The sequence below is a fragment of the Cupriavidus metallidurans CH34 genome, assembly GCF_000196015.1.
GTDB lineage: Bacteria > Pseudomonadota > Gammaproteobacteria > Burkholderiales > Burkholderiaceae > Cupriavidus > Cupriavidus metallidurans.
In genome coordinates this window covers 1,774,332-1,887,172 of record NC_007974.2, presented here as the reverse complement: position 1 = coordinate 1,887,172, position 112,841 = coordinate 1,774,332, and the positions used below count along the sequence as shown (strand labels likewise).

Annotated in this window: 108 protein-coding genes and 2 pseudogenes (2 of these 110 cut by a window edge); 57 read left to right on the top strand and 53 right to left on the bottom strand. The window is 63.7% G+C overall.

Annotated features, from left to right (window positions below; translation table 11 throughout):
- The 3 genes from kynU to RMET_RS26560 all read left to right on the top strand — a co-directional run.
- A protein-coding gene (kynU, locus tag RMET_RS26570) for a kynureninase (protein ID WP_011519598.1) crosses the window boundary here: on the top strand, positions 1–566 show its final stretch. 664 nt of this gene lie to the left of the window's left edge; only the last 566 of its 1,230 coding nucleotides appear in the window; its start codon lies beyond the left edge, outside the window; it ends in the stop codon at positions 564–566.
- Between the two features lie 34 nt (positions 567–600).
- Positions 601–2,028: an amino acid permease gene (locus RMET_RS26565; protein ID WP_011519597.1), complete on the top strand. Its 1,428-nt coding sequence runs from the start codon at positions 601–603 to the stop codon at positions 2,026–2,028.
- 117 nt (positions 2,029–2,145) lie between these two features.
- Positions 2,146–3,261: a porin gene (locus RMET_RS26560; RefSeq protein ID WP_011519596.1), complete on the top strand. Its 1,116-nt coding sequence runs from the start codon at positions 2,146–2,148 to the stop codon at positions 3,259–3,261.
- A 33-nt stretch (positions 3,262–3,294) separates the two neighbouring features.
- Here RMET_RS26560 and RMET_RS26555 read toward each other — a convergent pair whose 3' ends face one another.
- A complete protein-coding gene (locus tag RMET_RS26555; protein WP_011519595.1) occupies positions 3,295–3,681 on the bottom strand; it encodes a VOC family protein in 387 nt (128 codons plus the stop codon).
- 351 nt (positions 3,682–4,032) lie between these two features.
- Positions 4,033–4,314 (bottom strand): LysR substrate-binding domain-containing protein, encoded by a 282-nt coding sequence (locus RMET_RS26550; protein ID WP_011519594.1) that lies wholly within the window; start codon positions 4,312–4,314, stop codon positions 4,033–4,035.
- 662 nt (positions 4,315–4,976) lie between these two features.
- Between RMET_RS26550 and RMET_RS26545 the strand changes: the two genes are divergently transcribed.
- Positions 4,977–6,917, top strand: a complete 1,941-nt coding sequence (locus tag RMET_RS26545; RefSeq protein ID WP_011519593.1) for a kelch repeat-containing protein — start codon at positions 4,977–4,979, stop codon at positions 6,915–6,917.
- Positions 6,918–6,927: 10 nt separating this feature from the next.
- Here the strand turns inward: RMET_RS26545 and RMET_RS26540 are convergent, their stop codons facing one another.
- Both RMET_RS26540 and RMET_RS26535 read right to left on the bottom strand, forming a co-directional pair.
- Positions 6,928–7,617: a potassium channel family protein gene (locus tag RMET_RS26540; RefSeq protein WP_011519592.1), complete on the bottom strand. Its 690-nt coding sequence runs from the start codon at positions 7,615–7,617 to the stop codon at positions 6,928–6,930.
- 19 nt (positions 7,618–7,636) lie between these two features.
- A complete protein-coding gene (locus RMET_RS26535; protein WP_011519591.1) occupies positions 7,637–8,314 on the bottom strand; it encodes a carbonic anhydrase in 678 nt (225 codons plus the stop codon).
- 704 nt (positions 8,315–9,018) lie between these two features.
- Between RMET_RS26535 and RMET_RS26530 the strand changes: the two genes are divergently transcribed.
- A complete protein-coding gene (locus tag RMET_RS26530) occupies positions 9,019–9,447 on the top strand; it encodes a PaaI family thioesterase (RefSeq protein ID WP_011519589.1) in 429 nt (142 codons plus the stop codon).
- Between the two features lie 300 nt (positions 9,448–9,747).
- Here RMET_RS26530 and RMET_RS26525 read toward each other — a convergent pair whose 3' ends face one another.
- Positions 9,748–10,197: a hypothetical protein gene (locus RMET_RS26525; RefSeq protein WP_011519588.1), complete on the bottom strand. Its 450-nt coding sequence runs from the start codon at positions 10,195–10,197 to the stop codon at positions 9,748–9,750.
- Between the two features lie 132 nt (positions 10,198–10,329).
- Positions 10,330–10,526: pseudogene (locus RMET_RS34615) on the bottom strand (transposase zinc-binding domain-containing protein); the annotation flags it as partial.
- Between the two features lie 738 nt (positions 10,527–11,264).
- On the opposite strand from RMET_RS34615, the gene RMET_RS26515 reads away from it, so the two are divergent.
- From RMET_RS26515 to RMET_RS26500, 4 genes are all read left to right on the top strand, one after another.
- Positions 11,265–11,783, top strand: a complete 519-nt coding sequence (locus RMET_RS26515; RefSeq protein WP_011519586.1) for a hypothetical protein — start codon at positions 11,265–11,267, stop codon at positions 11,781–11,783.
- An 85-nt stretch (positions 11,784–11,868) separates the two neighbouring features.
- Complete coding sequence (locus tag RMET_RS26510) at positions 11,869–12,105, top strand: hypothetical protein (protein WP_029306594.1); 237 nt, start codon at positions 11,869–11,871, stop codon at positions 12,103–12,105.
- A 332-nt stretch (positions 12,106–12,437) separates the two neighbouring features.
- Entirely contained in the window at positions 12,438–12,623 is a 186-nt protein-coding gene (locus RMET_RS26505; RefSeq protein WP_223277372.1) for a hypothetical protein, read from the top strand.
- A gap of 187 nt (positions 12,624–12,810) precedes the next feature.
- Positions 12,811–13,266 carry a hypothetical protein gene (locus tag RMET_RS26500; RefSeq protein ID WP_011519583.1) on the top strand — a complete coding sequence of 152 codons (456 nt, stop codon included), beginning with the start codon at positions 12,811–12,813 and terminating at the stop codon, positions 13,264–13,266.
- Between the two features lie 129 nt (positions 13,267–13,395).
- Here RMET_RS26500 and RMET_RS26495 read toward each other — a convergent pair whose 3' ends face one another.
- Entirely contained in the window at positions 13,396–14,127 is a 732-nt protein-coding gene (locus RMET_RS26495) for a S1 family peptidase (protein WP_029309751.1), read from the bottom strand.
- 146 nt (positions 14,128–14,273) lie between these two features.
- Between RMET_RS26495 and RMET_RS31845 the strand changes: the two genes are divergently transcribed.
- Positions 14,274–14,546, top strand: coding sequence for a DUF2188 domain-containing protein (locus tag RMET_RS31845; protein WP_224444444.1), 273 nt, complete (start codon positions 14,274–14,276; stop codon positions 14,544–14,546).
- A 121-nt stretch (positions 14,547–14,667) separates the two neighbouring features.
- On the opposite strand, the gene infA is transcribed toward RMET_RS31845, so the two are convergent.
- From infA to RMET_RS26480, 5 genes are all read right to left on the bottom strand, one after another.
- Positions 14,668–14,889, bottom strand: coding sequence for a translation initiation factor IF-1 (infA, locus tag RMET_RS32945; RefSeq protein WP_008646230.1), 222 nt, complete (start codon positions 14,887–14,889; stop codon positions 14,668–14,670).
- Positions 14,890–14,916: 27 nt separating this feature from the next.
- Positions 14,917–15,180: a hypothetical protein gene (locus RMET_RS32940; RefSeq protein WP_011519580.1), complete on the bottom strand. Its 264-nt coding sequence runs from the start codon at positions 15,178–15,180 to the stop codon at positions 14,917–14,919.
- Between the two features lie 429 nt (positions 15,181–15,609).
- A complete protein-coding gene (locus RMET_RS26485; protein ID WP_011519579.1) occupies positions 15,610–16,041 on the bottom strand; it encodes a hypothetical protein in 432 nt (143 codons plus the stop codon).
- A 128-nt stretch (positions 16,042–16,169) separates the two neighbouring features.
- Complete coding sequence (locus RMET_RS34280) at positions 16,170–16,454, bottom strand: hypothetical protein (RefSeq protein WP_011519578.1); 285 nt, start codon at positions 16,452–16,454, stop codon at positions 16,170–16,172.
- Between the two features lie 213 nt (positions 16,455–16,667).
- Entirely contained in the window at positions 16,668–16,898 is a 231-nt protein-coding gene (locus tag RMET_RS26480) for a hypothetical protein (protein WP_104669896.1), read from the bottom strand.
- A gap of 1,144 nt (positions 16,899–18,042) precedes the next feature.
- Between RMET_RS26480 and RMET_RS26475 the strand changes: the two genes are divergently transcribed.
- A complete protein-coding gene (locus tag RMET_RS26475; RefSeq protein ID WP_008646235.1) occupies positions 18,043–18,246 on the top strand; it encodes a cold-shock protein in 204 nt (67 codons plus the stop codon).
- Positions 18,247–18,587: 341 nt separating this feature from the next.
- On the opposite strand, the gene RMET_RS26470 is transcribed toward RMET_RS26475, so the two are convergent.
- The 7 genes and pseudogenes from RMET_RS26470 to RMET_RS33765 form a co-directional block, all read right to left on the bottom strand.
- Positions 18,588–18,962, bottom strand: coding sequence for an NUDIX hydrolase (locus tag RMET_RS26470; protein ID WP_011519574.1), 375 nt, complete (start codon positions 18,960–18,962; stop codon positions 18,588–18,590).
- Positions 18,963–19,100: 138 nt separating this feature from the next.
- Positions 19,101–19,475 (bottom strand): annotated as a pseudogene (locus RMET_RS26465) (LysR family transcriptional regulator); the annotation flags it as partial.
- A gap of 21 nt (positions 19,476–19,496) precedes the next feature.
- Positions 19,497–19,736, bottom strand: coding sequence for an autotransporter domain-containing protein (locus RMET_RS26460; RefSeq protein WP_011519572.1), 240 nt, complete (start codon positions 19,734–19,736; stop codon positions 19,497–19,499).
- 105 nt (positions 19,737–19,841) lie between these two features.
- Complete coding sequence (locus RMET_RS26455) at positions 19,842–20,159, bottom strand: high-potential iron-sulfur protein (protein ID WP_017512246.1); 318 nt, start codon at positions 20,157–20,159, stop codon at positions 19,842–19,844.
- 179 nt (positions 20,160–20,338) lie between these two features.
- Positions 20,339–22,261, bottom strand: a complete 1,923-nt coding sequence (locus RMET_RS26450; RefSeq protein ID WP_011519570.1) for a sensor histidine kinase — start codon at positions 22,259–22,261, stop codon at positions 20,339–20,341.
- Entirely contained in the window at positions 22,258–22,953 is a 696-nt protein-coding gene (locus RMET_RS26445) for a LuxR C-terminal-related transcriptional regulator (protein WP_011519569.1), read from the bottom strand. The genes RMET_RS26450 and RMET_RS26445 overlap by 4 nt, the downstream gene beginning before the upstream one ends.
- 225 nt (positions 22,954–23,178) lie before the next feature.
- Positions 23,179–23,343 (bottom strand): hypothetical protein, encoded by a 165-nt coding sequence (locus RMET_RS33765; RefSeq protein WP_155714385.1) that lies wholly within the window; start codon positions 23,341–23,343, stop codon positions 23,179–23,181.
- A 193-nt stretch (positions 23,344–23,536) separates the two neighbouring features.
- Between RMET_RS33765 and RMET_RS33760 the strand changes: the two genes are divergently transcribed.
- Complete coding sequence (locus tag RMET_RS33760; protein WP_141192963.1) at positions 23,537–23,695, top strand: autotransporter outer membrane beta-barrel domain-containing protein; 159 nt, start codon at positions 23,537–23,539, stop codon at positions 23,693–23,695.
- A gap of 228 nt (positions 23,696–23,923) precedes the next feature.
- On the opposite strand, the gene RMET_RS26435 is transcribed toward RMET_RS33760, so the two are convergent.
- The 6 genes from RMET_RS26435 to RMET_RS26410 form a co-directional block, all read right to left on the bottom strand.
- Entirely contained in the window at positions 23,924–25,222 is a 1,299-nt protein-coding gene (locus tag RMET_RS26435; RefSeq protein WP_011519567.1) for a DUF1254 domain-containing protein, read from the bottom strand.
- Positions 25,223–25,243: 21 nt separating this feature from the next.
- Positions 25,244–26,269: a Bug family tripartite tricarboxylate transporter substrate binding protein gene (locus tag RMET_RS26430; RefSeq protein ID WP_011519566.1), complete on the bottom strand. Its 1,026-nt coding sequence runs from the start codon at positions 26,267–26,269 to the stop codon at positions 25,244–25,246.
- Positions 26,270–26,278: 9 nt separating this feature from the next.
- Entirely contained in the window at positions 26,279–27,532 is a 1,254-nt protein-coding gene (locus RMET_RS26425) for an alkyl sulfatase dimerization domain-containing protein (RefSeq protein WP_011519565.1), read from the bottom strand.
- A gap of 200 nt (positions 27,533–27,732) precedes the next feature.
- On the bottom strand, positions 27,733–28,689 hold the full coding sequence (locus RMET_RS26420) for a LysR substrate-binding domain-containing protein (protein WP_011519564.1): 957 nt from the start codon (positions 28,687–28,689) through the stop codon (positions 27,733–27,735).
- A 132-nt stretch (positions 28,690–28,821) separates the two neighbouring features.
- The gene (locus tag RMET_RS26415) at positions 28,822–30,405 is read right to left on the bottom strand and encodes an acyl-CoA synthetase (protein ID WP_011519563.1); all 1,584 of its coding nucleotides are present in this window, start codon (positions 30,403–30,405) and stop codon (positions 28,822–28,824) included.
- Between the two features lie 43 nt (positions 30,406–30,448).
- Positions 30,449–31,261, bottom strand: coding sequence for an IclR family transcriptional regulator (locus tag RMET_RS26410; RefSeq protein ID WP_011519562.1), 813 nt, complete (start codon positions 31,259–31,261; stop codon positions 30,449–30,451).
- A 211-nt stretch (positions 31,262–31,472) separates the two neighbouring features.
- Between RMET_RS26410 and RMET_RS26405 the strand changes: the two genes are divergently transcribed.
- The 5 genes from RMET_RS26405 (at position 31,473) to RMET_RS26385 (ending at position 36,593) form a co-directional block, all read left to right on the top strand.
- Positions 31,473–32,651 carry a thiolase family protein gene (locus RMET_RS26405; RefSeq protein WP_011519561.1) on the top strand — a complete coding sequence of 393 codons (1,179 nt, stop codon included), beginning with the start codon at positions 31,473–31,475 and terminating at the stop codon, positions 32,649–32,651.
- A gap of 37 nt (positions 32,652–32,688) precedes the next feature.
- Positions 32,689–33,456, top strand: coding sequence for an SDR family NAD(P)-dependent oxidoreductase (locus RMET_RS26400; RefSeq protein ID WP_011519560.1), 768 nt, complete (start codon positions 32,689–32,691; stop codon positions 33,454–33,456).
- A gap of 10 nt (positions 33,457–33,466) precedes the next feature.
- On the top strand, positions 33,467–34,231 hold the full coding sequence (locus RMET_RS26395; RefSeq protein WP_011519559.1) for a crotonase/enoyl-CoA hydratase family protein: 765 nt from the start codon (positions 33,467–33,469) through the stop codon (positions 34,229–34,231).
- A gap of 171 nt (positions 34,232–34,402) precedes the next feature.
- A complete protein-coding gene (locus RMET_RS26390; protein WP_011519558.1) occupies positions 34,403–35,392 on the top strand; it encodes a Bug family tripartite tricarboxylate transporter substrate binding protein in 990 nt (329 codons plus the stop codon).
- Between the two features lie 55 nt (positions 35,393–35,447).
- Positions 35,448–36,593 carry an acyl-CoA dehydrogenase family protein gene (locus tag RMET_RS26385; protein WP_011519557.1) on the top strand — a complete coding sequence of 382 codons (1,146 nt, stop codon included), beginning with the start codon at positions 35,448–35,450 and terminating at the stop codon, positions 36,591–36,593.
- A gap of 66 nt (positions 36,594–36,659) precedes the next feature.
- Here RMET_RS26385 and RMET_RS26380 read toward each other — a convergent pair whose 3' ends face one another.
- The 3 genes from RMET_RS26380 to RMET_RS26370 all read right to left on the bottom strand — a co-directional run bounded on the left by RMET_RS26380 (position 36,660) and on the right by RMET_RS26370 (position 39,604).
- Positions 36,660–37,568 (bottom strand): LysR family transcriptional regulator, encoded by a 909-nt coding sequence (locus RMET_RS26380; protein ID WP_011519556.1) that lies wholly within the window; start codon positions 37,566–37,568, stop codon positions 36,660–36,662.
- A gap of 209 nt (positions 37,569–37,777) precedes the next feature.
- Positions 37,778–38,572 (bottom strand): crotonase/enoyl-CoA hydratase family protein, encoded by a 795-nt coding sequence (locus RMET_RS26375; RefSeq protein ID WP_008645293.1) that lies wholly within the window; start codon positions 38,570–38,572, stop codon positions 37,778–37,780.
- A 45-nt stretch (positions 38,573–38,617) separates the two neighbouring features.
- The gene (locus RMET_RS26370; protein ID WP_011519555.1) at positions 38,618–39,604 is read right to left on the bottom strand and encodes a Bug family tripartite tricarboxylate transporter substrate binding protein; all 987 of its coding nucleotides are present in this window, start codon (positions 39,602–39,604) and stop codon (positions 38,618–38,620) included.
- A gap of 233 nt (positions 39,605–39,837) precedes the next feature.
- On the opposite strand from RMET_RS26370, the gene RMET_RS26365 reads away from it, so the two are divergent.
- The 12 genes from RMET_RS26365 (at position 39,838) to RMET_RS26310 (ending at position 52,586) form a co-directional block, all read left to right on the top strand.
- Positions 39,838–41,061 carry a CaiB/BaiF CoA transferase family protein gene (locus tag RMET_RS26365; RefSeq protein ID WP_011519554.1) on the top strand — a complete coding sequence of 408 codons (1,224 nt, stop codon included), beginning with the start codon at positions 39,838–39,840 and terminating at the stop codon, positions 41,059–41,061.
- Positions 41,062–41,095: 34 nt separating this feature from the next.
- The gene (locus RMET_RS26360) at positions 41,096–42,058 is read left to right on the top strand and encodes a Bug family tripartite tricarboxylate transporter substrate binding protein (protein WP_011519553.1); all 963 of its coding nucleotides are present in this window, start codon (positions 41,096–41,098) and stop codon (positions 42,056–42,058) included.
- Positions 42,059–42,061: 3 nt separating this feature from the next.
- On the top strand, positions 42,062–42,520 hold the full coding sequence (locus RMET_RS26355; RefSeq protein WP_011519552.1) for a MaoC family dehydratase: 459 nt from the start codon (positions 42,062–42,064) through the stop codon (positions 42,518–42,520).
- An 18-nt stretch (positions 42,521–42,538) separates the two neighbouring features.
- Positions 42,539–43,321, top strand: coding sequence for an enoyl-CoA hydratase/isomerase family protein (locus tag RMET_RS26350; protein WP_011519551.1), 783 nt, complete (start codon positions 42,539–42,541; stop codon positions 43,319–43,321).
- 119 nt (positions 43,322–43,440) lie between these two features.
- The gene (locus RMET_RS26345; RefSeq protein WP_011519550.1) at positions 43,441–44,598 is read left to right on the top strand and encodes an acyl-CoA dehydrogenase family protein; all 1,158 of its coding nucleotides are present in this window, start codon (positions 43,441–43,443) and stop codon (positions 44,596–44,598) included.
- Between the two features lie 18 nt (positions 44,599–44,616).
- Positions 44,617–45,600, top strand: coding sequence for an acyl-CoA dehydrogenase family protein (locus RMET_RS26340; protein WP_011519549.1), 984 nt, complete (start codon positions 44,617–44,619; stop codon positions 45,598–45,600).
- Between the two features lie 108 nt (positions 45,601–45,708).
- The gene (locus tag RMET_RS26335) at positions 45,709–46,833 is read left to right on the top strand and encodes an acyl-CoA dehydrogenase family protein (RefSeq protein ID WP_029310109.1); all 1,125 of its coding nucleotides are present in this window, start codon (positions 45,709–45,711) and stop codon (positions 46,831–46,833) included.
- Positions 46,834–46,841: 8 nt separating this feature from the next.
- Positions 46,842–48,080 carry an acyl-CoA dehydrogenase family protein gene (locus RMET_RS26330; RefSeq protein WP_011519547.1) on the top strand — a complete coding sequence of 413 codons (1,239 nt, stop codon included), beginning with the start codon at positions 46,842–46,844 and terminating at the stop codon, positions 48,078–48,080.
- Positions 48,081–48,155: 75 nt separating this feature from the next.
- Positions 48,156–49,733, top strand: a complete 1,578-nt coding sequence (locus RMET_RS26325; RefSeq protein ID WP_011519546.1) for a fatty acid--CoA ligase — start codon at positions 48,156–48,158, stop codon at positions 49,731–49,733.
- 210 nt (positions 49,734–49,943) lie between these two features.
- Positions 49,944–51,668 carry a ribonucleoside triphosphate reductase gene (locus RMET_RS26320; RefSeq protein ID WP_011519545.1) on the top strand — a complete coding sequence of 575 codons (1,725 nt, stop codon included), beginning with the start codon at positions 49,944–49,946 and terminating at the stop codon, positions 51,666–51,668.
- Positions 51,669–51,715: 47 nt separating this feature from the next.
- Positions 51,716–51,907 carry an anaerobic ribonucleoside-triphosphate reductase gene (gene nrdD, locus RMET_RS26315; protein ID WP_011519544.1) on the top strand — a complete coding sequence of 64 codons (192 nt, stop codon included), beginning with the start codon at positions 51,716–51,718 and terminating at the stop codon, positions 51,905–51,907.
- A gap of 7 nt (positions 51,908–51,914) precedes the next feature.
- Complete coding sequence (locus RMET_RS26310; protein ID WP_011519543.1) at positions 51,915–52,586, top strand: anaerobic ribonucleoside-triphosphate reductase activating protein; 672 nt, start codon at positions 51,915–51,917, stop codon at positions 52,584–52,586.
- A 1-nt stretch (position 52,587) separates the two neighbouring features.
- On the opposite strand, the gene RMET_RS26305 is transcribed toward RMET_RS26310, so the two are convergent.
- Both RMET_RS26305 and RMET_RS26300 read right to left on the bottom strand, forming a co-directional pair.
- Complete coding sequence (locus tag RMET_RS26305; RefSeq protein WP_029306576.1) at positions 52,588–53,334, bottom strand: hypothetical protein; 747 nt, start codon at positions 53,332–53,334, stop codon at positions 52,588–52,590.
- 35 nt (positions 53,335–53,369) lie between these two features.
- Complete coding sequence (locus RMET_RS26300; protein WP_011519541.1) at positions 53,370–54,260, bottom strand: LysR family transcriptional regulator; 891 nt, start codon at positions 54,258–54,260, stop codon at positions 53,370–53,372.
- Positions 54,261–54,368: 108 nt separating this feature from the next.
- Here RMET_RS26300 and RMET_RS26295 point away from each other — a divergent pair, with 108 nt between their 5' ends.
- The 8 genes from RMET_RS26295 (at position 54,369) to exaC (ending at position 62,645) form a co-directional block, all read left to right on the top strand.
- On the top strand, positions 54,369–55,922 hold the full coding sequence (locus tag RMET_RS26295; protein WP_011519540.1) for an AMP-binding protein: 1,554 nt from the start codon (positions 54,369–54,371) through the stop codon (positions 55,920–55,922).
- 10 nt (positions 55,923–55,932) lie between these two features.
- Positions 55,933–57,108: an acyl-CoA dehydrogenase family protein gene (locus RMET_RS26290; RefSeq protein WP_011519539.1), complete on the top strand. Its 1,176-nt coding sequence runs from the start codon at positions 55,933–55,935 to the stop codon at positions 57,106–57,108.
- 100 nt (positions 57,109–57,208) lie between these two features.
- Entirely contained in the window at positions 57,209–58,207 is a 999-nt protein-coding gene (locus tag RMET_RS26285; RefSeq protein WP_011519538.1) for a tripartite tricarboxylate transporter substrate-binding protein, read from the top strand.
- Between the two features lie 31 nt (positions 58,208–58,238).
- Entirely contained in the window at positions 58,239–58,367 is a 129-nt protein-coding gene (locus RMET_RS34405) for a hypothetical protein (protein WP_267880299.1), read from the top strand.
- A gap of 152 nt (positions 58,368–58,519) precedes the next feature.
- Positions 58,520–58,873 (top strand): PepSY domain-containing protein, encoded by a 354-nt coding sequence (locus RMET_RS26280; RefSeq protein WP_017512555.1) that lies wholly within the window; start codon positions 58,520–58,522, stop codon positions 58,871–58,873.
- A gap of 5 nt (positions 58,874–58,878) precedes the next feature.
- Entirely contained in the window at positions 58,879–59,550 is a 672-nt protein-coding gene (locus RMET_RS26275; protein ID WP_011519536.1) for a response regulator transcription factor, read from the top strand.
- Positions 59,547–60,893, top strand: coding sequence for a sensor histidine kinase (locus tag RMET_RS26270; protein WP_011519535.1), 1,347 nt, complete (start codon positions 59,547–59,549; stop codon positions 60,891–60,893). The genes RMET_RS26275 and RMET_RS26270 overlap by 4 nt, the downstream gene beginning before the upstream one ends.
- 231 nt (positions 60,894–61,124) lie before the next feature.
- Entirely contained in the window at positions 61,125–62,645 is a 1,521-nt protein-coding gene (exaC, locus tag RMET_RS26265; RefSeq protein ID WP_011519534.1) for an acetaldehyde dehydrogenase ExaC, read from the top strand.
- 58 nt (positions 62,646–62,703) lie between these two features.
- On the opposite strand, the gene RMET_RS26260 is transcribed toward exaC, so the two are convergent.
- Complete coding sequence (locus tag RMET_RS26260; RefSeq protein WP_011519533.1) at positions 62,704–64,668, bottom strand: sigma-54-dependent Fis family transcriptional regulator; 1,965 nt, start codon at positions 64,666–64,668, stop codon at positions 62,704–62,706.
- A 140-nt stretch (positions 64,669–64,808) separates the two neighbouring features.
- On the opposite strand from RMET_RS26260, the gene RMET_RS26255 reads away from it, so the two are divergent.
- The gene (locus RMET_RS26255; RefSeq protein ID WP_232310526.1) at positions 64,809–65,831 is read left to right on the top strand and encodes a lysozyme inhibitor LprI family protein; all 1,023 of its coding nucleotides are present in this window, start codon (positions 64,809–64,811) and stop codon (positions 65,829–65,831) included.
- A 38-nt stretch (positions 65,832–65,869) separates the two neighbouring features.
- On the opposite strand, the gene RMET_RS26250 is transcribed toward RMET_RS26255, so the two are convergent.
- Positions 65,870–67,363, bottom strand: a complete 1,494-nt coding sequence (locus RMET_RS26250) for a bifunctional aminoglycoside phosphotransferase/ATP-binding protein (RefSeq protein ID WP_011519531.1) — start codon at positions 67,361–67,363, stop codon at positions 65,870–65,872.
- 462 nt (positions 67,364–67,825) lie between these two features.
- Here RMET_RS26250 and RMET_RS26240 point away from each other — a divergent pair, with 462 nt between their 5' ends.
- The 3 genes from RMET_RS26240 to RMET_RS26230 are packed head-to-tail and all read left to right on the top strand — an operon-like array spanning position 67,826 to position 71,031.
- Positions 67,826–68,374, top strand: coding sequence for a hypothetical protein (locus RMET_RS26240; RefSeq protein ID WP_011519530.1), 549 nt, complete (start codon positions 67,826–67,828; stop codon positions 68,372–68,374).
- On the top strand, positions 68,371–69,117 hold the full coding sequence (gene phbB, locus RMET_RS26235) for an acetoacetyl-CoA reductase (RefSeq protein ID WP_011519529.1): 747 nt from the start codon (positions 68,371–68,373) through the stop codon (positions 69,115–69,117). Before RMET_RS26240 ends, phbB begins: the two co-directional genes overlap by 4 nt.
- A 3-nt stretch (positions 69,118–69,120) precedes the next feature.
- On the top strand, positions 69,121–71,031 hold the full coding sequence (locus RMET_RS26230) for an alpha/beta fold hydrolase (protein ID WP_011519528.1): 1,911 nt from the start codon (positions 69,121–69,123) through the stop codon (positions 71,029–71,031).
- Between the two features lie 114 nt (positions 71,032–71,145).
- Here the strand turns inward: RMET_RS26230 and RMET_RS26225 are convergent, their stop codons facing one another.
- The 5 genes from RMET_RS26225 to RMET_RS26205 all read right to left on the bottom strand — a co-directional run bounded on the left by RMET_RS26225 (position 71,146) and on the right by RMET_RS26205 (position 75,945).
- Entirely contained in the window at positions 71,146–71,574 is a 429-nt protein-coding gene (locus tag RMET_RS26225) for a TOBE domain-containing protein (RefSeq protein WP_011519527.1), read from the bottom strand.
- Positions 71,575–71,814: 240 nt separating this feature from the next.
- Positions 71,815–72,876 carry a beta-keto acid cleavage family enzyme gene (locus tag RMET_RS26220; protein WP_011519526.1) on the bottom strand — a complete coding sequence of 354 codons (1,062 nt, stop codon included), beginning with the start codon at positions 72,874–72,876 and terminating at the stop codon, positions 71,815–71,817.
- A gap of 24 nt (positions 72,877–72,900) precedes the next feature.
- Positions 72,901–73,800, bottom strand: a complete 900-nt coding sequence (locus RMET_RS26215) for a TauD/TfdA dioxygenase family protein (RefSeq protein ID WP_011519525.1) — start codon at positions 73,798–73,800, stop codon at positions 72,901–72,903.
- Positions 73,801–74,196: 396 nt separating this feature from the next.
- A complete protein-coding gene (locus RMET_RS26210) occupies positions 74,197–75,264 on the bottom strand; it encodes a porin (protein WP_011519524.1) in 1,068 nt (355 codons plus the stop codon).
- A gap of 237 nt (positions 75,265–75,501) precedes the next feature.
- A complete protein-coding gene (locus RMET_RS26205; RefSeq protein ID WP_029310107.1) occupies positions 75,502–75,945 on the bottom strand; it encodes a thioesterase family protein in 444 nt (147 codons plus the stop codon).
- Positions 75,946–76,107: 162 nt separating this feature from the next.
- Here RMET_RS26205 and RMET_RS26200 point away from each other — a divergent pair, with 162 nt between their 5' ends.
- A complete protein-coding gene (locus tag RMET_RS26200; RefSeq protein WP_029310106.1) occupies positions 76,108–77,178 on the top strand; it encodes a fimbrial protein in 1,071 nt (356 codons plus the stop codon).
- 73 nt (positions 77,179–77,251) lie between these two features.
- Here the strand turns inward: RMET_RS26200 and RMET_RS26195 are convergent, their stop codons facing one another.
- Entirely contained in the window at positions 77,252–77,863 is a 612-nt protein-coding gene (locus tag RMET_RS26195) for a LysE family translocator (protein WP_011519521.1), read from the bottom strand.
- A gap of 189 nt (positions 77,864–78,052) precedes the next feature.
- On the bottom strand, positions 78,053–79,441 hold the full coding sequence (gene gdhA, locus RMET_RS26190) for an NADP-specific glutamate dehydrogenase (protein ID WP_011519520.1): 1,389 nt from the start codon (positions 79,439–79,441) through the stop codon (positions 78,053–78,055).
- Positions 79,442–79,991: 550 nt separating this feature from the next.
- Here gdhA and RMET_RS26185 point away from each other — a divergent pair.
- The 7 genes from RMET_RS26185 to RMET_RS26155 are packed head-to-tail and all read left to right on the top strand — an operon-like array spanning position 79,992 to position 87,807.
- Positions 79,992–80,984 (top strand): tripartite tricarboxylate transporter substrate binding protein, encoded by a 993-nt coding sequence (locus RMET_RS26185; protein ID WP_011519519.1) that lies wholly within the window; start codon positions 79,992–79,994, stop codon positions 80,982–80,984.
- Between the two features lie 8 nt (positions 80,985–80,992).
- A complete protein-coding gene (locus RMET_RS26180) occupies positions 80,993–81,391 on the top strand; it encodes a Zn-ribbon domain-containing OB-fold protein (protein ID WP_011519518.1) in 399 nt (132 codons plus the stop codon).
- The gene (locus RMET_RS26175) at positions 81,388–82,560 is read left to right on the top strand and encodes a thiolase (RefSeq protein ID WP_011519517.1); all 1,173 of its coding nucleotides are present in this window, start codon (positions 81,388–81,390) and stop codon (positions 82,558–82,560) included. The genes RMET_RS26180 and RMET_RS26175 overlap by 4 nt, the downstream gene beginning before the upstream one ends.
- Positions 82,561–82,604: 44 nt before the next feature.
- Complete coding sequence (locus tag RMET_RS26170) at positions 82,605–84,752, top strand: 3-hydroxyacyl-CoA dehydrogenase NAD-binding domain-containing protein (RefSeq protein ID WP_011519516.1); 2,148 nt, start codon at positions 82,605–82,607, stop codon at positions 84,750–84,752.
- A 49-nt stretch (positions 84,753–84,801) separates the two neighbouring features.
- Positions 84,802–85,986 (top strand): CaiB/BaiF CoA transferase family protein, encoded by a 1,185-nt coding sequence (locus tag RMET_RS26165; RefSeq protein WP_011519515.1) that lies wholly within the window; start codon positions 84,802–84,804, stop codon positions 85,984–85,986.
- A gap of 59 nt (positions 85,987–86,045) precedes the next feature.
- Entirely contained in the window at positions 86,046–87,017 is a 972-nt protein-coding gene (locus RMET_RS26160; protein ID WP_029310104.1) for a Bug family tripartite tricarboxylate transporter substrate binding protein, read from the top strand.
- A 13-nt stretch (positions 87,018–87,030) separates the two neighbouring features.
- Complete coding sequence (locus RMET_RS26155; protein WP_011519513.1) at positions 87,031–87,807, top strand: enoyl-CoA hydratase; 777 nt, start codon at positions 87,031–87,033, stop codon at positions 87,805–87,807.
- A gap of 6 nt (positions 87,808–87,813) precedes the next feature.
- Here the strand turns inward: RMET_RS26155 and RMET_RS26150 are convergent, their stop codons facing one another.
- From RMET_RS26150 to RMET_RS26140, 3 genes are all read right to left on the bottom strand, one after another.
- Positions 87,814–88,761: a LysR family transcriptional regulator gene (locus tag RMET_RS26150; RefSeq protein WP_011519512.1), complete on the bottom strand. Its 948-nt coding sequence runs from the start codon at positions 88,759–88,761 to the stop codon at positions 87,814–87,816.
- Positions 88,762–88,932: 171 nt separating this feature from the next.
- The gene (locus RMET_RS26145; RefSeq protein WP_011519511.1) at positions 88,933–90,366 is read right to left on the bottom strand and encodes a nicotinate phosphoribosyltransferase; all 1,434 of its coding nucleotides are present in this window, start codon (positions 90,364–90,366) and stop codon (positions 88,933–88,935) included.
- An 85-nt stretch (positions 90,367–90,451) separates the two neighbouring features.
- A complete protein-coding gene (locus RMET_RS26140; RefSeq protein WP_011519510.1) occupies positions 90,452–91,489 on the bottom strand; it encodes a bifunctional nicotinamide-nucleotide adenylyltransferase/Nudix hydroxylase in 1,038 nt (345 codons plus the stop codon).
- A gap of 169 nt (positions 91,490–91,658) precedes the next feature.
- Between RMET_RS26140 and RMET_RS26135 the strand changes: the two genes are divergently transcribed.
- Positions 91,659–92,192: a dihydrofolate reductase family protein gene (locus tag RMET_RS26135; protein ID WP_011519508.1), complete on the top strand. Its 534-nt coding sequence runs from the start codon at positions 91,659–91,661 to the stop codon at positions 92,190–92,192.
- A gap of 76 nt (positions 92,193–92,268) precedes the next feature.
- Here RMET_RS26135 and RMET_RS26130 read toward each other — a convergent pair whose 3' ends face one another.
- Entirely contained in the window at positions 92,269–93,345 is a 1,077-nt protein-coding gene (locus RMET_RS26130; RefSeq protein ID WP_011519507.1) for a zinc-binding dehydrogenase, read from the bottom strand.
- A gap of 77 nt (positions 93,346–93,422) precedes the next feature.
- Here RMET_RS26130 and RMET_RS26125 point away from each other — a divergent pair, with 77 nt between their 5' ends.
- The 3 genes from RMET_RS26125 to RMET_RS26115 all read left to right on the top strand — a co-directional run bounded on the left by RMET_RS26125 (position 93,423) and on the right by RMET_RS26115 (position 95,917).
- The gene (locus tag RMET_RS26125) at positions 93,423–94,370 is read left to right on the top strand and encodes a LysR family transcriptional regulator (RefSeq protein ID WP_011519506.1); all 948 of its coding nucleotides are present in this window, start codon (positions 93,423–93,425) and stop codon (positions 94,368–94,370) included.
- Positions 94,371–94,480: 110 nt separating this feature from the next.
- Complete coding sequence (locus RMET_RS26120) at positions 94,481–95,161, top strand: GntR family transcriptional regulator (protein WP_011519505.1); 681 nt, start codon at positions 94,481–94,483, stop codon at positions 95,159–95,161.
- 72 nt (positions 95,162–95,233) lie between these two features.
- On the top strand, positions 95,234–95,917 hold the full coding sequence (locus tag RMET_RS26115; RefSeq protein WP_017512097.1) for a GntR family transcriptional regulator: 684 nt from the start codon (positions 95,234–95,236) through the stop codon (positions 95,915–95,917).
- 83 nt (positions 95,918–96,000) lie between these two features.
- On the opposite strand, the gene abaF is transcribed toward RMET_RS26115, so the two are convergent.
- Positions 96,001–97,380, bottom strand: coding sequence for a fosfomycin efflux MFS transporter AbaF (abaF, locus tag RMET_RS26110; protein WP_011519503.1), 1,380 nt, complete (start codon positions 97,378–97,380; stop codon positions 96,001–96,003).
- Between the two features lie 401 nt (positions 97,381–97,781).
- On the opposite strand from abaF, the gene RMET_RS26105 reads away from it, so the two are divergent.
- The 3 genes from RMET_RS26105 (at position 97,782) to RMET_RS26095 (ending at position 101,349) form a co-directional block, all read left to right on the top strand.
- A complete protein-coding gene (locus tag RMET_RS26105) occupies positions 97,782–98,726 on the top strand; it encodes a dihydrodipicolinate synthase family protein (RefSeq protein WP_011519502.1) in 945 nt (314 codons plus the stop codon).
- A 150-nt stretch (positions 98,727–98,876) separates the two neighbouring features.
- Positions 98,877–100,301, top strand: coding sequence for an aldehyde dehydrogenase (NADP(+)) (locus RMET_RS26100; protein ID WP_035822201.1), 1,425 nt, complete (start codon positions 98,877–98,879; stop codon positions 100,299–100,301).
- 37 nt (positions 100,302–100,338) lie between these two features.
- Positions 100,339–101,349 carry an Ldh family oxidoreductase gene (locus tag RMET_RS26095; RefSeq protein ID WP_011519500.1) on the top strand — a complete coding sequence of 337 codons (1,011 nt, stop codon included), beginning with the start codon at positions 100,339–100,341 and terminating at the stop codon, positions 101,347–101,349.
- Positions 101,350–101,414: 65 nt separating this feature from the next.
- Here RMET_RS26095 and RMET_RS26090 read toward each other — a convergent pair whose 3' ends face one another.
- The 9 genes from RMET_RS26090 to RMET_RS26050 all read right to left on the bottom strand — a co-directional run bounded on the left by RMET_RS26090 (position 101,415) and on the right by RMET_RS26050 (position 112,367).
- The gene (locus tag RMET_RS26090) at positions 101,415–102,284 is read right to left on the bottom strand and encodes a crotonase/enoyl-CoA hydratase family protein (RefSeq protein WP_011519499.1); all 870 of its coding nucleotides are present in this window, start codon (positions 102,282–102,284) and stop codon (positions 101,415–101,417) included.
- A 313-nt stretch (positions 102,285–102,597) separates the two neighbouring features.
- Positions 102,598–104,058, bottom strand: a complete 1,461-nt coding sequence (locus RMET_RS26085) for an N-acyl-D-amino-acid deacylase family protein (protein ID WP_029310102.1) — start codon at positions 104,056–104,058, stop codon at positions 102,598–102,600.
- A 36-nt stretch (positions 104,059–104,094) separates the two neighbouring features.
- Entirely contained in the window at positions 104,095–105,108 is a 1,014-nt protein-coding gene (locus tag RMET_RS26080) for an ABC transporter ATP-binding protein (protein WP_011519497.1), read from the bottom strand.
- Positions 105,105–106,151: an ABC transporter ATP-binding protein gene (locus RMET_RS26075; RefSeq protein ID WP_011519496.1), complete on the bottom strand. Its 1,047-nt coding sequence runs from the start codon at positions 106,149–106,151 to the stop codon at positions 105,105–105,107. The genes RMET_RS26080 and RMET_RS26075 overlap by 4 nt, the downstream gene beginning before the upstream one ends.
- Before the next feature lie 13 nt (positions 106,152–106,164).
- Positions 106,165–107,064 carry an ABC transporter permease gene (locus RMET_RS26070; protein ID WP_011519495.1) on the bottom strand — a complete coding sequence of 300 codons (900 nt, stop codon included), beginning with the start codon at positions 107,062–107,064 and terminating at the stop codon, positions 106,165–106,167.
- Positions 107,065–107,070: 6 nt separating this feature from the next.
- Complete coding sequence (locus tag RMET_RS26065; protein ID WP_008642556.1) at positions 107,071–108,006, bottom strand: ABC transporter permease; 936 nt, start codon at positions 108,004–108,006, stop codon at positions 107,071–107,073.
- A gap of 11 nt (positions 108,007–108,017) precedes the next feature.
- The gene (locus RMET_RS26060; RefSeq protein WP_011519494.1) at positions 108,018–109,601 is read right to left on the bottom strand and encodes an ABC transporter substrate-binding protein; all 1,584 of its coding nucleotides are present in this window, start codon (positions 109,599–109,601) and stop codon (positions 108,018–108,020) included.
- 77 nt (positions 109,602–109,678) lie between these two features.
- Positions 109,679–111,127 (bottom strand): M81 family metallopeptidase, encoded by a 1,449-nt coding sequence (locus RMET_RS26055; protein WP_011519493.1) that lies wholly within the window; start codon positions 111,125–111,127, stop codon positions 109,679–109,681.
- An 82-nt stretch (positions 111,128–111,209) separates the two neighbouring features.
- Positions 111,210–112,367: an NAD(P)/FAD-dependent oxidoreductase gene (locus RMET_RS26050; RefSeq protein WP_011519492.1), complete on the bottom strand. Its 1,158-nt coding sequence runs from the start codon at positions 112,365–112,367 to the stop codon at positions 111,210–111,212.
- A 200-nt stretch (positions 112,368–112,567) separates the two neighbouring features.
- Between RMET_RS26050 and RMET_RS26045 the strand changes: the two genes are divergently transcribed.
- Positions 112,568–112,841 carry the 5' end (the start) of a helix-turn-helix domain-containing protein gene (locus tag RMET_RS26045; RefSeq protein ID WP_011519491.1) on the top strand. 482 nt of this gene lie beyond the right edge of the window, so the window shows 274 of its 756 coding nt (coding positions 1–274); it begins with the start codon at positions 112,568–112,570; its stop codon lies off the right edge, out of view.

Below are 112,841 nucleotides of genomic sequence, written 5' to 3'. Positions count from 1 at the left end.
TGAACGGCGGCCCCGGTGCGCCTGCGTTCGTGTTCGTCGCCTCGCGCCACCTGGAGCATGTCCGTCAGCCGCTTTCCGGCTGGCATGGCCACGCTCAGCCATTTGCGTTCACGCACGAGTATGCACCGCATGCCGGTATCGACCGGATGCTGACGGGTACCGCGCCGCAACTCGGCCTGATTTCGCTGGAGAGCGCGCTGGAAGCGTTCGACGGTGTCGACATGGAAGCATTGCGCGAGAAGAGCGTGTCGCTGGGCGACCTGTTTATCACACTGGCCGAGCAGGAACTGGCGGGATTGGGTTTCACGCTGGCCACGCCGCGTGATGCAGACCAACGCGGCAGCCAGGTATCGCTGCGGCACGCGGAGGGCTACGCGATCATGCAGGCGCTGATCGCGCGCAACATCATCGGCGATTTCCGCGCCCCTGACATCCTGCGCTTCGGTTTTGCCGCGCTCTACGTTCGCCACGTTGATATCTGGGACACCATCGCAGCACTGAAGGACATCGTCACAAGCGAGGCGTGGAACACGGAAGCGTTCCGCACGCGCAAGTCAGTGACCTGAGTGCAACGGCCAGAACAATAAGAGGAGACAAGCGATGAGGCAGCAACAGGGATTCGACGCAATCGTCGAGCGGGAGCAGGGGCTGCATCGGGGGCTGTCCACGGGACAGCTCTCCATGATCGCCATCGGCGGCGCGATCGGTACCGGCCTGTTCCTGGGGAGCGGGTTTGCCATCGGCTTCGCCGGCCCGAGCGTGCTGGTGAGCTACGCCATCGGGGCGTTGATTGCCTTGCTGCTGATGGGCTGCCTGGCCGAGATGACGGTGGCGCATCCGACTTCCGGCTCGTTCGGCGCCAATGCGGAGCATTACATCGGGCCGCTGGCCGGATTCCTGGTGCGCTATGCCTACTGGTCGTCGATCGTATTCGCGGTCGGCACGGAAGTCACGGCCATCGCGGTCTACATGAAGTACTGGTTCCCGATGGTGCCCGGGTGGTACTGGATCGTCGGCTTCTCTGCTGCGCTGATCGGCATCAACGCCACCAGTGTCAAAGTGTTCGGCGCGGTCGAATATGTGTTCTCGATGCTGAAAATTGTCGCCATCGTCGGCTTTATCCTGCTCGGCGCCTATGTGGTGACACGCGCGCCGACCGGGTCCGGCATCGGGCTGGCCAACTACACCGCACATGGTGGCTTCTTCCCGAAAGGGATGTGGGGTACTTGGGTGGCGGTGATCGTGTCCATCTTCAGCTACCTGAGCATCGAGATGATTGCCGTGGCGGCAGGCGAGGCACGCGACCCGGAGACCGCCATCACGCGCGCATTTCGCGCGACCATGGTGCGTCTGGTGTTCTTCTACCTGCTGACGCTCGCGCTGATGCTGATGATCGTGCCGTGGACGGCGGCCGGCGCCGGCGAAAGTCCGTTCGTCAGGGTGATGGCGGCCACGCGCGTACCGGGTGCCGCAGCGGTGTTCAACTTCGTGATTCTGGTGGCGGCGTTGTCTGCCATGAACAGCCAGCTCTATATCACCACACGGATGATGTTCAGCCTGTCCCGCGCGGGTTACGCGCCAAAGGCGCTGGGGCAGGTCAACGGTCGCGGCGTGCCCATGACGGCGTTGTTGTTGTCCACCGTTGGCATCGCCTTCGCGGTGGTGCTCAACGTGGTGTATCCGGATGCCTCGTTCATGCTGATGATGGCGATCTCGATGTTCGGTGCGATGTTCACCTGGCTGATGATCTTCATTACACATCTGTTCTTTCGGCGGCAACACCGGGGGCGGCCGCTCGCCTTCAGGATGTGGGGCTTTCCGGTGACAACGCTGCTCGGCGCGGGGCTGATGTTCGCCACCCTGGTGACAACGTGGTTCACGCCGGAGTTCAGGATGACCCTGGTGGCGGGCGTGCCTTTCATGCTGGCGCTGTCGGCGGCCTACTGGCTCTGGTACCGGAAGCGCGGCGGTGCAGCACAAGGGGACGGGGAAGACGCCGGGCGCGCGGAGGTGCGCAACAGCTGGTAACAGTCGAATCTGCTGACGGCCTCCATGCAATGAATACTGTTTCTTATTGGTGTATACACGAACTTCAAATATGAGTTCGTTTGTGAGAAACTGTACTCATAACGACATGGAGACAAAATGGAACCGTTGTACCGGGGGCGGCTCGCACCGTTCGTTGCCTCTTTTCCCGTGCTGCTCTGTGCAGCCACCCCAGCCGCCGCCCAGAGCGACGGCGTGCAGATCTACGGTTTCATCAAGGAGAACGTCGAGTCGATCCAGATTTCCGGGAACGGGCGCAGCCAGTCCCTGGCACGCCTGTCCAACGATCTGTCGGTGCTCGGCTTTCGCGGCGGGGAGTCGCTGGGAGGCGGCAACCGTGCCTTCTTCCAGATCGAGACGAACCTGCGCATGGACGGCACCGGCACCGCGCAGATCGGTGACCGCAATACTGCCGTTGGTCTGAGCGGCCCCTGGGGGCAGTTCTGGATGGGGCAGTGGGAGATGCCTCTGCGCTACGTGTCGGTGTACAAGGTGGACCCGTTCACGGCAGGGATCTTTGCGTCCAACTCGATCATGGGGAATGGCTTCGTGACCGCCGCGAATGGCGTCTCGCCGCAGTCGTTTGACCGTCGCCAGCCCAACCTTGTCCAGTACGCCACGCCGGACTGGGGCGGTGTTTCGGCGCGCGTGGCGGTATCGATGCCGGAAAACCGCACGGCCACCACGAATCCGATTGCCTGGTCTGGGCTGGTCAGCTACGAATCCGGCCAATGGTATGCGGCGTGGGGCCACGAGTACCACGGCGATTATTTCTATAGTGGCTCGCACGACTACGCCGATCGGGTCGGACTGGTGTACGCCATCGGCGGCGTCAGATTGCGCGCCGCCTATGAGCGACTCAGCTACGAGCCTGCGCCGGGGCAGTCGGTGCGGCGCGATGCGTGGCAGGCTGCGGCTACCTACAACCGCGGGCCACATACGTTCCGTGCGTCGTACACGCAGGGGGGCAATGCCCACGGCAACACCGTCCAGGCCGTGGGCGGTATCGGCCTGCCGGGCACTGATTCCGGCGCGTGGCAGGTGTCGCTGGGCTATGGCTATACGCTGTCAAAGCGCACCGAACTCTGGGCGGCCTATACGCGTCTGGTTAACCACGCCACCGCCAGCTACAACCTGTCGGCCAATTCCGTGCCCGGCCTGAAGGCAGGCGATGCGGTCAGCGGCTTCGGTCTGGGCATCACCCACAATTTCTGATCCCCCATCGTTGCCGCCTTCAACCGAAAGTTGTCAGGCGGCCTGGTGGCAGACTGCTTCGATGTTGTGGCCGTCTGGATCGAGAACGAAGGCGCCGTAGTAGTCCGGATGATAATGCGGTCGCAACCCGGGGCCACCGTTGTCGCGGCCGCCGGCCGCCATGGCGGCCTTGTAGAACGCATCGACTTCCGCCCGGCTGTCTACGCGGAAAGCGACGTGCAGCGGTGGCTTGTTGGGGGCGCCCGAAATAATCCAGAACTCCGGCTTTCCCGGCGGCCCGAATCCGGCCACGTCAGTGTGTCCAGTCACGCTGGCCGGAATTTCCATGATCTTGACGATGCCAATCGCGCCAAGCGCAGCAGCGTAGAAGTCCAGACTCCGGGAGAAATCGCTAACGTTGACGCCGGTATGGTCGATCATCAGTTCTCACCTCTCACAATCAACAGGTAGGTAGTCCGCATGGGTGCATCCACCGCACGACTCGCGAGACGATACCTGAACAGATAGTACGGCTCAAGCGGCGGTGTTCCTTGCCTGAAGCCAGTTATTGGGAGAGCAGGGGAATAGCTCGATATAGCTCGATCGCAACTCCGCGCGCATCTTTTGCATTGGCCGTTGCCACGTCGGACAGCGCGTTCGGTACTGGAAGCTGTTCGGCGCTGGTAGCGATGGCTCCTGTTCTCGTGCAGGTATGCTCAGCAGGCGACCGCGCACATGTGATATTCGGCCAGCACGTCGACACGTAGGCAGTCCAGCCGTTCATTGTTGAGCTCATCGGGCGCGAGCGCCCCCGACGATGCAATCGATTTCGCCCAGCAGCAGGTCGGCGATGAGCTGACTCGCTTGCGCTTCACGGATCTGGACGAAGACATTCGGCATGCGTCGTCGTAACTCGACGATACCGTGCGGCAATGAGGTAGAGCCGGAAAGGGTGCCGATACGCAGCATCCCGCTGGCGCCCGCGCGCATCACGGTGGCCTGCTGCTGGGCTGCTGCGAGTTCTGCCACCAGCATCCCGGAGCGATGCAGCTCCGCCCTCAGCCCATGCGGCATTGATCATCATCTGTCTCTGCACCGTCCTACTCGCTTGCATTGCATCAGTCGTCATCCGCGTAGGAAAGTAGGACTGTCATTACTTCGAGATCGTGTAAGTACTGGGGAGGCGGATGTCGTCAGACGCCCACAGGCGGTGGCGGACCCCGCTCCGCCATGGCTTGGATCTTCGTTGCGATGGTGTTCTGACCGGCGTCGTTGAATATCAGGCAATGCGATTAGGTGAAGCGGGCCGTCCCGCCACGAGCGATGGCACTTATGCGGCCAGAATTCGTCATCGAGCCGGACACGGAGCTTCTGATGGGCAGAATGCTTTACGTGTTGTTAACGTCTGCCTAAGACTGTGCTCCAGTCAACAAGGGCGGAAAGTGGAAACGGCAGCAATTGGTCGGTCTGAAGCGCGTCGATTCGCATTGGCAGTGTGCCGCCTCCGTGCACCCAGTCACTGCGAGGCTGGCCGCGACTTTTACTCACTTACTGTGAGAATTCGACACAGTCAGTTTGGTACCGTGCCGCGTAACCTATTGATTTGGCGTGGATTTGTGCCCGGATAAACTTGAGGCGGGACATGAAACCTCAAAGTTAATGGGTCCTTCGTCCATCACTGCGCCGCGGAACTGTGATCTATGCTAATTGGATCAAATGACCTGCCGGAGTTTGAGATGGCGAATCTGCGCTGGCTGGCGACTCTGCTCATGTCTCTGCCAATCGTCTTGACAGGGTGTGGTAATGGAGGCGGCGATAGCGGGGGCAATACGACCAACGCTCTGACACCACCCGCCGGCCTGGTCGAGCGTGACGAATCGCCGATCTATGCAGTCGGCGTTCCGGTGGTCCCGGAAACGGTGAGCAATAGCGGGGGTGCCATTTCCCAATGCACGGTGTCTCCGCCGCTGCCTCCGGGCCTTAGCCTCGATCCGCAGAGTTGTACGATCAGCGGCACACCTACGGGCGACAGCCATGCCACGGTCTACACGATCACCGCGAGTAACGCTGCGGGCAGTTCGACAACCCGGGTCGAGATCGAAGTCAAGGACGTTCCCATCGCGCCAGACGGCCTGGACTACCTGGACCGGTCGGTCATCTACCCGGCCAATGCCCCGATCACGCCCAACACGCCGATCAGCACGGGTGGCGAGATCACGCAGTACAGCGTGTCACCGGCACTGCCGGCGGGCCTTGCGATTGACCCGCAGACCGGCGTGATTACCGGCACCCCCACTGCAGTGACGGCATCGGCGGTCTATACGGTGACCGGCGCCAACAGCGTGGACAGTGTTCAGGCCCTGCTGACCATCGAAGTGGCCGCGGTGGCGGTGCCGCCGGTCGGCCTAGTCTATGTGGATCGGCTGCCCGAATACATTGTCGGCGTGCCGATCACGTACAACGAGCCCGCCTACACCGGCGGCGAAGTCACCCAGTTTTCGATATCCCCCGCCTTGCCGGCGGGATTGACCCTCAACACGCAGAGCGGGGTCATCAGTGGCACGCCCACTGTCGAACTGGCCCAGACGACGTTCTTCATTACCGCCAGCAATAGCGCCGGCAGCGCCACCGTGCAGATCACCCTGACGGTGGCCACAGCCCAGGTCGGTAGTTGGCAGCCCGCCGACGCCATGACTCTTGGTCGCTTCCGGCATACGGCCACGCTGTTGCCAGACGGTCGAGTCCTGGTGGCGGCAGGGAACAGGAAGCAGGCGACCTCCGCTGCCGAGTTGTTTGATCCGTCCACGAACGGCTGGACACGAACTGGCAGCCTGGCGCGGAGCCGGCAAGCGCACTCCGCCACGCTTCTGTCCGACGGTCGGGTCCTGGTGGCGGGGGGATTCGGCACCGGCGGAGGGAACGCGCTGTCCTCGGCGGAACTGTTCGACCCGGCCGCGGGTAGCTGGTCGCAGACCGGCAGCCTGGGCCAGCAGCGTGACAGCCACACCGCCACGCTGTTGCTCGATGGCCGCGTGCTGGTGGCAGGCGGCGAGGGGCAAGGAGGCAGTACGGGCGCACTGGCGTCGGCCGAACTCTACGATCCGGCCACGGGCACCTGGTCGCCGACCGGCAATCTTGGCCAAGCCCGCAAGCAACACACCGCCACATTGCTGCCGAACGGCAGGGTCCTGGTGGCCGGCGGGGAAGATGCCGGCGGCGGCGCACTGGCCTCGGCCGAACTATATGATCCCGCCACGGGGACTTGGTCTTCGACCGGCAGCATGAGCCAGGCCCGCAACGCCTATGCGGCCGCGCAACTGACCGACGGCAGCGTGCTCGCAGTCGGGGGATTCGATGGCACAAATGCGCTCGCAACCGCTGAACTCTACGATCCCGCGGCGGGTACGTGGTCAACGACAGGCAGCTTGCAACAGGCACGTGACTTCCATACCGCCACGCGCATGGCAAGCGGACGAGTCCTGGTGGCTGGCGGTACAGACGGCAGTGACTTGTTCGTGAGCGAGTTGTACAACCCCACGACCGGAAATTGGTCCCAGGTCGGCAGTCTTGAGCAAATGCGCGAGCAACACACTGCAACATTGCTGACGGACGGCAGGGTTCTCGTCACAGGTGGCATTGGACGCGGAATACTGTCCTACACCGAGTTGTTCCACTAGCTCGAGGGCACTAGGATTTGTCGTCCGTGTAACTCTCTCGCGGCGGATACACGCCAGCGAGGCGGGCGATCAAGATCGCGACGAACAAGCTGCCGGTGATCTGTTCCACCATGCACATGCCGCGTGCCGGGCGCGTGAGTGGCGTGATGTCGCCGAAGCCTGTGCTCGTGAGGACGGTTATGCTGAAGTAAAGCGCGTCGGCGTAGACGAGCCTCCCCGGCTGCCCGACGACCATGTACGACTGCGGATAGAAGAATCCGATACTCGCGTAGACGTACGCCCAGAGGACGCCGATCAACAGATAGGCGGCAGCGGCGCCAAACAGCTTGTCCGGCGTCATGATCCTGGGCTGGAAGACATAGCGGAGAAGATACGCGACGGTGATGAAGTAGAGCGCAACGCTGAACAGCCAGGATATGGCGAGGCTGCTGTCGTCATCGTGCCAAAGGCCGAGGTACTGAAACCACATGGCCGGAACGGCAAGTAACAGCACGATCACGAACGACAGGGTTGTGCGGCCGACGGCTGCCACGGTCGCCAGCAGCAGAAACATATTGACGATGTTCAGGACGAGGCGGCCACTGTCGGTCGGTGGGACAAACGACACCGCGCCGATGAGCGTGAGCAACACCACAAAGAGCCAGAAACAGCGCTGGTAGAAAATGCGAGAGAGCGCGTCGCGCGTGGTACGGATGGCCATCCTGATATCGTCCCGGCCCTCACCGCGCGCGCGAGGCAAGGCGCGAAGCAAGCCGCTCGGCCAGCGCGCGGTCAATGACCTCGAACGAACGGCTCGCCCGCTCATAGGCGTACATGTCGCCGGTCGCTATGTCGAACCACCAGCCGCTTAATACCAACGCCCCGGCCATAACTTGCCGGCGTACGATCGGGTAAGTCATCAGATGTTCGATCTGCACGAGGACATTGAGTTGTGACAGCTGGTCGTGCGGCTTCAGGCTTTCATCGAGCGCACCCTCGTGTTCGAGGCGGAACGCCGCGTTGCTGGCGTGGTAAAGCCATTTATCAAGATTTGGTGCTTTCAGCTTCGGGTTGCGTGAATAGACCGCTTTCATAGCGCCGCATTCGGAATGCCCACACACGACAATATTCGCGACCTTTAGCACCAACACCGCGTACTCGATTGCGCTTGCCTCGGAGAGATCGCCGGTCGAGACCCCTTCCGCGGTTGCAGGGGGTATCAGATTGCCAACGTTGCGCATCGTAAAAAGATCGCCGGGATGCGTCGATGCGAGCAGGTCCGGAACAACCCGACTATCCGAGCACGTGATGAAGAGCGCATCAGGCGTTTGCGCGAGCGCGAGCTTGCTGAACTGTTCTGCGTACCGCGGTAGCATCTTCTCGCGAAATTCCACAATGCCCATTATGAGTTTGCGCATGACGTGCTGCCGACATTGTTGAGCCTGACAATTCTTCCGCTCCTCGCTAGACCCGGGTACGTGTGAGCCTCAGTCATGGCCCAGGCCGCTGTGCGCCAGTCATCATGGTTTCCTGGAGTGGTACCGGAACATGCTCACTACGGTCCTGCGGTGGCGAGATGTAGCCAACTATGCATCGAAAGGGCGATCAATCGGGCTGGGGTACGTTTCATCATCGGGAATTGCGATGGACCAGGTTGTCGCCACGTTGCTTCTCGATCTATTCACACACGCCGGATGTCATGAGGTCGGTGCGGAAGCAAACACAGCCTGGGACGGGCTATCGTCGTACCGTCGAGGAAGGGCCTGTCCGTGATCGTCGATTGTCGGTTCACCTCTCAATCTATTCAGTTGTTGTCGATTGCGGGCTGAATCAGAGCATATTGCTTACTGCCGAGTGCACATGAATGTGCGGTCGCCCACGAAAAGGCGTAGTTGAATGCCAAAATTCGCTCGCGCTTGTTAGTCTCTTCCCACTACGCCGGCATACGTATTTGCCGATCTTGAGCAGGCAGCGGTCTGTCCGCGCAGCGAGTGCGCATCGATTATGGCTCGATGCCGGATTGCTGCAGGAAGATTCTTCGTTAGGGTGTCCGTTTGTCGCTGCAGCCTGAACAGGAAGGCCCGTAGAATGCGAGATTGCCCTGTAACCATCGAGGTAACTAATGGACATTAATCCCCCCGTTACGCTGGAAGAATGGAACGCGGCCGGTGCTGATTATTTGCCTGGCCTTCTTGGCATGTGCTTTGTCAAAGTGGAGCCGGATGAAGTAGTGGCGACGCTTGAGGTGCGTCGTGCCTTGGGCGCCTGGAATGGCTACTTGCATGCGGGAACGGTAGTCTCGCTCGCGGACACATGCTGCGGCTATGGAACCGTGCGAAGCTTACCAGCCGGGGCCAGCGGGTTCACCACAGTGGAACTCAAGAGCAACATGCTTGGAACGGCCCGCGATGGCATTGTGATTTGCACCGCGCGCCCCATTCACAAAGGGCGCACGACTCAGGTCTGGGATGCTGAGGTCCGCCGCGGTGGCGACAACGCCCTGATCGCTAGTTTTCGCAACACGCAATTGATTCTCTGGCCCAAAGGGTAATCGCTGCGGCTCGTCGTTCTCGGCCGCTGGATGGTCTGCATGGCCATCCAGCATTCAGCGGCACTCATAGGTTGAATGCGCGCTTGGCATGCTTTTGGCTCTTCCCTTGGGTCTGCTTTCACGGGCGTTCTTCTCTGAAGGTTGCCAGTCGCCAACTGGACTTCGTGAATCAGCAGCGCGTGCGGCGCTACAGCATGACGGTTGCGCTGCGCCGCGAGATTCCCCGGACCTGCGCGGCTCTCTAGCTGTTGTCAGCTCACACTGCGATCGACAATGAGGGCGATCGGGATCAGATCCCAATCACTTCGCCGGATTTGCCAGGGACCGCGCACTATTTGCTCTGACGGCCTCCGGTTCTACCTGCATCAGGTCCTGTACCGCACTCCGAATAGCACTCAGCAAGCATGCTTCTTTGCGCGCGTAGTCCAAGGTGCCTGAGTTTCGTTGGAGATGGGTGGAAGTCAGTCGCCACGCCGGAATCGGCAATGTCTGCTTATCTGGGGACTGCCGTCGGCTCACGCCGGCGATAGCCATGCAGACGTTGTCTTGACCAACTTGCGCATGTTGGAAGATCACGACGACAGAGTACGTGTTGGCATCGAAGACCTGAGTGAATCTATCAGTGACAAGGTCCGAGATCTTGTCGCCAACGTTTTCAACACCGTCGCCGTAGGTGCGCGTACTGAACATGCCGGCGTGGGCAACTGAACAAAGCGTTGTGAGCGCAATTGTCGTAATAATTTTTTCCAAGTGACATCAATTGGTCCTAGAAAGCAAGCTAAACCCATGCTTATCGGGATGAACCGACGTGATGTTCACCCCTCTCAAGAAGGGCTGCAAAAGCCTGCCGGCATTGATGCGATCGAGGGCTTCGATTAGGCCGCTGCCCTGACACTTCGGGCAATGCCGGTTGCGGCAGGAGTTACAGGGCACCTCGAACTTGGCGCAATCGGAACGGTGCAAGACAAGCTCGTCCTATGCCCCGGTGCGGCACTGTTCGATGCCCGACATGACATGCAACTGCCCGAGGTTCAAGCTGGTGGACCGTGGAGGCGGAAGATATCCGCGACCTCGAGCACAATGCGCTCGGCCCCAGGCCCCGCTGTCGGAGCGCAGACTCTCGAATCTGTATGTCTTCGATCATGCGCTGGCGTAGCGGGCTGATGGTGGGCGTCGCAACTGACATGGTTCAGTCCGTTGATCGCGTAGGCGAGGGGCCTTGGTGGACCAACCTCTGGAAGCCGGACCGCGCAACGGGCCGTATGATCAGACAGGGATGGATCGTCTTCGGCGCGTGGTTCGAGCTTGATTGGAAGTACACGACGCAACGCTTGCCGAGCCATTTTGTAAGGACGATAGGAGGGGATGCAACGTCCCCCTATACTCTTAGCTAGAGCGTTCCCGATGATCATGGGTTTTCGGAGCGCCTTCGCTCGTTTCCGGGCTTCCCCCTCGACGACGTCTGAGGACTGGTGACTCCTAAAGTCACTCACGGGGATTTCCTGGAAACTCCATGCAAGATGCCACGCGGCGACGCCTGCTCGGCAACATCCACGATATTCGAGAAAGTCGGCCGTGCGCGAGGATCGATGCAATCGATGCCCGGCGACTGCGATCCTTCTCGACCGAAGCGTACCCATCACGCACCTTATGCGTGACCACCTGGTCGGCAAGGAGACCAGGATTCATACGCATAGTGGCCACTCAATGGCATGGGCAGTCACGCTATTGTTCGACTGGGATCGCGCTGAGGCGAAATCACTCCACAGTCGTCCGTCGGCTCGTCGGCAACAAATAATGCGGAGTGAGGTAACACCATGCGTACGTTGCTGTATTTCATTCTAAAAGACGTCGTCACGGCGCGATTGGCACAAGCACGACTCGGCGAACTTGCCAATACATCAGCACTAACTGTGGGGCCCTGGTTTTCCCAGCGTGACAGTCAGCCAGTGGATGGGTTGCCAAGCATCGACGTTGGTCAGACCACGTATCGCGAAGAACTAGCGACCAGCGGAATCTTTGTCGGCGCGATCATCGCCGCGCTGGCTGTTTTGAGATACGGAGTCTCAGTCGGTACAAGTGCCACTGCCATTTCCTATGTTGGTGCGATGACGCTAGGCGCCATGACCGGCTGGTGGGTCGGCGGATTGGTCGGTACCAGGATTGGCCGTCTCGGACTGCGGCGGCAGAAAGCGCAAATGACACCAGACCAGTTGCTGATGATCTCAAGTTGCGACTCGAACTCCAAGGAGTCCACGAAGCAGTTGATTCACGAACTGGGTGGTGTAGCGATTGACGAGCACAACGACCTGATGCCGAACCTCAGGTGGGCATGATTGCCTGGCCTCCAACTATCTGCGATGTCACCTTCGATTTCGGGCTTGACCTTGCGAAGAATGTCAAAACGACTTGGAGATGAGCATGCAACGCACGACAGAGTACAGAGGTTTCGCAATACGCATTGATCTGTTAAACACGTCCGAGGGGATGTTTGATACTTGGTTTCAGATCAAGGGGCCGATTCGAACCCGTGATGCAGTCTACGGTGCGCGCCTCAAGGTGTTGGGGTCCCCGTTTTCGCGCCGCTGGGCACATTTAGTGGGCGAGCTCGCCGCACGGGCGTCCATTGACCAGATCCTGGATGTCGACGAATACTAGATGGATTCTGACGGCTTCTCACCAAAGCTACGGTGGTGCGCTACGTTGTAGCAGTAGACCATGCAGGCACGTGACCCATGGTCTTGTTTGGCGTTGCGCTTGCATCCCGTTAGGCCAGGTCGTCACGCGAAACCAGAGACATAATTTGTGCAGCAATCGCACGCAGACGCTCCGGGCCGCGCATGCTCCACGTACTCCTGCCCTGGGCAGGCGTGTTAAGGTGCGCAATGGGGGCTGCTCACATGGCGTTGGCTGCGATTGATATCCTCAGGGGTATCGAGGGTTACTAAATCATGCTGAATCTGAATACGAGAACTTTGTTCGAGAGTCTGATGTACAAGGATCGCCACCTGAAGTTTGACGTTGTCGAAAGGACATACGGGGACTGGTGCTGGACCTATACCATCGACGGCCGCACAACATTTAGCAGCCATGGAAACAGCTATCCTACCCGCGAGCTTGCTGCGATCGACGCAATGGACGAAGCGTTGCTTCGGATCGACAAGAATCCGGTCTAATCACACACTGCGGTCCTAAGTCCTCATCTCAACGAGAATCAGGTTGGGCATGATCAACTCTGCTGAGTTTCCTTGCTCGATAGCTTTCGACTGAGGCTTCACGATCGGCCGGGTCTGCGTACTGGCGGCCGTCGATGGTGGAGCGTTCTTTCGCCATGCTAGGCTTGCGCTAACCTGGGAGTTTGAAATGGCTACCACCTACAGGCGGCACATCATCAACTGCAATCCGCAATTGCTTGCCAGTGGCGAGTACAACCCCCGCCTGATTGTGACGGAGCATCAAGCTGATGCGGCAATTGATCATGTGATCGATCTTGGTCCCGATGTCTATCGAACAGCGCAAGAGGCATCGCAGAAGGCTGAAAGAGCTGGCATGCGTTGGGTCGATGCGAGGGTGGGTCCGGTCCATCGGCACGGAGACTTCGGCTACGAAGTCTCCGCTGCATCCAAAGAGCGAGCGCAGTGGACAGGTGAAGTTCGGATATATGGTTCCAGCTCCCCGGCCAACATCTTCGATCGAAGAACGGACTACCTCGTCGCTCCCGGCATATTCCGTTCTGATGGCGAGGCTATGGTTGTCGCGCGAGCCTATGCTATCCAGATAATCGACGCTGGCACCATGTTCACGTGGGCGGACGTGTAGGACACGTCAACGCCCCACCGCGCAATCACAGGCTGTTTTTCCAGTCGTCTTTTCATGCGCCATCCCTGCTATGGCAAGTACTGCCGCATGCAACGAATGATGCCGCTGCTGCCAGTTTTCGCCTGCAAGTCATTTTTCCGTGAGCGGCAGCAAGATGTCGGCGTACCAGGCGGAGTTCAAACCTAGGGCTTCGTCTAGTTCGAAGTCCCGCGAGCTCACGTCCAATCGAGCCGAATGAATGCCGAGCAGCATCCATGGCAGCGCGTGCGTGCCGGCATCGGTACTAAGGATGCGCGTGACGACCGGTGCGCCGCTGGTGCCGCGATGCGTCCGGGCATCAGTCAGGAAGTAGCCTTTCCCCTTAAAGCGCATGCCGAATGAGGAAGCGATGACCGCCTGCCGCACCACGGGTAAATGATGAAGCGTGTCATGAAAGCCAAGCGGGAAGCCAACAATTAGTAAAGAAGTGCCCGCTTCGATGGGGTCGTGCGACCTATGCAGGTGGGCGGGCGTAAACGCCCGATAAACCATCTCTGGCGGCAACGCAGCGCGGTCGAGTTCGATTACGCCCACGTCGATCCCGCCGGCGGTATCGAGCCCATCGCGCCAGACACTCTTGCCATCGCGATACAGCAGAATGGAGAAGCCGATGGACTCCGCCATGTTTTCCGGATTGACATGTAACTCGATCTCGATCCGGTCAGGAAAGTGCTTGCTTGGCTCATCGAACAGCACATGCCGGCTTGTCACAACAAACAGGCGATTATCTCGTTCGAAGAAAAAACCGGTGGCATTGGTCAGCGCCTGCTGCCCATCGAATGTCGCAACGCGCGTGGCAACCAGCAGGATGGGTTCGATCATCATTTCACCATTCTCACCTGTCTGCTTACAAGACAAGCATAGTTGGTTTGTGCTGGATTGCCCGAAACGTCGCGGACGGTCAGCTGTCTATGCGCAACGGAGGTGCGTTACCCGTCGTGGGACAGCGCCTGATTGCGGAGACCCACTTGGCTACGCGAGACTGTCAGTACAGCGCCATCAGCCTGGGGGCAATCATGGCTTCTCGAAATATCCACGTCATGCCGGATGACGACCGAGGTTGGATTGTGGTCGTGGAGGGACCGAACGGCGCTACCGTTCTGTTTCCAACAGAAGTTGAGGCAATCGCGGCTGCCACAGACGCCGCGAAGCAGGACGGGGTCAAGCTCTTCATTCATGACCAAGATGGCCAGATCAAAGAGCGGAAATCCTTCGATCCATTGAACCATCGCAAATCCTGACGGCGCGGATGTTGTGCGCGGAATCGCTCCTCCACGCCGCGCCGTCGTTATCGCGTAACCCCGACCGCCAGTACGATCGACAGAGGCTCTACAGCCTGGTGAGCCCGTCGCCAACTGGCAATCAAGACTTGTGACGATAGTTGATACGCCCTTTCGTAAGGTCGTATGGTGACATTTCAAGCGTAACGCGGTCCCCCGCGAGAACACGTATGCGATTCTTTTTGAGACGACCCGAGGAATAGGCCCACACCTCGAACCCGTTCTCAAGGATGACGCGAAAGCGGTTGTCCGGAAGTACTTCCGAAACCTTTCCACCAAATTCAACCAATTCTTCTTTAGCCATGTATTGCTCCGGTAGTGTCAGGCGGGGTCACGCGCATTGCGTAGGGAGGTTCGTAGGGTGCCGTTCAAATGACTGCCGTCCCATGTGGGCAACAACGCCGTCACCAGCGTTGCGGGCCGCCTGTTTGGCCTTGGCTTCCGAGCCATGGGTGACGTGGCGCATCGAAACGTTTGCGACTACGCGTTCGGCGCCGCCTCGATACTCGGAGATCATGTAGCTTGCGAACCAGATGCCTGGTTCTTGCTGAATTGGGTAAACGGAAACGGTAAAGGGAGTGAAATCTTGATTCAAATTGTTCTCTGTTTCGAGTCGGCGCTGCTCCTAGGCAAGGGCAGGTCGATCGGGGTTCGTCGTAACCACCAATCCAAATGGTGGCCCTACTGAGCAGAAATGGGTCACGTCGTCGATGCGCGTGCTGAGGCGGGTGGCGACAGGCGCAACATTGACCTTACTTGCGCAAGCCAGCGACGTTGTGTACATGCGCTGTGTTGCGGAGCGGCTGTGCCGCCGGTCGGATATGGTTACGGGCAGTAGTTGCCTCGAAGACCCGGAGTACACCCGGGTGGCCGATGACGCTCTTCTAGTGATGATGTCGTCCTGGCGGCGCACGCGTCGAAGATCATCGACGGCAGCGCATCGTACCACCTTTACGCAATCCTTGCCGGCGAGAGGCGTGCCTGCCAGCACTTTGGCGAGCGTGGAGTTGTGTGCCCAACGTTCCTAGCAGTCGTTTCGTTGCTGCTCCTCCCGGATGTTTCGGTGGAGCTTGCGCAAGGTATTGAGTGCGTGGGGATCGTTCGGTTGCTCCATCGCGGCGTCAACAGATCGCGCTTGATAACTCAAGGCTTCGCACGCTTCAGCGCGGGATTGATTTACGCCCGATGCCATCTTGATTCTGGCTTCGTGACCGCGCATCGTCTCTCGCTCCAAGGCGCGGTCAGACAGGAAGGTCGCTTCGTTTTCTCGCACGTGCTCGCTCTTTCCAAGCATCGAGACGCTGCCGCGGTGCGAGCCGTCAACGATTCCGTAGCCATCTGGGCACGCCGAGTCTTGGGTGTAAAGCGTCTTGCCACTGCCTTCGCAGCGTATTGCATGTGCGGAGGACGCTGTTGTCAGCATCATGCCAAGCAGCGCTGCTCTGATGAGTGCCATGGTAGGTTTCGCGGTCCAAGATGCGGCGTAACGATGATGAGCCTACGGCCTTTGGTCAGGGCGCGCTCGATAACTACTCGGGGAGGGCGAACGGCGCTGTTGCTGCGCGGCGCGTTGAGCGTTCTCGATCAAAGGCCAGCTAGCGACTCACCTACGACCTGGCCGTCAATGATGTGCTCGCCATGTCGTATGGCCGCACGCTTTGCTAACCCTAAGTCAGCCCAGTGCATGTCTGGGACGTGAAACACCCGCGCGCAATTTCCGCTCGGTGGCTCACCTTCCCGACAGATGACCACGGACGCGCTGTATGAGCGGTCTGGTCGGCGCTCGTGCCATTCGCGAGGCGAGTCGAACTTGTAGACCAACGGGTAGATATCAAAGCCCTTGCAGTTTGCAGCAGGGTAGTTGTCCATTATGTCGCTCCACGTAGGGTACGTTCCGGCACGCGCTTTCCGTCACGGCGTTCAGGTGCGCCACCAATGCTTGAGAGTTGCCACCATCGCCTTGGCAGACTGTCTCGTACCTTCAATCCACATGCAGGTGGCTAGCGATTGACGGTCGTGCGCCGCTGCGAACAGCGCATGGAATCAGTCTTGTGGCTCTCCATGGTGAGACGCGGCGCTTCGTCAAGCCATGCCATAAATCAGATCGACGGCGAACCTGCCATAGTGAAGCGCTGCCTGCTCCGCCGCCGCGTGTGTGTAGTAATCATCCTCTTCGTCGAAGGATTCAAAAAATATCCGATCGTCCCTGTCTGCCGTATATCGGATGGCCATCCGATAGCGCCATTTCGGCCCGGGGGCACACGTTTGAATGGGCTCGCCGGGTTCCTCGAATGCCGCGACATGTATGTACATGCCTCGGTATCCTTGGCACAGCCATCTCATTCGTGCCGGCATGGTAGACGTTCCTCAAATTGCATCTGTCCTAGCTGCCGATGACGATCGTGGCGCCAGCGCATACCATCACCAGCAATGATGTGGAGTAGCTGAACGCGCTAACCCAGTAGAGCGCGCGGCTCGGTGTCTCGCTTCGTCGGTGGTGCCACTCAAATAGTTGCGAGAGAACAAGCAATGCGAAACTGGAAAAGTAGATTGCCAACACACGCTTCTCCCGCAGATGATTGGCCTCTTCCCACGGTTTGCCGGTTCAGTAACGCCGGACGAGGCGTGGCGGAACAGAAAGGAAGCAAGCGCGTACCGGAGCGGACCGGCGCGTGGATTCGCTCGCATCGCGCTGGATGCGAGGGGGCCATGCGCCATTGATTCGAATCAGGGATGTGCTCGTCTCCGTCGTTGTCTCGCGCAATCTACGCCGCCAATAATTGCGGCGCAGCGAGAAGATCAAGGAGACGGCATTGAAGAGGGGCCCCGTAGAGGCGGGCAAGTCAATCCAGGTGGCGTGGCTGCTTGAAGATCCTGCTCAATCTGTTATACGGGGCTTTCCTACCGTAGTCAATGAAACTCTGCCGCTCAAATCTGGACGCTGTCCGATTCAAGATGGTGTGGCGTTGATCCGCGTACTTGGATCGAGATGATGCTGTTGTGTGAGGCGCGATTCAGGAGTGCATGTTCTGGGAAACTGCCGTCTTGAGGCGCGAGTTTCGATGCGGTCGCGTTCGATCACTGTACGTCGATGCTGGCCCAGAGCACCCGGGGGCGCGACGCATCACTGTGAGGCAGTTTGCGCATAGGCATATAGAGACCTCTTGTACTGAAGGAATGCGACTGTAGTATGCGGCGTTGAAAAGCCAGGGGTTGTTTCGCCGAAGGTCCGTTCATTGCCTCGCGCCGCGCTTGCAAGATACGTATCGATTGTCGTGAGATGTTCATTGACCGAGGTGCGGTGTACCTGTATAAGTATGATCGCAGGATCTTCAAGCGTAACCTCGAAGCGTTAGGTGTTTACCTCGGCAGCACCACTTTCTCTCCATGTTTCCTCCTTGATCGTCATGCCTCGTCCGCTATTTCGGCACGGCGAGAATTTTTAAGGAATTTCTACATGGAAACCGGTACTGTAAAGTGGTTTAACGATTCAAAAGGTTTTGGTTTCATCACGCCGGATGCAGGCGGAGACGACCTGTTTGCCCATTTTTCCGAAGTGCAAGGTAATGGGTTCAAGTCGCTTCAGGAAGGCCAGAAAGTGCGCTATGTGGCCGGCGTAGGCCAGAAGGGCCCCGCGGCGACCAAGATCGAACCGATCTAAGGTAGCCCTCGAAGTTGCGCAAGAAGCCCTGCCGGGAGAAAACCGGCGGGGCTTTTTCTATTTCGTGACGACGAAATAGGTGCGGCGCGATGGGTACAGAAGAGCAAGCAATTGTGCAAGGCCGCCGCGGTGGCCCTGGCCCGGCTAAAGTGATTGGTAGCGGCTGGCGACTGTCAGAATCGGCCCTTCGAAATTTGGACGATGCTGGCGAGTCCGGCCGCATCGCTGGCGCAGTTGCCAGCCTGTAGGCTAATGCGTGCAGCATGGGCATTCCCGTCGCTCGCGCCAGTTTGAATTTGCGCACGGAGCAGCGAATGTCCGCAAGTGGTCTGCACCGAGTTCTAACGCTGGCGCTCCGCCCAGACGCTCTCAATGATGTGACGGGTCGTTGGGCTAATGATGATCTTTCCCAACTCGGCTTGCGAAAACCACTGGCAGCCCTGGATTTCCTTGCTTGGCTTCGGCACGGCCGATTTCCCAATATTCGCGACGAAGACGTGGTGCACGGTGGTTGCGCCAACGACTTGAAACAAGAATCCGAGCCCGCGAGCCAGTAACGTGGTCTCCTCCAGAAGTTCCCGGCCTGCTGCGTCAGCAAACGTCTCGTTCTTTGTCGGACGGCCACCCGGTAGCGCCCATCTGCTGCCGTCCTTTGAAACCAGTAGCACGCGGTCGCCGCGCGCGCAAACTACGGTGGCCCTTACCTTTGTTTTCATGGTTCGAGTGGAGAAAATCCATGCCTGGCGGGCATCATACCGGGAGATTGCCGCTTTGCAGAAGCCGGCAGTCTAGGCGAGGTCCTCCGTGATGCAAGCGGCCGAAGGGTAGCTTGACGCGTATCGGCGGGCATGACCGCCGAATCGTATCGCCACATCGAAGCCATCCGTGATCATGTCGCCTAGCTCGTCGCGCGTAATCAACTCGAGTTGCAAGTCGGGGTGACGTTGCAGGAACGCCCCAAGCCGCGAACCTAGCATCAGCCGAGAGAGGAACGGGTCGATGTTGACGCGAAGGCGCCCATTGATAGTCTTCGCACTTCCGCTTGCTGACGCAGTGATGGCGTCGAGGGTTGCGATCAACGGTATGACCTGCTCGTAAAACGATCGACCCTCATCAGTCATCGGAATGGAGCGCGTAGTACGGTCGAAGAGCCGCAACCCGAGTTGTTCTTCGCGGCGCGCAATCGCACGACTGACACCTGGCTGCGACATGGCGAGCGCGTCGCCCGAGAACGGCCTACCAAGTGTACTTCACGCCCACACGCAGCGCGTAGTGGTAGAAGCTCTGCGCGCCCCACGCCCCGACACATTGGTCCATCCAGTCCAGCGCTTGCTGAACTGGGCATTGGCACCAATTTTCACCTCATAGCGGTTGCTCGGATACATGCTGCCCAGCGGTAGTTCGTTGAACGAGATGTTGCTGGACACACCGGTGTGCCACCAGTTCAGCGTCAGGTAAGGCTGCCACTTGGTCTTGCCTTCCTCGCGCACATACCAGGACTCTCACCTCGCTTCGACCAAGAATCGCGCGAGATTAAAAAGGGGGGAGTTCGAGGCGTCTTATCGTGCGAATCCTCCAAGTCAATACTGCGTGGATCAAGCCTTCTTCACATACGAGTTACACCATCCATTCGCGGAGACCTGCTTGCCGGCGAAGATTGGACAGGGCCCCCATGCATCGCCTGGCTTGCCCTGGTATAGCTGGCAATTGCTGCACTTCTGACTGACGTCGTGTTTCGCGAATTTGGCTTTGTCGACCTTGCTTGTATCGTGCTTGTATCCCAGCGCTACCGCTTGAGGGTCCTTCTCATCCAGTTTCGCAGTAGTTTGCGCTTCCGCCTTGCCATCAACCCCGGCCACGGTGGCCAGAACAACTCCCGAAATACTCGATAAAAATCGCCTTCGATTCGTCATCGCGATACCTCCTCCAGGTTGAAACTCGCAAGGATGCGCGAGTGCATCCAGACGTCGGCAGCGCGACCGCGTTGCCGAATGAATCTTCAACTCTTCTTATAGGTCGCGCGGGCGATGGATGCTGTCAGTGATTGTCCGACGTTGCGCGAGTAGTGACGCGGAAGGCAGCGCCCCGTGCTTTACAACGACGCTTGCAGTGCCTTGGGAGTGTCTTCGCCGTCCGTTTGTGGCGGCTGGGTGGGTTTGAGTGCCAGTTCAGCTTTCAGCATGGTGTGGCCTGGCTGCGAGCTCACGGTCAGTGTGCCGCCCACGCGCGCGATGCGCAGGTGCATGCTGCGCATCCCCACGCTCATGCCGGCCTGCCGCACCGCCGCGACGTCGAAGCCGACGCCGTCGTCGTCGATGCTCAGCAACAGCCGATTGGCGTCGGGGAGTTCCAGGCAAACGCGCACGCGCCGCGCGCGGCTGTGCTTGACAACGTTGGTCAGTGACTCTTCCAGCAGGCGGATCAGCGCCAGGCATTGCAGGGCGGAGGGCGGTGTCCGCCACTGGGCGGGGCACTGCCAGTCGATGGCGATGCCCAGTTCGTCGAACAGCTCCGTAAAGCGGTAGCGCAGAGGCGCGATCCATTCCAGTGGCGTCGCCGGTACCTCGACGCCAACACTGGCGCTGCTGTCGATGGTCTGGCGCAGGTCATCGCGAATCAGCTTGAGCATGGAAAGCACTTGCTGGCGCTGCAGCGGTGCCTCGCTCTGTTCGACCAGGGCCATCATGTGCACCAGCGATCCGCCCACGCCGTCATGCAGGTCGTGCGCGATCTGCAGGCGTTCTTGCAGACGGGTGTTGCCCAGCGTCAGCGCGTGCTCGCGCGCCAGGGTCGTGGCCAGTTCGGCGCGGGCATCGGTGATGCCGTCGGCCAGTTCCTGGTTGAACTGCTCGATACGACGTACGTTGTGCGCGTGGCGCAGCCCCAGGATGCCGGATAGGCATAGGGTGACCACAATGCTGGTGTAAGGCGAGATTGGGTACGACCCGCGGAGAACGGCCAGCAACAGCAGGAGGTCGTGCAGGCTGGCGGCTAGCAGGATCAGCAGGCAGCCTGCCAGCAGCGCGTGTTCCCGCTGGCGTGTGCGCAGCGCATGGAACGGAAACTGCAGGCCATTGAGGTAGAAGATCGCGGCGGCAACCATGACGCCCACCAACTGCGCATGACCCACGTACGCATCCGGCACCACCACCTGGGTGGCCAGCAGTATGCCGGTGATCCACCACAGTGCCCGTTCGATGCGCGGCAGGTGCTGCCCGCCAAAGCGCCAGGTGAACACACAGAAGCAGGCGATGGACAACAGCAGCGCCATGGTGTTGAAACGCGCCACCGTCAGCGTACTGTGCCATGGCCAGGGGGTGGTCACCAGCACGTTGGCGATGAACAGTACCCAGAACAGGTACATGAGCGCGTACCAGCCATAAGCGGTCTGCTCGCGCCGCACCACCCAGATGCAGAAGAACAGTGCCGCCATCACGCCCGAGACGATGATGTTGATCATGAACAGCGTGCGATGGCGCCACCAGATTTCGTCATAGCGCTGCTGCATCGCCAGCGAATCGCCAACGAAGACCGGCCCCAGCCCCAAGGACTGCCCGGCCACACCCACCACGCGCACCCAGAGCGTGTTCACGCCGTCATGAATCCAGGCTTCGGGCAGGCGCCAATGGCGCGGCAGGTTCCAGCTCCGCGACAGCGGCTCGATGAGTTGCGCGTCGCGCCACAGCGGCTCGTCGTTGATGAAGGCTTCGCCCGCCATCACCACCGATTGCAGTACCAGCGCGACCGGTTCGCGCAGTGTGCCCGGGCATTCGCGCTGCCAGTCGATGCGATACCAGACGCTGCCGCCGAAGCCGGGCTGGCGGCGGTTCCAGTCGTCGGGCAATGTGACCGAGCGCCACTGCGAGGGATCGGGGCGCGCGCCGTGTGGGCCCGCTTCGGCCGTGCTGACGGTGAGGATGCGCACCGAACATTGGGCCGTTGGTGTCTGCGCCCAGGCCGACGCCGCAACCAGCCACAGCACGAGGTGCGCGAGGCAGGCGAGCCAGCGCTTCATCCCAGCAAGCCACGCGAGCGCGCCGCGTTGATCGCCCTGGTGCGCGACGAGACGGCGAGCTTGCGATAGATATGCTTGATGTGGCATTCCACGGTGTAGCGCGAGAGGAACAGGCGCTCGGCGATCTCGCGGTTGCCCAGCCCATCTGCCACCAGTCGCAGGATCTGGTGTTCGCGCGGGCTCAGGCGTTCGGTCGATGGTTCGGGTGTCTGGGCATTGGCCGACTCGCTCGGGCCGGGATGCAGTTCCTCAATGATGCGCCGGGCGATGAACGGGTCGATGGGCGCGCCGCCGCGCAGCACGCTGCGCAGGGCCAGTGCAACTTCAAGATCGTCGCGTTCCTTGACCACGTAGCCGGTGGCCCCGGCACGCAGGGCGGCCAGGATCGCATCCTGGGTGCTCCATGCGGAAATCACGAGAATGCCCAGTCCGGGGTCGGCCGCGCGCAACTCGGCGATCAGGTCGATGCCGCTGCCATCGGGCAGGCCCAGGTCCACCAGTGCCAGCGCCACGGGCTGGTCCGTCACGCGGGCGCGTGCTTCGGCCAGCGAAGCGGCCAGTACAAGCGCATCTGGCGCATAGCCGAGCTGTTGCAGCAGGTTCTCCAGCCGGCGAGAGACCAATGGGTCGTCCTCCACCAGCAACGCCGGCGCAGGCAAGGTCAGATCGGCGGCAAGCGTGCGCAAGGGCATCGGCCCGGGCTCCCAGAAGAGACGAATCAGCGCGCATTATGCGGCGCGCCGACCACACCGGGCCATCCCTTGAAACCAGTATTTAGTGGGGGTATTTCGCCGGGATTCGCGGTGGTGCCGTCGCCCTGCTGGCGCATCGCGGCGAAATACCAGTTTGTAGTGATAGGCAGGCGTTGCCGTCACTTATCTAATTGCCTCCTGCCTCAAGACACGTCCAAGACACGGTCAGGGCACGGGTGGCAGACCGGACATCCCGGCTGCCAGGTTACGCATTCCTATTCCAAACACCGCACCACGCCGGGTCACGCACACGGCGTGTATGCCATTGGTCATCAAGTTGGTCATCGAGTCGGTCATCGACTTGGCCACCGGCTCCGGGGAAGTCGTCATGAATCTGAAGCGAATCATCAAGCGTTGCGGCCGCCAGCCTGCCACCGACACAGCGCAGCAAGTCGAATCGGGACAACTCCCATCCCCGCGCGGCGGACGGACGGAAAGACGCCATTGGCACCGGCGCGCGGTATAGCGCCCTCCCGATACCACCAGGCACCGCACGACTCCCACGGTTCTCGGCGCCTTTGCCGTGGCCGGGGTGCCGATCGCCAAGGACAGCGCCGTGATCGAGGCCGGATTTGACGTCAAGGTCGGCCGCATGGCAACGCTGGGTCTGGCCTATCAGGGGCAGATCGCTGGCAATGCCCAGGACCATGGCGTCCAGGGCACGCTCAATGTTCGCTTCTGAGTACGGGCAGGCAGCGCCAATCGCTCACTAATATATGAAAACGAATCGGGGATTCGCCGATGCGATGACGCCGGAAAATGATTCCAACCCCTATGGGCGGGCCGTGCCCCGCTTGCGCGACAGCGAGATGCGCAAGCTTCTTAAAGGAACCTGCCGGGCGACTGCAAGGGCGGCGCGTTCTGACGGCCGTCAGGCGGGGCACCGACGCATCGGACCACCCCGCCCCGGTTACCCGGCGACGCGCTCCGTGTCCGCCATCACGAACCGGTGCTCGATCAGGTCGGCCTGCGGGTGGTAGTACCGCAGGGCCATCGAGAACCGGCCAGCAGGCGCGGGCAGCCAATTGGCGGTACCGGCCTCGGGTTGCGCGTGCTGGATGGCGATGTCGAGCGATCCGTCCGCATTGCGGATCAGTCCGGGCGTGCGGTCCCCAATCGCATAACGGCGGATCGGGTTGGCCGTGAAGAAGCGCCGGCCATCCGGTTCGAACTCGTACATCGACAACGACCAGAATGCGTCGACGGGCATGTTCGCCGGCACGTGCAGCCGATAGCGGTGCCCACCGTCGAATGCCTGTCCGTCGCCATCCACCTGGGCGGTTGCATAGATTGCCTCCGCGCGCTCTAGCGCGCCGAGTCCGACGAGCGCGATGTAGGCGCGGTACACGTAGTCCTTGCCAAAGTTGCCGATGTGGTCCGTGCCGCTGAGCCACGAGCCCTTGGGGCCGCTTCGACGGATGCTGCCCTTGGGCGGGTGTTCGAGCCGGTGGCGCAGCGCCGGCCACAGTCGTGTCCAGGCATCGCGCACCTGCGGATCGAGCGTGCTCCATGCATCCAGCGAGCCACCCCGGATGCCAAGATCGGCCCACCCGTCGACCATGAACTGTTCCTCGGCGGGTACGCCGTTGCGCGCCAGGGCCTCGTTGACGAGCGACAGATATGCCGCCGGACTGGATTCGTCGGGTGTGGTGACGAACCGTTCGGGTTCCCTGGTGCTGGCCTGCAGCTGCATCTGCTCCTGAAGTGCATGCACGGCGGGCGCATCGTGTTCGCCGTCGATGAGCGTGCGCGTCAGCAGCCAGACATCGTTGCAAGGCGCCCGGACCAGCGTCGCGCCGACCGGTAGCGCCTTTGCCGCGCTGGCATGGTGTGCCGGGCCAGCTATCACGAACGTGTGGGCACCAGGGCCGTTGGTGCGCGGGCCCAGGCAGGCGAAGTTGTTTGTGAAGGCATCGAGCAGTGCCACGCTGTAGTAGCGGTCACCCATGTCAGGCATCGCCAGCGTCACGGGTGCGTCGGACAGGTCGAGCCACGCCGACGAGTACAACGTGTCGTTATTGGGCATTGTCACCTGCCGGGCGCGATCGTCCAGCAGGTGCCGGCTGTGATGCAGCCGGTTGGGCGGCTTGCCGCGCGTGGCTTCCTGCTGTGTGAGGCGCCAGCGCGTACGCGCCACGTCATGCAAGGGGAAGGTGTAGACGAAGGCGTCGCCAATACGCTGGTCAAGTGTGGTGGCGTTCAGGGTCATGGTGTCTTCGGGTTTCGATGGTCAGTCCACGGTGATGTGGTTGGCGCGGATCACGTTGCCCCACGCCGTCACGTCATCGCGCACGGTCTGCGCGAATTGCGCGGCGGTCCTGATCGGCGGATCGGCCATGTTCAACTGCATGAAACGTTCGCGCATTTCGGCGCTGGCAAGTGCGAGGTTAACTTCCGCGTTGAGCCGTTGCACGATCGCGTCGGGGGTGCCGGCTGGCGCGAACATGCCGTACCAGCTGTTGGTGTCGAACGGAAAGCCTTGCTCGGTCATCGTGGGCACCTCGGGAGAGGCGGAGCCGCGCCGTGTGCCGCTGATAGCCAGCGCGCGCAGCTTTCCCGCGCGAAGCAATGGCAGCGACGATGAGGTGTCGACGAAGGCCACGCGCACGACGCCGCCCTGCATGTCGTTCAGGATCTGCGGCACCGTCTTGTAGGGCACGTGCCGCAGGCGGATGCCCGTCTGCATCTTCAGGGCCTCCATCGTCAGATGGCCGCCCGATCCGATGCCCCAGGACGCGTAGTCATAGACATCCGGCCGCGCGCGTATGTGCGCGACGAACTCCTTGAGGTTGCGGGCGGGGAAGTCGGGCGCGACCACAAGGAAGTTACCGCCTGCGCCGATCTGGGCGATGGGTGCGAGGTCGCGCAGCCCGTCGTACGGCATCTTTGGCTGCAGCGTCTGGTTGATGACCACCGTGGCGGCGTAAGTGAACAGCAGGGTCTGACCGTCCGGCGCGGCCTTGGCGACGATGTCGTTGCCGATGATGCCGGTGGCGCCCGGCTTGTTGTCGATCACGAACGATTGGCCGAGCCGCTTGCCGATCATTTCAGCCAGCGGTCGGGCGAAAAGATCGGGGCCGCTTCCGGCTGAAGCGGGCACCACCAGGCGGATAGGGCGCGAGGGCCAGGTTGCGGCCGCGCCAGCGGGGCGCAGCGCGACGCCCAGACCCAGCATCGCGAGCAGGCGCAATGTATTGCGCCGGCGATGGTCGGCGATGTCGTTGGCAATGGCATCAACAGACTGTGGGAACGGCATGGCGGGCTCCTAGTGGATGCCGAAGTTGTCGTCCGAGCCGCTTTCCAGGACCATGGCCGCCGCGACGTAGAGGCTGCGCGACACATAGCTGCGCACCTGTTTCGAGCGGGCGCGCAGCCATTCGGCCTTGAGCTGGCGAGCCTCCACGACATGCGGAGCATCGCCGGATGCCTGTGCCAGCAGGTCGATCACATGCAGGGCCAACTGGATCTCGCCGCGATCCGCCAGTCCGCGGGCGTGCCGCACGATCGCGCCGTGATCGGCGATGGCCGCTGCGATCTCGGCGGCTACCGTTTGCGGTGCGGCCGGATGCAGCGTCGTGGCGTTGCGATCCCACCAGCCATTTTCGGAGCGGTAGATGTCGCGGGCGATATAGGTCGGGTCGCCGTAGGTAGGCTGCATCCACGGCTGCTCGAACAGATCCGGTGGTGGTTGCAGCGCGGCCAGCATCTCACGCTCGTTGCAGCCCGCGTTCATCAGTCGCACCACCTCTTCGCGCATCCAGCGCAGTGCCTTGGCGGTGTGCAGCAGTACGTGCTGGCAAGTGTCCTCGCCTTGCAGGGAAGGGCCAAATTCACGGACGACGGTTTCGGGGCGCAGGCTGGCCAGTCGTTCGAGCGTCTCCGCCCAGCGCACGGTGTCGCGCATGGTGCGGAACGGTGTGCCGACATTCGGGATGGAGTCGATCACGGCGGGGCCGCCGTAGAGCAACCGGCTTCCGGGCAGCCAGACGGCGACGGCATCATCGGTCTCCGATGGCGCCCACAAAATCTCGGCGCGCCGATCGCCCTGCCCGACCGTGATGCCTTCGGTGAAGGTCTCGGTAGGTCGGTTCTGGCCCAGCTTGCCGGCCAGGGCACCGCTGGCATGGCGGAACTGGATCTCGGCCATGCGCTCCTGCATCCGCTGCGTTTCCCGATAGCGCTTCTGGCGGGCCAGCACGTTGACATGCGCCAGGATGCGCGGCGTGGGGTCGCCACGTTGCGCGGCATGGTCGAGCCACTGCTTCGCGCCGGCGTTGTAGCCCAGGTGACCGTGGCTGTAGCAGATCGCCAGGACGGGCAGGTCCGTCTGTATGCGCAGGACCTCGATCATGCCCGCCGTAATGCGCCCGCCGGGACCGCTGTCGACCACCAGCAGCCCGCCGCCCACATCGGCGACGAAGCTCTGGCCTTGGCCATGCAGCAGCCAGATGCCATCTCCAATGGCGTCGATGCCCTTGCCGGTGATTAGCGCGGCGGGGCGGTCCTCGATTGCGTTCATGTGCGTCCCTTCCAATTGGCGAAGGGATATTCACGCGCAGATTCGCCGTTATATGCAGTGGGGAAAGTCCCGGCGGGACCACCGCTGGAGCCGGCGAGCGCAGTACTGGCGCGGCCTGGCGGCCTTTCGGGGCAGTTCGGGTGTGAACCGCTGGTTAGCACCCGCAACTGAAAGTAAGTTCCCGGCTCGACCGCAGTAGGCTAGCCGGCCATTTCCGTGGCGCGGGGTACCTGTCTGCGGAGTGGGCTGTCCGGCTGCTTACCGAGATAGTGCACTTCTCGTCGCAACAGCGTGGCGAACTGCTCCGCCACGGGCGTCATCGGAGAATCGGCCCGATAGATCAGGCTTACCGCATGGCTGGGCAACGGATCCTCGATGGGCAGCGCCACCAGATTGGCGCTGGCCAGTTGGCCGGGCACCAACTGGCGCGGCAGCAGGCAGAGCAGCGACCGGTCTTCAAGCAGTGTCTGGATCATGCCGATGGTGTCGCAACGCACGGCCACGCGTGGCAACGGCAGATCGAGTGCACGGAAGGCGTCCAGAATCGCGGCGCCGGGGCCGTGCATCCGCTGGCCCGTCAGCACCCACTCCGATCCCACCAGTTCGCGCAGCCTGCGGGCGTTGCGCAGTGGATGGTCCTTGTGCGCCACCACTACCGAGTCATTGTCGTACAGCGGCTCGGAGACAAACTCGCGCTCGATGCCCTCGTCCGGAATTGGGCTGACTGCCATGTCCATGACACCGGCGCGCAGATCGGAAAGGTGGGCGGGATAGACACCGCTGTCGATGCAGACCTGGACGTCCGGGTGTTGCGATCGAAAGCGCTTGAGCACGGCCGGCAGCAGCAGGTGCGCCGGGCCGCCCGTGGCGCCGATACGGACCACGCCATTGCGCGTGCCCAGCATCTGCGACATCTCGTCGGTGGCCTTGCGCGCCTCGCTGGCGATGAGCTGCGCGCGCCGCAAAAATGCCTCGCCATAGCGCGACAGCACCACGCCGCGCGTAGTGCGTGTCAGCAACGGCACGTGCAGTTCTTCCTCGAGCAGGCGAATGCTCTTGGTGATGGCCGGACCCGAGACATTGCGGGCCTTGGCGCCGGCCCGAATGCTGCCGGTCTCGGCCACGGCAATGAAGTCCTGAAGTTGGCTCAGGCGCATGAAATTGTCCCCAGTGGCTGGCGTTCTTGATGACGTTTTGCCGCCAGCATAGCCGCATTTCCATGTGCTGGGGCTCCCACCACCCCCAACCCGCCAACCATCAGGCGGCCGGGCCGCCTTGAGTCGGTACGGTCAGGCGCGGCCGGTCCGCACGGCATGCCCGGAGTGCGGTTGCTCGCGATGGCGGTCCTTCAGTTCCCGTCGCAACAGCTTGCCGGTGGGGGTGCGTGGCAGGCGTTCGTCGAAGACCACCGTGCGCGGCAGCTTCAGGCGACCGAGCCTGCCCTGGCAGTAGTCGACGATGTCCTGCGCCAGATCCGGCGTGGCGGCCTTGCCGTCACGCAGTTCGATCACGGCCTTCGGTACCTCGCCCAACTCCGGATCGGGCACGCCGATCACGGCGACGTCCGCCACCGACGGGTGCTGCATCAGCACGCTTTCGATTTCCTGCGGATAGACGTTCACGCCGCCCGACAGGATCAGGTCCGCGCGCCGGTCGCTCAGGAACAGATACCCTTCCTCGTTGACGTAGCCGAGGTCTCCATAGGTGGCCCAGCCCTTGTCGTTGTACGCGGATCGCGTCTTCTCCGGGGCGTTGTGGTACGAGAACGTTGCCACGCCCGAGAAGTAGATCATGCCGACTTCGTTGGGCGGCAACTCGTTGCCGGCGTTATCCACGATGTGGATGACGCCGGCCGACGCGCGTCCGACCGAGCCCGGATACTTGCGCCATTCCAGTGGCCCGATGGAGGTCGTGCCGGCGCCTTCGGAGCCGGCGTAGTACTCGTAAAGGATGTCGCCCCACCAGTCGAGCATGGCCTGTTTGACATGGACCGGGCATGGCGCGGCGGCGTGGATGGCGACCTTCATCGACGAGAGGTCATAACGGCGGCGTGCCTCGTCGGGCAGGCCCAGCAGGCGCACAAACATCGTCGGCACCCACTGGCTATGTGTGACGCGGTAGCGCTCGACTGCGGCCAGCGCGCCCTCGGCGTCGTATTTCGACATGGCGACGCATGTGCCGCCGACGTCAAGCGTACGCATGATGTAGCGCAGCGGCGCGGCGTGATAGAACGGCGCGGTCGACAGGTAGACCGTGTTCTCGTCGAAACCGAATGCACGGCGCCAGGCGATGATTTCAAGCTCAGGTTTGTCGCGGTCTTCGTAGGGCGTGAGCGGCCGGCGGATACCCTTGGGGTGGCCGGTGGTGCCGGACGAATAGAGCATGTCGCGGCCGACCGGACGCGGGGGCAGGGTGGCGTCAGGGGCGAACGCGGAGATTGCGGCTTCGTACGCTTCAAAGCCTGGCGGCAGGTTCGAAGCGCCAGCCAGCACAAAGACAGGCAGATCGAGCGCGTGGGCATCGGCCGCGCGTACTGCTTCGACCAGCGGCAACATGGCGGGCGACGCGATCAGCAGTTTCGCTCCGCAATCCTTCAGCACGTAGGCCGCTTCCGCCGGGCTCAGGTGCGTGTTGACTGCGGTGTAGTACAGCCCGACGCGCCGCGCCGCGGATGCGATCTCGATCAGGCCCGGGTGATTCTCCACCAGCACGGCGATGCAGTCGCCGGCTTCCAGACCACGCGACACCAGCCATTGCGCGGCGCGGATCGCGCGCGCGTCCAACTCTCCATACGTGATGACGTGGCCCGATTCAGCCTGGATCAATGCTGGCTTTTGCGGCGCCACGGTTGCCCAGTCGTGCAGTGTTGTCATAACAGGTCGTCTCCTCCTGTTGGTTTTGTATTCTATTGCGACGCTATGCGCCCAGCGATGCCTCCACATTGCGCATGAGCGTCAGCAGGCGCGGGCCGAGGTCTTCCTTTAGCCGTTTGCACTGTTCGCTGTAGATCGGCACGGCGGCAGCGAGCACCCAGGCTTCGCCATCGCGGCGTTTCTGCATCGGCACGGCGATGGTTTCGATCTCGCGGTGCAGGTCGCCGTAGCTGCGCGAGAAGCCTTGCTCGCTCAGATCGCGTTGTGCCGTGGCAAGGCGCTCGTCGAGCCATTCCTTGCGCGATGGGTCGCGCCGCGCGAAGCCGTCGAGCCACGCCTTGCGTTCGGACTCGGACAGCATCAACAGGTACGCCCGGCCGGATGCCGCGCGCGACAGCGAGACGCGCATCCCGATTTCAGAGCGGAACAACTGCGAACCTGCACCCTGCGCCACTTCGACGTAGCTCAGATTGGTGCCAATCCCCGCGAGTAGCTGGACTTGTCCTTCGATGTGGTCTGCCAGTTCCTGCATCAGAGGGCGGGCCAGCTGGCGGATCGTCATGCGGGCGAGCGTCGGCGCGGCCAGGTTCAGCAGGCCGAGTCCGGGCACGTATTTCGATAGCCGCTCGGAATAGCGCAGCAGGCCGAGTTCGCACAGCGTGTCGAGCAGGCGGAACAGCGTGGGCTTGGGCAGACCCGTCAGCTCCATCAGTTCCTTGCCGGACAGTTCCTGGACGGTGGTCGAAAAGCAGCCAAGGATGCCGATGCCGCGTGCGAGCGCGCTCACCAGGCGACCTTCCTGTTCGCCTTCGCTCTCGCCCGCCGTGACGGGTGCGGTAGGTGGCAGTGATGTCACTTCAGATGCTCCCGGTCCATCGATGTCGCTGTTTTTCGGCACTTGTGTCTCATAAATTCTATTCTGCAATTCAAAAAAAGAGTCGGTCAAGAGAAATTTCGAGGCGAGAAGCTGGACTTTTTGGCTAAATCTGATTGAAGATATGTCACGCCAACCGATATTTTGAGCCACCTATCTCATTTTTCCTACTACCAGGATCAGGGGGAGACACATGCAGCAAGCTTTCATCATCGACGCAATCCGTTCGCCGCTGGGCCGTTCCAAGCCCGGCTCCGCCTTTACCGAACTCCATGCCACCGAACTGCTGGCCCAGGTGCTGTCGCAGCTCGTGCGGCGCAATGACCTTGACCCGGGTCTGGTCGATGACGTCATCACCGGTTGCGTGACGCAGGCCGGCGAACAGTCCGCAGGGGTTGGGCGCGTGGCCTGGCTGGCGGCGGGCTTTCCGGAGCACGTGCCGGCCACCACCATCGACCGCAAGTGCGGTTCGAGCCAGCAGGCCGTTCACTTTGCCGCGCAGGGCATCATGGCCGGCGCGTACGACATCGTGATTGCCTGCGGCATCGAGTCCATGAGCCGGGTGCCGATGGGCGCGGCGCGTATTGGCCAGAACCCATATGGTCCGTCGTTTGAGGAACGCTACGCGCCGGGGCTGGTCGGGCAGGGCGTGTCGGCCGAGCTGGTTGCCGCCAAGTGGGAGCTTTCGCGTCACGACATGGACAGCTACTCGGCGCGCTCGCACCAGCGTGCCGCCGCCACCCAGGCAGCCGGCGGATTCAAGCGCGAGATCGTCGGCATCCAGACCGTGAATGGTCTGGTGGAGCAGGACGAGACGATCCGCGCCAACACCACCGTGGAGCGCCTGGCGACGCTGGAGTCGCCATTCCGCAACGACGAACTGAGTGCCCGTTTTCCGCAGATCGGCTGGAATGTTACCGCCGGCAACGCCTCGCAGATCAGTGATGGTGCGGCCGCAATCCTGATTGTCAGCGAGCGCATGGCCACGAAGCTCGGCCTCAAGCCGCGCGCGCGTTTTGTCGGTTTCGACGTGATCGGCGCCAATCCGCTGGAGATGCTGACCGCGCCGATCCCCGCCACCCAGCGCGTGCTGGCAAAGACCGGCATGACGCTCGAGCAGATCGCGCACTACGAAATCAACGAGGCATTCGCCAGTGTGCCGATGGCCTGGCAGAAGACGATGAAGGCCGATGGCGCGCGCCTGAACCCGCGCGGTGGCGCGATCGCGCTAGGTCACCCGCTTGGCGCATCGGGCGTGCGGCTGATGACCACCATGCTCCATGCGCTGGAAGACAGCGGCGAGCGCTTCGGCCTGCAGTCGATGTGCGAAGCGGGCGGCATGGCGAACGCCACGATCATCGAGCGCGTCTGACGCCCATCGCAATCCCATACGAACAGGAAAAACAAGCATGAAACTCGACCAGACCATGTCCGCCGTCGTGACCGGCGGTGCCTCCGGCCTCGGCCTTGCCAGCGCCAAACGCCTTGTGGAGAAGGGTGTCAAGGTGGTGATTGCCGACATCTCGGAAGAACGTGCCGCTGCCGCGCTGGATGCACTGGGTCCCAATGCCACGTTCGTCCAGGCCGACGTCACCGATACCGACCAGATGACGCGCGTGTTCGACGCTGCAGTCGCGATGGGGCCGCTGCGTGCGCTAGTGCATTGCGCGGGGCTCGGTGGCGCGGTACGCGTGGTGGAAAAGGACGGCTCGCCGGGCTCGCTCGAAGCCTATGAGCGCGTGGTGCGGATCAACCTGATTGGCACCTTCAACGTGCTGCGTCTGGGTGCGGCACGCATGGCGACCAACGAGCCCGTCGACGGCGAGCGTGGCGCATGCGTGCTGACCGCGTCGGTGGCGGCCTACGAAGGCCAGATCGGCCAGATTCCTTACGCATCGGCCAAGGCGGGCATCGTCGGCATGACCATCGTCGCGGCACGCGATCTGGCACAGCGCATGATTCGCGTCTGCACGATCGCCCCGGGCCTGTTCGACACGCCGCTGCTGGCCCGTCTGCCCGATAACGTGAAGGCCTCGTTGGGTGCGATGGTGCCGCACCCGGCCCGCCTGGGCGCGCCGGACGAGTACGCGTCCACCGCGCTGCACATCCTCGAGAATCCGATGCTCAATGGCGAGACCATCCGTCTGGATGGCGCCATCCGCATGGCCCCGCGCTAAGGAGTCGATCATGACCGACACGCTAGTCAAGGAGATCCGCGGCAACGTGATGGTGCTGACCATTAACCGCCCCGAAGCGCGCAATGCGATGGACTTCGAAACGGCCACCGCCATTGCGGCAGCGCTGGACGAACTCGATGCGCGCGACGACCTGAGCATCGCGGTGCTGACCGGTGCCGGCAACACCTTCTGTTCCGGCATGGACCTGAAGGGGTTCCTCGCCGGCAAGCGGCCCAGCATTCCGGGGCGCGGCTTTGGTGGCGTGACCGAGCGCCCGCCGCGCAAGGTGTTGATCGCCGCGGTTGAGGGCTACGCGCTGGCGGGTGGCTTCGAACTCGTGCTCGCTTGCGATCTGGTCGTGGCCTCGCGCGAAGCAAAGTTCGGCCTGCCAGAAGTCAAGCGTGGCCTGGCTGCAGCAGCCGGCGGCCTGATGCGCTTGCCGCGCCGCGTGCCGTACCACGTCGCCATGGAGTACAGCCTGACCGGCGACATGCTGCCGGCCACGCGTGCCTACGAACTGGGTCTCGTCAATCGCTTGGCCGAAGCTGGCGGCGCGCTGGATGCCGCGCTGCAACTGGCCGCTGCGGTCGGCGCCAACGGGCCGCTGGCGATCGCCGCGAGCAAGCAGGTGGTGGTGCAATCGGGCGACTGGACCCGCGAAGAAATGTTCGAGCGTCAACGGCCGCTGATCGAGTCGGTTTTCACCTCGGCCGACGCGCGTGAAGGCGCGGCGGCATTTGCGGAGAAGCGCAAGCCGGTCTGGACCGGCAAGTAACACCCTGTCTGGATTGGCCGCCCCGAGCCTGATCAGGGGCGGCCTTTCGCGGCTGCAGCACCCGCGATTACAGACCCGTCGCAGCAAGAAAGACATGCGCCACCGCGTGAATACGTGAGCGGTGACAAGAAAAAAATGGTTGAGCCGACACAACCAATCAGGAGACGACAAATGCAACGCAGGACCTTCAGTTCGCTGGCGTTTGGCGCCAGCCTCGCGCTTGGCGCAATCGGCATGGTTGCCGCGAAACCGGCGAACGCGCAGGCATGGCCAACGCGGCCCATCACGATCATCGTTCCCGGCGCGCCGGGTGGCACGACCGATATTCCGGCCCGCATCGTCGCGCAGAAGCTCTCGGCACTGCTGGGCCAACCCGTGGTGGTCGACAATCGCGCCGGCTCGGCCGGCATCATCGGCACGCAGGCCTTCCTGCATGCGCCCGCCGATGGATACACCTGGCTCGTCGGCAATACCGGCTCGCACGCGATCAACTACACGGCATACAAGAAGCTGAGCTACAAGCCGCAGGATTTCGTGCCGGTCACCGACATGATCTCGTTCACGAACGTGCTGGTCGTCAACGCCCAGTCGCCCGTGAAGAGCGTGGCGGACCTCTTGGCGCTGCTGAAGAAGGAACCGGGCAAGCTCTCGTACGCGTCGGCCGGCATCGGGCAGACCACGCATCTGACGTCGCTGATGTTCACGCAGCGCACGGGCACCAACGCCATCCATGTGCCGTACAAGGGGTCGACGCCTGCCACCACGTCGGTGATCGCCGGCGAGACCACTTTCATGTTCGACAACCTGACCCAGTCGCTGCCGCAGATTCGAAGCGGCAAGCTGCGCGCGCTGGCGGTAACGAGCGATGAACGTCAGGCCAGCATGCCAGACGTGCCGACCATGGCCGAGGCCGGGGTGAAGGATTTCGTCGTGCAGGGCTGGCTGGGGTTCTTCGGCGCGGCAAAGACGCCCCCGGAAGTCGTCGCGAAGATGCAGGCGAGCCTGGCGAAGGTCATGGAGGATCCTGATGTCGTGCGGCGCTTTCGCGAAATGGGTGGTATGCCCGGCGGAGAGCCGCAGCCGAAATTCGCCGATCTGGTCAGCAAGGATCAGAAGCGCTGGGGCGAGACCATCCGCCTCGCCAACCTGACACTCGACTGATGACGCTGTCATCGTTCAACGCATCCAACACAATCGAAGCAGGAGACATCGCATCATGACCAACCCTTTGCCCTGGATCAGCGGCGACCTGGAGATCTTCCAGGATGGCATTCGCAAGTTCGTCGAGCGCGAGCTTGCACCCAACGAGGATCGTTGGTGGAAGCAGCAGTACATCGACCGTGAAGTCTGGTACAAGGCAGGCGAGATGGGGATGCTCTGCGCAAGCATTCCCGAAGAGTACGGTGGCGGCGGCGGGACGTTCGCCCACGAGGCCATCATCACGATGGAACAGGGGCGGGCCGGCGTGAGCAGCCTCGGCACCAACGTGCACAGCGGCATCGTTGCCCACTACATCCTGCGCTACGGCACTGAGGAACAGAAACGCAAGTGGCTGCCGAAGATGGCGACGGGCGAGCTGGTTGCCGCCATCGCCATGTCGGAACCCGGCGCGGGTTCGGATCTCAAGAGCGTCAAGACGCGCGCGCTGAAGGAGGGCGACAGCTACGTCATCAATGGTTCGAAGACCTTCATCACGAACGGCTATCACGCGAACCTGATCCTGGTGATCTGCAAGACCGATCCCGAGGCGGGCGCGCGCGGCGTGTCGATCGTCGTGGTCGAGACCGATGGCCAGCAGGGATTCCGCCGCGGTCGCATCCTGGAAAAGATGGGGCAGAAGGGCCAGGACACCGCCGAGTTGTTCTTCGACGACATGCGCGTGCCGTGCGCGAACCTGCTCGGCACCGAAGAGGGCAAGGGCTTCTACCAGCTCATGCAACAGTTGCCGCAGGAGCGCATGATCATCGCGCTGGGCGCGTTGGCATCGATGGAGCGCGCGCTGGGCCTGACGATCGAGTACGTGCGCAATCGCAAGGTCTTCGGCGAATCACTGATCGAGCTGCAGAACACCCGATTCCGGTTGGCGGAGTGCAAGACCAACGCGACCATCGCGCGCAGCTTCGTCAACGATTGCATGGAGAAAATCCTGCGTGGGGAGCTGGACCCCGGCACGGCGGCGATGGCCAAGTGGTGGTGCACGCAGCGTTCGTGCGAGATCATCGACGAATGCCTGCAGTTGCACGGCGGCTATGGCTACATGATGGAGTACCCGATTGCGCGGATGTATGTGAACGCGCGGGTCAGCAAGATCTACGGTGGCTCGAACGAGATCATGAAGGAACTGATCGCGCGCGAACTCTGAGGTGCTGCCGGCGAGGCGAAGTCGCTACGGTTTCGGTCAGGGTCCTTTTTCGATCCGGGCCGAAGCCTACGCGGCCGGCGCGTCGCCGGCAAATTCCGCAATCGCCACTTCGCGGAAATGCCTGATGGCCGGACCATCGGCGTGCGGGGAAAAGGCCAGGGCGATGCCGATGCTCGTGGTGTTGGGATAGTTGGCCAGTGTCGAATAGACCAGCTTGTCACTGCCGAATCGACGCATGATCGACGGGACCAACGCGACGCCAAGGCCGCTTTCCACCAGTGCCAATACCGTCTGGATCTGCGTGGCTTCCTGCGTGATCCGGGGAAGGAATCCGGCGGTCTGACATGCCGCCATCGCAGCGGCGTGCAGGCCCGATGCTTCGGTCTGGGCATACATGACGAACCGCTCTTGCGCAAGGTCGGCGAGCGTAAGCGGTTGCTTTGCCGCCAGCGGATTGCGCCGTGGCAGCGCGGCAACGAACCGGTCTTCCTGCAGGGAAATCAGCGTGGCAGTGCCCCTGGACATCAATGGCGTCCTGATGAGGCCGACATCCAGGACTTCCTCCTCCAGGCTCCGAAGAATGCTGGTCGACGTTGCCTCTTTCAGTACGAGTTCGATGCCCGGATATTCCTCGCGGAAGCGCGAGACGAGTCGCGGGAGTACCTGATACGTCGTGGAGCCGACGAATCCCACGCGCAATGTGCCACCCAGACCACTGGCGGCTGCGTGTACCCGCTCGCTGAACTGGCCAGCGTGGAACAGGATGCGCTTTGCCTCCAGCAACGCGACCCGCCCGCTGGCGGTCAGCGCCACGCCTCTGGCATCGCGCAGGAACAAGGTGGTGTCCAGCTCTGCTTCGAGTTTCTGTATGGAGACGGTCAGGGCCGGCTGGGCGATATGCAGCCGCTCGGCGGCGCGCCGGAAGTTCAGAGTCTCGGCAAGTACGACAAAGTGCCTGATGCGACGTAGATCCATATTCCTGGAAGGGTGACAGAGCGCCGCATTTCAATGTCGTGTTCTGGCTCCGGAGGGCGCTTGAGACCTGGAGCTTATTGAAACATGCTGTGCGTCGCAATACGGACACATACGCATGTCGCGGGGCATTCCCGCTGCGGTGCCATCGCTGTCAGGGGAGCCGTTTCCCGCCGCCACGCCGGAACGAGAAACGGCCTGTCGTGACCCCTTTATCCCTTGAATACGGGTTTGCGCTTGTCGAGGAACGCTTCCACGGCTTCCTTGTGATCGGCGGCCTGATGCGAGACCGCTTGATAGACGGCGGAAAGTTCCAGCAGCGTGCCCAGCGACGTGTGCATGCCTTCGCGCAACAGGCGCTTGGCCAATCGGACCGCGTGCGGCGGGTTTGCCGCGATGGCGGCCGCGATCTCCCGGGCCGTGGGCAGCAGAGCCTCAGGTTCGACTACCTGCGAAACGAGATTCCACTCGAGCGCCGTTTGCGCGTCGATCGCCTTGCCCGTGAACGTAAGCTCCGCCGCGCGCGACATCCCGATGATTCGGGGCAGCAGCCAGGCGCCGCCATCCCCGGGAATGATGCCCAGCTTGACGAAGCTCTCCGCAAACTGGGCGGCGCGCGACGCGATGCGGATGTCGCACATGCAGGTGAGATCGAGACCCGCCCCCAGTGCCGGACCGTTGACGGCGGCGATGACCGGGACCTCCAGATTGAACAGCGCAAGCGGCAGCCGCTGAATGCCATGGCGATAGTCCCGTCTGACGTCCATTGCCGAGGCAGTCCCGGATGCCTGCCGCTTCATTTCGTGGATGTTGCCGCCCGACGAGAATGCGGTACCGCTTCCGGTGATGATCACGGCGCGGACCGACGTATCGGACTCGATACGCTCGATCGCGGCCAGGAATTCGGGCACGGCCGTATTGCCCGTCAGTGGGTTCCGGCGCTCGGGTTCCGACATCGTCAACGTGACGACGTGCCCGTCTTGTTCGTAGGACAGGAAGTTCGACATGGTAGGTCTCCGGGATTGGATGGATCGGTTCGTCTATCGTTGCGTCTACTGTTTCGGCACGCCTGCGCGCTCGGCGGCGTCCGACCACTTCTTGATCTCCGCGAGCTGGAAGGTCCTCAGCGCTTTCGCGTCGCCGACAAAGACGTCCCAACTGGTGCGCGACAGGAATTCGCTGGTTTCTGGTGTCCGGTAGATGTCCAGCATCAGCATTTCCAGCTTGGCGATGACCGGCTTTGGCGTATTCGCCGGTGCGAACGCGGCGGTCCAGTTCACCATGAAGTAGCCGGGGAATCCGCTTTCCTGAAGCGTGGGCGTGTTGGGCTGGCTGCCGAGCCGCTTGTCGCTGGTGACCGCGAGCAGCCGGAGCTTGCCGCCGTTCAGGAGCGGAAGTACCGCGCCATAGTCGGCAAACACGAAATCCACCTGTCCTGCAGCCAGATCGGTCAGCGCAGGCGCCGCGCCCTTGTATGGCACATGGTTGGCCTTGATGTGACCCATTGCCAGAAAGAGCTCGGTCGCGATCTGGTACGAGGCGCTGCCCGCGCCATAGTTGAGAGTGCCGGGGTGTTCGCGTGCCGCACTCAACAGCGCGTCGACGGTTTGGTAGCGAGACGTCGCGCTCACGACCAGCGCCATGGCGCCGACTCCCAGACGGGCAATGGGTGCGAGTTCGCTGACGGGGTCATAGGGGAGCTTGCGGAACATCGCGACATTGGTCGCCACCGGCGAGTTGCTGGCCAGCAGCAGCGTATATCCGTCGGGTTCGGCGCGGGTCACCGTTTGCGCGGCGATAAAGCTGTTGCCACCCGGACGGTTCTCGACGACGACCGGCTTTCCCAGCCGTTCCTCCATCTTGCGTGCGAGATATCGGGCGTTGGAGTCCGTGCCGCTCCCCGGCGGAAAGGACACTACCAGCTTGATGGGCTTGTCCGGGTATTCGCTTCTGGCGTCCATCGGCGTCAGTGCGCCGCCAATCGTCACCACGAGCGCGCACAGCATGGCCCACCGGCGCGTGGCTGATGTGAGTTTCATTCCTGTCTCCGTGTTATCCGGCTTCGTCTAGTACGCGAAGCGTCAGCAGAGACTATGCGCAGCGCTATGGCGCTGTCCAATATAGAAACGACGATTTTCGATATCCAAAATATATCGGCGTACTGCCGGGCAGTGATAAACGCAGCTTATCGAAGTCTCGCGAATCGCTATTGGACGCGGCGTTGGCACGTGGCTACGCTCATCGCTACAACTCGAAAGCAGGAGACAACGACATGAGCAAGGCGCTTGGCCATATCAAGGTGCTGGACCTGTCCCGTGTGCTGGCCGGACCCTGGGCCACCCAGAATCTGGCGGACATGGGGGCCGAAGTCATCAAGGTGGAGCGACCTGGCGCCGGCGACGACACGCGCGGCTGGGGGCCGCCGTTCCTGAAGGACCCGCAAGGCAACGAGACCGATGATTCGTCGTACTTCCTCAGCGCAAACCGGGGCAAGAAATCGATCACGATCGACCTTGCATCGCCAAAGGGCCAGGACATCATCCGGGCGCTGGCCCGCGAATGCGATGTTGTGGTCGAGAACTACAAGGTGGGCACGCTGGCTCGCTATGGCCTGTCCTACGAAGACCTGCGCAAGCTCAACCCGCGTCTGGTGTACTGCTCGATCACGGGATTCGGTCAGACCGGGCCCTATGCGGCATTGCCGGGCTACGACTTCGTTTTCCAGGGTATGGGCGGTCTGATGAGCATCACCGGGATGCCGGATGGCGAGCCCGGCGCCGGCCCGGTGAAATCCGGCATCGCCATCACAGATCTGCTCACCGGCATGTACGCCACATCGGCCATCCTTGCCGCGCTTGAGCACCGGAACGTCAGCGGAGAGGGCCAATACATCGATATCTCGTTGCTCGATTGCGTGGTCACCATCAATTCGTACCAGGCCATCAACTACTTTCTGTCCGGCAAGGTCCCCCAGCGGATGGGCAATGCGCACTCGAACATGGTGCCGTACCAGGTATTCCGCTGCAAAGAGGGTGACGTCATCGTGGCGGTCGGCAACGACACCCAGTACGCGGCGTTCTGCGGCGTCATCGGGCGTCCCGATCTGGCGGAAGATGCCCGATTTACCACTGCAGCACAGCGCAACCGAAATCGGGAGACGCTGATTCCCCAGGTTGCCGAGGCGATGCTGGCCAGAACCATGACGGAATGGGTGACGCTGATGGAAGCGGCGAACGTGCCTTGCGGACCGATCTACAACATGAAACAGGTGTTCGAAGACCCGCAGGTCAGGCATCGGGACATGCAGCTCGTTCTGGAGCACAGCAGCGGTTCGAAAGCCCCATCGCTTGCGAATCCGATTCGTTTCTCCGATACGCCGATTCGCTACCAACGCTCCGCGCCAACCCTGGGTGAACACACCGACAGGGTTCTGCAGGACATGCTTGCCTTTTCAGCCGAGACCATCGACGCCTTGAGGGAGCAGGGCGTGATCTGATCGTTGTACCCAAAACAAAACTCAAGGAGACAAGATGCTGCATTCCGCAAAGATGCTTTTCCTGGCTGTTGCCGTGTTCGCCGTGTCAAATGCCGCGTCCGCAGCGGATCAGCCCATCCGGTTGGTGGTGCCATATCCGCCGGGCGGCGCAGCGGATCAGATCACCCGGCTGGTGACCAGCGATGCGTCGAAGTTCCTGAAGACGACGATCGTCATCGACAACAAGCCAGGGGCAGCGGGCATCATCGCCGCGGAGACCGTGGCCAGATCCGCACCCGATGGCAAGACGCTCCTGGTCGGCTCGAATGCGCCCCTGGTCATCAACAGCGCGATCTACGAAAAGTTGCCCTATGACCCGGCGCGCGATTTCGTGCCGGTGGCGGGGCTGGGCAAGACGCCGCTGATGCTCTCTGTGCGGGCGGAGTTGCCGGTGAAGTCAGTCAAGGATCTGGTGGCACTGGGCAAGGGCCAGCCAGGGAAGCTGACCATGGGCTCGGCGTCGAGCGGCAACATCACGCACCTCGCCGGCGAGAACGCGTCGAGCAAGCTCGGCGTGAAGGTCACCCATGTGCCGTTCGCGGGTAGCGCGCCTGCCATCGTCAGCCTGATTGGTGGGAATATCGACCTGATCTACGATGCATTGCCGTCCTCCATGCAGCAGGCCAGGGCAAACCGGATTCACGCACTGGCCATTCTCGATACGAACCGCTTTCCACTGTTGCCGGACGTGCCCACCATGCACGAACTGGGCTACTCGGGAACCGAGGCGAGCGCCTGGTTTGGTGTAGTCGCGCCGGCTGGCACGCCCGCTGCGCCTATCGCGGCGATGAACAAGGCGATCAACGACGCCCTTCGCAATCCTGAGCTGGTCGAGAAGCTACGCGCAATCGGCGCGCAGCCGATGCCGGGATCTCCTGCGAGCTTTGGGGAATTCATTAACGAAGAGCGCGCGCGCTGGATTCCCGTGGCGAAGTCCCTCAACGTGAAGGCGGACTGACGCATGCAGGCGCTGAGTTCTGTCGAGGCCGTCAAGGCGCTTCGCGATGCGCCGGCCGCGGTGAGCGACTACATCGTGCTGGACCAGGAGACGATCGATACGTTCGCAAGGCTGACCGGCGATCGTCAATGGATCCACGTCGATCCGGTACGCGCCGCGGCCGAGTCGCCGTTCGGCTGCACGATTGCACATGGACTCCTGACACTGTCGATGGTCACCACGGCGTTCACCCAGTGCTTCTCGTTTCCGGGCCGCAAGATGTCTGTGAACTACGGGTTCGACAAGGTGCGTTTCACTGGTGCCGTACCCGCGGGCGCCCGGTTGCGCGGTGTGTTCGTCCTGCAGCGCGTCGAGGATGTCCGGCCGGGCGAGATCAGATGCTTTTGGCAAGTGGAAATGCAGGTGGAAAACAGCGAACGCCCCGCCATGGCGGCGACGTGGCTGCTGCAGATGCGCTACTGAAAACAAAGGAGACAAGCAATGACGGTACTGGAAGTCAGGCACGTTGGAACCACCGCCGTGGTGACGATGAATCGTCCGGAGCAGCGCAACGCGCTCGACATGACGATGCGGGACGCATTCGCCGAGGTCGTTCCGGCGTTGCGCGATGACAAGGCGGTAAAGGCCATCGTGCTGACCGGCGCTGGCGGGCACTTCTGCGCGGGGGGCGATGTGAAGGCGATTGCGGCCGGGCAGGGCGGCGAACGCGACATCTTCGAGGGACGCGAGCGCATTCGCAAGATTCATCGCTGGTCCGACGAGTTGATCGACATGGAGAAGCCGGTCATCGCGGCCGTGGACGGCGTGGCGTTTGGCGCGGGACTCTCGCTGGCGCTTTGCGCGGACTTTATCCTGGCATCGAAACGGGCCACGTTCTGTTCGGTGTTCTCCCGCATCGGATTCGTGCCCGATGTCGGGGCGTTATATCTGCTGCCTCGCTGGATCGGCCTCGCGCGCGCCAAGGAACTGGTCTTCTCCGCGCGCGTCGTGAAGGCCGATGAGGCGCTCGACCTTGGGTTGCTCCATTCGATCTCCGATGACGATGTCGTGGCCGATGCCATTGCGCTGGCGAATCGCTTCGCGCACGCCCCGACCGACGCCATCGGCGCGGCGAAGTCCGTGATGAACCGGGCGTTCGAGTCCGACCGTCATACCGTCCATGCGCAGGAAGCGATGCTGCAGGCCATGTGCCGCGAGAGCGCCTATCACCAGGAGGCAGTCCGGAGGTTCATCGACAAGGAACCCGCGAAGTACCAGTGGTGAAGATCGCCACTGTGAACGTGATGTGAGGCACCGGTTGCCGGCGTGTTGCGGACACACGGCAGCACCGTGCCGGTTTTTTGCACTGACGCCTGGCGGCAGTGCCAGATCAGGAGTTTTCATTGAATCATCTACTCGATACCTTTCATCTCGCGCAGTTGCCCCCGGAGGCGGAGGCGTTTCGCGCCGAGGTGAAGGCCTTTCTCGCGGACATGCAACCCAAGGCCCCACCAAGCAAGCGGGCCAGGTCGTGGATGGGCTTTGACGCTGATTTCAGCCGGAAGCTTGCCGGCCGCGGATGGGTAGGCATTACCTTGCCGGCGCAGTACGGCGGCGCCGGCCTGGATCCGTTCCGACGATTCGTGCTGGTCGAGGAGTTGCTGAGCGCTGGAGCCCCCGTCGCAGCGCATTGGATCGCGGATCGGCAAAGCGGGCCGCTGATCCTCAGGTACGGCACGGAGGCGCAGAAGGCGGCTTACCTGCCGAAGATATGTCGTGGCGAGGCGTTCTTCTGCATTGGCATGAGCGAGCCGAACTCGGGCTCCGACCTGGCGAGTGTCCGGACGCGCGCGACGCCGGCTGCGGATGGCTGGGTCCTGAATGGCCAGAAGATCTGGACGACCAACGCGCAGCATTGTCAGTACATGATCGCGCTGGTCCGTACCTCAGGGGTTCCCGAGGACAAGCAGAAGGGGTTGTCCCAGTTCATCATCGATCTTTCCCTGCCCGGCGTGACCGTGCGTCCCATCCGGGACCTCACGGGCGACGCGCACTTCGCCGAGGTGGTATTCGAGAATGTGGCGCTGCGGTCGGATGCCCTGATTGGCGAAGAAGGCAGTGGTTGGGAGCAGGTGAACGCGGAACTGGCATTCGAGCGCAGCGGCCCGGAGCGCATCTATTCCAGCATCGTCCTGCTGGATGCCTGGATCGAACAGCTTCGCCGCACGGAAGCGACCCGGGACCAGGTGGCCGCGCTTGGCCGCTTCGTCACGCATGTGGCGACGTTGCGCAACATGTCGATCGCCGTGACATCGAAGCTGGCACGCCATGAGAGCCCGGTGGTCGAAGCGGCGTTGGTCAAGGATCTGGGTACCGAGCTGGAGCAGGCGATTCCGGCCTATCTGGAAGCGGCGATCGCCTCGGACCCGGAGGCGGCCGGCGATGGCGAGCTGCTGCGCACGGTGGCCTATCTGAGCCAGATTTCCCCGACGTTCTCGTTGCGTGGCGGCACGCGAGAGATTCTCCGCGGCATGATCGCCCGTAGCCTCGGGCTGCGCTAACACGAAGGAGGACAGTGAATGTTCGTAGAAGCCATCGCAAATATTCTGAAAGACCGTTTCTCGCCGCAGGCGCTCCGGAAGATTGGACAAGGCGTTGAAGTCAGGGAGGTATGGGGTGCCATCGAGGAGGCGGGATTCCTCGAGCTCCTGGCGCCCGAAGAGGCTGGAGGCGCCGGGCTGGCGTTGGGCGAGCTGTATCCGATTCTTCTTGAGGTCGGAAAGCACGCCGTACCACTGCCAATCGGCCAGACCATTGCAGCACGGGCGATTCTCTCGAAATCCGGGGGCGGGGCGCCCGCGGGCATGATCACGATCGCGCCAAGATGCCGGTGCGAACCGGACGGGAGCCTGCATATCGCCAATGTGATCGGTGGCCTGGTCGCGGACCATGTACTCGTGGGCTGCGGCGACGCGGTGCTCTTGCTGGATTGCAGCGCGGCGCAGCGGGACTGGATCGGGGTGCACGGCAGCCTCAGCGCGGATTTGAAGTGGGTGCGGGGTGATGCCGTGCCTATCGAGGGCGTCACGGTGGACGAACTGGACGCCTGGGACGGCGCCGTGCTTGCCGTGCTGATGGCGGGGGCGGCCCGACGCGCGGGAGAGCTGACCCTCCAGTATTGCCAGGACCGTTCGCAGTTTGGGCGGTCGATCGGCAAGTTCCAGGTCATCCAGCATCAGCTTTCAGTAATCGTCGAGCACATTGCCGCAATGTCCGTCGCCGCGCAAATGGCTTTCGCGGGTGGGCAGCGGCACCCGGGGAAGCTTGCTGCCGCCGTGGCGAAGGCCCGCTGCGCGGAGGCCGTGCAGGTTGTCGCGGCCGCCGCCCATGGGCTCCACGGCGCCATCGGCATCACGGAGGAGTATGACCTGCAACTGGTGACGCGATGCCTGCACGAATGGCGCATGGCGCACGGGTCGGAGTTGTACTGGAATCGTGTTGTCGGCATGGCGATTCTGGGGCGCGATGGCGTGAAGGTGAGCGATTTCGCACGTCAGGTCTAGGCGTTCGGGTGCACTTGTTGTCTGGCGCGAATAGTTCGTTCGAACGTCGCCGGCATGGCCGGCGCGGAACAGAATGACTGTGTCTCATCTCCACCGAGGAGCCAACACGTGGATTTTCGCTTCAGCGAGGAACAGGCCATGCTGCGCGACACGCTCGCGCGCTACCTGTCCGATCACTACACGTTCGATGCGCGCCAGGCTGCCGTGCATTCGGCCGCCGGCTGGCGTCCCGATTGCTGGCGCGCGTTCGCGCGCGACCTTGGCCTGCTTGGCATCGGGATTCCCGAGCGCTTCGGTGGGCTGGGCGGCGGCATCATCGACCACATCGTGGTGATGGAACAGTTCGGCCGCCATCTTGTGCTGGAGCCCTACCTTGGCACGGCCATCCTTGCGGTTGATGCACTGCAATATGCCAATGAGACGCTGGCCGCCGAAGCGCTGCCCGCCATCGCGGCAGGCGAACTGGTGGTCGGCTGGGCGCACGCCGAACCGGAATCGCGCTACGGAATGATGGTGCGAACACGCGCGGATGCGGCTGCCGGCGGTTACCGGTTGCATGGACGCAAGGCGCTTGTCACCGGCGCGCCCTGGGCCACGCACTTCATTGTCAGCGCGAACACGGAAGCCGGTCCGACGCTGTTCTGGGTCGAACGCACGGCGCCGGGCCTGACGTTGATCGAAGCCCCCACCTTTGACGGCGGCCGTACTGCTGACCTGATACTGACCGACGTGCCGGTGAGCGCCGCACAAGTGCTGGGAATGCCTGGCGGCGCATTGCCGCTGCTGGAGCAACTGGGCGACACCGCCGCCGTCGCGCTGTGTGCCGAAGCCACCGGCGCCACGGCGCGAATGCTGGAGAACACCATCGAGTACGCGCGTCAGCGCCAGCAGTTCGGGCAGGCGATCGGCAGCTTCCAGGCGCTGCAGCATCGCATGGCCGACATGTACATGTTGCACGAGCAGGCCGTCGCCCTCACACAGGTGGCTGCCATGCGTCTTGCTGGCGAGCCACATGAACGGGCGCTGGGTGCCAGCACCGCCAAGGCCCATGTCGACGAAGCAGGCCGCCGCATCGGGCAGGGCGCGGTGCAGATCCACGGCGGCATGGGCGTGACCGAGGAAACGGCGGTCGGCCACTACTTCAAGCGTGTCACCGCCATCGGCCTGCAGTTCGGCAACGTTGCCTACCATCTGCGCCGTTGTGTCGACCTGCGCTACCCGGCCAACGCATAAGGACCGCCATGGATATCGACGAGTCTCCGCAAGACCTGCAGTTTCGCGCCGAGGTGCGCGCCTGGATCTCCGAAGCGTTTGATGACGAGCTTCGCGCCATGATGGCGCAATCGAAGAACGGTTATCTCGACAAGGCGGCACAGGTACGCTGGCAAAAGGCCCTGCACGCGCGTGGCTGGGCCGCGCCGAACTGGCCGCAAGCACATGGTGGCCCCGGCTGGACACCCACGCAACGGCACCTCTTCCAGAGCGAACTGGCCGCCGCCGGTTGCCCGCCGGTGTCGCCGATGGGTCTCAAGATGGTGGCGCCCGTCATCATGAAGTACGGCAGCCCCGAGCAACAGGCCCGCTTCCTGCCGCGCATCCTGGCGTCCGACGACTGGTGGTGCCAGGGCTACTCCGAACCGAACTCAGGCTCCGATCTGGCCTCGCTGCAGATGCGCGCGACACGCGGCGTCGATGCGAATGGCGAGCACTACATCCTCAACGGTTCGAAGATCTGGACGACGCACGCCCAGTGGGCCGACTGGATGTTCTGTCTGGTGCGGACCTCGCGCGAGGGCAGGCCGCAGGAGGGCATTACGTTCCTGCTGCTCGACATGCGCACGCCGGGTATCACCGTATCGGCGCTGCCTACGCTCGACGGCCCGATGGAGGGCCAGCAGGAGGTCAATCAGGTTTTCTTTGACGATGTGCGCGTGCCGGCCGCCCAACGCATTGGCGAGGAGGGCATGGGCTGGACCATTGCCAAGTACCTGCTCGAGTTCGAGCGTGGCGGCAGCTTCGCGCCGATGCTGCACCGGCAACTGGACAAGGTGGCTGCCATGGCCGCCGCTCAGCCCGGTGAGGATGGCACCGGGCGGCTGGTCGACGATCCCGTCTTCCGGCAACGGCTGGGCGCCACGTATGTGCGCGTGGCGGCGACCGAGGCGGCGGAGTTGCGGCTGTTCTCCGGCGTGGCCTCGGGTACGTCGATCGGCGCGGCGTCGAGCATGATCAAGTTGGTCGGTACCGAGACGGCACAGGCCATCTCCGAGCTAGCCGTCGACGTGCTCGGACCCTATGCGCTGCCATTCGTGCGGGATACCTGGGCCGAGATCCAGGGCCGCGCTGCCGACCCGCGTCTGGGTCCGGACGATGCCGCCCCGATTGCGCCGCGCTACTTCAACTATCGCAAGGCATCGATCTACGGCGGTTCGAGCGAGATCCAGCGCAACATCATCGCGCGACAGGTATTGCGGCTCTGAGTGCCCGCATTGGCGTCCCTCGACGCCATTTGTCACCAGTACCCATCCTATCAATCAAAAAGGGAGACAAGGCTCATGGAGACGGAATACCTCGCGACGCTGCCCAGCGCGATTCGCCACTTCGCCCGGGAGCGGGCCGGGGCCATTGCGTACGCCTTCGAAGGCCGCGAGACCACGTTTGCCGATTTCGATCGCCATACGGATCGCGTGGCGCAGGCCCTGCTGGCCGACGGCGTGAAGGCTGGCGACCGCATCGCCTATGTCGGCAAGAACAGCGACCACTATTTCGAACTATTCTTTGGCGCGGCCAAGATGGGGGCCGTCATTGCACCGGTGAGCTGGCGGCTGGCGGGGCCCGAAATCCAGTACATCGTCTCGCACTGCGACGCGACGCTGGTCTTCGTCGGCCCCGAGTCATCGGCATCGGTTCGCAACCTGCTGCCAGCGCTGCCACTGGTGCGCCGCGCCGTGGCGATGGAGGGCGGGGAGCCAGACTGGCCGGCCTACACGGAATGGCGCGACGCGTGCCCGGATACACCACCGGCGCACGAAGCGAAGCCCGCCGACGTGGTGCTGCAGCTCTACACGTCTGGCACTACCGGACGTCCCAAGGGCGTGATGCTGATGCATCGCAACCTGACCAGTGGTACCGAGATCTCGATGCGCGAAGGTGCCGACTGGTCGCAATGGAACGACGAAGATGTGTCGCTGGTGGCCATGCCGGTGGCGCATATCGGCGGTTCGGGCTGGGGCGTGCGCGGTGTTCTTGTCGGCTGCAAGGGTGTCGTGGCGCGCGAATTCGATCCGGGCAAGGTGCTCGACTATATCGAGCACGACCGCATCAGCAAGCTGTTCATGGTGCCGGCTGCGATGCAGATCGTGCTGCGTGATCCGCGCGCGCGCCAGGTGGACTATTCACGCCTCAAGCACATGCTGTACGGTTCGTCGCCGATTCCCGCAGCGCTGCTGCGTGAGGGCATGGCGGTGTTTGGCTGCGGCTTCGTGCAGCAGTACGGCATGACGGAGACCACGGGCACGATCGTGGCGCTGCCGCCGGAAGATCATACGCCCGCCGATGTCCCGCGCATGCGCGCCGCCGGCAAGGCCATGCCCGGTAGCGAGGTGGCGGTGGTCGGGCCGGATGGCCAGAGGCTGGCTGCCGGCGAGGTGGGCGAAGTGGTGATCCGCTCGCCGCAGAACATGGCGGGCTACTGGAAGCAGGAGGAAGAGACCGCCCGCACCATCGACGCCGACGGCTGGCTGCGCAGTGGCGATGCTGGCTACATGGACGCGGACGGCTACCTCTATATCCACGACCGGGTCAAGGACATGATCATCAGCGGCGGGGAGAACATCTACCCGGCCGAGGTGGAGAGCGCCATCTACGGCCACCCGGCCGTTGCCGACGTGGCCGTGATCGGTGTGCCGGACGAGCGGTGGGGTGAGGCGGTCAAGGCGATGGTGGTGCTGCGCCCGGGTGTGGCCGCTGACGCCGACAGCATTCTGGGCTGGGCGCGCGAGCGTATCGCGGGTTTCAAGGTGCCCAAGAGCATCGACTTCATCGATGCCATGCCGCGCAATCCGTCGGGCAAGTTGCTGCGTCGGGCGCTACGGGAACCGTACTGGACGGGCCGCACCCGGCAGGTGAACTAGGCACTCCGGGGCCGGGGAAGGGCACATCCGGCGGCAGATGACGCCGGGCGGTCGAGGTCTGGATCGCCTTCCTGGCGAGATCTGCCCGACCCGCCGCCCGATGTGTCGCCCCCCGCAGCGGTGTCGCCGTTTGATCTGTCGCAACACCACCTATGGTATCGATATAGATAATCCACCCCATATTTTGTGCGTAAGCACGGGAGGGGTGCGATGCAACAGAACATCCGGGGCGCGACGACTGTCGACGTCGAGTCGTCTATCAATGAATACCTGGACCGCAAGGACTGGCGGATTCACGCCAACGCCAACCAGGGGTATTCGCTGGGCGGACTGATCCTCAATGTGGCCGGCAAGGTCACCGCCAACTACTGGCTTTCGCATGTCTACGCGCCCGAGGCTGGCGCCGCGCACCGGGAAGGCGACCTCCATATCCACGATCTCGACATGCTGTCCGGCTATTGCGCCGGCTGGTCGTTGCGCACTCTGCTGCATGAAGGCCTCAACGGCGTGCCGGGCAAGGTGGAAGCCGCGCCGCCGCGGCATATGTCGAGCGCGGTCGGGCAGATCGTGAATTTCCTGGGGACGATGCAGAACGAATGGGCCGGCGCGCAGGCCTTCTCGTCGTTCGACACCTATATGGCGCCTTTCATCCGCAAGGACGCGATGACGTACCCCGAGGTCAGGCAGCACATCCAGGAGCTGATCTATAACCTCAACGTGCCGTCGCGCTGGGGCACGCAGACGCCATTCACAAACCTGACGTTCGACTGGACATGTCCCGACGATCTCAAGGAACAGGTGCCCGTCATCGGCGGCGAGGAAATGCCGTTCCGCTATGGCGACCTGCAAGCGGAGATGGACATGATCAACCGTGCGTACATCGAGGTGATGACGCAGGGCGATGCCAAAGGGCGCGTCTTCACGTTCCCGATCCCCACCTACAACATCACGCCGGATTTCCCGTGGGAAAGCGAGAACGCCGCGCGGCTGTTCGAGATGACGGCGAAGTACGGCCTGCCGTACTTCCAGAACTTCGTGAATTCGGACCTGACGCCCAATATGGTCCGGTCCATGTGCTGCCGGTTGCAACTGGATCTGCGTGAATTGCTCAAGCGCGGCAACGGCTTGTTCGGCAGTGCGGAGCAGACCGGGTCCCTGGGTGTGGTCACCATCAACTGCGCGCGACTCGGTTACCTGTATCAAGGCGACGAAGCCGCACTGCTGAACCGGCTCGACTCACTGCTGGACATGGGCCGCGACACGCTGGAGGCCAAGCGCGAGCGTATCCAGCAACTGATGGACGAAGGGCTGTTCCCCTACACGAAGCGCTACCTGGGCACACTGCGCAATCATTTCTCGACGCTTGGCGTGAACGGCATCAACGAGATGATCCGCAATTTCTCGGGCGATGCGTACGACATCACTACGGAAGCCGGGCACGCGATGGCGATGCGTCTGCTGGACCATGTACGCGGGCGGATCGTCGAATTCCAGGAAGCCACGGGCCACATGTACAACCTGGAGGCAACGCCAGCGGAAGGCACCACGTATCGCTTCGCGCGTGAAGACCGCAAGCGCTGGCCCGACATCCTGCAGGCCGGCACGGCCGATCAGCCCTACTACACGAACTCGTCGCAGTTGCCCGTCGGCTTTACCGACGATCCATTCGAGGCGCTGGCGCGTCAGGAATCCCTGCAATCGAAGTACACCGGGGGCACGGTCCTGCATCTCTACATGGGCGAGCGCCTGTCGAGCGGGGAGGCCTGCAAGCGGATGGTGCGTCGCGCGCTGGAGTCGTTCCGGCTGCCTTACATCACGATCACGCCGACGTTCTCCGTCTGCCCCAAGCACGGCTATCTGGCCGGCGAACACCGCTTCTGCCCGAAGTGCGACGAGGACATTCTCGCGCGCAAACGCGCCGCGCTGGCGGCGTGAGGTTTCCCGATTTTCAACCCGACGTTTCGCACATGAGGAGCAACGCCATGACTGATCTCGCTGTCGCCCGCCATTTCTCGATCGAACCCGCACTGGCACTCAAGGACGACGAGCGCCAACCCTGCGAAGTCTGGACCCGCGTGATGGGCTACCACCGTCCGGTGGCGAGCTTCAATACCGGCAAGAAGGGCGAGCATGCCGAGCGCACGTTTTTCGATGAGATCCGCTGCGCGGCCTGAGCCCATTGTGGCAGACCTGAAAGTCGGCGGCTTCACGCCGCTGACCAGCATCGACTTTCCCGGGCGGCTGGCCGCCGTGGTGTTCTGCCAGGGGTGCCCCTGGCGTTGCGACTACTGCCACAACCCGCACCTGATCCCGGTCGCCAGCCCGTCCGCGCGGGTCTGGGAAGACGTGCTGGCATTCCTGGCGCGGCGGCGCGGCCTGCTGGATGGCGTGGTGTTCTCCGGCGGAGAGCCCACGCTGCAGGCCGCGCTACCGGCCGCCATGCGCGACGTGCGGCAACTGGGTTTCGAGGTCGCCCTGCACACGGCCGGCATGTATCCGGACCGCCTGGAGGCCGCGCTGCCATGGGTCGACTGGGTTGGCTTCGATATCAAGGCGCCCGCGCACCGCTACGACCACGTGACCGGCACGCCCGGAAGCGCCACACGCGTGATGGACTCGCTGGCGCGTCTGGTGGCAAGCGGTGTCGCCTATGAATGTCGTACGACCTGGGATCCCGAGCTATTCGATGAGGCCGATTTGATGGCGCTGCTGCATACGCTGGCGGAGAAGGGCGTCCTGCGCTGGTCGTTGCAGGTCTGCAATCGCGCCGGAATGCCGGTGCCGCACCCGGCGGGGATTGCAGACCGCATCGCCGCGGCGTGCCCGCGGATTGCCGTGCGAATGCCGGCCTGATTTACTCAGCCACGTAGCGTTGCCACGCGCCGGTTTCCTGACACACGCCAACCCGTTCGCAATGCAGCCGGACCTGCTCTTCGTCCAGATCGCGTGCGGTCGATCCGTCGCTGTCGAACGCGATCTTGAGAGCCCGTGCCACGTGGGCATTCTCGATCGGCAGCTCCCAGGTCAGGAACAGCTGGGTGCAATCCTGATTCGCTGGAAAGTCGGCGGCGCTGAAACGGCTGCTGCCGCGTGGGATCACTGCGTGAGGCTGGCAGGTATCGAAGATCAGCACCGAGCCCCGCTGCAGCGGAATGCGAAGATCCAGCAAGGGGAAGTGGACGTCCTGTCCCTTGTCCTCGCTCAGGAAGAGATTGCAGAATGCGGCGCCGCCATACTGGTCGCCGTCATGGTGATACCGCGCCCCGCGACAGACCATAAGCGCCACATCGCTCGCGGCCAGCACTTCAGGCAAGCCGAGCGTGCTCGCCCAATCCGAGACCGCGCGCACGCAGCGCGAATAATCCGGCCAACGCACGCGTGCTCGCGCCAGGGGCATGACTTCGACATCCCCCACTTCCAGGTTCATGTGATGTGAGATTTCGCGCGCCCAGTCTGCGGTCAGCCGGGCAGGGGGCTCTGGAATGTCGACGGTGCCGGAGAGCACAACGTCACTCACGCGCCGGCTGCGGATGGCGTCGCCACTCCAGTAGTAGGCGGTGAGGGAATCCTGAAGATGCGGTTGCGGGTGGCTGCGGCTCATAGGCTGCAGTGTAATGCGCGGGTCCCGATCGTCCCTCATTGCATCCGCGCCTCGAAAATACCGATCATGCGCAGGGCCAGCGGCGAGAGATAGGCACCCGCCCGCGACATCACGCCTACCCGTCGGCCCAGGTCCAGGGCATCAGGTCGCAGTGCGATGGGGCGCAGGCCCGTCTGTGCGCCATTGCTGGTTGATCCCGCGATGCAGAGCATTTCGGTGCCGCGCACCAGATCGAAGAGGGCCGTGCTGCCGAAGTCGGTCTCCACGCGCAGGATCGGTGCGGGCAAGCCCAGTTCCGTGAAGGCGGCGTCGATCTGCTGGCGGATCAGCACGTGCGAGCTAGGCAGCAGCCACTGCTGGTCGGTCAGGTCCGCCAGCGTCAGGTTGCGTCGTCGTAGCAACGGATGATTCTCGTCGGCCACCACGGCCAGGCGGTCGGTGAACAGTTCACGCGATACCAGGGCCGGGTTCGCCTGACGCGGCAACGGGGCGATGGCCAGGTCGAGTTCGCCGGCCTGCAGCAGGTCCATCAACTCGCGCGCCACACGCATCGTCAGGCGCAGTCGTGCCACTGGCCGCTCGCGAATCAGTTGCCGACACGCGCCCAGCACCAGCGCATTGGGCATCGAAGGGGAATAGCCGAGGCGCAGCATCCCTTGTTCGCCGGTCTGGATGCCGCGCATTTCCTTGATTGCATCTTCATATTCCAGCCGGATCCGGCGTGCCCGTTCCAGAAAGACCGCTCCCGCCTGCGTGACGCGCATACCCAGCGTCGTGCGTTCGAACAGCGGTACGCCCAGTTGCGCCTCCACGCGCTGCACGGCCTTGGTAAGTGCCGGCTGGGTCATGTCCAGTGCCTCGGCGGCGCGCCCGATGCCACCGTGGGTTTCCACAGCCAGGACGTATTCCAGATCGCGAGTCTCCATCGCACATTCCTAGTATTTATGACTTTATTCCAGTCAATGCATTGTAGTGATGCCCGTCATCTTACAGACTGGGCGCACAAATACCAGACACGTTGCAAGGAGACATGCATGACGTTCGCCTACTTCCTCAGGCGCGCCGCTCGTTACTGGGGCGACAACCCGGCCGTGCTGTACCGGGATCGCGTGCTGACCTATCGCCAGCTCGACAAGCGTTCCACGCGGCTGGCGAACGCGCTGCTGGCGCTGGGCCTGACCCGTGGCGACCGCGTGGCGATCCAGGCGCGAAACTGTCCGGAGATCGTGGAGATCGAATGCGCGCTGTACAAGGCCGGGCTGGTCAAGGCCGCGCTGAATCCCCGTTTCACCGCCGAAGAGGCGTCGGATGTCGTGGAAAACTGCACGCCGCGCGTGATGATCGTCGGCCCCGGCTACACGCGATACCAGCGGGAATCACGCGGGTTCGGCTGCGTGGAGCATTTCTTTGCGATTGCCGGGGCGGAGGGCCAGTACGGTGCCTATGAAGCACTGATCGATGGCGGCGCCACCACCGCCATCGACTATGTGCCGCAGCCTGACGACCTCGCCGTGCTGCATTTCTCGTCGGGCTCCACCGGCAAGATCAAGGCGGCGATGCAGAGCTATGGCAACCGGCTGGCGTCGATGCGCAAGATGATCCTGGGCATGGATCGCCCTGCACGCCCGGGCGATCGCCTGGCGTTGATCGGGCCGATTACCCATGCGTCTGGCATGTTGATGCAGCCGTATCTGTTCCTTGGCGCCACGCTGGTCCTGTTCGAGAAGTTCGAGCCCGCGCACTTCCTGGCCGAGGTGCCGCGTCTGAACCTGACGCACGTGTTCATGGTGCCGGCGATGATCAACCTGCTGCTGGCCGAGCCCACGCTGGCCACGGCAGACCTGAGCTGCCTGAAGACGCTGGCCTACGGCGCCGCGCCCATGGCGCCCGCACGTATTCGCGAGGCGTGGGAACGCATCGGCCCGATCCTGTCGCAAGGCTACGGCGCCAGCGAATCGACGTCCGGCGTTACCCGGCTATCCACGGCAGATCATGCCGAGGCACTCGCGCGGCATCCAGAGCGACTGGCATCGTGCGGTCGCGCCATGGGGGAAACCGAGGTGCGGGTCGTCAACGAACGCGGCGAGGAGGTCTGCGACGACGAGATTGGCGAACTCGTGATTCGTGGCGAGGATGTGTTCCAGGGCTACTGGGGTGAGCCCGGTCTCACCAGCGAGGTGCTGGTCGACGGCTGGCTGCACACCGGCGACCTGGCGCGTGTGGATGCCGATGGCTACCTGTACCTGGTCGATCGCAAGAAGGACATGATCATCTCGGGCGGCTTCAACGTGTACCCGACCGAAGTGGAAGCCACGCTGTACCAGCATCCGGACGTCATGGAAGCCTGCGTGATCAGCGTGCCCGATGAAACCTGGGGCGAAAGCGTCAAGGCCGTGGTGGCGCTGTGGCCGGGCCGGCAAGCCAGCGCATCGGAATTGATCGGCCATTGCCGCGCGCGCATCGCCGACTACAAGTCGCCGCGCACGGTCGATTTCGTGGCCGAGCTGCCCAAGAACGCAAGCGGAAAGCTGGCGCGCAAAGTCGTGCGGGAACAGTACTGGGTGGGCGCCAGCCGCCGCGTCAATTAAGGGGCACATCATGTTCGAACATCTGACCAACCCCGTGCTGCTGGATACGCGCGTAGCGATCCAGCGCTTCATCGACGAGGAACTGCGGCCGCTGGAGCGCGAGCTGGATCTGGGCGCGGAAGACCCGTGGCCGCGCGACGTGCTGCGCAACGTCTGGCGCCGTTCCAGCGAACTCGGGCTCTACGCGGCATGCCTGCCCGTGGAACTTGGCGGCAAGGGTCTCAATATCGCGGAGCAGTGCGCGCTCAAGGCCGATCTGGCCGCCAGCGGGGCGGTGCTGGCGCCGCACGTGCTGGGCGATCTCGGCGGGCCGCCCCGCGTGGGCAACATGCTCAAATACGCGACGCCTGACCAGATCGAACGCTACTTCCAACCGGTAATTCGCGGAGAGAAGTCCACGTGCTTCGCGCTGACGGAGACGCATTCTGGCTCGGATGTGCAGAGCATTCGGACCAGTGCCGTCGTAGATGGCGATGATCTCGTCATCAACGGAGAGAAGCACTACATCAGCGGTGCGCCGTTCGCGGACTTTGCCATCGTGATGTGCGTGACCGATGCCGCCACCGCGCCACCGTCGATCACGGCGGTGCTCGTCGACCTTGATTTGCCGGGCGTGACCGTCAGTACCGAGTACGTACCGATGTCTGGCCAGCATATTGATGGCGATATCCGCTTCGAGAACGTGCGTGTGCCGCGTGCGAACATCTTCGGTGGCGAAGGACGTGGCTTCAAACTCGGCATGTCGCGCATCAACGTCAACCGGCTGCTGCATTGTCCGTCGATGCTGGGGCTGGCCATGAGCGCGTACAAGGCGTCGGTACAGTACGCGGGCGCGCGCCGCCAGTTTGGCGGCCCGATCGCGCGTTTCCAGGCCATCCAGCACATGCTGGCCGATATGGCGGCCGCGCTGTGGGCGTGCGAGAGCATGATCGCGCAGACAGCGATGCTTGCCGATGCCGGCGCTGACCTGCGCATGAAGGCGGCGGCGTGCAAGCTGTTCGTGTCGGAGCGCTGCTTCGAGGTGGCCGACAAGGCAGTGCAGATTCACGGCAATGTGGGCGTGACGCGCGGCCATCCGGTGGAGCAGACCTGGCGCAAGCTGCGCATGTTCCGCATCTTTACGGGCACCAGCGAGATCCAGCGGAATACGATCGCCAAGGCGATTCTCGATCCCACTGGGGCATGACCATCTGGCCTGATCGGGTCTGACCTGACCGACGGGCCTCAACGCATTTGCGTGGCGACATTGCGATACAAGACAATGCGCCGCATGACAGGAGACAACCATGAATCGTCGTCAGTGGTTTGCCACGGCAGGCGCCGTGGCCGGTGCCACGGCCTTGAGCGGCATGATGAGCCGCGTGGCCAGGGCAGCCGCACCCTATCCATCGCGCCCGATCCGGTTGATCGTGCCGTTTATCGCCGGGACCGCGCCGGACTCGATGGCCCGCACGATCTCCGCCGAACTGGCGCCCGTGCTGGGCCAGCCGCTGGTGGTGGAAAACATCGGTGGCGCGGGCGGCATCATCGGCGCTCGCGCGCTGAAGCGTGCCGAGCCGGATGGCTACACGCTCGGTGTGCTGGCCAATCAGCACGTGATCAACGTTCACCTGTATCGCGACCAGCCGTATGACGCGACCAAGGACTTCACCGCGATTTCGGCGCTGTCCGGCGGCCCGGTAGTGTTGGCCGTGCCGGCCTCGTCGCCATACAAGACAGCGCGTGACCTGATCGAAGCAATGCGTCGGCAGCCGGATGGCTTGAACTATGGATCGGGCGGAAAGGGCAGTGTGTCGCACCTGGCAGTGGAGTCGCTGCTCCACCAGACGCGAACCAAGGCGGTTCACATCCCCTACAAGGGTGCCAGCGAAATCGTGACGGCGATGATGAGTGGGCAGACGCAGTTCGGCATGCCCGTTCTATCGACAGCGGCACCGTTCCTGCGCAACGGACAGCTTCGTTCGCTGGCGGTGTCGTCAGCCGCGCGGTCGATCTATTTTCCCGACGTGCCGACGCTGGCGGAATCGTTGCCGCCAGGCTTCGTGCTCGACAACTGGAGCGGCCTGTTTGCCCCAGCTGGCCTGCCAGCGCCGCTGACGAAGAAGTTGTTCGATGCCATGGTCGCGCTGCAGGCCAGTGGGAAACTCGATGCGTCGATGAAGGCAAACGCGGGAGAGATTCGCAGGAGCGCATCGCCCGCCGAATTCGCGCAGATGGTAGCCGCGGATAACGCCCGCTACGACAAGCTCATCGGCGAGATCGGGATGCGGGGGGAGGTGGGCTGAGACATCCGGCAGCCCGCACGGGCGGGCGCCGATGGTACGGACACCATCGCCACGCGCGGCGCTTGACCCGGCTGACCAGATCTCCGGTCAGCGGGAAAGCGTGCTGTACCAGAAGGGCAGTGCCGCGGCGGCCATCGCCACGGCCAGCGGGGCGAGTTGAACCAGGCCGGCGAGCACTGCGTGTAGGGCGGATCGTTGTGACATGGCGGCGACGGAGTGAGAATGTCGTGGCATCATGCGCTGTCGAACCTGAACCGCGCCTGAGCGCGGCGTTCAGCTTCTGTTCAGGCTTGCCCCCGCAACATGCGCCCCATGAATGCCTTGACACGCTGGCTGCGCCCCGCAGCGCACATCCTGATCCTCGTTGCCGCGCTCGGCCCCTTTGGCGCCGCCGGCATCGCCCATGCCGATACCGATGCCGACCGCGCCCGCGAGGCGCTGCGCTCGGGCGAGATCCTGCCCCTGTCCCACATCCTCGAGACCGTCTCGAATCAGTACACGGGCGACGTCATCGACGTCAAGCTGGACCGCGATGACGGGATATGGACCTATGAAGTCAAGCTGCTGCTGCCGAACAGCGCGGTGGCCAAGCTCAAGTACGATGCCCGCAACGCGCGCCTGTTGAAGGCAAAGGGGCATGACCTCGACAAAGCCCGCAAGCCCTGACGACGATGCGCATCCTGCTGATCGAGGACGAAGCCACACTGGCGCGCCAGCTTGCCGATACGCTGTCTCAGGCAGGATATGTGGTGGATCACGCGTCAGATGGCATCGACGCCGAGCATCTCGGTACCGAGAATCCCTATGATGCGGTCATTCTCGACCTGGGCCTGCCCAAGCTCGATGGCCTGACCGTGCTCAAGCGTTGGCGCCAGGCCGGCAACGGCGTGCCGGTGCTGATTCTGACCGCGCGCGACAGCTGGGTGGAGAAGGTGGAAGGCATCGACGCGGGCGCGGATGACTATCTCACCAAGCCGTTCCGTGCCGAGGAACTGCTGGCCCGTATTCGGGCGCTGATCCGCCGCTCCACCGGGCATACCTCGCCCGTTCTCGTCTGCGGCCCCGTCACGCTGGCGCCCGCCACTGGTCAGGTCAGTGTGGACGGATCGCCCATCGTCCTTACCGCCCACGAGTACAAGGTGCTCGATTACCTGATGCACCACCAGGGTGTGATCGTCAGCAAGACCACGCTGACCGAGCATATCTACGCGCAGGACCATGACCGCGACAGCAATACCATCGAGGTATTCGTCGGTCGCCTGCGACGCAAGCTCGGTGTCGACGTCATCGAAACGGTGCGTGGCCTCGGATACCGGCTGCGCCCGCCGGAACACGGCGCATGAAGCGGCCCACCATCGCGGGCAGGTTGCTGCTGATTGCCACGCTGTGGGTGGTCGGCACGTTATGCGCCACGGGCTGGGTGCTCGATACGCTGTTCGGGCGTCACGTCGACAAGACATATGTGACCGAGTTGGACCGGGACCTGACCAGCCTTGCCGCCGCGCTCGAATGGAATGGCCACGGCCAGCTGGAACTGACGCGCCAGCCCGCCGATCCGCGCTTTGAACGGCCATACTCGGGCGCCTACTGGCAGGCCGCGTCGGGCACGCAATCGCTACGGTCGCGGTCGCTGTGGGACATCGACATCCCCACGACGATCGAGCGCAAGATTCCGGCGGGAGACGCCGATATCCGGAACGGCCCGGAAGGCCAGTCGCTGCTGGCGAAGTCCCGCAGGCTGCAATTGACCGGGGATGACGCGTACGTCCAGATCACGGTGGCACTGGATCGCACCGAATTGCGGGACGCCAAACGGTCGTTCCGGCATCTGTTGTGGCTGTCACTCGGCATCCTTGGTGTGGGCATTCTCGGCGCCGTCTGGGCGCAGATCCGCTTTGGGCTGGCGCCGCTGAGCCGCCTGCGCGCGGCGGTGGCAAAGCTGCACGGCGGTGGCGACCCCACGTTGCAGGGGGTATGGCCGGCCGAAGTGAAGCCTCTGGTCGATGAGATCAACGTGCTTCTCAAACGCAATCACGATGCCGTGGAGCGGTCGCGCCGGCAGGCGGCGGATCTGGCCCACGCGGTCAAGACGCCGCTGGCGATCCTGGCCAACAGCGCCACGGCCTTGCCCGGTCCGCTCTCCCAGAGCGTGCTGCAGCAGGTGGACGCGATGCGCCAGCAGGTGGATCGGCATCTGTCGCGGGCCCGCGCGGTGGGTGCCGCCGGCGCGGGCGGGCGAAGTGTTGCGATCCGCCCGGCGGTCGAGGAACTCGCCCGCGCGCTCGTGCGGCTTCATGCGGGCAAGCCGATTGAAGTCAGTGTGGAAGGCAATGCCGACTTCTTTGGTGACAGGCAGGATCTTGTCGAGATGCTCGGCAACCTGCTGGACAACGCCTGGAAATGGGCGAGCACGCGTATCCGCGTGACGCTGGTATCGCAGGAGTCGGAGATCGAGATCTGCGTCGACGACGATGGCCCGGGCATGCCCGCAAGCTCCATGCATCAGGCCATGCAACCCTTCTCCCGGCTGGACGAATCCGTCGAGGGCAGTGGACTGGGCCTGTCTATCGTGCGCGATATCTGCGCGATGTACGACGGGGCGTTCGAACTGAAGCGCTCCTCTCTGGGCGGTCTGGCCGCGCGGATGCGGTTTCCGGCCGCAGGTGCGACGCAGTCGCAGCGCTGAGCCGCCGAGCCGCTGACCGGCCAGTGCCGTAGCCACCGACTGTTGATCCCTGGAACGGCCGGTGTTCCATTCTTGAACAGTCTTTCTCGTTGCCACCGGGGTGTATCGACGGGATTCCGGCTTGAACGGGCCGCAGCGGAGGGTGGCCCGGGTTTTGCAAATAACGCATGGACGCCACGCAGAATCAGACCAGAACGCTGGCGTCGTCACTCATCCATCAGGAGACAGTCCATGCGTTACGCCCATCCCGGCACCCCCGGCGCCATCGTTTCGTACAAGCCGCGCTACGGCAACTTCATCGGCGGCGAGTTCGTGCCGCCTGTCAAGGGCCAGTACTTCACCAACACCACGCCGGTGACCGGTGAGGCGATCGCCGAATTTCCGCGCTCGACCGCCGAGGACATTAACCTTGCACTCGACGCCGCCCACGCCGCTGCTGGCGCCTGGGGCCGCACCGCGGTACAGGACCGCTCGCTGATCCTGCTGAAGATTGCCGACCGAATCGAGCAAAACCTCGAACTGCTGGCTGTTACCGAGACGTGGGACAACGGCAAGCCAGTGCGCGAGACGCTCAATGCCGATATTCCGCTGGCCGTGGACCACTTCCGCTACTTCGCCGGCTGCATCCGCGCGCAGGAAGGCTCGGCGGCCGAGCTGAACGAGCACACCGTGGCGTACCACATCCACGAACCGCTGGGCGTGGTGGGCCAGATCATCCCGTGGAACTTTCCCTTGCTGATGGCGGCATGGAAGCTGGCGCCTGCGCTGGCTGCTGGAAATTGCATCGTGCTCAAGCCGGCCGAGCAGACGCCGCTGGGGATCAACGTGCTGATGGAGCTGATTGGCGACCTGTTGCCGCCGGGCGTGCTGAACGTGGTGCACGGCTTCGGCAAGGAGGCCGGAGAGGCACTGGCAACCAGCAAGCGCATTGCCAAGATCGCCTTCACTGGGTCGACCCCGGTTGGTTCGCACATTCTCAAATGCGCGGCCGAGAACATCATCCCTTCGACCGTGGAGCTGGGAGGCAAATCACCCAATATCTACTTCGAGGACATCATGCAGGCGGAGCCGAGCTTCATCGAGAAGGCGGCCGAAGGGCTGGTGCTGGGGTTCTTCAACCAGGGCGAGGTGTGCACGTGCCCGTCGCGCGCGCTGGTGCAGGAATCCATCTACAACCGCTTCATGGATGCCGTGATGACCAAGGTGGCCGCCATCAAGCGCGGCGATCCGCTCGACACCGAGACCATGGTCGGTGCGCAGGCGTCCGAGCAGCAGTACAACAAGATTCGCGGCTATCTGGAGATCGCCCGGGAAGAGGGCGCCGAATGCCTGGTCGGCGGCGATGTGGAGGTCATGCCCGGCAGCCTTGCCAAGGGTTACTACATCAAGCCGACGCTGCTCAAGGGCCGCAACGATATGCGCGTGTTCCAGGAGGAAATCTTCGGGCCGGTCATCGCCGTGACCACATTCAAGGATGAAGCGGAGGCCGTTCGGATCGCCAACGACACCGAGTACGGATTGGGTGCGGGGCTGTGGACGCGCGACATCAACCGCGCCTACCGTGTGGGCCGCGCCATCCAGGCGGGGCGCGTGTGGACCAACTGCTACCACCTGTATCCCGCTCACGCCGCTTTTGGCGGGTACAAGAAGTCGGGCGTGGGCCGCGAGACCCACAAGATGATGCTCGACCACTACCAGCAGACCAAGAACCTGCTGGTCAGCTACGACACGCAACCGCTGGGCTTCTTCTGAACTGCTGCTGATCGTTGACGGGGGCGGTTGCTTCCGCTCCCGCCATCGTGAAGGGTGGTCAGTCGCCCTGCGGCGATGGGCCGCCCGCTTCCTCGATCCTGCGGTAGACGGTATTGCGTGAAACGCCGAGCGCCTTGGCCGTCGCCGAGATATTGCCGTCGTGTGCCTTCAGCGCAGTCAGGATGGCCATGCTTTCGATGTCGGCGAGCCGACTGGGGCGGGTATCGTCTCCGTTCGGCTCCGCCGCGTGTCGCGCGCGCCAGTCTTCGAGGAAGTCGTCAGGCAGGTGGTCTTCGGTGATTTCCGGTGATCCCTCGGCCATCAGTTGCGCGGTGCGTAGCAGGTTGGCGAGCTGGCGGATATTGCCGGGCCAGTGATAGCTGCGCAGCATCCGTGCCACTGGTTCGCTGAGCGGCAGCGCATTCGCATGGTCCTGTTGCAGCAGCCTATGCGCCACGGCATCCAGGTCGTCACGCTCGCGCAACGCCGGCAGACGCACCACGAATCCATTCAGGCGGTAATAGAGGTCCTCGCGGAACTGGCCGCTGGCCATCATCTCGCGCATGTTACGGTGCGTGGCGCAAACCACGGCGACGTCGACCTGGACCAGCTTGTTGCTGCCCAGCGGCGACACCGTACGCTCCTGTAGCGCGCGCAGCAGCCGCGCCTGCAGATGCAGTGGCATATCGCCGATCTCGTCGAGGAACAGCGTGCCGCCGTTGGCCAGCACCATTTTGCCGATGCCGCCCTTTTTTCGCGCGCCCGTGAATGCCCCCTCTTCGTAGCCAAACAGCTCGGACTCGATCAATGCCTCGGGAATCGAAGCGCAATTGACGGCGACGAATGGCCCGGCGCGGCGTGGGCTGTCGGCATGGATGGCACGGGCCAGCAACTCCTTGCCGGTACCGGTCTCGCCCAGCACCATAATCGGAATGTCCTTGCCGATGACCTTGCGCAGCTTGCCGATGACGCTCTTGATCTGGGTGTCGCCAGTATCGAGGGCATCCAGACCGTCTGGCTGCAGCGTCCCGTCGCCCTGTCGGCGTGCTGGCTTCGTATCGCGCTGGTGGGCCGCGTCGCCGCTTATGGTGGCGCGCGCGATCTGGCTGGCGGGCCGTTTCCACTCCACGCGCGCATACACCTTCACGCCACTCGGCAGTTGCAATTGGACGGTGCCGGCGGGCGCGCCGCGTTCCGAGTCGATCAGCTGGGGCATCGACATGCCGAACAGCGATGAGAAGGTATGCGCCTGCAAGGCCCCGATCGACAATTCCAGCTGGAAGACGCCGCTCCGGTTGGCGGAGAGAAAGCGCCCGGCAGGCGTGAAAGCGGCGATGCCTTCGACCAGCGTGCCGATGAACTCCGGCCGCGAGTGGAAGTGCACGCACACCACGTCCTGGAAGGCATTGGCGAACAACTGGTTCTCGATCATCTGCGCCGACATGCGCACCAGGGCCATGGTGTGCTTGTGGAAGCCGCGCTGATCGCCGGTGACGTCGAGCGCGCCGACGGTCCTGCCGTACGGGTCGAGGATCGGCGCGCACGAGCAGGTGAGGAACCGGTTGGCTTCCAGGTAGTGCTCGGCACCGTGGACCAGTGTCGGCCGACCCTCGACCAGTGCCGTGCCGATGGCGTTGGTGCCCCGGCTTTCCTCGGACCACAGCGCGCCCGGCTGCAAGGCCACCTTGCTGGCCTTGGCCAGAAAGTCATCATCGCCAAGCGAATGCAGGATCAATCCAGCCGAGTCGGTCAGGATCACCATGCTTTGCGTGTTGACGATCTGGTTGTGGAGCGTCTCCATGACAGGCAGCGCGTGGGTGAACAGCGACTGGCTGCGCTCGATCTGCGTCTTCAGCTCGCTTGGCCGCGCGGGGAGGAACTCGGGCGATTCATGGGGCCGCAGGCCATACGATTTCGAACGCTCGTGCGCTTGGGCGATCAGTCCGGGCTGATCGGTCTCCGGGGCCTCACTGGACGTGCCGCCTCGCGAAGCGCGCCCGGCGGCGGCCACGTGGGAAATCATGAATGTCTCCTTTAAGTCGCCCCGTGTCCGTGCGCGTCTGGCCGGGGGATCGCCCGCAACCGTGCGGGCGAAGTGACGCCGCAGGCCGTGGACACGCACACATTACCCTAACTCGACGCCGAATGGCGTCCGGATAATCCATGGCGGAGTGGTGGCAACCGCGACGAGGCGCCGCGAAGCCTCTTGCGCTCGAGGGATCGATTCGAGGCTATGCTGTCCGCTTTCCAGGGAGATGGCGAATGCGAGGCATCGTGGGCCGGGCAAGCAATAACCGTGCGGCGCGATCCGTGCTGCAACGGCTGCTGCCGTGGCTTTGCTTGGTGGCGGTGCTGGCTGCTCCCGGCGTGGCTGCGGCAATGGGCTTCAGGATCTACTACCAGCCACAGCTCAACATGAAAATGGTGGTCGGGGAGGGGCGGATCGAAGATGGAGACGCAAAGCGGTTTCAGTCGGCCGTGAAACGGGCCGATCGCGATGACGAAGGGTTGGTCGTGTTCATCCTGGATAGTCCGGGCGGGAATGTCGAGGCCGCCTTCCGCATGGTCGACGTCATGGACAAGGCGCACATCTATACCGTGGTTCCCAATGGCGCGAAATGCGCGTCCGCCTGTGCGTCGATCCTGTTCGCCTCGGGGGCGCGTCGAAGCGTTGTCGGCAGCGGCATGCTGGGCTTCCATAGCTGCTACCGTCACGAGGGCAATACCTATGCAGAGGACTCGCTCTGCAATGAGATCATCGCGGCAAACGCAATGCTGAGAGGCGTCAGCCACGCGGCCATCAATCGCTTCGTAGATAAGTATGGCGCTACCGAAATGGCATGGGTCGGCCCGAATATCGCTTGCAGGTCGCTGCAGGGGCTATGCAAGCCGGGGCGATTGGAGGGGCGGAGCGGCGCGAAGGATGCGCTTGCCCGGAGTTTTGGCTGCAGCAAGCTGACATCCGTCGCGGGGCAGCTCATATGCGGGGATGCGGAGCTGACCCGCGCCGACGACCAATTGGCGCGGATCTACGATCAGAAGATGAAGACATCGACCAACAAGGCGCGGCTGCGGGCGGACCAACGGACGTGGCTCCGCGATTCGCGCAACGTGTGTGTGGACAAGGCCTGCCTGATGCGGAGCTATCAACGCCGCATTGACGAACTGCAGCGAGTGCGGTCGTAGGGACAGGCAGGGCGATGCCAATGCCGACGCCGATGGCACTAGCCCGGGTGATCGGCGGGCACCACGTGAATCCGTTCTTCCGTGGTCAGTGGGTCATGCGTGCGCAATTGCAGGTCAAGCACGGCCAGATCGGCGTCCGACGGGTCTTGGCGTGCCAGGGCCCGGGCGACGATGCGCGCGCGCAATGTTTCGACGGGCGCTTTGCAATCGACGATGAAGAACCGTACTCCCAATCGACGCGCCTGATTTGCGAAGCGGGCGCGCTGGTCATGCGAGAGGAATGTCGCATCGGCGATCATCGGAAAGCCTGCCGCGCATCCTAGCCTGCAAATGGCCAGCAGGCGGTGATACGTGCGTGCCGTCACGCTGTCTGAGTACCTGGATTCCTGCTGCGCGTTTGCGTTGCGCAACCGCTTGCGTTCCACGTCGGAGCGGACGCGCACCATGGCGCGTGCTTCGCTCATGGTTGCCGCGACGGTCGATTTCCCGCTACCAGAGAGGCCGTGCATCACGCACAGGGGCGCTGCGGGCAACGTCAGAAACTGGAACGCCAGATTCAGCAGGGTGCGGCATTCGACGTGTACGAGATCAAGCGCAGTGCTTTCAGTATGGCGTTGCCGGGCACGCTCCAGTAGCACGCGCGCGCGTACGAGCGCCCGCAGGGCGACATAGAACGGCAGCACCGCCAGCCCGGCATAGTCGCCATGGCGCTCCAGATAGGCGTTGAGCAATCGATAGGCAAGGTCTTGTCTGCCGTGGTGCAGTAGATCCATGAACGGGAATGCGATATCGCTGGCCGTGTCGATCCAGCGCAGGCGCGGTTCGAACTCGAGGCAGTCAAAGGGCGTCGGATTGCCGTCGAGCAGGACGATGTTGCCCAGGTGCAGGTCGCCGTGGCACTCGCGAACATGGCCGTGGCGCAGTCTCGCCTGAAATGTGTCTTGCAGTGCCGCAACCCGTGCGCGCGCGGCGTTCGCGACGCGGTCTGTCATGTTTCGATCGATGGTCAGCCGCGCCAGGCCGTCCAGACATTCTTCAAGCGTGGCGTCGATACTGGCCGGCGTGCCGAAGCCTTCGTGTGGGGCAGCGCGCGGTTGCGCACCGTGAAAGATCGCGATGTCCCTGGCGAGCGCATCGATGTGATCCGGCCCCAAGCGGCCTGCGCCGATCATGTCGATGAGTAGATTGTGCTGTGCGAACCGCCGCATCCTGACCGCGTACTCCAGTGGTGTGCCCCTGCCGCCGACGACGACGGCACCCGGCGTTTCGCCCGCGACGATTGGCAGAACATCGAGGTAAAGCGCCGGAGCGAAGCGACGGTTCAGGCGCAGTTCTGCCTCGCAGTCAGCGTGTCGGGCTTGCGGGGTCGAGAAATCCACGAAATCGAATTTGACGGGCTTGCGGACCTTGTAGGCGAATTGCCCCGCCAGGAACACACGCGAAATATGCGTCTCGATGACCTGAACGTCCTGAACCGGCGGGGGATATGCACTGGGTTGCAGTAATGCGTAGGTCAATGCTGCGTCATCCATGCACGCTTCCTTATTCCATGCGCTTGCGTTCTTCCTGTATCTCAGCGTAGTGGGAAGAGGGTTAGCAGGATTGATTCGCATCAATCTAAGGGGGCGTAGGTGGATGCGGTTGGATCAGACTCTCCCCAGACTCTCCGGTAGCACGGCAGATCGCATGTGCAAGTCGCCCCCACTTCCATACGAGCCCGGAATGGAGGCCTATCCGCCCCACAAGCCGGAGATCGAATCGACGGCGTGGGAGCTATTGGACTTGACCGGCACGCGGTCGATACAGGAATCGGCCGCGTTTAGTGCATTCAAGTGCAACCCTTTGGGTAAAAGGGTGTCGGACTTTCTGCAATGTTCGATGGATTTCTACATTCCCGTCAAACTTGACATACGTCAATTGGTGGCCTAGCCCTATGCCTAGACTCGATCGAATGACGGATCGTCACCCCATCACGTCAACTCAAGGAGATAGCAATGGCAATGCTCCGTTCTGCGGCCACCGATCCGATGCTGGATGCGACCCGTGCGTTTCTCGAGAACAGTTACAAGTTCGCGGCGCTTGCGGCTGAAACCCGCCGCAACCTGATCGAGACCCATCTGAAGAGCCTGGAGCATCGCCTGACCGCGATGCATAGTGCGCAAAGCCGTATGGCGGGGGTTGCCGACTGGGCTTCATTGCAAGCCGCGCAGGCACAGACACTGACAGATCAGGCAGAGGCGCAGGCCGCGCTGGCACGGGCCTACGGCAAGGTCCTGGTCGAAGCGACGTCGGCGTGGCTCGAGCAGTGCCGGGAATGCAGCAGTGACTGGGTGAAGCGAGTCGAGGCCACCAACGAGACGGCAAGGGGCAACGGCAATGGCAATGGCGCTGCCGTGCTCGATCCGCTGTCCGCATCCCTGGCCGAGTTCTACGAGCGACTCGGAAAGATGACGCCGTTTGGGGTGGTACCGCCCAGCGAGTCCAGCACGACTGCGACCAGCGCCACCCGTTCGCGCGCCGCCAAGGGCGGTGCGACATCATGAGCTCCGGACGCATTGCGGTAGTGACGGGGGGCATGGGTGGTCTGGGCGAAGCCATCGCCGAAAGGCTGCTGAGCGACGGATTCCGCGTGGTCGTCACGCATTCGCTTGGCAACGATCATGTCGCGACCTGGCTGCGCGAGCACAGTACGCAGCAACGCGAGTTCGTGGCCTACCCGGTAGATGTCGCCGACTTCGAATCCTGCCAGCAATGTGCGGCCAGGATATTGTCCGAGGTGGGCCCGGTGGATGTCCTGATCAACAATGCCGGCATCACGCGCGATTCGACCTTGCGCAAGATGACGCACGAGGCCTGGCGCGCCGTGATGTCTACCGACCTCGATTCGGTGTTCAACATGACCAAGCCGTTCTGCGAAGGCATGGTGGAGCGTCGCTGGGGCCGGATCGTGAACATCTCATCGATCAACGGCTCGAAGGGCGCGTTTGGCCAGACTAACTATGCAGCGGCAAAGGCCGGCATCCACGGATTCAGCAAATCGCTGGCGCTGGAGCTGGCCAGCAAGGGCGTGACGGTCAACACCGTTTCTCCCGGTTATCTCGATACGAAGATGGTGCGGGCAGTGCCGCAGGACGTGCTCGACCAGCACGTGATTCCGCAGATTCCGGTCGGCCGCCTGGGTCAGCCGAAGGAAGTGGCCGCGCTGATCAGTTACCTCTGCTCGGACGATGGCGCGTACGTGACCGGCGCCAACCTTGCCATCAATGGTGGCCAACATATGGATTGATGCATGCGCCCCAAAAAGCCAGTCGCCCTCGAGCACACCACGGATACGCTGATCGAACAGGCCCCGCCCGCCAAACGGGCGAAGGCCACCTCACCCAAGCCATCGACATCAACCCCTTCGGTTCCGGCTGCGCGGAAGACCGCCGCATCGGCACCGGCCAAATTGGGTCCGGCAGCTTCCCCCGCTCCGGCTGTGGCTACCTGCCCGGAACCGCCGCCGCTGCGGCCTGACGTCGCCTATGACGAACAGGTCAGGGCATTGCTCGCCTCGATGACCGGCGGCGTTTCCTTCGGGTCGCTGGCGCTAGCCTGGACCGACTGGGCCATGCATCTGGCGGCCTCGCCCGGCAAACGCTGGCGGGCCGCGTTGCAGTGGCAGGCTACGGCCGCCGCCGAGTATTCGCTGGCGCCGCCGTTTATGCCGCGTCCGCCGGTAGTCACCGACCAGCGCTTTTCCGCGCCGGGCTGGGAAAACTGGCCGTACTGCGTCTTGCGCGATGGCTTCCTGCGGCTTGAGTCCTTGTGGATGGCGCTGACCAGCGACATCGACGGGCTCTCCCCGCATCATCAGCGAATCGCGGCATTCTGCGCGCGCCAATGGCTCGACATGCTGTCTCCCAGCAATGTCTGGTGGATGAACCCGACGGTTCTGGATGCCACGATGCAGACGCGGGGCGCCAACTTCGTTCGCGGCGCCGGGAATCTCGTGGAGGATCTCTATGATGCGGTCGGCGAGCGGCTGCATCTGCCGATCGGGCGGCTGCCGCACGCGTATGTGGTGGGTCGCGATGTGGGGATCACGCCGGGGAAGGTCGTCTACTGCAATGATCTGTTCGAGCTGATCCAGTACAGCCCGACTACCGATTCCGTGTATCGCGATCCGGTCATGATCGTGCCGTCGTGGATCATGAAGTACTACATCCTCGATCTTCAGCCCCAGAACTCGATGGTGAAGTACCTCGTGGACCAGGGTCATACGGTGTTCATGCTGTCATGGCGCAACCCGGGCGCCGAGGCGCGCGATACCAGCCTCGATGACTACCTCAAGCAGGGCCTGCTTACCGCGCTGGCCACCGTGCGCGAGCGCTGCGGCCAAGAACAGGTACACGCCGTGGGGTATTGCCTGGGCGGCACGCTGCTGGCGATTGCCGCCGCGAAGCTGGCGCGCGACAAGGACGACAGCCTGCGCAGCGTGACGCTATTTGCAACGGAAACCGACTTCGACGAACCCGGCGAGCTTGGCCTGTTCATCGATGACAGCGCGTTGTCGACGCTCGATGCGCTGATGCGCAAGCAGGGGTATCTCGACGGCTTCCAGATGGCGCAGGCCTTCTCGATGCTGCGTGCCAGGGATCTGGTCTGGTCTCGGGTGCTGCGGGAGTACCTGCTGGGCGAGCGCGACCGCCCCAATGATCTGATGTCCTGGAACCGCGACACGACACGCCTGCCGTATCGAATGCATAGCGAGGTGCTGTCCCGGCTCTTCCTCCGCAATGAACTGGCCGAAGGCCGGTTCTGCGTGGATGGTCACCCCGTGGCCATGGCCGATGTCGAGGCACCGATGTTCGTGGTTGGCACCGAGCACGATCACGTGGCGCCTTGGAAATCCGCCTACAAGCTGCATCTGCTGACGCACAACGCGCTGACCTTCGTGCTGACGTCTGGCGGTCACAACGCGGGTGTTGTTTCGGAGCCGGGGCACAAGGGTCGCCGCTACCGTGTGGCCACGCGGGTGCCGAACGGTGAGTACAAGGATCCGGATCGTTATGCCGAAGAGGCCACCAGACATGACGGTTCATGGTGGCCGTGCTGGCACGAGTGGCTGGCCGAGCAGTCCTCGGGCCGCTGCGCGCCACGCGATCCCGCGCCGGGTTCGCTCCGGGATGCGCCCGGCGAGTACGTCATGCAGGGCTGACTCCTGACTGCTGATCGCTGATCGCTATTGCTAGGTCCGTGCTCCGGTGGACGGCATCGTCACCGGAGCCTTTTTCATGTTGCCGCTGACCATTCTGGTCGCGCGGATACCGACTCAGTTGTCCACGCCAACGATCACGCTCGATGCCTTGAACATGGCGGCGGCCGGTTTGCCGACAGCCAGGCCCAGCCGGTCTACGCTTGCGTTGGTAATGATTGCGGCGACGGCCATGCCGTTGTCACCCGTGATTGTCACGTCGGCATTGACGGCGCCCTTGGTCAGGTTCGTGACCTTGCCTTGCACGAAGTTGCGGGCCGAAACCTTGGTGGCATCCGCATCGACCATCACGATGACGGACGTTGCCTTGACCAGCGCGACGACCTTGGCGCCGGCTTTCAGGCCCAGGCGGGCGGCGCTGTCGTGTGTGACGGTGGCGACGATCTGCTGGCCACCGTTGATGGCAATGATGATCTCGTCGTTGACGGCGCCAGCCGTGGCTTGTGCAACGACACCGGAAAACTGATTGCGCGCGCTGGTTTGCATACCTGTTACCCCAGGAAGGAAAGTTGTCGATTCGGGGGAGTCTGCGCGGATTGGTAGGTCGTGACAAGGTGCCGGTGCGTATGACACCTATCACCCAGTGGGAATTACCGCGCAGCCGGAGTCACTTGTTACTTGTCTCCTGGCAGCCGTCATTTGCAATCCGTAGGATGACGAATGCCCCGATTGCCAGATCGGCTATCGGGGCATTGGCGAGCAGGATGGCCCTAGGGTCTTAGGGCCTTAGCGGCGTGCGTGCTGTGTAAAGCCTACCTGGCCGGGTTTGCGGTTCGGCGCGAAGCCGTTCTCGGCCAACGTCTCGTTGGCGCTGTCGTAGAACGTCCCGATCTTGTAGATCTCGCGCGCTTCCTTCGCGTTGGCGACATCCCGGCCGAACTCGCGCGAGATGCGCACGAGCTGCTCGATCTGCTCGACTGTGCCCATCTTGCGGTCGCGCCGCTGCGTCCAGAGGTTGTCCTCGATGCCGCAGCGCACATGCAGGCCCATGGCAATCGCCATCATGTTCAGCGGCAGCACGTTCAGCATCGACGTTTCCAGTGTCAGCACCGAGCCGTTCGGGCAAGCGCGCACGAAGTTGGCGAGGTTGTAGAGGTTAGGCGCCTCGAAGCCGCCGCCAATTGCCACCCAGGTCAGGATCAGGGGCACATTGCAGCTGCCCCGGCGCATCATCCGCTCCACCGTTTCCAGTTGCGCGATGTTGGCAAGCTGGAAGTGGGTCTGGATGCCGTTGATGCTGAGCCGGCGGATATGCTCTTCCACCCACTCCGGGCCGGCCGGAATCGTCATTTCGCGATAGGCGCGGTAGTTGGCCGGTTCGGCCAGCGAGGTGCCCGCCACGTCGGCCGCGCACATCTGTTCCACCACGTTCATCTGGTTGGTGTTGATCGCGATCGTCACCTGGTCCGGCGTCGGCTTCAGTTCGGCCAGCATGTGGCGCGTATCGTCCGACAGCCACTTGGCCACGTCGCCTTCGCTCTCCGGCGCGAACGAGATCGATCCGCCCACCTGCAGGATCATGTCCGGCACGCGGGCACGGATGCCGGCCAGCAGTTCGTTGAACTTGGACAGCCGCTTGGAACCTTTGCCGTCCGCTTCACGCACGTGAACGTGCAGCACGGTGGCCCCGGCGTTATAGCAGTCCACCGCCTTCTGGATCTGCTGCTCCATCGTCACTGGGATGTCTTCCGGAAAATCGGAAGGTATCCACTCGGGCCCATACGGCGCGGCGGTAATGACGAGCTTCTGCTGGTTTTCCGGGAACATCGAACCGTCGATGAAATCCATGTCTCTCTCCGTGGAATTGAACGTTCAGGCCGTGGCCGGCTGCGCCGACTCTGCCTTGACTTCGCCTTCGCCGATGCCGAAGGGCTTGTCGCCGATGATGCCGGCGCGCTCCATCTTGCGATGGCACGGTGCGTAGTCCATCACCGCGTAGTGCTGGGTGCTCCGGTTGTCCCAGATCGCCATGCTGTTGGCCTTCCAGCGCCAGCGCACCTGGTACTCGGGAATGAATGCCTGGCTGATCAGGTAGCGCAGCAGTTCGCCCGCGCCCGGGTTGTAGTCCTGCCCGTAGCGGACGTGCGCGGGCGTATGAAAGTTGGAGAAGTGCGTGGTGAACGCATTGACGAAGAGGACCTTCTCGCCAGTCTCGGGATGGACCCGCACGACGGGATGCTCGGGGTCGGGGTACTGCGCCTTCAGCGCCAGGCGCTTCTCGATCGGCATGGCAGCACCGAAGCTCGCCTCGATGCTGTGCCGCGCGCGCAGGCCGGCAATCTGCGTCTTGACATGAGCGGGCAGGTTCTCGTAGGCGAGCACCATGTTGGCCCACATTGTGTCGCCGCCGATCTCGGGCGATTCCACGCAGCGCAGCACGCAACCCAGCGGTGGCGCTTCACGCCACGTGGCATCGGTATGCCAGGCGTTCTCGTAGCGATCCATCGGCTGGTCCGGCCGCTTGTAGATCTGCACGAGCCCAGGATGATCGGGATGGCTGCCGGCTACCGGGTGATCTTCGAGCTTGCCGAAGCGCTCGGCAAATGCCACATGTTCGGCCCGGGAGATGTCCTGGTCGCGCAGGAACAGCACCTTGTGTCGCAGCAGCGCGGCACGGATTTCGTCGAACAGGCCATCGTCATGAATCGCATCGGAAAGCCTGACGCCCACGAGTTCGGCGCCGATGCTGGCGGTCATTGGTTCGATGCGCATCAGCGTGCCTCCTCGAAGGTTACGGGTGCGCACTGGGTGGTGCGAAGGGAAATGCGAAAGGGAATGCCGGACGTTGCCAAGATCTGTCTCCTATCGTTTTGATGTGGTGATTCAACGCACGTGGCGTTGGCATCAAGGTAGGAGTTGTGGGTACGCCAGACTTTGCATTTCATGCCATAAGCATTGCGTCTGATGACAGTGGCGAGGCTTCAGAATCCCCCGTTTGATTCCGATCAAGGAAAATGGCGCCGCGGCAGGTTGCCATGTGCGTTGGCTGGCGGATCGCACGTACGTCCATCCCGGGCGATGGCAAACAAAAAAGGCCTCCGGAAGCCGGAGGCCAAGAACCCTCTTGCCCTCGCAAGAAAGTGTCGATGCTGGCGATCGCTCGACGGTTCAGAACTTGTGGCGCACGCCGACCACCAGGCCAGTCTGGTCCTTGCCGGGAACGACGTTGGTCGGGCTGCCGCTCGGCGTGTTGAATCCGTTCATGCCGAGCTGGGAGTTGCCGCGGTTCAGCGCGTAGCCGGCATTCATGTACACGTCCGTGCGCTTGGAGAATGCATAGTCCGCCGAGGCGACGAACATGATCGGGTCGGCCCCGGCGTTGCGCATGTTCGTGTAGTACGCCGCGCCGGTCAGCTTCAGCGCGGGCGTCACGCTGTAACGCAGACCCGCCCAGTACAGATCGGAGCGGTCGGTCGGCATGGCGCCGACGTTGCCGTTGTACCAGCGATAGCCGATGAAGGCCTTTGCCGGGCCGAAGGCGTAGCTCGCGCCGACCAGCATGCGCCGGTCCTTGCGTTCGGCGGTAGCAAGCGTGGAGCCCTGGTACTCGTCATATACCGCGCCGATCGCGAAGGAACTCACCTCATAGGACAACGAGATACCGAGATTGCGGTCGAGGGTGTAGTTGCCGGGGACCTCTCCGCCGCCGGTTCGGCTGAAACTGTACAAGCCGCTGGCGGTTAGTCCGTTGAACGTGCCACGGTACTTGATTGAGTTGTCCGCGCGGCCGGCCAGCACGTCGTCACTCTTGTAGAGCGAGTACCGCGGCGCAAAGCCCATCGGGTCGAGTTGGATCGCGGTGTCATACAGCGGGGTGGTCTGGCGGCCCAACGTGACGGTTCCGTACTTGCTGCTCAGACCTACGATAGACGTCCGATCGAAGAGCCGGGTCCGGTTGTTTTGCGCGCCGGTATCGAGCGAAATACCGCTTTCGAGATCGAAGATCGCCTTCAGGCCGCCGCCGAGATCCTCGACACCACGAATGCCCCAGCGGGATGTGGACATGTTGCCGGATGCCATCCGTACCTGGCTGGCGCCGCCGTTGGCGGAAGGCACGTTGCTGAGGTACTCGATACCAACGTCGGCGACGCCATAAAGCGTGACGCTGGATTGCGCGGACGCGGTGCCTGCAATCATCCCCAGGGTTGCCATCGCAACGCCGTGACGAACATTCATGGACTCTCTCTCCAGTTATTGAATTGGAGCGGCGAGTATAGAAATGCCGACATTTCGTTTCGATTGCGGCGAGATTACAGCCGCATCGTTCCGGGCGCGGGCAGGCAGAAAAGGAGGGCGCGAGAGAAGGGCGAGAGAAGGGCGAGAGAAGGGCGAGAGAAGGGCGAGAGAAGGGCGGGAGAAGGGCGGGAGAAGGGCGGGACTACCCCGCGCCTTGGGTGCGGGGCCTGTGTCGGGTCAATCGACCCAGTTCACCTTCGGGAATCGCGCGGCGAAGCCATCGGGCATCGGCACCACGCGCGTGGTGGCGTAATCGAAGAAGACGAAGCCGGACTTGGCCATGGCGATCAGGGCGCCATCCTGCGGGCGCGTGATTCGGAAGATGATGTCGCCGCCGTACTTGTTGAAGTCCATTACACCCACCTCGAACAGAAGCTGGTCGCGTGCGTGGGCCTCCTTGCGATACATCGTGGCCAGGTCGGTGACGATGATGCCCGCACCGTCCACGCGGTCGCCCTCGCTGCCGAACTGGAAGAGAAAGCGGGCCCGTGCCTCCGAGATCATCGAGATCATCGAATCGTTGGCCAGGTGATTGGCGGAGTTGATGTCGGTGACGCGAACGGTCAGGTGGGTGGAATAGCAGAACTGGTCGGCAGGCAGGTCGAGTTTGAGGCGGGCCATGATGGGGCTGGCAGGGCAGCGTGGATCGAAAGAGGCTGCCATCTTAGTCGATTCTCTCCGTGTGCTCGCGCTGCCGCACCTCAGTGTGAACCTGACCGCTGGGCGGGGATTTAAGGATTTTGCGATTTCACGTCGGAAACCGTTGCTTCAGGATTGCAACAAATGGTCGCGGCCGGTAGCGGCTGTGAGGATGACGTGAACAGGGGGGGCGTGATGATTCGAAGAGTATGGAATGAGACGCTGCAGAAGATGCTGTGTGGACTGGCCTTGGTGGCCGTATCTGATGCCGTTCACGCGTTGGGAGATTGCTCGACATCGCCTTCCATGCCTTACTTGCAGGCGATGAACAATATGGCCGTGGCGGTTAACCTTGCGGTTGGCGCGGCCATCCCGGGCACGAGGCGAAACTACACGTTCAGCGGTCGATGCGTCGCGGACGGCAACAATTTGATTTATGCAGGAGCGCCGATCATTGCGTGCTATTACGGAAGCGGCAGAGAAATCACCCCAGGCGTGTATTCGACAGGTGTCGCTGGCATTGGCATTCGGCTACGGAACGCCGTGGGACAGCCTTTGACCAATGCTATCGGCGTGACCTGCGATACAAGAGCGGCGGCTCTGGGAGCGCTGGCGGCTGACCTTTCGTATTCGGTGTCCGTTTCCATCGAATTCGTGAAAACGGGAGCGATCGGTCAAGGTAGCCTGGATCCTTCGCAAACGCTCTTTGGTTTTGGTGTTTATCGTTCAGCAGTCGGCCTGGGCGGTGGAGGGAACCACATAGGCTTTACTGGCAGCGCCACGCCACGTCAGATTACCTGCACGACACGTGCTCCGACGACCGTTGCCCTTCCGGATGCCACGGTATCGAGTCTTTCCGGGAATGGTTCGACGACGGGCTTTGCGCCATTCTCCATCGGGCTCATATGCGATGGCGCGGCAGTTGTGGGCATATCCTTCGACGGCGCCGGCGGGACGCCTGTCAGATCCGCTTCCACGGGCGTGCTGGGCATCCAGAACGAAGGCGCGGCCGGCATGGCCAGCGGGGTTGGTGTGCAGTTGATCAACGACGGCACTTATTCCCCCGTACCCCTGCAAACGCGCAATCATCTTGGCAACATCTCCGCCAACGGCATGGCCTCGTATCGCTATGCGTTTCGGTACCACAGCCTTTCGGCCAGACCTAGTCCTGGCACCGTGAGGGGTACGATGGTTTTCACTTTCGACTATCAGTAGGCCGATGGTGGTCGATGACGATCCTCTCCCGCCCCCGTCGCATTCCTGGTGAATTGGTGGGGAACGCAAGGCTTCAGCGCGCCGCCAGCATCCGTCCGCCAAGGACTATCAGCAGTCCTCCAACCACGGAATCCAGCACGGCCTTGCGCCGCATCAGTAACCGGTGAACCGCAGGGTGTGAGGCGAGCAGCGCCATGCCGCAGTACCATGCAGACGATACCGCGACTGCAATGGCGATGACAGCGACGTGGAACCATGCCGGCGCGTGAGCGGGGACCATCAACGCGAAGATGCTGCCGTAGAACGCCACGGCCTTGGGGTTGGTCATGCTGACGGCATAGCCCTTCTTCGCGGCGGTCCAGCCGGATGGCGCAACGAGGGTCGGAGCATTCAGCGGATGGCGCGCGGTCAGGATCATCTTTGCCCCGAGCCAGATCAGGTAGGCGGCGCCAGCAATCCGGAGCGCCGTGCCGATCCATGCCACATGCGTGACGATCAGGCCGAGTCCGGCGATCGCGATCAGGGCCCAGGTGCCCGAGGCTGCGCCAAGCGCGAGGCCGGTGATCACGCCTGCACGCCGAGACGCGACCGCCGTCGATGTGACGATCATGAAATTCGGTCCCGGGCTGGCGACGCTCAACATCATGACGCCGGTCAGAGCCAGCAGGGTGTTGATGTATTCCATCTTGTGTTCTCCGCAGCACACGGGGCCTGTGGGCCCGGCCGACGCGATCAGGGGGAGCGCCAATCCTACCTGACGATGCGTGGCGGCGCAGCGGGCAAAAGAAAATGCGACGAGGCTTGCCTCGTCGCATTCCTTCCCGGGCTGGCAACCGGGTGTCTGGTTAGACCAGCTGCCCGATCGGCCGCGGGATCAGATCACACCCTGCGCCAGCATGGCGTCCGCCACCTTGACGAAGCCGGCGATGTTGGCGCCTTCCACATAATTGATGTAGCCGTCTTCCTTCTGGCCGTAGTGGATGCAGTTGCCGTGGATGTCCTTCATGATGGCGTGGAGCTTCTCGTCGATCTCGGCGTGATGCCAGGCCATGCGCATGGCGTTCTGCGACATCTCCAGGCCCGAAGTGGCCACACCGCCAGCGTTGCTGGCCTTGCCCGGCGCATACAGGATGCGTGCGGCCACGAAGCGGTCCACGGCGTCCAGCGTCGACGGCATGTTGGCGCCTTCGGCTACGCAGAACACGCCGTTCGACAGCAGGCGCTCGGCATCCTGACCGTTCAGTTCGTTCTGGGTGGCGCACGGCAGAGCAACGTCGGCGGGCACGTGCCACGGCGTCTTGCCGGCCTCGAAGCGCAGGCCATGCTGCTCGGCAAAGTCGGACAGGCGGCCACGGGTGTCGTTCTTGAACGTCATCAGCGCGTCCAGTTGCTCGCGATTCATGCCCTCGGGGAAGTGCAGCACGCCTCCGGAGTCCGATACCGTCAGCACCTTGGCACCCAGCTCGATCGCCTTTTCGGCGGCGTATTGCGCCACGTTGCCCGAGCCCGACAGCAGCACACGCAGACCGTCGAATTCGCGGCCGCGACGATGCAGCATCTCCTGCGCGAAGTACACCGTGCCGTAGCCGGTGGCCTCGGGACGCATCAGGCTGCCGCCGAAGGCCAGACCCTTGCCAGTGAACACGCAGGCGGACTGGTTCGACAGCTTCTTCATCATGCCGGCCATGAAGCCGACTTCCCGCGCGCCCACGCCGATGTCACCGGCCGGCACGTCGGTGTCCGGTCCCAGGTGACGATACAGCTCGGTGATCAGCGCCTGGCAGAAGCGCATGACTTCAGCGTCGGTCTTGCCCTTTGGGTCGAAGTCCGAGCCGCCCTTGCCGCCGCCCATGGGCAGGGTGGTCAGCGCATTCTTGAAGGTCTGCTCGAAGCCCAGGAACTTCAGTACCGACAGGTTCACGGTCGGGTGGAAGCGCATCCCACCCTTGTACGGGCCGATTGCGGAGCTGTGCTGCACGCGGAATGCGCGGTTGACCTGCACCTGGCCGCGATCGTCGGTCCATGCCACGCGGAACTGGATCACACGTTCCGGTTCCACCAGCCGTTCCAGCAGTGCCTGATCGCCATAGCGCGGGTTGCGTTCGACGAACGGCCACAAGGTCATCATGACCTCCTTCACGGCCTGGAAGAATTCGGGCTGGTTGGGGTCACGCCGGGAGACCCCGGCCAGGAAGGAATCGAGGGTGCGAGAAGTCACGATGTCTCTGAGTTTTCTTGATGCGATGTGCGGCGCCTGCGCCACGCAGTGGGTATGGCGGAAGGGTCGCTCCGAATGGCGTGTCTGGTGGGCGCCGCGGCATGGAAACCCGGGAAATCCCGATGGGGACCCCGCGTCAGGCGGCGGGACTGGGAGGCAAGCCGAAATGTCCTAACAATTAGGCTTGTGGCTGGATGTTTCGGACAGGCACGAAGCTTAGCACCAGAGTGGGGCACCCCACATCGAAAACATCAAGGTGGAGGGAAAAACAGTGCGCTGTTCGGTACGCCGGCACGATCTTCCGGGCCGACGGAGACGCTCCCGAATGCACCCCCGACTGCGCCCCCGACTGCGCCCCGAGTGCCCCTCGAATGCGCCTTCCGATTCCTGCGCGGCATTGCGGACCCGACGCCAGATTTGCCGCGCCGGGATTGCCGCGAGAAGCGGCCATTCATGCAAGCCTTGAAAATCCACGAACGCGCGCTTCGAAACTTTCGGATAGTGGTTTTCTGTCCTCAAAAATAAACTGGCCCCCGGCATTTCCAACGCACGGGCGGCACATCCCTGGCGAATAACGACAAGGCAGGAGACATCGATGCAACATGGCTTTCGGCGCCGTCGCCTCATGGCGGCCATTGGCTTTTCATTCGCACTAGGCGGTACTTCCCTGGCTCCGGCACATGCCGATACGTGGCCGACCAAGCCGGTCACGATCGTGGTGGCGTTCGCGCCCGGCGGCATGACCGATATCGTTGGCCGGATGCTCGCGGCCGAGCTGAGCCAGACGTTCAAGCAGAGCTTCGTGGTGGAGAACCGCCCCGGCGCGGCCGGACAACTCGCCACGGAATACGTTGCCCGCAAGCCGAATGACGGCTACACGCTGCTGCTTAGCGCCACCGGGCACGTGATTGGGCCGGCCGTGCAGAAGACCGTGCGGTATCGCCCGGTCCTGGATTTCGAGCCGATTGCTCTGATCGCCAAGGCGCCGAACATGCTCGTGGTGAACCCCTCTGTGCCGGCGCATACCGTGCCCGAGTTCGTGACGTGGGCCAAGGCCCAGGGCAGCGTGCCCTATGGTTCCGCAGGCGTGGGAGGCTCCACCCACCTCGCGGGCGAGCTGTTCCGCCATATGACCGGCGCGCCGCTGGTACACGTGCCATACAAGGGCGCGTCGCCCTCCACCAGCGATGCCGTGGCCGGCCAGATTCCGGTGGTGTTCCAGGATTCGATGAGCGTCTCCGCGTTCATCGCCGCCGGCAAGCTGCGTCCGATCGCCGTGACCAGCCTGGAACGCAGCAAGCTGTTCCCCGATGTGCCGACGATTGCCGAGGCCGGGTACAAGAACTTCGACGCCTATACCTGGCTGGGGCTGTACGCACCGACCGGGACGCCGGCCGCCATCGTCACGCGCCTGAATACCGAGGTGAACCGGATCATGTCGTCGCCCGACATGGTGGCGAAACTCAAGAAGCAGAACGCCGAGGCGGCGGGCAATCTGAATCCGGCCGAATTCCGCAAGTACGTCGAGACCGAAGTGGCCAAGTGGCAGAACATGGTCAAGATCACCGGCGTGCAGATCGAGCAGTAAGGGGCCCCATGACGATTGCACCTCCATCCGGCGACCCGGCAACCACGTCTGCCGACGCCCACTACTTCCAGCGCCTCTCCGAAGGCGTGTTCGAAATCCCCCAGTGCCGCGACTGCGGCCGGCATCACTTCTTTCCGCGCGTCGTTTGCCCTCATTGCGGCTCCGTAGCGTTGCAGTGGGCCGCGCCGAGCGGTCTTGGCACCGTGTACTCGACCACGGTCGTGCGCAAAAAGGACGGGGATTACAACGTGTGCCTGGTCGATCTCGACGAGGGGCCGCGCATGATGAGCTGCGTGATCGGTGTGGATCCCGACGCGGTGAGGATCGGGCACCGCGTCAGGGCGCAGGTGCAGCGCAAGGGCGAGGACGCATTGCTGGTGTTCGCGCCGGCCGGGGAGCGACAATGAGCGCGGCATTGAAGGCCACCGATCGTGGTGGCGTGGCGATTCTGGGCACGGGACTGGCGGGGCTCGGTCATGCAGGTGGCCGCACGGAGCAGGAAATCATCGCCCAGGCCGCGCACCGCGCGGTGGCGGCCAGCGGACTGCGCATGGCCGATATCGACGGCATTGTCACGTCGAGCCTGACGTCGCCCTGGTGGGTGATGCGCATGTCAGAGTACCTCGGCATCCGGCCCCGGTTCTCCGATAGCACGATGTTCGGCGGATCGTCGTTCATCGCGGATGTTCGCATCGCCGCCATGGCGATCGAGGCGGGCGAATGCGACAACGTGCTGATCTGCTACGGCAGCAATCCTCGCAGCATTCCCAGTAGTTCGCGCGTCAACGCGATGCGCGCCGAACTCGACCCGCAGCCGTACGAGCATCCGTACAAGCCGTTCAACCCCGTCACCAGCTATGCGCTGGCCGCGGCCCGGCATATGCATGAGTTCGGCACCACGCGCACGCAACTGGCCGAAGTGGCGGTGGCGGCGCGGCAGTGGGCGCAGCGCAATCCCGACGCCTTCATGCGCGACCCATTGACGGTCGACGATGTGATCAACGCCAAGATGGTGTCCGACCCGCTGACGGTGCGCGATTGCTGTCTGGTGACCGATGGCGCCGGCGCTTTTGTCGTCACGCGCGCGGACCGTGCCCGGGGTCTTCATGCGAAGCCGGTCTATGTGCTCGGTGTCGGACACGCGCACTGGCATCGGCAGATTTCCTGCATGGACGATCTGACGCGCACGCCGGCCATCGACTCGGGCCGCAAGGCATTTGCGCAGGCGGGCCTGACGCCTGCCGATATCGACGTGGTGGAGCTTTATGACGCTTTCACGATCAACCCGATCCTGTTTCTGGAAGACCTGGGCTTCTGCGCGAAAGGTGAGGGCGGTGCATTCATCTCGGGCGGCCGCATCGCGCCGGGCGGCGATTTCCCGATGAACACCAATGGTGGCGGGCTGTCGTGCACCCACCCGGGCATGTACAGCATTTTCCTTGTGATCGAAGCCGTCAGCCAGTTGCGCGGCGAGGCCGGCGAGCGGCAGGTCAGCAAGGTGGAAACGGCGCTAGTGCACGGCAATGGTGGTGTGCTGTCCAGCCAGGCCACCGCCATCCTGGCATCCAGCCAATAAAGGCCAAACCAGCCTAACAAAGAACCGCAGTCGAGATCGCAGCAATGTCCCAGGCAATCGAATCCATTCCTCTTTCTTCCACCGTGAGCTGGCAACAGCAGGGCGATATCGCCGTGCTGTGGCTCGACAACCCGCCGGTGAACGGCCTGGGCGATAGCACCCGCGCCGGCCTGCACGCCGGGATCACGCGCGCGCTGCAGGATGCCACCGTGGCCGGGGTTGTGCTGGCAGGCGCCGGCAAGGCGTTTTGCGGCGGCGCGGACATCCGGCAGTTCAATACGCCTGCCGCGACCGCCCGGCCGCTTACGCGCGATGTGCTGGCGCTGATCGAATCGGCGAGCAAGCCCGTGGTGGCTGCGATACACGGCGTGGCGCTCGGTGGTGGCCTGGAGCTGGCCATGGGATGCCACTATCGCGTGGTGGCATCCGACGCCAGCCTGGGTCTGCCAGAGGTCAACCTCGGGCTCGTGCCCGGTGGCGGCGGTACCCAGCGGCTGCCACGGCTCGTTGGTGTGGAACAGGCGCTGGACATGGTTCAGCAAGGGGCGTCCGTCAGCGGCGAAGCCGCCGCGCGCATCGGTCTTGCCGATGCGGTAGCAGACGCGAGGCCGAGCGGCACACGGGATGCTGGACCTGTTGTCGCACTGGCGATCGACTTTTGCCGGAGTGCTGCCGCCCGTGCGGTGGCGCATCCGGTTGCCAGTGCGTTGGCCGTCAAGGCGAGCGGCGATGTCGATTTCGGGGCGCGGATTGCCGCGATCAACGGCAAGGCACGCAATGCGCTCGCGCAGAATGCGTGCATCCGGTGCGTCGAAGCCGCGACGCAGCTGCCGATTGCCGACGGGCTGGCATTCGAGCGCGCCCAGTTCGAGGCGCTTGTTGCGGGCAACGAGTCGAAGGCGCTGCGCCATATTTTCTTCGCCGAGCGCGAGGCGCCGAAGTTTGCCGAAGGGAAGGGACTGGCGCTGCGGCCGATCGAACGTGTCGCCGTCATCGGTTCCGGGACGATGGGCGTCGGCATCGCAATGTCGTTCGTCAACGCAGGCATTCCGGTCATGCTGATCGAACGCGAGCAGGCCGCGCTGGACCGCGGCATGGCACTGATCCGCCGCAACTACGAGATCACCGCCGCGAAAGGCAAGCTGGCGCCGCAGCAGATTGACGCGTGCATGGGGCGCATAACGCCGACGCTGGCGTTCGAGGCCGTGGCCGATGCCGATCTGGTGGTCGAAGCCGTGTTCGAGGACATGGCCGTGAAGCAGGCCATCTTCGAGCGTCTGGACGCGCTGTGCAAGCCGTCGGCCATCCTGGCGACGAATACGTCGCGGTTGAACATCGACACGATCGCGGCGTCGACCAAACGCCCGGGCGACGTGATCGGCCTGCATTTTTTCAGCCCGGCGAACGTGATGAAGCTGCTGGAAGTCGTGCGTGGACAGGCGACCCGCGCCGACGTCATCGCGTCGTGCATGGCGATGGCGCAGCGCATCCGAAAGATTCCGGTGCTGGTGCGGGTGTGCGAAGGGTTTGTCGGCAACCGGATGCTGACGCCTTACTGGCGGGAGGCCGGCTTCCTGTTGGAAGAGGGCGCATCGCCACTGCAGGTCGATCGCGCATTGACGCAGTTCGGCATGGCGATGGGCCCGCTGACGATGGCGGATTTGGCCGGCATGGACATCAACTGGGCCACGCGGAAGCGGCTGGCGCCGACGCGGCCGGCGCACCTGCGGTATTCGGCGGTGGCCGATCGAATCTGCGAACTGGGCCGGTTCGGGCAGAAGACCAACGGTGGCTACTACCGCTACGAACCCGGCAGTCGCACGCCGATCCCCGACCCGCAGATCGACGCGTTGATCGAAGAGTGCGCGCGCGAGGCAGGCATTACGCGGCGACCGGTTGCCGACGAGGAGATCGTCGAGCGCTGCATGCTGGCGCTGATCAATGAAGGCGCGCGCATCCTGGACGAGGGCATCGCGCAGCGCGCTTCCGATATCGACGTGGTGTACGTGCATGGCTACGGCTTTCCGGCGTGGCGTGGCGGCCCCATGTTCTATGCGGAAACGCTCGGTCTGGCGCACGTGCTGGCCCGTATCCGCGCGTTGCAGGACGTGCACGGTGCCCATTGGGAGCCTGCGCCACTGCTCGAGCGGTTGGTCGCAGAAGGCCGGCAGACTTTCGACGGTCCACGTTGAGTTCACGCCGCACCCCCCCTGAATCTGAACACGAAAATCTGGAGTCACAATGTTGCATCGCGCATTGGAAGGCATTCGCGTGCTGGACCTGTCGCGCATCCTGGCTGGGCCGTGGTGTACGCAGAACCTCGCCGATCTGGGCGCCGAAGTTGTCAAGGTCGAACATCCGCAGCGTGGCGATGACACGCGCGGTTGGGGCCCCCCGTATCTGGATGCCGCGGATGGCAGCGACGCGCGCCTTTCCGCGTACTTCATCAGCTGCAATCGCGGCAAGCAGTCGGTGTGCATCGACTATGGCCAGCCTGAAGGTGTCGCGCAATTGCTGGAGCTGGCCCGCCACGCCGACGTGCTGGTGGAGAACTACAAGGTGGGGACGCTCAAACGCTACGGGCTCGACTATGCGTCGCTCAAGGCGATCAATCCGCGTCTGATCTATCTGTCGATCACGGGGTTCGGTCAGGACGGCCCGATGGCCGACAAGCCCGGCTATGACTACGTGTTCCAGGGTATGGGCGGACTGATGAGCTACACCGGCCAGCCGGATGGTAGCCCCGGCGCTGGGCCGTTGCGCACGGGCGTGGCAGTGGTCGATGTCAGCACGGGCATGTATGCGACGAGTGCCGTGCTGGCGGCGCTGTTCCAGCGTCAGCAGACCGGTGAAGGCCAGCATCTCGATATCGCACTGCTCGACGTGGCCGTCGCACTGAATGCGAATCAGGGCGCCAACTACCTGGTATCGGGAAAGAACCCGCAACGCACGGGCAACGCGCATCCAAACTGCGCGCCGTATGAGGTCTTCCGATGCGCCGATGGTTATCTGATTCTGGCGATCGGCAACGACACGCAGTTCGCACGCTTCTGTGATGTGGCGGGGCGTCCGGATCTCGCGCAAGACCCGCGCTACGTCACGAACTCAGGCCGCATCGAACATCTCACCGAACTGCGCAAGGTACTGACGGCGTTGTTCCCGACGCGCTCGCGTGCCGACTGGACGTCGGCGTTCGACGCCGCCGGTGTGCCCTGGGGCCCGATTCATACGATGGAAGAGGTCTTCGCGCATCCGCAGGTCCAGCATCGGCAATTGCGTCAGGTGGCCACGCATCCGGTGACGGGCGAGGTGCCAATGGTGCGCAATCCGATGCTGCCGGCCAATCCGCAGCCGCTCAAGCCACCGCCGCTGCTCGGCGAACACACGGGCGTCACAGCAGTGGCCGCCATCGCTGCCGCGCGATAGATGCAGGCGGCCCGACTCGAATTTCGACAATTCAATCCGTACGGAGACACATGATGAATATGAAGCCAACCTTCCTGGCACTGGCAGCGCTGGCCTCTGTGGGCCCGGCATGCCTTGCCCACGCCGCCGACTGGCCGGACAAGCCGATCAAGCTCGTGGTGCCCTACGCGGCCGGTGGTACTACCGACATCATCGCGCGCGTGGTCGGCACGCGGATTGGCGCGGTGCTGAAGCAGCCTGTTGTGGTCGAGAACCGTCCCGGCGCCGGTGGCGCGGTAGGCAGTGCCTACGCGGCCAAGCAGCCGGCCGATGGTTATACGCTCGTGATGGAAGTGGAAAGCTCCCACGCGGTTAACCCGAACGTCTATCAGAAGACGGCGTACGATCCGGTCAAGGATTTCGATCCGATCAGCAATCTGGCGGACGTGCCCAACGTGCTGGTGGTCAATCCGTCATTCCCCGCTCAGGACATGTCGGCCTTCATCAAGCTGCTGAAGGCGTCGCCGGGCAAGTATTCATTTGGGTCGTCGGGCAACGGTGGCCTGAGTCATATGAATGGCGAACTGTTCATGAGCGTCACGGGCACGAAGATGCTGCACGTGCCGTACAAGGGCCTGGGGCCGGCGCTGAACGATGCGATGGCTGGACAGATCCAGGTTGTGTTCGACAATATCCCGTCGTCGTCCGGCCTGATCCAGGGCGGCAAGCTGCGGCCCCTGGCCGTGGCGGCCAAGCATCGACTCAAGATGCTGCCCAATGTGCCGACCTACGCGGAAGCCGGGCTGCCCGCGATGAACAATCCGTCGTGGTTTGGCCTCGGCGCGCCGGCTGGCACGCCGCCGGCGATCCTCGACAAGATTAATGCGGCCGTCAAGCAGGTGCTGGCCGAGCCGGAGGTGGTCGACGCCATCGAGAAGCAGGGCGCGCTGCCTGCCTATACCACGCGCAAGGCCTTCGCCGATCTGATACGGGAGCAGAATCAGCACTGGAAGAAGGTAGTCGAGGATATCCATTTCGCAAAGCTGCAGTAAGGAGCAGAACACGATGAGCGCATCGCTTTCCAATCACCACGCCGCCGTAGAGATCGACGAGCGCGGCGTAGCCACCGTCACCATTCGCGAGGCGAAATCGCTGAATATCCTCGGGACGCCGGTCATTGCGGATCTGACCCAGGCCGTGCGCGGCCTGGCCGAACGCGACGACGTGCGCGTGCTGGTGGTTCGCGGCACGGGGGACAAGGGCTTTATCGGGGGCGCCGATATCAACGAGATGGCCGCGCTGACCCGCGAGCGCGCGGAAGTGTTCATCAGCGCATTGCGCGACTTGTGCAATGCGCTGCGTCACTTCCCGGTACCCGTGATTGCGCGAATGCCGGGCTGGTGCCTCGGCGGCGGCTTGGAACTGGCGCTGGCGTGCGATATCCGCATCGCCGCCGACAACGCCCAGCTGGGTATGCCGGAGGTCAAGGTAGGCATCCCGTCGGTCATTCATGCGGCGCTGATGCCGCGCCTGATTGGCAACGCGCGCGCCGCGTGGTTGTTGCTGACGGGCGAGATCGCCGACGCGGCAGAGTCGCTGGCTGCGGGGATAGTGAGCCGCGTGGTGCCGCTGGCCGATCTCGACGTCGAGGTTAGTCGTGTGGCATCACTGCTGGCGAGCTTCGGCCCGCAGGTGGTGCGTCAGCAGAAGCGTCTGCTGCGCGAGTGGGAAGAAGCGCCGCTCGACGTGTCGATCGACAACAGTGTGGCGGAGTTCGGCAGCGCCTTCGATACGGGCGAGCCGCAGCATCACATGGCCTCCTTCCTGAACCGCAAGCGGTAACAGGAATCAGGACGCGGCGTCAGGGGCCGCGCCTGTCTCGCGTGTGATGGCCACGCGCGGGTCGTTGAGCAGGAACTGCACGAACGCCGCGGCAAAGCCGGGCAGCTTTCCGTCGGCGCGCGTGACGAGCGTCAGCTCCCGTACCGCCCAGGGCTCGTCGAGCGCCACCCCGACCACGCGCCCCTCGAGCATCGACGCCGCCGCCACGCTACGCGGCACCAGCGCCACGCCGACGCCGGCAGCCGCCAGCGCCAGTACCGCCTCGAAGCTGTGTGCGTGCAGGCGGACATTCGGTTGCTTGCCGGCGCGTTGCGCGGTATCGCGCAGAAACAGGAAGTTGCTGCTAGTGCGGCTCATGCAGACGAAGTCGAACCCGAGTGCGGCGCCAAACCGGATGCGCCCCTGCCGTGCCAACGGATGATCGGGGGCCACCGCCAGCACCAGTTCATCGACCGCGTACCGCACCGCATGAACGCCGGCGGTGTCGGCGGCCATGGTCATATCGCTGGCAAATATGCCGATATCCGCCTCATGCGCGGCCACTGCCGCCGTGATCGCCTGGCTGGCCCGCTCTTCCAGGTCGATGTTGACCGCCGGGTGCGCGGCCAGGAACCGGCTCACGCTCGGGATGATGAATCCGTTCAGCGAGCTGCTGTTTGCCAGCAGGCGGATGTGTCCCTTGAGCCCGCTGGCGAATCGGCCAACCTCTCCGTGCATCCGTTCGATGCCTTGCAGCAGCTCGCGCACATGCGCCAGCATCATCTCGCCCGCAGGCGTCAGATCCATGCCACGTGCGTTGCGAACGAAGAGCGGTGTGCCCAGCGCATGCTCCAGGTTCTTCAGACGGTAACTGGCCGCCGAGGCCGTGATATGCGCGGCGCTAGCGCCGCCAGCCAGGCTGTGGGCCTCCGCAATGGCCTGGAAAAGGCGGAGATCGGTGAGTTCGTACCGCAAGAGAGGGACTCCGGAATTGGTCACCCGCTTTTGCCGCCACCGGCGAATGCCGATGGCGCGGGCGTGCAGCAAGACGCATTTGTCTCGCCATGCTGCATCAATCAGGTCTGGGAAGCAATGGAAGGGAGCCGGAAGCACTGCTGCCGGCCCCAGGGCAGACATCGACCCACCTCAGTCTTCGTATGCCTCCGCGCGGGCGCGCACCTCATCCAGCGAGACGTCGACCAGCAGCTTTCCACCGTCGAATACCGTTTCGAGCGCGTCTTCCCATTCTCCCTCGATGCGGCGCGCATCCCAGGCGAGCGGGAACGTGACGGTTTGATAGTCGCCGGTCCTGCGATTGCGCAGCAGTGTCAGACGGCCTTGCTTGGATCGCTTGCCTGCATCGGTGACAGGGTCCTTTCTGACATTGCGCCAGGCATCGTCCACCTTGACAGCCGAGCACTTCATGGCGAATCGCTGAGTGTCGCGGTTCAGTTGCTGAAGCAACGCGCCGCCGATGCCGAACACGATGTTGTCCGCCGCGTAGCCTGCTGCTTCGAGTGCGGCGAGGATGACTTCGATGGACTCGGCATTCACGCCATCGCCCTGGATCACCCGCACATGGTTGAGCACGCGGTAGCCTTTGCCGTTGATCACCGAGCCGAACGCTTCGTCGAGAGCGCCGATGGTCTGCAGCACGATCGTCCGGGGATCGCCGGAGTCGGGGCGGATGACCAGTGTTGCGCCGGAATCGATCACGGCCTGCCGCAGTTCGGTGCCCCACATCCGCAGGGCGGCGAACAGGTCATATGAGTCCGACACCACCGACACGATGGCGCCCGGCCGGCCGAATTGCCGAAGCATATTGCGGTACGCATCGATTTCGCCAGCCCGGCCCCAGGCAGTGATGGTGCTGTGCTCGGCAGCTGGCACCGAGAAAGCCGCCATCGGCTTGTTGTAGTAAGTGTTGGCGGCGAGCACACCGAGTACGGTGTCCGAGCCCAGGAAGCTCACGAGGTGCGCCGCACCGCCGATAGCAGCCGACTCGGCGCTCGACACGCCGCGCGCGCCGAAGTCGTGCACCTTGAACGGCAGTTGTCCGAGGTCGTCGCTGGTGCGCTCCAGGTAGCGACGCACGAGTTGCCGCAGGTGCCAGCTTTGCGTGGCAACCGTCACTGGATACCAGACGCGCAGCAACAAGGTTTCGATGTAGGAAGCGAGCCAGAACACCTCGGGATCATCGCATTCGACTGTGACGAGCACGTTCTGCGTTGGGATCACGGCGCCTTCCTGCACCGCGCGGATGCGCACGGGTAGGTAGCCGTCATAGCGCGAAACGATATATCGCCAGCCCGACTCGTTGAACGGTTCCCCGTGGGCGCTGAAGAAGTCCCGGGCTTCGTCGATCATTGCCGCGGTGATCGGCTGGCACAGGTATTCCTTGATCAGCATCTGCAGCCCGAAGAACAGCGTGCGATCGTAGCGGCCACCGCGCGATTCGATGTACGAGAACATCGCCGTGGTGCCCTGGGGATATTGAAGGTAGTGAGAGGCCTTGTACGAATCCGTGTTCAGGATCGGATTGGAAAGGATCGACGACAGGCGACGCAGGTCGTTTTGCATGGCTAGAGCTCCTCTATGCCGTTGGATGGCCGCCAGGTCTGTCCCGGCGGATAAAGCTGGTACTGAAGCGTGCTGGAAGGGTGCGTTACAGCTTGCCGAGAAAGTGGTAGGCGATGTCGAAATGGTCTTCGAACATGACGCTTCTCATGCGGGCGAAATCGTTGAGCGGCACCCAGCGCGCCTTGTCGGCGTCATCGCCACCCTTGACGCGCGGCAGCTCGCCAACCGGGAAGCTGAACAGGAACGCGTGGGTGATGGTGCGGCCGCGCAGCGATCGCTGCGGGTGGTCGAACACCTGCCGGTCCTTCAGCGACCCACGCAGCACCGGCTCGGGCAACTTGAGTCCGGTTTCCTCGCGCAGTTCGCGAAGACAGGCCGTCTCGAGCCGTTCGTCCTGGTTGACGAAGCCACCCGGCAGCGCCCAGAGGCCGCGTCCCGGCTCGCTGCGCCGGCGCACCAGCAACAGGTGGCCGGAATGGACCACTACCGCGTCGACGGTGACGAACGTTACCGGATACGGCGCGGCCGACCAGGCTTTCCTGTACCCGGCGATGAACTCCGCCTCGGCCTTCAGCTGGGCGAACTCGGGCCGGTCGCGAAACAGCTCCATCCACTGGAATACCGGCGCGGGCACGGCCCACGAGACGAAGCTGTTGCTGCGTTCGGCCAGGAACTGCTCGCGGATTTCGGTGGCGGAGATGTCTTCGGTACTGTCGGCTTCGACCAGTTCCCATTGCGGGAACATGCGAAGGTAGTACGAAGAACCATCCTTTTCGTGACCGATGATGCCGATCCGGCGGCCGGCGGTATCGCCGAGCAGTCCTGCCACGGCATCCTGTACCCAGCGGACCCAGTCGCTGTCGTTGTAGGTCGAATCCTGTACCGCGCCGATCCGGACGCGCGCGCGGCTTGATTCGTCCAGTACGGACTCGATCATTTGCCGGCGCTCGTCGAACGAGAACGGGTCCTTGATGGTGCGAGGCTTGTCGGTGGATCCGATCAGGATGCAAACGGTGTCCGCCTGGCTCAGCGCCCGGCGTAGTACATCAACGTGACCACGGTGCATCGGCTGGAAACGGCCGATAAAGACAAGCGCGTCGAAGCGCTTTGTATTGGTGCTCATGAGGCTCCCTCAAGAGATTGGCGGAATTGGGTCTGTCCCGTAACCGTGACTGAATGGTATGCCGGCGCCACCGGTGCGTCAAACGGAAAAAAGGGGGATATACCCGTGCGGCTTGTGTCGGTGTCCTGTCCGGTGAAGAATATGCGGCTTGTTCGCCCCGGAGCCATCCATGACCACCGCACACGTCTTCATCGCCACCAGCCTCGACGGCTTCATCGCCCGACCCGATGGCGATATCGGCTGGCTGCTCCAGCGCGACGATCCGGCCGAGGACCACGGTTATATGGATTTCATCGCCGACAAGGATGCGATCGTGATGGGCCGGGGCACCTACGAAAAGGTCCTGACCCTTGGCGACTGGGCCTATGACCGGCCTGTCCTGGTCCTGTCCAGGCAATTGGCGGGCACGCCGGTGCCGGCGGCGTTGGAGGGGAAAGTCCGATTCGCGAGCCTTTCGCCGAGGGATACGCTGGAACGCCTGGCGGCCGAGGGCGTACGCCGGGTCTATGTCGATGGCGGGCAGGTTGTGCAGTCGTTCCTGCGCGACGGGTTGATCGCCGATCTGGTGGTCACCACGGTTCCGGTGTTGATCGGAGCCGGGCGGCCGTTGTTCGGGGCGCTGCCGCGCGACGTCGATCTGGCCCTGGTCTCGAGCCGCAGCTTCCCCTCGGGATTGGTGCAGTCGACGTACCGGGTGGCCTGACGCGTGAACGGGTGAGAGGGGCGGCCGGCTATCCTCCGCCAGGTTTGTCGTGGCGAATCCCCCGCCGCGATGCGTCTCAGTCGTGTGGGAACGTCACCACCGCTGCCTCTAGCCCAGCCAGCGTGCCCGCCGCATCGATCGCCTGCTCTATGGCGTCGAACGGGAAGCGCTTCACGTGGATTGCATCGAGTGAAAGCTGGCCGGCGCGAACCATTGCCACCAGCGCGCGGTAGTCGGCGGATGCGTACATGAAGTGGCCGATCAGCTCCCAGCCATTGCGTAGCATGGCGCCGTAGGGCAGTGGCAGCGGCACGGTCATGCTGCCCATCAGCACCATGCGACCGCGCCGCTTCAGGCTCAGCAGCGCCGCGAGCGTACTGTTTGGCGAGGTAGCCTGACCAACCATGTCGAATGCCAGGTCGACGCCGCCGGATGCCGCACTGCGGATGGCGGCGCTGTCGACCCCCTCATCACCGGTCATCACTACCGGCACCACCCGGCCGTCGCCCATCCGGGCCAGGGATTCGAGCGGGCCAGCGCGGCGTCCCAGTGCGAGTACGGTCGAAGCGCCCATCGCCAGCGCGGCAAGCACGGCGGCTGATCCGAACGCGCCCGTTGCGCCGTTGATCGCGACGGTCTCGCCCGCAACCAGCCGGCCGCGACGCAGGCCGCCGAAAGGAATGGCGAACTTCGACAGGGTGGCCAGCTGGTCGGACGAAAGGCGATCCAGCCCGTCGAGGGGGACAAGTGCCGCAGCGGGAAACTCGGCGACCTCTCGTAGCGTTCCGTGTGGGAAGTCCTGAAGCAGGGGGCCGCTGTCCGCGCTGATGCCGGTCAGGCCAATCAGGATTTCGGCCGGTGCATCGACGCTTTCCGTGCTGGTCAGGTACGGGTTGACGGCCACGCGTTGTCCGGCCCGGAAGTGATGGACACCCGCTCCGGTTTCGATGATCGTGCCAACGCCGTTTGTACCGGGGGTGAAAGGACCGGGCGGGTAGGCGTAAGGCAGCGCGCCGTTCAGGTAGTCGCGCGTGTAGCTGAGCAGCGGCACCGCTTCCATGCGTACGAGCACCGCGCCGGGGCGGGCATGGGGCGTGTCGATGTCACGCAGGACAAGCGGCTGGCCGGGTTGGTCGAGCATCCAGGCTTTCATATCGGGGCTCCTTGATTGGGGTGTCCGCCGGTTGGCTGGCTTGAACTGTAGGGGCTCGCGACCTATCTTTGAAATCGATGACAGATATAAGAGGTATAAGTGTGGTTGATTTCAAGGGCGTGGATCTGAATCTTCTGGTGACCCTGGATGCCTTGCTGGATGAACGTAACGTCACGCATACGGCGGAGCGGCTCGGGCTGACGCAGCCCGCCGTATCGGCCCAACTGGCGCGGCTGCGGCGCATCTTCGACGATCCATTGCTGATCCCGGCCGATACGGGGCGGGGAATGATCGCAAGCGCGCGGGCCCTGGCATTGCTGGAGCCGCTGCACGTCGCGCTCAAGGACCTGGAGTCCGTTGTGCATCGGCGGCCCGAGTTCGATCCGTTCGTCGACACGCGCCAGTTCGTGATCGCCGCGAGCGATAACGCCACGTCGACGCTTGGCATGTCCTTGTTGGAGCGGCTATCGATTGTCGCGGGGACCGGGGTGCGCGTGGCGTTCGTGCATGGACGGCAGGCCGAGATCGCCGCCCAGCTCGAATCGGGTGAAGTCGATCTGCTGATCGGGTCCGAGCGCATGGTTCCACCAACCATGCGGGCGCGCAAACTTCTCGATGAGACCTTCGTGATGGCGCAGCGGAAATCCCATCCTCGGGGAGCGCGCCGGCTGACGCTCGATATGTACTGCAAATTGCGCCACGTGCTGGTTTCCACGAGTGGTGGCAGCTTCTTCGGCTTCGTTGACGAGCAGCTTCAGTTGCTGGGTCGATCGCGTGATGTCGCGGTATCGGTTCAGGCATTCACGGTGGTCCCCGATTTGCTGCGCCGTAGTGACTACGTCTGCACGATGCCGGCTCGGCTGGCGGCACGCTATGCCGATTGGCTGGATGCCTTCGCGCTGCCGTTCGATGTGCCGGGATTCTCGCTCAGCGCGGCATGGCACCCGCGCAACCACGCGGACCCCGCGATTGCCTGGCTGCGGAGCACACTGGCCGAGGTGGCCGGCCAGTTGCGTGAGGGCTGAGCACGGCGGCAACTCAGGTGCCGGTCCCGCTCGCGAGCGCAGTAGAATGCAATATGGCAGAGACGCACCCCGAAGCGTCCATCTAGCCCAGGGGCATCCACGAGACAGATATGAACGGAAGATCCACGTCTGCGCTAGGCGCGGCGACACGCGCCGAAGCGGCAACGGAAGAACTCAGGCGGCGAATCCTGGAAGGCGAGCTAGTGGAGGGCTTTCAGCTCAAGCAGGATCTTCTCGCGGAAGAATTCGGCATCAGCCGCATCCCGGTGCGGGAAGCACTGGTCCAGCTAGAGAACGAAGGGCTGGTGAAGATCGTCCCCCACAAGGGGGCGATTGTTGCGGAGCTGTCGACGAAGGACATCGAAGAGCTGTTCTCGTTGCGCGCGCTGCTCGAATCCCATCTGCTCCGACATTCGATTCCCCGCCTCACAAAGGATGACTTCGACCGACTCGATGAAATCCTGAAGCGCTACGCCATCGAGCTCGCCGAGGGGCATTCGCACCGGTGGGGCGAACTCAACACCGAGCTGCACGACATCCTGCTCGGGCGTGCCAACCGGCCCAGGTCCCTGGACCTGGTGCAGTCGCTATTGCGGCAGACCGATCGCTACACACGGGTGCAGCTCTCCATCAGCGATGCCGCCGTGCAGCGCGCCAAGGCGGAACACGAGGAACTCGTCCGCCTTTGCCGGCTGGGCGAATCGAGGGAGGCGTGCGCGCTGCTCAAGCGGCATATCGAACATGCCGGCGAGGAGTTGATTCTGTTTCTGCGGGAGCGCCGGAGGCCGTAAGGCGCGATGGCCCTGCTGTAGAATGTAGAAAATATGCAAAACGGCGCCAGGTGGCGCCGTTGTCAACTTCCAATGGTCACCAATAAACCTGGTCTTCGGCATGTGACGCGAGCAGAGGCCGCCGCCGATGAAATTCGCCGCCGCATCCTCTCCGGCCAGTACGTGGATGGCTATCAACTCCGGCAGGACGCGCTCGCCAATGAACTCGGGATCAGCCGCATCCCGCTGCGTGAAGCGCTGGTGCAGCTCGAAAGCGAAGGGCTGGTGAAGATACTCCCTCACAAGGGAGCCATCGTGTCGGAGCTTTCCATTGAAGAGCTCACCGAGTTGTTCGAATTGCGGGCGTTGCTGGAGCCCACGCTGATCCGAAAGTCCGTGAAGAAGCTCTCCGTCGACGATTTCAAGGAACTCGACGCGATTCTGGCCGAGTTCAGCGGCGAACTGAAGGCGCAGGCGCAGGATCGCTGGGGCGACCTGAATACCATGCTGCATCAGTTGCTGCTGTCGAAGGCCGATCAGCCGAAGACAGTGAGCATCGTCGCGTCCCTGCTCCAGCAGACGGACCGTTACACGCGCCTGCAGCTTTCCTTGTCCACGGCCAGCCGGGAGATTGCCGAAGCCGAGCACCGGCAACTCGTCGATCTCTGTCGCAAAGGGGATGGGCGCGGCGCCGCCGCGCTGTTGAAGCGGCATATCGAACATGCCGGCGAGGAACTGCGGAACTTCCTGCTCTCCCGTCGGCGCGGCACCAGCTAAGCAGAGCGGATCGAGCCAATAGCCAGGCCCGAAAACAAAAGCCGCCCGGAGAGGGCGGCTTTTTTGTTGCTCGGAGACTTCGATCAGCCATTCACACGGGCTTTCGCCTCGGCGTCGACGTCACGCAATGACTTGCCGCGCGTTTCCTTCGCGGCGGCAACGCTGATGATCGAGATCACGGCGGCGGCCACCAGGTAGAGGGCGATCGGCGTGGAGGAGTGGTATTTCTCCAGCAGCGACAGCGCGATCAGCGGAGCCAGCGATCCGGCCATCAGCGGTGCGATCTGGTAGCACAGCGAGAGCGCGGTGTATCGGACGTTCGTCGGGAACATCTCGGTCATGAGCGCGGAGTAGGGCGAGTAGGTCATCGACTCGATTGCCAGGCCCAGCACGATGGCAGCCATGATGATCCAGTCGTTCCCGGTGTCCATCATCGGGAAGCCAATGAAGCCCCAGGCCGCCGTCAGGACCGCGCCGGTCAGGTACACCGGTTTGCGACCGATGATGTCCGACAGGTAGCCCATGAACGGAATGATCATGAAGTGCAGGGCATTGGCAAAGAACATCAGCTTGAGAATGCGCGTGGTATCCGCGCCGACCACGAGCTTCAGGTACGTGATGGAGAACGTCACCACCATGTAGTAGAGGATGTTCTCCGCGAAGCGCGCGCCAATGCCGATCAGCACTTCCTTCCAGTGATAGCGCAGAACGTACCGGACGCCTTGCTGGGTCGCATGTTCCTTTTCGCGCCGTTCCTGGGATTCCTTGAAGATCGGCGCATCATCGACCTTGCGACGGATCCAGAACCCGATCAGCACCACCACGGCGGAGAACCAGAAGGCGACTCGCCAGCCCCAGGACAGGAAGTCCTGTTCCGGCAGCGTGCTCGAGAGCGCGAGCAGGATGAGCGTGGCGACGAGGTTGCCAGCCGGCACGCCTGCTTGCGGCCAGCTTGCCCAGTAGCCGCGCCGGTCGTCCGGGCTGTGCTCGCTCACCAGAAGGACGGCGCCACCCCATTCGCCACCGAAGGCAAAGCCCTGGATAAGGCGCAGCGTGACGAGCAGGGCGGGGGCCCAGTACCCGATCACGTCGAACGTGGGAAGGCAGCCCATCAGGAACGTCGTGATCCCCACGGCTACCAGACTGACCTGGAGCAGGTACTTGCGGCCGAACTTGTCGCCGTAGTAACCGAAGACGATCCCGCCGATCGGCCGTGCGGCGAACCCTACGGCATAGAGCGCGAAGGCCGCGATCAGGCCATCGACCGGATTCCCTGTTTTCTTGAAGAAGTGCGTCCCGAATACCAGTGCGGATGCCGTTCCATACAGGAAGAACTCATACCATTCCGCTACGGACCCAACCATCGCAGCCGCGACAACGCGGCGCAGATCTTTTGTTGTTGTCGTGCCGCGTTGTCGTCCCACACTCGCTTCGGGGACAGCCTCGCTGAGTTGATTCGCCATCTTTGCTCGTCCTTTTGTCTCTGCTGACCAGCGGGTGGATTCCCGCCTCGCCACACCGGCGTCAGTGGTGAGATTTTATACAACATGCAATATACGGAAATGAGGGGTTTACCCTTTGGCCGGGAACCACTGGGGCCGGAAAGCCGTCATCAATCTCCCGGAAAGGGCCGCTACAAGCCAGAAAATGGTGCACCTGCGGAGTCGAAGGGGGGTGTCGGACGAGCCAGACTGGTGCGGGCTGACGGGTAAACCCTGACGAAATCTCGTAGCACCTTCCGCGACAGATTTTATACAATATGCACGAAGCAGGGATCGTCATCCTGACAAGGCAGTCTCCCGGAGGCTGTTTCCGGGAGCCCCGATTCCGCTCTTATCGAAACTTTCTGACTCAGGACCGCGTGATGTCTTCCAAGATTTTTGAGGGTACTATCCCCGCACTCATGACCCCTTGCACTCCGGATCGCAAGCCGGACTTCGACGCGCTCGTCGCCAAGGGCAAGGAACTGATCGAACTCGGCATGAGCGCGGTCGTCTACTGCGGGTCGATGGGAGATTGGCCGCTGCTGACGGAGCAACAACGCCAGGAAGGCGTGGCCCGCCTCGTGGCAGCGGGCGTGCCGACCATCGTCGGCACCGGCGCCGTCAATTCGAAGGAAGCCGTTTCCCACGCCGCGCACGCCGCGAAGGTTGGCGCGCACGGCCTGATGGTTATTCCGCGCGTGCTGTCGCGTGGCGCGTCCCCGGCCGCGCAGAAGGCGCATTTCTCCGCCATCCTTGCTGCCGCGCCGAGCCTGCCCGCGGTGATCTACAACAGCCCGTACTATGGCTTCGCCACCCGGGGGGACCTGTTCTTCGAACTCCGCCGCCAGTTCCCGAACCTGATTGGCTTCAAGGAGTTTGGCGGCGCGGCGGACATGCGCTATGCCGCGGAGAACATCACCTCGCAGGACGAGAACGTGATCCTGATGGCCGGTGTCGACACGCAAGTGTTCCACGGGTTTGTGAACTGCGGCGCCACCGGTGCCATCACCGGTATCGGCAACGCGCTGCCGCGTGAAGTGCTGCAACTGGTCAAGCTGAGCAAGCAGGCGGCTGCTGGCGACGTCAAGGCGCGTCGCCTGGCCAGGGAGCTGGAGGCGGCGCTGCATGTCCTGTCCTCGTTCGACGAAGGCACTGATCTGGTCCTGTTCTACAAGCACCTGATGGTCCTGAACGGCGACAAGGAATACACGCTGCATTTCAACGAGACGGACGCGCTGAGCGATGCGCAGCGCAACTACGCGGAACAGCAGTACGCACTCTTCCGCGACTGGTATCGCGAGTGGTCCAAAGGCGTGGACGCCTGATCCTGTCTGACCCTGCATGACCATCCCAAGGCGGCGAAGTCGGCTGCCTTGGGCGCATGTTCTACCCATCTGTACTCCTTCTCCGCGATGCAGAGCTTTCGTGCTCCGCTCGCTTCTCCGCTTTTCCGTCAGACTCCCTCGTTTCCATTCATGCACGCTTCCGAACAGAACCAAGTCTTCGCGATCATCGACCAGCACGCCACGCGCGCCCACGAGGCCAGCGCGGCATGGGCGCATTCGAGTCCCACGGTCCGCAGTGGCGTGCTGCGTGCGCTGGCCGACGCCCTCGACGCGCGCGCGAATGAACTCGCGGTGATGGCCGACGAGGAAACCGGCCTCGGCATCCCACGGCTGACGGGGGAGATCGCCCGCACATCGTTCCAGTTGCGGGGCTTCGCGGATGAAGTCGTGGCGGGCGTCCCCTACGTCCAGGTGGATGACGAAGCCATTCCCGGCCCGCCTCCGTCGGGCCGTCCGCGTCTGACCCGTGTCATGGTCCCGATTGGTCCGGTTGCCGTATTTGCAGCCAGCAACTTCCCGTTCGCGTTCTCGGTCCTGGGCGGAGACACCGCATCGGCGTTGGCTGCGGGTTGTCCGGTCATCGTGAAGCCGCATGGCGGACATCCGCGCCTGTCAATCGAGGTGGCGAAGATTGCCGCAGAGGTCCTGCGCGCGCAAGGTGTGGAAGAGGGCGTGTTCTCGATGCTCGACTGCGACATGTCGCGCGACGCCAATATCCATCTGGTCAAGCATCCGCTGATCGCGGGCGTGGCGTTCACGGGCTCCTATCAGGGTGGCGTGGCCTTGTGGCGCGCCGCGAATGAGCGCGAGATCCCGATTCCCTTCTTCGGCGAACTCGGTTCGATCAATCCGGTGGTGGTGCTCCCTGCGGCACTGCATGACGACCCGGTTGCGCCGGCCAAGGTGCTGGCGGCGTCGATGCTGCAAGGCTGCGGCCAGTTCTGTACCAGCCCCGGCGTTATCGTGGTGGTCGATGACCAGCGCGGCCGCGAGTTTGTCTCGGCGCTGGGCGACTCGCTGGCGGGGCAGGCCACCCATCGGATGCTGAGCGAAGGCATCCGCAATGGTTTTGAAGATGCCGTCGCGCGTATCAAGGCGAATGCCAATATCGAGGTCGTACTGGAAGGGAATGAGGCTGGGGCCGGCCCGGCTCCCCGCCTGTTCCAGACCACCGGCGCTGCCTTTATCGCGGATGCCAGCCTCCACGAGGAAATGTTCGGTCCAGCGGCCGTAGTGGTCATGGTGCCATCCGTCGATGCGATTCCCGATGTACTCTCCGCCGTCAAGGGATCGCTCACGGTCACGATCTGGGGGGGCGACCAGGACAACCACGAGAATCGCGAGATCGTGCGCGTGGCCCAGAACATTGGGGGCCGCGTGCTGTTCTCTGGTGTACCGACCGGCGTCGCCGTGACGCGCGCGCAGCAACATGGCGGCCCCTGGCCGGCGTCCACCGATCCGAAGACCACGTCGGTCGGGTATGCTGCCTTGCAGCGTTTTCTTCGGCCCGTGGCACTTCAGGATGCGCCGGAGTGGCTGCTCCAGCGCGCGTGATATCTCACAGGCAACGATAAGGAGGCATGGCAGATCAATGTCGGAAACCATCCAGCTCTCGCTCGCGGAGGTACGCGAGCTTTCGCTCAACGTTCTGCAAACGAACGGCTACTCCGAGGCGCACAGCAAGGCGATCACGGACGTGATCGTCGCGGGCCAGCGCGACGAGTGCCAGTCTCATGGCCTGTATCGCTTGCTGGTCTGCGTTCATACCATTCGCAACGGGAAGGTGGATGGCCACGCGGTGCCGGAAGTCGTCGATCAGGCGAAAGCGATCGTCCGGGTCGATGCCCGCTTTGGTAACTCGCTGCTGGCGTTTCAGACCGGCCTGCCGCATTTCATCCGGAAAGCCCGGGAATGCGGTTTGGCGGCCATGGCCATCAATCGCTGCTTTCACTTCTCCGCGCTCTGGCCCGAAGTGGAATCGCTGGCGAGCGAAGGACTGGTCGCAATGGCCATGACGCCCAGCCACGCGTGGGTGGCCCCTGCCGGCGGAACCAAACCGGTATTCGGAACGAATCCCCTGGCGTTCGCCTGGCCGCGTCCGGGCAGAACGCCATTTGTCTTCGACTTTGCGACCAGCGCGATCGCCAGAGGCGATATCGAGCTTCATCGCCGGCAAGGCAAGGCGCTGCCGGAGGGGTGGGCCATCGATGCGGACGGGAACCCGACGACCGACCCGCTGGCGGCCCTGAAAGGCGCCATGCTGACGTTCGGCGGGCACAAGGGGTCTGCGTTGTCCGCGATGATCGAACTGATGGCCGGCCCGCTGATCGGCGACATGACCAGCGCCGAATCCATGGCGTTCGATGCGAGCGCGGGGGCCACGCCTTGTCATGGCGAACTGCTGCTGGCATTCGATCCCACCGTCTTTCTGGGCGATCGGGCCAGCGAGTACCTTGAGAAAGCCGAGAGCCTGTTCGAGGCAATCACGAGCCAGGGCGCGCGCTTGCCGTCGCAACGCCGCTACGCCGCGCGAGCCAGGAGCGATGAGGCGGGCGTGACGGTGCCACGGGCGCTGTACGAGGATCTGCTCAAGCTGCGATAGCCGAGCCATCCTATGACGACGATTCGCGTACCGCCTCGGCTCGCGAATCGCCGGCGATTGGCGGCTTACTCGAAGTCTGGCTCGCCCTGCCAGTCAAAGAAGTCCGGCATCTGGCTCGATACGCGGTTCGGGAACTGTGCCGGACGCTTCTCGAGAAAGCTCGCAATACCTTCCTTCGCATCGTCCGACTGACCACGCGACTGGATCGCGCGGCTATCCACCTTGTGGGCGTCCATGGGATGAGCGGCCCCTGCCATGCGCCAGATCATCTGGCGCGCCATGGCGACCGAAACCGGGGCGGCGTTGTCCGCGATCTCCCTGGCAATGGCATAGGCCGCCGGCAGCAGATCCTCGGGCGCATGGAGCGAACGGACGAGTCCGCGCTCGTGCGCTTCCTGCGCGCTGAATACGCGACCCGAAAAACACCATTCCAGTGCCGTCGAAATCCCCACGACGCGCGACAGGAACCATGACGAAGCCGCTTCCGGCGTAATCCCCCGCCGTGCGAACACGAGGCCGAACTTTGCGTCGGTCGAGGCGATGCGGATGTCCATCGGCAACTGCATGGTGACGCCGACACCAACCGCGGCGCCGTTCACGGCAGCGATGACCGGCTTGAGGCTGCGGAAAATGCGCAGCACGACTCGGCCGCCGCCGTCACGTTTCACGCCGGTCGATCCATAACGCTTCTCGTAGTCGAAGGTGGCGCCACCGCTGGACAGGTCGGCACCCGCGCAGAACGCACGGCCGCTGCCGGTCACGATCACGGCGCGCACATTGTCGTCGGCATCCGTCGCGTCAAATGCCGCGATCAGGTCTTCACACATCTGGTGTGTGAACGCGTTCATCTTCTCGGGGCGGTGAAGCGAAATCGTGGCAATGCCGTTCTGCACGGCGTACTGAAGCGTCTCGAAAGCCGGGGGCGTAGTGGTCATGGTCGCGTGCCTGTTGGGAAGTGGATGCAGCGTAGCACCTGCGGCGCCGTCGTGGTGCGGGGCTTTCGCTGCGCGGAACAGGCCAGGGCCGCGGAGCCGTCGAGCCTTCAAGCTGCTGCTGGGGTAAACGCGGACTTTGATCCGTTTGGGGCCACGGTGGTCTACGACCAACACAACCCCACGCTGTCCGCAACAACCGGGGCAGCCGGCACATTCCGGAAAGTCGCGCTTGCGCCACCGCTTCTAGCCGCTACGAGGAAGCGTCCGAGGCCGGGGCTCATGACACTCGGCCTCGGTGCTTCCCGCCAGGTCATCAGGCGGCGTGACGACGCTTGATGACCTGGCCGTTCCTGGCGCCGGTATGCTGCCCGCCGTGCCAGGTGATGGCGCCGTTGACGATCACGGTGTCGATGCCCTCGGCCGGGCGCGTGGGCGTGTCGTAGTCGGCGGCGTCGCGGATGGTGCCGGCATCGAAGATCACCATGTCGGCATGGTTGCCGACCGCCAGCGTGCCGCGCCCGTGCAGGCCGAAGTTGCGCGCGGTCAGGCCGGTCATCTTCCAGACGGCGGTCTCCAGCGGGAACAGGCCGACCTCGCGGCAGTAATGCCCCAGCACACGCGGGAATGTGCCCCACAGACGCGGGTGCGGATTCTCGCCGACCGGGATGCCATCCGACCCGATCATCGTTTCGTCGAAAGCCAGGATGCGTTGCACGTCGGCTTCGTCCATCAGGAAGTAGATGGCCGTGCCGGGCTGCAGCCGCCGCGCGGCTTCCTGCTTGGCGACGCCCCATTCGCGGGCGATGTCATCCAGGTCGCGGCCCGTGCATTCTGGGTGCGGCACGCTGGAGGCGATGCGCACGCGACCCTCGAGCATGGCGGGTTCGGTGCGGATCATGGTGGAGCCGGCGGTGTAGGGATAGCAGTCGAGCGACACGCACTGGTGCTGCATCGTCTCCTGGATAAAGGGCAGGGTGACGCGGCTGCGGCCGAAGTTTGGCGTGTTCTGCACCTTGTGGTGCGACACCACCACGGGTACTTCCAGCGCGCGGCCGATCTGGAAGGTCTCCTCGAGCGCTTCCATGACCTGATCGGACTCGTTGCGCATGTGCGTGACATAGAGCGCCTTGCGCGCGCTCAGCGGGCGGCAGACTTCGATGATCTCCTCGGTGGTGGCCTTGATCGCCGGCGGGTAGAAGGTACCGGTCGACAGCCCGATGGCACCCGCCTGCATCGCTTCCTCGACCAGCGCCTGCATGGCTGCGATCTCGTCGTCGTTCGCGGGGCGATCCAGCGCGGACATGGTGACCGCGCGCAGCGTGGAGTGCCCCACCATCGCTGCCACGTTCACCGAGCTGGGGGTGGCGCGCAGGGCGTCCAGATAGGCGGCGAAGGTTGTGAAGCGGCCTTCAGGCGGTGCATCGATCAGGCCCAGCGGCATCGGCAGGTCCATGTCGGCGCGTAGCGGTGCAGCGCTGATGCCGCAGTTGCCGGCCACCACCGTGGTCACGCCCTGGGAGATCTTGAACGGCATTGCCGCCTGCGACAGCACCGCCTGGTCGTCGTGGGTATGCGAGTCGATAAAGCCCGGGGCGACGATGCGGCCGGCGGCGTCCAGCGTGCGCTCGGCAGTGTGACCAGCAAGGTCGCCGATAGCGGCGATGCGGCCATCGCGCACGGCAATGTCGGCGGTGAATCGCGGTGCCTTGCTACCGTCGATCACGGTGCCGCCCCGGATCAGCAGATCATGATGGTTCGAAGCCTGCTCAGCCATGCTACGGGTCTCCTGGAGTGGCATTGGGGGTGTCCTTCAGCGGAAATGACAGGCGACCTGGTGGCCGCCCGGCGCATCCGACGGGCGCGCCGTCAGCGCCGGTGCCTGCTCGCGGCAAATGGGCTGCGCAAGCGGGCAGCGCGTATGGAAGTGGCAGCCAGAGGGCGGGTTTGCCGGGCTGGGCGGATCGCCCTGCAGCAGAATGCGTCGTGCCGGCGCGCGCGGGTTTGGCACCGGCGCGGCCGACAGCAGAATCTCCGTATAGGGGTGGCGCGGCGTAGAGAACAGCGCATCGCGATCGGCCAGTTCGACGATGCGACCCAGGTACATCACGGCCACGCGGCGGCTGATATGGCGCACCACGGCCAGATCATGGGCGACGAAGAGATAGGCGATGCCGAACTCCTGCTGCAGGTCCATCAGCAGGTTGACGACCTGGGCCTGCACCGATACGTCGAGCGCGGAGACCGGTTCGTCGCACACGATCAGCTTGGGCTGCATGGCCAGTGCGCGGGCGATGCCGAGCCGCTGGCGTTGCCCGCCCGAGAACTCATGCGGATACTTCGCGGTGGCCTCGGGGCGCAGGCCGACCTTGCCGAACAGCCACTGCACGCGCGCCTCGCGCTCCGCGCGGGAGCGCATCCCGAAGTTGCGCAGCGGCTCCGCGACGATTTCTCCCGCAGTCAGACGGGGGCTCAGCGAAGCATACGGGTCCTGGAAGATGATCTGTAGTTCGCGCCGGCGGCGACGCATCTCTCCGGCCGACAGGGTCAGCAGTTCCTCGCCGTCCAGCCTGACCGAGCCTGCGGTGGGCTCTACCAGACGCAGCACGGACTTTGCGGTGGTGGTCTTGCCGCAGCCGGATTCGCCCACCAGGGACAGTGTTTCGCCACGAGCGACCGTGAAGGAGACGTTATCAACCGCCTGGATCGGCCGGGGCGGCGGCGAGGGCCAGCGGCGCGGTGCAGTGTAGTGCTTGCGCAGCCCGTCCACCTGCAGCAGCGGCGCGGCCTGCGCGGTCGCTGCGATGGGTTCCTGAGAGGGGTTCATGCAAGGGTCTCCGGGGTACTGTCGACTGGTGCGACGCCATCGGATTGACGTGTCTCGACGGCGAAGCAGGCCACGAAGTGGTCGGCGCCCTGTGCCGAAAGCCGAGGCATCTCCGTGTGACAGCGGGCCTGCGCCTGGGCACAGCGGGGCGCGAAGGCGCAGCCGCGCTGTGGTTGCTGGGGCGACGGCACCAACCCGGGGATCTCGGTCAGGCGGCTGCTGCCGGTGTTCATCGACGGCATGGACGCCATCAGGGCACGTGTGTAGGGATGCAGCGGACGGTCGAACAGATCGGCCACGTTCGCTTCTTCGACTTTGCGCCCGGCGTACATCACCACCACGCGATGACAGCTCTCCGCCACCACGCCGAGGTCGTGCGTGATCATCACCACGCCGGTGCCCAGCTCCTGCTGCAGGCGTCGGATCAGGTCGAGGATCTGCGCCTGGATGGTCACGTCCAGCGCGGTGGTGGGCTCGTCGGCGATCAGCACCTCGGGGTTGCAGGCCAGCGCGAGCGCGATCATCACGCGCTGGCGCATGCCGCCAGAGAGCTGATGCGGATACTCGTTCGCGCGCCGCTCGGGCTCGGGGATCTGCACGAGGCGCAGCATGTCGATCGCGCGGGCAAGCGCTTCGGCATGGCTCGCCCCTTGGTGCAGGCGTACGGTTTCCGCGATCTGGCGGCCGATGGTCAAGACCGGGTTGAGCGAGGTCATCGGCTCCTGGAAGATCATGGAGATGCGGTTGCCACGGATGCGGCGCATCTCGCGCTCGCCGAGCGTGAGCAGATCGGTCCCGTCGAGCAGGACGGCGCCTGTCACATGCGCGGGTGGCGCGGACAGCAGCCGCATGATGGAGAGCGCGGTCACACTCTTGCCGCAGCCGGATTCACCGACCACACCCAGTGTCTGGCCGGCGCGCACCGTGTAGGAGACACCGTTGACCGATCGCGCGGGGCCGGTCAGGGTGTCGAAGCGCACGTGCAGGTCCTGTACTTCCAGCAGTGGTGTGCCGGCGGGGAGTGCCTTGCGGGTGGACGTCATGGCAGTTCCCATCTCAGAGTTGGCGCGCCAGGCGCGGATCGAGCGCATCGCGCAGGCCGTCGCCGAGCAGGTTGATAGCGAGCACGGTGGCGGCCAGCAGCAGGCCGGGATACAGCAGGATGTGGAAAGCCACGGCAACGAAGTTGCGGCCCTCGGCCATGATGTTGCCCCAGCTTGGCGTCTGCGCCGGCACGCCCACGCCGAGGAAGGACAGCGCCGCCTCGGTCAGAACGGCCGCTGCCGCGACAAAGGTGGCCTGCACGATCAGCGGCGCGACCATGTTGGGCAGCACGTGGCGCAGCAGGATCACCGGCAGCCGCGTGCCAACCGCGTGCGCGGCTTCGACGTACAGTTGCTCGCGCAGGGTCAGCGCCATCGAGCGAACCAGCCGCACCACGCGCGGCACCTCGGGGACGGTGATGGCGACGATCACCGCACCCAGGCTGGCCTGGGTCAGTGCCATCAGCGCGATCGCCAGCAGGATGCCCGGGATGGCCATCAGCCCGTCCATCACGCGCATGAGAAAGCCGTCGGTCCAGCGCACGAAGCCGGCGGTCAGGCCGATGCTGACGCCCAGCACGGTGGATAGCAGGCCGACCGAGAGGGCGACGATCATCGACACGCGGCCGCCCCAGACCGCGCGGCTGAACACGTCGCGGCCCAGCGCATCGGTGCCGAACCAGTGTTCGGCGGAAGGCGGCTGCATACGCGCCAGCGGGTCAATGTCCTGCGGGTCGAACGGCGAGATCCACGGCGCGGCGATCGCCAGCGCGGCAACGGCCAGCAGGAGCACGGCGCCAATGACGAGGGTGGGATGCTTGCGCGCCCAGTACCAGCGGGGCAGCACGAACGGCGCGTCGTCGTCCGCCGGCCGTGCGGCGGCGTCCTGGCGCGAGGGCAGGGTAGCGGTCATGGCGGCTCAGTATTTGATGCGGGGATCGAACAGCCGGTAGCTGAGGTCGATCATCAGGTTGATCAGCACATAGGCACCTGCCGAGAGCAGCAGCACGCTCTGGATGACCGGGTAGTCGTGGCGTTGCACCGAATCCACCACCAGCCGGCCGACGCCTGGAATCGCGAACACGGTCTCGGTCACCACCACGCCGCCGATCAGCAGCGCGATGCCGGTGCCGACCGTGGTCGCAATCGGGATGGCCGCGTTGCGCAGCGCATGGCCGAGCACCGGCAGCACACCGAGCCCCTTGGCGCGGGCGGTGCGGATGTAGTCTTCGTGCAGCACTTCCAGCACCGTGGCGCGCGTCATGCGGGTGATCAGGGCGATGTACACCAACGCCAGGTTGACGCACGGCAGCACCAGGCTACGTAGCCAGCCCCCGGCGCCATCGGCCAGCCGGGCATAGCCCTGCACCGGAAACCACGGCAACTGGATCGCGAACGCATAGACCAGCAGGTAGCCCACAAGGAATACCGGGAGCGAGAACGCCAGCACGGCGAACAGCATCACCAGCCGGTCGATCCAGCTACCCGCGCGATAGGCCGCCAGCGTGCCCAGCGGCACCGATACCAGCAGCGTCAGCAGCATGGTCAGCGCGGCGATTGACAGCGTCGGCTCCAGCCGCTGGGCCAGCAGCTCGGTCACCGGCATCTGCGTGAAGATGGAGGTGCCCAGGTCTCCGCTGGCGAGCCGTCCGGCCCAGAGCCCGAACTGTTGCCACAGCGGCTGGTCGAGGCCAAGCGTGGCACGCAGGCGCGCGATGTCCTCGACAGTGGCAAGGTCGCCCGCGATCAGTGCCGCCGGGTCGCCCGGCGACAGGTGGATCAGCAGGAAGACCACGATGGCCACCACGGCCATCACCGGCAGCGTGGCCAGCAGGCGGCGGATCAGGTAACCCATGGCAGGCTCGCTCAGCGGTCAAGCGCCCAGACCGTGGGTACGCCGCCCCACAGCTTGTCCAGGCCCTTCAGGTTGGCCCGCGCGGCGAACGCGGACGAGTACTGCCCGGTGTTCACGTACGGCACCGCTTCATAGGCGCGCTTCTGGAAGGCATCGAGCAGATCGCGCCGCTTGGCCGGCACCATCTCGCGCACCCACGCGCTGCGCAATTCATCCAGCGGCTTGTCGCACGGCCAGCCCGGCAGGCTGTTGCCGCAGGCGGCGCTGAGGTAGGCATTGGTAACCGGGGTGTTGACGTCGAACTCGCCTGCCACGGTCACATACATGTTCCAGCCACCGGCATCCGGCGCGTCACGCTTGGCACGTCGCGCGCCGATCGAGGCCCAGTCCATGTTCTGCATGTCGACGTTGATGCCGATGCTGCGCATGGTCTGCGCGGCCATCAGCGCCTCGGCGTTCAGCGCGGTGATGTCGGTGGGCACCAGCAACACCACCTTTTCACCCTTGTAGCCCGAGGCCGCAAGCATCTGCTTGGCCTTGGCGACGTCCGGTTTGCGGAAGGGTTCGGCGCCGGCGGCCGTGTCGTTGGGGCTGCCGCAAATGAAGTACGTGGCGCAGTAGTTCATGCGCATGTCCAGCGGGAAGCCCATGGCCGCGGTGAAGCGCTCCTGGCTGACCGCCTGCAGCAGGGCCTGGCGTACCTTCGGATTGTTGAAGGGCGGGTGCAACTGGTTCATCACCAGCATTCCCTGGTAGGTGCCGCCAGAGCCGACCTTGAGGCTGTTGTCGGAACGCAGCGGCGTGATGTAGTCCGGTGGCAACTGCTCGATCAGGTCCACCTCGCCGCGCTTGAGGGCGGCGACCGCGCTGTTGGCGTCGGGGAGGTACAGCCATTCGATGCGATCGAAGTGGCTGGTCTTGTTGCCGGCCAGACCGCTTGGTGCTTCGCGGCGGCCCGTGTAGTTGGGGTTGCGCACGAACACGGCCTTGTTGCCCGGCACCCATTCGTCGCGCTTGAACAGATAGGGACCGGAACCCACCACTTCGTTCAGCGGCGCGGTGGCCGGTTGCTTGGCCAGGCGTTCGGGCAGGATCACCGGTGGAAAGCCGGAGGGCTTGGCCAGCGCTTCCAGCACCAGCCCAAAGGGCTGCTGTAGCGTCAGCGTGAAGGTGCGTGCGTCGACGACCTTCCACTCGGCGCCGGCCTCGCCCATCGAGCGTCCCAGGCTGTCGCGCGCGCCCCAGCGCTGCAACGATGCCACTGCGTCCGCGGCGGTCACGGCGTTGCCATCGGAGAACTTCAGGCCGGGACGCAGCGTGAAGCTCCACTGTTTGCCGTCCTTGCTGCTGGTGTACTTCTCCACCATCTGCGGTTGCGGCTTGCCGGTCGCGTCCTGCGCGAACAGCGTGTCATAGACCATATAGCCGAAGTTGCGCGTGATGTAGGCCGTGGTGAAGGTCGGGTCGAGGATCTTCAGGTCGGCGTGCGGCACGATCTTCAGCGTCCTGGCGGGTGCCTGCGCCTGCGCCGGCAGGCTGGTGCCGGCCAGCAACAGGGCACCCATGACGAGAGTGGCGAGCGGTCGGTGTTGCATGTCTTGTCTCCTCCTTGTCTTGCTTTGTCCTGATGCTTGTCAGGTGTCTTGGTATTGGAGTCTCTGCGTCCCGCGAATCAGGCGGGATCGAGGGGCCACTTCGGGCGGTGAACCTTGCGGTAGGGCAGGGTACGCAGGTCCAGCGTCACCGCACCCGGCGCTCCGGCATAGATCACGTGGCGCGCGATCTTCGCGAAGGACGCGTAGAAATGCTGCGACGACTTGACCACGATGATCTTCTTTGCGGCGAGGTCGCAGCCAAGCTGGGTAAAGAGATCGGTTCCCATGGCCTGGTTGCGCAGCGTGATCAGAACGATGTCGATGCCGTTGGCCTCCACGAGCGCACTGTCGCCCATCTGCATGGGAGCGTTGGCCAGGCCGGTCATCACCATGTCGGGCATCAGCGCCTTGACTGTGCAATCCAGATCCAGCGGCTCGCCGGAGAGCGGGCTGATCTTGCCGCCGATGCGCAGCGGCAGGCGCGCGCCCACGCCGGCCTCGAACGCGATGCGTGCCGCGATTGGGTCCCACATCGGGCCGATGGCCGCATTGACGATGCCACGTTCGATCATGCGACGCAGGATGAAGGTGGAATCGCCCGCCGCGCCACCGCCCGGGTTGTCGGCGCCATCCGCCAGCACCACCGGGCCACCGTCAAAGGCCAGTGCCTCGTCCAGCGCGGCGTCGATGCGGGGGTACGGCACGTCGAGCGCCTCGCGCATGTCGATCAGTTCATCGGCCAGCCGGCGTGCGAGCGTCTGGGCCGCGGTAGCGTCGCCGTCCGTGTAGACCAGTACCCTGGTGCCCATCTCGGGTACGTCGCCCCAGGAGAATCCGTGCGCGATCGAGATCGACAGGACGCCGTTGTGGCCTTCCAGTGCCTGGATGCGGTCGACGAAGCCACGCGCAGGCTGGCGCGACGTATGCACCGTGACGATCATGCCGCAGTCGACCACCGCCGGTACCGGACGGATCTTGCCCTCCACCTTGGCCGCGCACAGGTCGACCAGTTCGATCGCGCGTTCGAGCACGTCTGTGTGCGGGTACTCCTTGAAGGCGATCAGAAGGTCGGCATGCGTGGTCATGGCGGGCGACAGGTGGCAGTGCGGATCGAGTTCCGCGCCAATCACCACATCGGGGCCGACAATGGCGCGCACCCGTTGCAGCAGGTCGCCTTCGCAGTCGTCGTAGCCATCGGCGACCATGGCGCCGTGCAGGCCGAGCAGCACCATGTCCACCGGCAGCGCCGCGCGCAGATCGGCCAGCAGTTCCTCGCGCAGCGTTTCATAGGCGTGCCGCGTGGTGGTGCCGCTGGGCTGGGCGCCGGCAACCATGCCTTCCAGCAACGTCCAGCCGCGCTCCTTGCCGCGCAGGCGCGCGGCCCACAGCGGTCCGGAAAAGAAGGTCATCTGGTCCGGATGCTGGCCGGCCGGGAAGTAACCACGGTCGCGAAACGATGCGAGCCCGGTCGGCATCGGTGCGAAAGTATTGGTCTCGGTGGCGAGGGAAGCGCTGAACACACGCACGGCTGTCTCCTGGAGTCGTTGTTGTACCTGTCGTTGTGCTTTCGTTTCTTCTGCGCGTGGCCCGTGGATGCCGGGCCCGCTGCTATGAGGCCGCAGCGCGGCGCAACCGCGCGGGCCCCAGCATTTCGGCGGTCAGCCCGAAGGACGCGGCGTGCGCGGGCACAGGCAGGCCACGCGCCAGCGCGGCGCAGGTCTCGCCCATGGCCGCGGACGTCTGGATGCCATAGCCACCCTGCGCAGCCACCCAGAAGAAGCCGGGCGCGCGATCGTCGAAGCCACCGACCAGGTCGCCGTCCGCCACGAAGGAGCGCAGGCCGGCCCAGGTACGGGCGGGATGGCGGATCGTCAGCGTGGTGGCTTCCTCGATGCGGTGGATCGCCATCGCGATATCCAGTTCCTCGGGCTGCACGTCTTGCGGCTCGACCGGGTCGGCATTGGCCGGAGAGCCGAGCAACATGCCAGCGTCGGGCTTGATGTACCAGGACTCGTCGGCACTGTGCACCATGGGCCAGCCATGGCTGTCGACGCCGGCGGGCGGCTGGAAAACAAAGGCCGAACGCCGGCAGGGCTGCAAGCCAAGCGGGGAGACGCCGGCCTGGCGCGCGATCACGTCGGCCCACGCACCGGCGGCATTCAGCACGACCGGCGCTTCGTAGACGGCTTGTCCCGCTTCCACGCGCCAGACATCGCCATGACGCGCGATGGCGCGGACCTCCGCGTCGCAGACCAGCTTGCCACCGGCCTGACGTATGCCACGCAGGTAGCCTTGATGGATCGCATGGACATCCATGTCGGCCGCGCCGGGCTCGTAGACCGCGCCGATCACCATCTCCGGACGCAGCACGGGCACACGTTCGCAAGCCTGCTGCGCGGTCAGCAGTTCGGCCTCTGGCGCCATCGCGCGCAGGATTTCCCAGTGTTCGTCGAGCAGGGCCTGCTGCCCGGGCGCGGCAACCATCAGCGCGCCGCGCGGCGTCAGCAGCGGATGCGTGGCAAAGCCCTGCGGCGGATTTGCGAGAAAGGCGTGGCTGGCCATCGTCAGCGCGCGCACCTGAGGCGTGCCGTAGCTTTCCATGAACAGCGCGGCGGATCGGCCGGTGGAGTGATAGCCCGGCTGGCTTTCCCGCTCCAGCACGGTGACGCTGCCGTGCGGCGCGAGCCAGTACGCGACGGAGGCGCCAGCGATACCTGCGCCGATTACCAGAAAGTCAGAGCGGAGTGGGGCCGTGGTTGCAGTCATTGGCAAGGGGTGCTTGGGGACGTTGCACGCCGGCGCAAGGCGGGGCGCAGGCTCATGGGTCCAGCGAGTGTATTCAAGAATTTGCGAATACGCAAATTGCGGATACGCAAATTATCGGATAAATTGCGGATGCCAAGGGCATACCCCTACGTGGGGGATGTGCCGGGCTCAACAACACGTCATCACGAAAGGATCCTGGCTTGAAAGAGACTAATGCCTCGGCGCACGTGGACCCGTCGCGCACGCTGGACCGGGAGACCTTCGGCAAGCGCCTGCGCGGCGCGCGCAAGGCGCTCGGCTGGACGCTGGCTCACCTTGCCGAGCTGTCCGGCGTATCCATCACCACCATCTCGCGCGCGGAGCGTGGCCAGCTTGCGCTCGGCTACGACAACTTCGCGGCCATCGGCAAAGCGCTGCAGATGGACATGGGCGAGATGTTCGCCGGAGCGGGGGAGACTGCGGCGCCATTCCAGG

What these genes read in the sequence shown, in the direction of transcription:
- RMET_RS26565 (WP_011519597.1), top strand. Translation starts at nt 601, where the DNA reads ATGAGGCAGCAACAGGGATTCGACGCAATCGTCGAGCGGGAGCAGGGG.
- RMET_RS26560 (WP_011519596.1), top strand. Translation starts at nt 2,146, where the DNA reads ATGGAACCGTTGTACCGGGGGCGGCTCGCACCGTTCGTTGCCTCTTTT.
- RMET_RS26555 (WP_011519595.1), bottom strand. Translation starts at nt 3,681, where the DNA reads ATGATCGACCATACCGGCGTCAACGTTAGCGATTTCTCCCGGAGTCTG.
- RMET_RS26550 (WP_011519594.1), bottom strand. Translation starts at nt 4,314, where the DNA reads ATGCCGCATGGGCTGAGGGCGGAGCTGCATCGCTCCGGGATGCTGGTG.
- RMET_RS26545 (WP_011519593.1), top strand. Translation starts at nt 4,977, where the DNA reads ATGGCGAATCTGCGCTGGCTGGCGACTCTGCTCATGTCTCTGCCAATC.
- RMET_RS26540 (WP_011519592.1), bottom strand. Translation starts at nt 7,617, where the DNA reads ATGGCCATCCGTACCACGCGCGACGCGCTCTCTCGCATTTTCTACCAG.
- RMET_RS26535 (WP_011519591.1), bottom strand. Translation starts at nt 8,314, where the DNA reads ATGCGCAAACTCATAATGGGCATTGTGGAATTTCGCGAGAAGATGCTA.
- RMET_RS26530 (WP_011519589.1), top strand. Translation starts at nt 9,019, where the DNA reads ATGGACATTAATCCCCCCGTTACGCTGGAAGAATGGAACGCGGCCGGT.
- RMET_RS26515 (WP_011519586.1), top strand. Translation starts at nt 11,265, where the DNA reads ATGCGTACGTTGCTGTATTTCATTCTAAAAGACGTCGTCACGGCGCGA.
- RMET_RS26510 (WP_029306594.1), top strand. Translation starts at nt 11,869, where the DNA reads ATGCAACGCACGACAGAGTACAGAGGTTTCGCAATACGCATTGATCTG.
- RMET_RS26505 (WP_223277372.1), top strand. Translation starts at nt 12,438, where the DNA reads ATGTACAAGGATCGCCACCTGAAGTTTGACGTTGTCGAAAGGACATAC.
- RMET_RS26500 (WP_011519583.1), top strand. Translation starts at nt 12,811, where the DNA reads ATGGCTACCACCTACAGGCGGCACATCATCAACTGCAATCCGCAATTG.
- RMET_RS26495 (WP_029309751.1), bottom strand. Translation starts at nt 14,127, where the DNA reads ATGATCGAACCCATCCTGCTGGTTGCCACGCGCGTTGCGACATTCGAT.
- infA (WP_008646230.1), bottom strand. Translation starts at nt 14,889, where the DNA reads ATGGCTAAAGAAGAATTGGTTGAATTTGGTGGAAAGGTTTCGGAAGTA.
- RMET_RS26485 (WP_011519579.1), bottom strand. Translation starts at nt 16,041, where the DNA reads ATGGCACTCATCAGAGCAGCGCTGCTTGGCATGATGCTGACAACAGCG.
- RMET_RS34280 (WP_011519578.1), bottom strand. Translation starts at nt 16,454, where the DNA reads ATGGACAACTACCCTGCTGCAAACTGCAAGGGCTTTGATATCTACCCG.
- RMET_RS26480 (WP_104669896.1), bottom strand. Translation starts at nt 16,898, where the DNA reads ATGTACATACATGTCGCGGCATTCGAGGAACCCGGCGAGCCCATTCAA.
- RMET_RS26475 (WP_008646235.1), top strand. Translation starts at nt 18,043, where the DNA reads ATGGAAACCGGTACTGTAAAGTGGTTTAACGATTCAAAAGGTTTTGGT.
- RMET_RS26470 (WP_011519574.1), bottom strand. Translation starts at nt 18,962, where the DNA reads ATGAAAACAAAGGTAAGGGCCACCGTAGTTTGCGCGCGCGGCGACCGC.
- RMET_RS26455 (WP_017512246.1), bottom strand. Translation starts at nt 20,159, where the DNA reads ATGACGAATCGAAGGCGATTTTTATCGAGTATTTCGGGAGTTGTTCTG.
- RMET_RS26450 (WP_011519570.1), bottom strand. Translation starts at nt 22,261, where the DNA reads ATGAAGCGCTGGCTCGCCTGCCTCGCGCACCTCGTGCTGTGGCTGGTT.
- RMET_RS26445 (WP_011519569.1), bottom strand. Translation starts at nt 22,953, where the DNA reads ATGCCCTTGCGCACGCTTGCCGCCGATCTGACCTTGCCTGCGCCGGCG.
- RMET_RS33765 (WP_155714385.1), bottom strand. Translation starts at nt 23,343, where the DNA reads ATGACGACTTCCCCGGAGCCGGTGGCCAAGTCGATGACCGACTCGATG.
- RMET_RS26435 (WP_011519567.1), bottom strand. Translation starts at nt 25,222, where the DNA reads ATGACCCTGAACGCCACCACACTTGACCAGCGTATTGGCGACGCCTTC.
- RMET_RS26430 (WP_011519566.1), bottom strand. Translation starts at nt 26,269, where the DNA reads ATGCCGTTCCCACAGTCTGTTGATGCCATTGCCAACGACATCGCCGAC.
- RMET_RS26425 (WP_011519565.1), bottom strand. Translation starts at nt 27,532, where the DNA reads ATGAACGCAATCGAGGACCGCCCCGCCGCGCTAATCACCGGCAAGGGC.
- RMET_RS26420 (WP_011519564.1), bottom strand. Translation starts at nt 28,689, where the DNA reads ATGCGCCTGAGCCAACTTCAGGACTTCATTGCCGTGGCCGAGACCGGC.
- RMET_RS26415 (WP_011519563.1), bottom strand. Translation starts at nt 30,405, where the DNA reads ATGACAACACTGCACGACTGGGCAACCGTGGCGCCGCAAAAGCCAGCA.
- RMET_RS26405 (WP_011519561.1), top strand. Translation starts at nt 31,473, where the DNA reads ATGCAGCAAGCTTTCATCATCGACGCAATCCGTTCGCCGCTGGGCCGT.
- RMET_RS26400 (WP_011519560.1), top strand. Translation starts at nt 32,689, where the DNA reads ATGAAACTCGACCAGACCATGTCCGCCGTCGTGACCGGCGGTGCCTCC.
- RMET_RS26395 (WP_011519559.1), top strand. Translation starts at nt 33,467, where the DNA reads ATGACCGACACGCTAGTCAAGGAGATCCGCGGCAACGTGATGGTGCTG.
- RMET_RS26390 (WP_011519558.1), top strand. Translation starts at nt 34,403, where the DNA reads ATGCAACGCAGGACCTTCAGTTCGCTGGCGTTTGGCGCCAGCCTCGCG.
- RMET_RS26385 (WP_011519557.1), top strand. Translation starts at nt 35,448, where the DNA reads ATGACCAACCCTTTGCCCTGGATCAGCGGCGACCTGGAGATCTTCCAG.
- RMET_RS26380 (WP_011519556.1), bottom strand. Translation starts at nt 37,568, where the DNA reads ATGGATCTACGTCGCATCAGGCACTTTGTCGTACTTGCCGAGACTCTG.
- RMET_RS26375 (WP_008645293.1), bottom strand. Translation starts at nt 38,572, where the DNA reads ATGTCGAACTTCCTGTCCTACGAACAAGACGGGCACGTCGTCACGTTG.
- RMET_RS26370 (WP_011519555.1), bottom strand. Translation starts at nt 39,604, where the DNA reads ATGAAACTCACATCAGCCACGCGCCGGTGGGCCATGCTGTGCGCGCTC.
- RMET_RS26365 (WP_011519554.1), top strand. Translation starts at nt 39,838, where the DNA reads ATGAGCAAGGCGCTTGGCCATATCAAGGTGCTGGACCTGTCCCGTGTG.
- RMET_RS26360 (WP_011519553.1), top strand. Translation starts at nt 41,096, where the DNA reads ATGCTGCATTCCGCAAAGATGCTTTTCCTGGCTGTTGCCGTGTTCGCC.
- RMET_RS26355 (WP_011519552.1), top strand. Translation starts at nt 42,062, where the DNA reads ATGCAGGCGCTGAGTTCTGTCGAGGCCGTCAAGGCGCTTCGCGATGCG.
- RMET_RS26350 (WP_011519551.1), top strand. Translation starts at nt 42,539, where the DNA reads ATGACGGTACTGGAAGTCAGGCACGTTGGAACCACCGCCGTGGTGACG.
- RMET_RS26340 (WP_011519549.1), top strand. Translation starts at nt 44,617, where the DNA reads ATGTTCGTAGAAGCCATCGCAAATATTCTGAAAGACCGTTTCTCGCCG.
- RMET_RS26330 (WP_011519547.1), top strand. Translation starts at nt 46,842, where the DNA reads ATGGATATCGACGAGTCTCCGCAAGACCTGCAGTTTCGCGCCGAGGTG.
- RMET_RS26325 (WP_011519546.1), top strand. Translation starts at nt 48,156, where the DNA reads ATGGAGACGGAATACCTCGCGACGCTGCCCAGCGCGATTCGCCACTTC.
- RMET_RS26320 (WP_011519545.1), top strand. Translation starts at nt 49,944, where the DNA reads ATGCAACAGAACATCCGGGGCGCGACGACTGTCGACGTCGAGTCGTCT.
- nrdD (WP_011519544.1), top strand. Translation starts at nt 51,716, where the DNA reads ATGACTGATCTCGCTGTCGCCCGCCATTTCTCGATCGAACCCGCACTG.
- RMET_RS26305 (WP_029306576.1), bottom strand. Translation starts at nt 53,334, where the DNA reads ATGAGCCGCAGCCACCCGCAACCGCATCTTCAGGATTCCCTCACCGCC.
- RMET_RS26300 (WP_011519541.1), bottom strand. Translation starts at nt 54,260, where the DNA reads ATGGAGACTCGCGATCTGGAATACGTCCTGGCTGTGGAAACCCACGGT.
- RMET_RS26295 (WP_011519540.1), top strand. Translation starts at nt 54,369, where the DNA reads ATGACGTTCGCCTACTTCCTCAGGCGCGCCGCTCGTTACTGGGGCGAC.
- RMET_RS26290 (WP_011519539.1), top strand. Translation starts at nt 55,933, where the DNA reads ATGTTCGAACATCTGACCAACCCCGTGCTGCTGGATACGCGCGTAGCG.
- RMET_RS26285 (WP_011519538.1), top strand. Translation starts at nt 57,209, where the DNA reads ATGAATCGTCGTCAGTGGTTTGCCACGGCAGGCGCCGTGGCCGGTGCC.
- RMET_RS34405 (WP_267880299.1), top strand. Translation starts at nt 58,239, where the DNA reads ATGGTACGGACACCATCGCCACGCGCGGCGCTTGACCCGGCTGACCAG.
- RMET_RS26280 (WP_017512555.1), top strand. Translation starts at nt 58,520, where the DNA reads ATGAATGCCTTGACACGCTGGCTGCGCCCCGCAGCGCACATCCTGATC.
- RMET_RS26275 (WP_011519536.1), top strand. Translation starts at nt 58,879, where the DNA reads ATGCGCATCCTGCTGATCGAGGACGAAGCCACACTGGCGCGCCAGCTT.
- RMET_RS26270 (WP_011519535.1), top strand. Translation starts at nt 59,547, where the DNA reads ATGAAGCGGCCCACCATCGCGGGCAGGTTGCTGCTGATTGCCACGCTG.
- exaC (WP_011519534.1), top strand. Translation starts at nt 61,125, where the DNA reads ATGCGTTACGCCCATCCCGGCACCCCCGGCGCCATCGTTTCGTACAAG.
- RMET_RS26260 (WP_011519533.1), bottom strand. Translation starts at nt 64,668, where the DNA reads ATGATTTCCCACGTGGCCGCCGCCGGGCGCGCTTCGCGAGGCGGCACG.
- RMET_RS26255 (WP_232310526.1), top strand. Translation starts at nt 64,809, where the DNA reads ATGGCGGAGTGGTGGCAACCGCGACGAGGCGCCGCGAAGCCTCTTGCG.
- RMET_RS26250 (WP_011519531.1), bottom strand. Translation starts at nt 67,363, where the DNA reads ATGGATGACGCAGCATTGACCTACGCATTACTGCAACCCAGTGCATAT.
- RMET_RS26240 (WP_011519530.1), top strand. Translation starts at nt 67,826, where the DNA reads ATGGCAATGCTCCGTTCTGCGGCCACCGATCCGATGCTGGATGCGACC.
- phbB (WP_011519529.1), top strand. Translation starts at nt 68,371, where the DNA reads ATGAGCTCCGGACGCATTGCGGTAGTGACGGGGGGCATGGGTGGTCTG.
- RMET_RS26230 (WP_011519528.1), top strand. Translation starts at nt 69,121, where the DNA reads ATGCGCCCCAAAAAGCCAGTCGCCCTCGAGCACACCACGGATACGCTG.
- RMET_RS26225 (WP_011519527.1), bottom strand. Translation starts at nt 71,574, where the DNA reads ATGCAAACCAGCGCGCGCAATCAGTTTTCCGGTGTCGTTGCACAAGCC.
- RMET_RS26220 (WP_011519526.1), bottom strand. Translation starts at nt 72,876, where the DNA reads ATGGATTTCATCGACGGTTCGATGTTCCCGGAAAACCAGCAGAAGCTC.
- RMET_RS26215 (WP_011519525.1), bottom strand. Translation starts at nt 73,800, where the DNA reads ATGCGCATCGAACCAATGACCGCCAGCATCGGCGCCGAACTCGTGGGC.
- RMET_RS26210 (WP_011519524.1), bottom strand. Translation starts at nt 75,264, where the DNA reads ATGAATGTTCGTCACGGCGTTGCGATGGCAACCCTGGGGATGATTGCA.
- RMET_RS26205 (WP_029310107.1), bottom strand. Translation starts at nt 75,945, where the DNA reads ATGGCCCGCCTCAAACTCGACCTGCCTGCCGACCAGTTCTGCTATTCC.
- RMET_RS26200 (WP_029310106.1), top strand. Translation starts at nt 76,108, where the DNA reads ATGGTCGCGGCCGGTAGCGGCTGTGAGGATGACGTGAACAGGGGGGGC.
- RMET_RS26195 (WP_011519521.1), bottom strand. Translation starts at nt 77,863, where the DNA reads ATGGAATACATCAACACCCTGCTGGCTCTGACCGGCGTCATGATGTTG.
- RMET_RS26185 (WP_011519519.1), top strand. Translation starts at nt 79,992, where the DNA reads ATGCAACATGGCTTTCGGCGCCGTCGCCTCATGGCGGCCATTGGCTTT.
- RMET_RS26180 (WP_011519518.1), top strand. Translation starts at nt 80,993, where the DNA reads ATGACGATTGCACCTCCATCCGGCGACCCGGCAACCACGTCTGCCGAC.
- RMET_RS26175 (WP_011519517.1), top strand. Translation starts at nt 81,388, where the DNA reads ATGAGCGCGGCATTGAAGGCCACCGATCGTGGTGGCGTGGCGATTCTG.
- RMET_RS26170 (WP_011519516.1), top strand. Translation starts at nt 82,605, where the DNA reads ATGTCCCAGGCAATCGAATCCATTCCTCTTTCTTCCACCGTGAGCTGG.
- RMET_RS26165 (WP_011519515.1), top strand. Translation starts at nt 84,802, where the DNA reads ATGTTGCATCGCGCATTGGAAGGCATTCGCGTGCTGGACCTGTCGCGC.
- RMET_RS26160 (WP_029310104.1), top strand. Translation starts at nt 86,046, where the DNA reads ATGAAGCCAACCTTCCTGGCACTGGCAGCGCTGGCCTCTGTGGGCCCG.
- RMET_RS26155 (WP_011519513.1), top strand. Translation starts at nt 87,031, where the DNA reads ATGAGCGCATCGCTTTCCAATCACCACGCCGCCGTAGAGATCGACGAG.
- RMET_RS26145 (WP_011519511.1), bottom strand. Translation starts at nt 90,366, where the DNA reads ATGCAAAACGACCTGCGTCGCCTGTCGTCGATCCTTTCCAATCCGATC.
- RMET_RS26140 (WP_011519510.1), bottom strand. Translation starts at nt 91,489, where the DNA reads ATGAGCACCAATACAAAGCGCTTCGACGCGCTTGTCTTTATCGGCCGT.
- RMET_RS26135 (WP_011519508.1), top strand. Translation starts at nt 91,659, where the DNA reads ATGACCACCGCACACGTCTTCATCGCCACCAGCCTCGACGGCTTCATC.
- RMET_RS26130 (WP_011519507.1), bottom strand. Translation starts at nt 93,345, where the DNA reads ATGAAAGCCTGGATGCTCGACCAACCCGGCCAGCCGCTTGTCCTGCGT.
- RMET_RS26125 (WP_011519506.1), top strand. Translation starts at nt 93,423, where the DNA reads ATGACAGATATAAGAGGTATAAGTGTGGTTGATTTCAAGGGCGTGGAT.
- RMET_RS26120 (WP_011519505.1), top strand. Translation starts at nt 94,481, where the DNA reads ATGAACGGAAGATCCACGTCTGCGCTAGGCGCGGCGACACGCGCCGAA.
- RMET_RS26115 (WP_017512097.1), top strand. Translation starts at nt 95,234, where the DNA reads ATGGTCACCAATAAACCTGGTCTTCGGCATGTGACGCGAGCAGAGGCC.
- abaF (WP_011519503.1), bottom strand. Translation starts at nt 97,380, where the DNA reads ATGGCGAATCAACTCAGCGAGGCTGTCCCCGAAGCGAGTGTGGGACGA.
- RMET_RS26105 (WP_011519502.1), top strand. Translation starts at nt 97,782, where the DNA reads ATGTCTTCCAAGATTTTTGAGGGTACTATCCCCGCACTCATGACCCCT.
- RMET_RS26100 (WP_035822201.1), top strand. Translation starts at nt 98,877, where the DNA reads ATGCACGCTTCCGAACAGAACCAAGTCTTCGCGATCATCGACCAGCAC.
- RMET_RS26095 (WP_011519500.1), top strand. Translation starts at nt 100,339, where the DNA reads ATGTCGGAAACCATCCAGCTCTCGCTCGCGGAGGTACGCGAGCTTTCG.
- RMET_RS26090 (WP_011519499.1), bottom strand. Translation starts at nt 102,284, where the DNA reads ATGACCACTACGCCCCCGGCTTTCGAGACGCTTCAGTACGCCGTGCAG.
- RMET_RS26085 (WP_029310102.1), bottom strand. Translation starts at nt 104,058, where the DNA reads ATGGCTGAGCAGGCTTCGAACCATCATGATCTGCTGATCCGGGGCGGC.
- RMET_RS26080 (WP_011519497.1), bottom strand. Translation starts at nt 105,108, where the DNA reads ATGAACCCCTCTCAGGAACCCATCGCAGCGACCGCGCAGGCCGCGCCG.
- RMET_RS26075 (WP_011519496.1), bottom strand. Translation starts at nt 106,151, where the DNA reads ATGACGTCCACCCGCAAGGCACTCCCCGCCGGCACACCACTGCTGGAA.
- RMET_RS26070 (WP_011519495.1), bottom strand. Translation starts at nt 107,064, where the DNA reads ATGACCGCTACCCTGCCCTCGCGCCAGGACGCCGCCGCACGGCCGGCG.
- RMET_RS26065 (WP_008642556.1), bottom strand. Translation starts at nt 108,006, where the DNA reads ATGGGTTACCTGATCCGCCGCCTGCTGGCCACGCTGCCGGTGATGGCC.
- RMET_RS26060 (WP_011519494.1), bottom strand. Translation starts at nt 109,601, where the DNA reads ATGCAACACCGACCGCTCGCCACTCTCGTCATGGGTGCCCTGTTGCTG.
- RMET_RS26050 (WP_011519492.1), bottom strand. Translation starts at nt 112,367, where the DNA reads ATGACTGCAACCACGGCCCCACTCCGCTCTGACTTTCTGGTAATCGGC.